The sequence below is a fragment of the Micromonospora sp. B11E3 genome (assembly GCF_039871625.1).
Taxonomy (GTDB): Bacteria; Actinomycetota; Actinomycetes; order Mycobacteriales; family Micromonosporaceae; genus Micromonospora.
This window is the reverse complement of the sequence record NZ_JBDPMC010000026.1, coordinates 1-90,936: the sequence shown is the minus strand read 5'-3', so window position 1 is coordinate 90,936 and position 90,936 is coordinate 1. Positions and strand designations below refer to the sequence as shown.

At 71.3% G+C, this 90,936-nt stretch carries 74 protein-coding genes and 2 pseudogenes; 29 read left to right on the top strand and 47 right to left on the bottom strand.

Annotated features, from left to right (window positions below; genetic code table 11):
• Window positions 1-129 precede the first annotated feature (129 nt).
• The 3 genes from ABGB16_RS15820 to ABGB16_RS15810 all read right to left on the bottom strand — a co-directional run bounded on the left by ABGB16_RS15820 (window position 130) and on the right by ABGB16_RS15810 (window position 1,829).
• Window positions 130-393 (bottom strand): hypothetical protein, encoded by a 264-nt coding sequence (locus ABGB16_RS15820; RefSeq protein ID WP_347668809.1) that lies wholly within the window; start codon window positions 391-393, stop codon window positions 130-132.
• Between the two features lie 108 nt (window positions 394-501).
• On the bottom strand, window positions 502-1,167 hold the full coding sequence (locus ABGB16_RS15815; protein WP_347668808.1) for a low temperature requirement protein A: 666 nt from the start codon (window positions 1,165-1,167) through the stop codon (window positions 502-504).
• 263 nt (window positions 1,168-1,430) lie between these two features.
• Window positions 1,431-1,829 (bottom strand): DUF4190 domain-containing protein, encoded by a 399-nt coding sequence (locus ABGB16_RS15810; RefSeq protein WP_347668807.1) that lies wholly within the window; start codon window positions 1,827-1,829, stop codon window positions 1,431-1,433.
• 158 nt (window positions 1,830-1,987) lie between these two features.
• On the opposite strand from ABGB16_RS15810, the gene ABGB16_RS15805 reads away from it, so the two are divergent.
• The 4 genes from ABGB16_RS15805 to ABGB16_RS15790 all read left to right on the top strand — a co-directional run bounded on the left by ABGB16_RS15805 (window position 1,988) and on the right by ABGB16_RS15790 (window position 6,568).
• Window positions 1,988-2,701 (top strand): PRC and DUF2382 domain-containing protein, encoded by a 714-nt coding sequence (locus ABGB16_RS15805; RefSeq protein WP_347668806.1) that lies wholly within the window; start codon window positions 1,988-1,990, stop codon window positions 2,699-2,701.
• A 450-nt stretch (window positions 2,702-3,151) separates the two neighbouring features.
• On the top strand, window positions 3,152-3,991 hold the full coding sequence (locus ABGB16_RS15800; RefSeq protein WP_347668805.1) for an FAD-dependent oxidoreductase: 840 nt from the start codon (window positions 3,152-3,154) through the stop codon (window positions 3,989-3,991).
• A gap of 48 nt (window positions 3,992-4,039) precedes the next feature.
• Window positions 4,040-4,687 (top strand): Rid family hydrolase, encoded by a 648-nt coding sequence (locus tag ABGB16_RS15795; protein WP_347668804.1) that lies wholly within the window; start codon window positions 4,040-4,042, stop codon window positions 4,685-4,687.
• 375 nt (window positions 4,688-5,062) lie between these two features.
• Entirely contained in the window at window positions 5,063-6,568 is a 1,506-nt protein-coding gene (locus ABGB16_RS15790) for a hypothetical protein (RefSeq protein ID WP_347668803.1), read from the top strand.
• Window positions 6,569-6,675: 107 nt separating this feature from the next.
• Here ABGB16_RS15790 and ABGB16_RS15785 read toward each other — a convergent pair whose 3' ends face one another.
• Together ABGB16_RS15785 and ABGB16_RS15780 are read right to left on the bottom strand one after the other, a co-directional pair.
• Window positions 6,676-7,719: an NAD(P)-dependent alcohol dehydrogenase gene (locus ABGB16_RS15785; protein WP_347668810.1), complete on the bottom strand. Its 1,044-nt coding sequence runs from the start codon at window positions 7,717-7,719 to the stop codon at window positions 6,676-6,678.
• Window positions 7,720-8,019: 300 nt separating this feature from the next.
• Window positions 8,020-8,739, bottom strand: a pseudogene (locus ABGB16_RS15780) (helix-turn-helix transcriptional regulator).
• A 308-nt stretch (window positions 8,740-9,047) separates the two neighbouring features.
• Between ABGB16_RS15780 and ABGB16_RS15775 the strand changes: the two are divergent.
• A complete protein-coding gene (locus tag ABGB16_RS15775) occupies window positions 9,048-10,322 on the top strand; it encodes a multidrug effflux MFS transporter (protein ID WP_347668802.1) in 1,275 nt (424 codons plus the stop codon).
• A 77-nt stretch (window positions 10,323-10,399) separates the two neighbouring features.
• Here ABGB16_RS15775 and abc-f read toward each other — a convergent pair whose 3' ends face one another.
• The 3 genes from abc-f to ABGB16_RS15760 all read right to left on the bottom strand — a co-directional run bounded on the left by abc-f (window position 10,400) and on the right by ABGB16_RS15760 (window position 15,381).
• Window positions 10,400-12,037, bottom strand: coding sequence for a ribosomal protection-like ABC-F family protein (abc-f, locus tag ABGB16_RS15770; RefSeq protein ID WP_347668801.1), 1,638 nt, complete (start codon window positions 12,035-12,037; stop codon window positions 10,400-10,402).
• A 340-nt stretch (window positions 12,038-12,377) separates the two neighbouring features.
• On the bottom strand, window positions 12,378-13,967 hold the full coding sequence (locus ABGB16_RS15765; RefSeq protein WP_347668800.1) for a DUF4139 domain-containing protein: 1,590 nt from the start codon (window positions 13,965-13,967) through the stop codon (window positions 12,378-12,380).
• A gap of 196 nt (window positions 13,968-14,163) precedes the next feature.
• Window positions 14,164-15,381 (bottom strand): low temperature requirement protein A, encoded by a 1,218-nt coding sequence (locus ABGB16_RS15760; protein ID WP_347668799.1) that lies wholly within the window; start codon window positions 15,379-15,381, stop codon window positions 14,164-14,166.
• A 113-nt stretch (window positions 15,382-15,494) separates the two neighbouring features.
• Between ABGB16_RS15760 and ABGB16_RS15755 the strand changes: the two genes are divergently transcribed.
• Together ABGB16_RS15755 and ABGB16_RS15750 are read left to right on the top strand one after the other, a co-directional pair.
• Window positions 15,495-15,965 carry a TspO/MBR family protein gene (locus ABGB16_RS15755; RefSeq protein WP_347668798.1) on the top strand — a complete coding sequence of 157 codons (471 nt, stop codon included), beginning with the start codon at window positions 15,495-15,497 and terminating at the stop codon, window positions 15,963-15,965.
• 445 nt (window positions 15,966-16,410) lie between these two features.
• The gene (locus ABGB16_RS15750) at window positions 16,411-17,334 is read left to right on the top strand and encodes a pyridoxamine 5'-phosphate oxidase family protein (RefSeq protein ID WP_347668797.1); all 924 of its coding nucleotides are present in this window, start codon (window positions 16,411-16,413) and stop codon (window positions 17,332-17,334) included.
• A gap of 100 nt (window positions 17,335-17,434) precedes the next feature.
• Here ABGB16_RS15750 and ABGB16_RS15745 read toward each other — a convergent pair whose 3' ends face one another.
• From ABGB16_RS15745 to ABGB16_RS15695, 11 genes are all read right to left on the bottom strand, one after another.
• Window positions 17,435-18,178 carry a class I SAM-dependent methyltransferase gene (locus tag ABGB16_RS15745; RefSeq protein WP_347668796.1) on the bottom strand — a complete coding sequence of 248 codons (744 nt, stop codon included), beginning with the start codon at window positions 18,176-18,178 and terminating at the stop codon, window positions 17,435-17,437.
• Window positions 18,179-18,183: 5 nt separating this feature from the next.
• On the bottom strand, window positions 18,184-18,996 hold the full coding sequence (locus tag ABGB16_RS15740; protein WP_347668795.1) for a class II aldolase/adducin family protein: 813 nt from the start codon (window positions 18,994-18,996) through the stop codon (window positions 18,184-18,186).
• Between the two features lie 49 nt (window positions 18,997-19,045).
• Window positions 19,046-20,638: an FAD/NAD(P)-binding protein gene (locus ABGB16_RS15735; RefSeq protein ID WP_347668794.1), complete on the bottom strand. Its 1,593-nt coding sequence runs from the start codon at window positions 20,636-20,638 to the stop codon at window positions 19,046-19,048.
• A 196-nt stretch (window positions 20,639-20,834) separates the two neighbouring features.
• A complete protein-coding gene (locus tag ABGB16_RS15730; RefSeq protein ID WP_347668793.1) occupies window positions 20,835-22,508 on the bottom strand; it encodes an AMP-binding protein in 1,674 nt (557 codons plus the stop codon).
• A 572-nt stretch (window positions 22,509-23,080) separates the two neighbouring features.
• Entirely contained in the window at window positions 23,081-24,214 is a 1,134-nt protein-coding gene (locus ABGB16_RS15725; protein ID WP_347668792.1) for a GNAT family N-acetyltransferase, read from the bottom strand.
• Window positions 24,211-25,413, bottom strand: coding sequence for a peptidogalycan biosysnthesis protein (locus ABGB16_RS15720; RefSeq protein ID WP_347668791.1), 1,203 nt, complete (start codon window positions 25,411-25,413; stop codon window positions 24,211-24,213). Before ABGB16_RS15720 ends, ABGB16_RS15725 begins: the two co-directional genes overlap by 4 nt.
• Window positions 25,407-26,099 carry an HAD family hydrolase gene (locus ABGB16_RS15715; RefSeq protein WP_347668790.1) on the bottom strand — a complete coding sequence of 231 codons (693 nt, stop codon included), beginning with the start codon at window positions 26,097-26,099 and terminating at the stop codon, window positions 25,407-25,409. Before ABGB16_RS15715 ends, ABGB16_RS15720 begins: the two co-directional genes overlap by 7 nt.
• Window positions 26,100-26,217: 118 nt before the next feature.
• Window positions 26,218-27,366: an MFS transporter gene (locus ABGB16_RS15710; RefSeq protein ID WP_347668789.1), complete on the bottom strand. Its 1,149-nt coding sequence runs from the start codon at window positions 27,364-27,366 to the stop codon at window positions 26,218-26,220.
• Window positions 27,367-27,416: 50 nt separating this feature from the next.
• Window positions 27,417-27,569: a hypothetical protein gene (locus ABGB16_RS15705; RefSeq protein WP_347668788.1), complete on the bottom strand. Its 153-nt coding sequence runs from the start codon at window positions 27,567-27,569 to the stop codon at window positions 27,417-27,419.
• Between the two features lie 379 nt (window positions 27,570-27,948).
• The gene (locus ABGB16_RS15700; protein ID WP_347668787.1) at window positions 27,949-28,914 is read right to left on the bottom strand and encodes a class I SAM-dependent methyltransferase; all 966 of its coding nucleotides are present in this window, start codon (window positions 28,912-28,914) and stop codon (window positions 27,949-27,951) included.
• Window positions 28,911-29,675, bottom strand: coding sequence for a PIG-L family deacetylase (locus ABGB16_RS15695; RefSeq protein ID WP_347668786.1), 765 nt, complete (start codon window positions 29,673-29,675; stop codon window positions 28,911-28,913). The genes ABGB16_RS15700 and ABGB16_RS15695 overlap by 4 nt, the downstream gene beginning before the upstream one ends.
• A 386-nt stretch (window positions 29,676-30,061) precedes the next feature.
• Here ABGB16_RS15695 and rsmI point away from each other — a divergent pair, with 386 nt between their 5' ends.
• The 3 genes from rsmI (at window position 30,062) to ABGB16_RS15680 (ending at window position 36,938) form a co-directional block, all read left to right on the top strand.
• Complete coding sequence (rsmI, locus tag ABGB16_RS15690; RefSeq protein ID WP_347668785.1) at window positions 30,062-31,024, top strand: 16S rRNA (cytidine(1402)-2'-O)-methyltransferase; 963 nt, start codon at window positions 30,062-30,064, stop codon at window positions 31,022-31,024.
• Between the two features lie 524 nt (window positions 31,025-31,548).
• Window positions 31,549-33,501 (top strand): hypothetical protein, encoded by a 1,953-nt coding sequence (locus ABGB16_RS15685; protein ID WP_347668784.1) that lies wholly within the window; start codon window positions 31,549-31,551, stop codon window positions 33,499-33,501.
• Window positions 33,498-36,938, top strand: coding sequence for an MFS transporter (locus ABGB16_RS15680; RefSeq protein WP_347668783.1), 3,441 nt, complete (start codon window positions 33,498-33,500; stop codon window positions 36,936-36,938). Before ABGB16_RS15685 ends, ABGB16_RS15680 begins: the two co-directional genes overlap by 4 nt.
• 98 nt (window positions 36,939-37,036) lie before the next feature.
• Here the strand turns inward: ABGB16_RS15680 and queD are convergent, their stop codons facing one another.
• The 4 genes from queD to ABGB16_RS15660 all read right to left on the bottom strand — a co-directional run bounded on the left by queD (window position 37,037) and on the right by ABGB16_RS15660 (window position 40,261).
• Window positions 37,037-37,393, bottom strand: a complete 357-nt coding sequence (gene queD, locus ABGB16_RS15675; RefSeq protein WP_347668782.1) for a 6-carboxytetrahydropterin synthase QueD — start codon at window positions 37,391-37,393, stop codon at window positions 37,037-37,039.
• Complete coding sequence (gene queE / locus ABGB16_RS15670; protein WP_347668781.1) at window positions 37,393-38,031, bottom strand: 7-carboxy-7-deazaguanine synthase; 639 nt, start codon at window positions 38,029-38,031, stop codon at window positions 37,393-37,395. Before queE ends, queD begins: the two co-directional genes overlap by 1 nt.
• 5 nt (window positions 38,032-38,036) lie before the next feature.
• On the bottom strand, window positions 38,037-38,738 hold the full coding sequence (gene queC, locus ABGB16_RS15665) for a 7-cyano-7-deazaguanine synthase QueC (protein ID WP_347668780.1): 702 nt from the start codon (window positions 38,736-38,738) through the stop codon (window positions 38,037-38,039).
• Between the two features lie 173 nt (window positions 38,739-38,911).
• Window positions 38,912-40,261 (bottom strand): cation:proton antiporter, encoded by a 1,350-nt coding sequence (locus ABGB16_RS15660; RefSeq protein WP_347668779.1) that lies wholly within the window; start codon window positions 40,259-40,261, stop codon window positions 38,912-38,914.
• Between the two features lie 717 nt (window positions 40,262-40,978).
• Between ABGB16_RS15660 and ABGB16_RS15655 the strand changes: the two genes are divergently transcribed.
• The 7 genes from ABGB16_RS15655 (at window position 40,979) to ABGB16_RS15625 (ending at window position 50,422) form a co-directional block, all read left to right on the top strand.
• The gene (locus ABGB16_RS15655; RefSeq protein ID WP_347668778.1) at window positions 40,979-41,908 is read left to right on the top strand and encodes an alcohol dehydrogenase catalytic domain-containing protein; all 930 of its coding nucleotides are present in this window, start codon (window positions 40,979-40,981) and stop codon (window positions 41,906-41,908) included.
• Between the two features lie 279 nt (window positions 41,909-42,187).
• Window positions 42,188-43,591, top strand: a complete 1,404-nt coding sequence (locus ABGB16_RS15650; RefSeq protein ID WP_347668777.1) for an MFS transporter — start codon at window positions 42,188-42,190, stop codon at window positions 43,589-43,591.
• Between the two features lie 137 nt (window positions 43,592-43,728).
• On the top strand, window positions 43,729-44,664 hold the full coding sequence (locus ABGB16_RS15645) for a WD40 repeat domain-containing protein (RefSeq protein WP_347668776.1): 936 nt from the start codon (window positions 43,729-43,731) through the stop codon (window positions 44,662-44,664).
• A 49-nt stretch (window positions 44,665-44,713) separates the two neighbouring features.
• Entirely contained in the window at window positions 44,714-45,226 is a 513-nt protein-coding gene (locus ABGB16_RS15640) for a DinB family protein (protein ID WP_347668775.1), read from the top strand.
• A gap of 564 nt (window positions 45,227-45,790) precedes the next feature.
• Window positions 45,791-47,662, top strand: a complete 1,872-nt coding sequence (locus ABGB16_RS15635; protein ID WP_347668774.1) for a radical SAM protein — start codon at window positions 45,791-45,793, stop codon at window positions 47,660-47,662.
• Window positions 47,663-48,219: 557 nt separating this feature from the next.
• The gene (locus ABGB16_RS15630; RefSeq protein WP_347668773.1) at window positions 48,220-49,575 is read left to right on the top strand and encodes an aminotransferase class III-fold pyridoxal phosphate-dependent enzyme; all 1,356 of its coding nucleotides are present in this window, start codon (window positions 48,220-48,222) and stop codon (window positions 49,573-49,575) included.
• A gap of 34 nt (window positions 49,576-49,609) precedes the next feature.
• The gene (locus ABGB16_RS15625) at window positions 49,610-50,422 is read left to right on the top strand and encodes an APH(3') family aminoglycoside O-phosphotransferase (protein ID WP_347668772.1); all 813 of its coding nucleotides are present in this window, start codon (window positions 49,610-49,612) and stop codon (window positions 50,420-50,422) included.
• 155 nt (window positions 50,423-50,577) lie between these two features.
• Here ABGB16_RS15625 and queF read toward each other — a convergent pair whose 3' ends face one another.
• From queF to ABGB16_RS15590, 7 genes are all read right to left on the bottom strand, one after another.
• Window positions 50,578-50,949 (bottom strand): preQ(1) synthase, encoded by a 372-nt coding sequence (queF, locus tag ABGB16_RS15620; protein ID WP_347668771.1) that lies wholly within the window; start codon window positions 50,947-50,949, stop codon window positions 50,578-50,580.
• Between the two features lie 7 nt (window positions 50,950-50,956).
• A complete protein-coding gene (locus ABGB16_RS15615) occupies window positions 50,957-52,213 on the bottom strand; it encodes a DegT/DnrJ/EryC1/StrS family aminotransferase (RefSeq protein ID WP_347668770.1) in 1,257 nt (418 codons plus the stop codon).
• Window positions 52,213-54,192, bottom strand: a complete 1,980-nt coding sequence (locus tag ABGB16_RS15610; RefSeq protein WP_347668769.1) for a radical SAM protein — start codon at window positions 54,190-54,192, stop codon at window positions 52,213-52,215. Before ABGB16_RS15610 ends, ABGB16_RS15615 begins: the two co-directional genes overlap by 1 nt.
• Before the next feature lies 1 nt (window position 54,193).
• A complete protein-coding gene (locus tag ABGB16_RS15605; protein WP_347668768.1) occupies window positions 54,194-55,462 on the bottom strand; it encodes a glycosyltransferase family 4 protein in 1,269 nt (422 codons plus the stop codon).
• Window positions 55,455-56,480 carry a Gfo/Idh/MocA family oxidoreductase gene (locus ABGB16_RS15600; RefSeq protein WP_347668767.1) on the bottom strand — a complete coding sequence of 342 codons (1,026 nt, stop codon included), beginning with the start codon at window positions 56,478-56,480 and terminating at the stop codon, window positions 55,455-55,457. Before ABGB16_RS15600 ends, ABGB16_RS15605 begins: the two co-directional genes overlap by 8 nt.
• Window positions 56,473-57,657, bottom strand: a complete 1,185-nt coding sequence (locus tag ABGB16_RS15595) for a 2-deoxy-scyllo-inosose synthase (RefSeq protein ID WP_347668766.1) — start codon at window positions 57,655-57,657, stop codon at window positions 56,473-56,475. The genes ABGB16_RS15600 and ABGB16_RS15595 overlap by 8 nt, the downstream gene beginning before the upstream one ends.
• A gap of 125 nt (window positions 57,658-57,782) precedes the next feature.
• Complete coding sequence (locus ABGB16_RS15590; protein WP_347668765.1) at window positions 57,783-59,081, bottom strand: DegT/DnrJ/EryC1/StrS family aminotransferase; 1,299 nt, start codon at window positions 59,079-59,081, stop codon at window positions 57,783-57,785.
• 264 nt (window positions 59,082-59,345) lie between these two features.
• Between ABGB16_RS15590 and ABGB16_RS15585 the strand changes: the two genes are divergently transcribed.
• The 5 genes from ABGB16_RS15585 to ABGB16_RS15565 all read left to right on the top strand — a co-directional run bounded on the left by ABGB16_RS15585 (window position 59,346) and on the right by ABGB16_RS15565 (window position 65,239).
• Window positions 59,346-60,170 carry an Rmt family 16S rRNA (guanine(1405)-N(7))-methyltransferase gene (locus ABGB16_RS15585; RefSeq protein WP_347668764.1) on the top strand — a complete coding sequence of 275 codons (825 nt, stop codon included), beginning with the start codon at window positions 59,346-59,348 and terminating at the stop codon, window positions 60,168-60,170.
• Window positions 60,171-60,206: 36 nt separating this feature from the next.
• Window positions 60,207-61,454 (top strand): glycosyltransferase family 4 protein, encoded by a 1,248-nt coding sequence (locus ABGB16_RS15580; RefSeq protein WP_347668763.1) that lies wholly within the window; start codon window positions 60,207-60,209, stop codon window positions 61,452-61,454.
• Window positions 61,451-62,248 carry an SDR family NAD(P)-dependent oxidoreductase gene (locus ABGB16_RS15575; RefSeq protein ID WP_347668762.1) on the top strand — a complete coding sequence of 266 codons (798 nt, stop codon included), beginning with the start codon at window positions 61,451-61,453 and terminating at the stop codon, window positions 62,246-62,248. The genes ABGB16_RS15580 and ABGB16_RS15575 overlap by 4 nt, the downstream gene beginning before the upstream one ends.
• Before the next feature lie 94 nt (window positions 62,249-62,342).
• Window positions 62,343-63,971, top strand: coding sequence for a GMC family oxidoreductase (locus ABGB16_RS15570; protein WP_347668761.1), 1,629 nt, complete (start codon window positions 62,343-62,345; stop codon window positions 63,969-63,971).
• A gap of 14 nt (window positions 63,972-63,985) precedes the next feature.
• Window positions 63,986-65,239 carry an aminotransferase class III-fold pyridoxal phosphate-dependent enzyme gene (locus ABGB16_RS15565; protein WP_347668760.1) on the top strand — a complete coding sequence of 418 codons (1,254 nt, stop codon included), beginning with the start codon at window positions 63,986-63,988 and terminating at the stop codon, window positions 65,237-65,239.
• 41 nt (window positions 65,240-65,280) lie between these two features.
• On the opposite strand, the gene ABGB16_RS15560 is transcribed toward ABGB16_RS15565, so the two are convergent.
• Window positions 65,281-66,090, bottom strand: a complete 810-nt coding sequence (locus ABGB16_RS15560) for a hypothetical protein (RefSeq protein WP_347668759.1) — start codon at window positions 66,088-66,090, stop codon at window positions 65,281-65,283.
• Between the two features lie 7 nt (window positions 66,091-66,097).
• Entirely contained in the window at window positions 66,098-67,255 is a 1,158-nt protein-coding gene (locus tag ABGB16_RS15555; protein WP_347668758.1) for a tRNA guanosine(34) transglycosylase Tgt, read from the bottom strand.
• Window positions 67,256-67,428: 173 nt separating this feature from the next.
• Between ABGB16_RS15555 and ABGB16_RS15550 the strand changes: the two genes are divergently transcribed.
• Window positions 67,429-68,349 carry a hypothetical protein gene (locus tag ABGB16_RS15550; RefSeq protein WP_347668757.1) on the top strand — a complete coding sequence of 307 codons (921 nt, stop codon included), beginning with the start codon at window positions 67,429-67,431 and terminating at the stop codon, window positions 68,347-68,349.
• A gap of 170 nt (window positions 68,350-68,519) precedes the next feature.
• On the opposite strand, the gene ABGB16_RS15545 is transcribed toward ABGB16_RS15550, so the two are convergent.
• The 5 genes from ABGB16_RS15545 to ABGB16_RS15525 all read right to left on the bottom strand — a co-directional run bounded on the left by ABGB16_RS15545 (window position 68,520) and on the right by ABGB16_RS15525 (window position 76,259).
• Window positions 68,520-69,542, bottom strand: a complete 1,023-nt coding sequence (locus tag ABGB16_RS15545) for an NlpC/P60 family protein (protein WP_347668756.1) — start codon at window positions 69,540-69,542, stop codon at window positions 68,520-68,522.
• Window positions 69,543-69,570: 28 nt separating this feature from the next.
• Window positions 69,571-70,053 carry a poly-gamma-glutamate biosynthesis protein PgsC/CapC gene (locus ABGB16_RS15540; protein WP_347668755.1) on the bottom strand — a complete coding sequence of 161 codons (483 nt, stop codon included), beginning with the start codon at window positions 70,051-70,053 and terminating at the stop codon, window positions 69,571-69,573.
• Window positions 70,050-72,548 (bottom strand): poly-gamma-glutamate synthase PgsB, encoded by a 2,499-nt coding sequence (pgsB, locus tag ABGB16_RS15535; protein WP_347668754.1) that lies wholly within the window; start codon window positions 72,546-72,548, stop codon window positions 70,050-70,052. Before pgsB ends, ABGB16_RS15540 begins: the two co-directional genes overlap by 4 nt.
• Before the next feature lies 1 nt (window position 72,549).
• On the bottom strand, window positions 72,550-74,784 hold the full coding sequence (locus ABGB16_RS15530; protein ID WP_347668753.1) for a HAMP domain-containing protein: 2,235 nt from the start codon (window positions 74,782-74,784) through the stop codon (window positions 72,550-72,552).
• A 146-nt stretch (window positions 74,785-74,930) separates the two neighbouring features.
• Complete coding sequence (locus tag ABGB16_RS15525; RefSeq protein ID WP_347668752.1) at window positions 74,931-76,259, bottom strand: CapA family protein; 1,329 nt, start codon at window positions 76,257-76,259, stop codon at window positions 74,931-74,933.
• A 327-nt stretch (window positions 76,260-76,586) separates the two neighbouring features.
• Here ABGB16_RS15525 and ABGB16_RS15520 point away from each other — a divergent pair, with 327 nt between their 5' ends.
• The gene (locus ABGB16_RS15520; protein ID WP_347668751.1) at window positions 76,587-77,720 is read left to right on the top strand and encodes a DMATS family aromatic prenyltransferase; all 1,134 of its coding nucleotides are present in this window, start codon (window positions 76,587-76,589) and stop codon (window positions 77,718-77,720) included.
• Window positions 77,721-77,744: 24 nt separating this feature from the next.
• Window positions 77,745-79,160, top strand: a complete 1,416-nt coding sequence (locus ABGB16_RS15515) for a tryptophanase (RefSeq protein ID WP_347668750.1) — start codon at window positions 77,745-77,747, stop codon at window positions 79,158-79,160.
• 75 nt (window positions 79,161-79,235) lie between these two features.
• Here the strand turns inward: ABGB16_RS15515 and ABGB16_RS15510 are convergent, their stop codons facing one another.
• From ABGB16_RS15510 to ABGB16_RS15490, 5 genes are all read right to left on the bottom strand, one after another.
• Entirely contained in the window at window positions 79,236-79,790 is a 555-nt protein-coding gene (locus ABGB16_RS15510; RefSeq protein WP_347668749.1) for an ATP/GTP-binding protein, read from the bottom strand.
• Window positions 79,791-79,807: 17 nt separating this feature from the next.
• Complete coding sequence (locus tag ABGB16_RS15505; RefSeq protein WP_347668748.1) at window positions 79,808-80,173, bottom strand: DUF742 domain-containing protein; 366 nt, start codon at window positions 80,171-80,173, stop codon at window positions 79,808-79,810.
• Entirely contained in the window at window positions 80,170-80,601 is a 432-nt protein-coding gene (locus ABGB16_RS15500) for a roadblock/LC7 domain-containing protein (RefSeq protein ID WP_347668747.1), read from the bottom strand. The genes ABGB16_RS15505 and ABGB16_RS15500 overlap by 4 nt, the downstream gene beginning before the upstream one ends.
• Window positions 80,598-83,192: a nitrate- and nitrite sensing domain-containing protein gene (locus ABGB16_RS15495; protein WP_347668746.1), complete on the bottom strand. Its 2,595-nt coding sequence runs from the start codon at window positions 83,190-83,192 to the stop codon at window positions 80,598-80,600. Before ABGB16_RS15495 ends, ABGB16_RS15500 begins: the two co-directional genes overlap by 4 nt.
• A 345-nt stretch (window positions 83,193-83,537) precedes the next feature.
• Entirely contained in the window at window positions 83,538-84,338 is an 801-nt protein-coding gene (locus ABGB16_RS15490) for a GNAT family N-acetyltransferase (RefSeq protein WP_347668745.1), read from the bottom strand.
• A 226-nt stretch (window positions 84,339-84,564) separates the two neighbouring features.
• Here ABGB16_RS15490 and ABGB16_RS15485 point away from each other — a divergent pair, with 226 nt between their 5' ends.
• From ABGB16_RS15485 to ABGB16_RS15475, 3 genes are all read left to right on the top strand, one after another.
• Window positions 84,565-84,978 carry a hypothetical protein gene (locus tag ABGB16_RS15485; protein ID WP_347668744.1) on the top strand — a complete coding sequence of 138 codons (414 nt, stop codon included), beginning with the start codon at window positions 84,565-84,567 and terminating at the stop codon, window positions 84,976-84,978.
• Between the two features lie 16 nt (window positions 84,979-84,994).
• Complete coding sequence (locus ABGB16_RS15480; protein WP_347668743.1) at window positions 84,995-85,591, top strand: cell wall protein; 597 nt, start codon at window positions 84,995-84,997, stop codon at window positions 85,589-85,591.
• Between the two features lie 74 nt (window positions 85,592-85,665).
• Window positions 85,666-86,532, top strand: coding sequence for a MauE/DoxX family redox-associated membrane protein (locus ABGB16_RS15475; protein WP_347668742.1), 867 nt, complete (start codon window positions 85,666-85,668; stop codon window positions 86,530-86,532).
• 143 nt (window positions 86,533-86,675) lie between these two features.
• On the opposite strand, the gene ABGB16_RS15470 is transcribed toward ABGB16_RS15475, so the two are convergent.
• The 5 genes and pseudogenes from ABGB16_RS15470 to ABGB16_RS15450 form a co-directional block, all read right to left on the bottom strand.
• The gene (locus ABGB16_RS15470) at window positions 86,676-87,200 is read right to left on the bottom strand and encodes a DUF6244 family protein (protein WP_347668741.1); all 525 of its coding nucleotides are present in this window, start codon (window positions 87,198-87,200) and stop codon (window positions 86,676-86,678) included.
• 150 nt (window positions 87,201-87,350) lie between these two features.
• Window positions 87,351-87,626 carry a DALR anticodon-binding domain-containing protein gene (locus ABGB16_RS15465; protein ID WP_347668740.1) on the bottom strand — a complete coding sequence of 92 codons (276 nt, stop codon included), beginning with the start codon at window positions 87,624-87,626 and terminating at the stop codon, window positions 87,351-87,353.
• 181 nt (window positions 87,627-87,807) lie between these two features.
• Window positions 87,808-87,993: pseudogene (locus ABGB16_RS15460) on the bottom strand (arginine--tRNA ligase); the annotation flags it as partial.
• Between the two features lie 318 nt (window positions 87,994-88,311).
• Window positions 88,312-89,370 (bottom strand): tryptophan--tRNA ligase, encoded by a 1,059-nt coding sequence (gene trpS / locus ABGB16_RS15455; RefSeq protein WP_347668739.1) that lies wholly within the window; start codon window positions 89,368-89,370, stop codon window positions 88,312-88,314.
• A 100-nt stretch (window positions 89,371-89,470) separates the two neighbouring features.
• Window positions 89,471-89,782 (bottom strand): hypothetical protein, encoded by a 312-nt coding sequence (locus ABGB16_RS15450; RefSeq protein WP_347668738.1) that lies wholly within the window; start codon window positions 89,780-89,782, stop codon window positions 89,471-89,473.
• 254 nt (window positions 89,783-90,036) lie between these two features.
• Between ABGB16_RS15450 and ABGB16_RS15445 the strand changes: the two genes are divergently transcribed.
• Window positions 90,037-90,288 carry a hypothetical protein gene (locus ABGB16_RS15445; protein ID WP_347668737.1) on the top strand — a complete coding sequence of 84 codons (252 nt, stop codon included), beginning with the start codon at window positions 90,037-90,039 and terminating at the stop codon, window positions 90,286-90,288.
• Window positions 90,289-90,936: the final 648 nt, after the last annotated feature.

Sequence of the window (90,936 nt, the reverse complement as noted above, 5' to 3'; positions counted from 1 at the left end):
GCTCAAACTCCAAGTACCAAGCCCGCGGACCCAACGTAGACCGGCATAGCTACAAAGCCACCATCGCGATCGACATCATCACAAACCATTGCGAAACACCCGCCGGACCTTAACCGAGCGGCGTTGGGGCTAGTGGGCTGGGGAGGGTGCCTCGGGGGGTCGGCCGGCGGCGTGGCGGGCGTCGGCGAGGGCGACGGCGAGTAGTACGAGCGCGGCCACGACCGTGGCGGTCAGCGGCGGGGCGAAGTACAGGGGGACGGCGATGACCGCGAGGGCGGTGATGGCGGCGACGCGGCGGAGGGAGAGCCGGTTGAACACGATGCGTTCCAGGCGGATGCGGCCGTAGAGGAACAGCGCCGGGCCGCCGAGGCTCGTGACGAGCCACAGCGGCACCGGTGAGCCGCCCGGGTGTTTCAGCCAGCACCGCGAGGGTCAGCGGAGTGTCCCGTTGCTCGGTGAAGCTGATGCCGACGGCGAGCACGGTCTCTCCGAGGGCGATCATCAGGAACTGCTGGTAGCGCTCGGGTAGGTGGTGGATGCTTTCCATGGCCCAGGCGCTGACCCGCGGTCTGGCCATCCCGGTACCGGCCAGCGCAGTTGCGCGGCGACGATGTCCACGGCCACGGCGGTCCCCCACACGGCGGCCCGGGCGCCGCCGCTGATGGCGACGCCAGCGAGCCAGATCACCGCCGTGACCGCGAACCACAGCGCTGACCGGAGGTAGAGCTGCCGCAGGGGGTGTCCGCGCAGCGCGGGCATCAGGATGAGTGGCCGGCCGCACTGCAGGATCACGTACGGCAGCACGAACGCCCAGCCGCGGCCGACGAAGGCGTGCGGCACCGATGAGGCCATGATCAGCATTCCGAAGGCGCTGGCCAGGACGATCCACTGGATCTTGTGGCGGCGGGGGGTCGAACAGCTGGTGATCTGCGCCGTCGTGGTCCACAACCAGAGCAGCGGCAGCGCCAGCACCAGGAGGTAGGCCATCGCCCGCCACCGGATGACGAGATCGTCGCTGACGATGTCCCGCGTGACCCGGCTGACCACCCCGGCCAGGGCGAACACCAGGACCAGGTCGACGAACAGTTCCAGGAAGTTGGCCTGCCGCACGTCCTCGCGGCGTTGCAACAGGTCCCGGCCGACTTCACCGCCTTCCCGGAGTTCCATACCGCTCATACTCGCCCGCACAACCCTGGCTTACGGGCGCGTTGGACGGACGTACACCCGAAAAGTCCTACCCGGAGACGGCGGTATCGGCCTCGCGGGGTCGCCGGTCTGCCACGGTATGCAACACAGCCTTCAGGAGGTCAGGCGCGATCGAGTGACCGCTTGATAAGCAGATCTGACCGGATGCGTTTTGGCCGGTTTGCACCTCTCTATCGAGGTGTCCACGCGATCCGACGTTGGGCGAGGTCTGGGCGCGGGGGAGGTCAGCGTGGCAGGTCGTGGCGGAGGTCCTGGACGCGGCGTTCGAGCCGGTTCACCGCGCCTTCGTTGTTGAGGAAGGTGGTGAGGCCCGCGGCGAAGGCGAGGGCCAGCCCGACTGCGATGACGCTGAGGACGAGGCCGCCGATGTCGACGCCGCGGCCGGTGACGCCGGGGCGTCGGGTCATGCGGACTCCGATGATGCCGAGGACGATGCCGATGACCCCGAGCACGAGCCCGGCTGGGGCCAGGATGGCGGTCAGCACGCAGATCAGCGCCGAAACACCGAACACCAGTGCGAACGTTGCTGCCGCGCTGGTCTTCGCGGCGGTGCCGGTTGCGCCCCTGCGCGGTCCGGTGGGCTGGTTCGCCGATCCGCCTGCTGGCGGATTGAACGTCGTCATGTCTTCCCCTTCCTCGCATTCACCTCAGGCGAACCGGCGATTGCCCACGTCCGTGACTGTTATGCCCGCTGGGAGTGCCGCGGGTTGTTGGCAGGCGCGGGGTGGTGAATGGCTGCGGCGACCGGGTAGGCGGGAGGTGACAGGGAGAGGAGAGGGCCGTGGAACTGACTGAGCAGCAGGTGCGTTCGCTGTATGGCAAGGACGTCCAGGACCAGTCGGGCGCCAAGATCGGCAGTGTCCGCCAGGTATGGGCGACTGCGGGCTATCCCGCCTGGGTCAGCGTGCGGACCGGTGGTCGCCAGGAGCCGATGGCTCCGCTGGGCAACGCCCAGATGGCGGACGGGCAGCTGATGCTGGCCTACGACAAGGCGACGGTCACGAGCGCCCCGAGCGTGGACGCAGGTACGGACATTCCGCTTGACGCGGAGCAGACTGCACGGTTGTACCAGCACTATCAGATGCAGCCGCGGCAGGCGCCGCAGCGCGCCCCGCAGGGCCGCGAGGACCTGATCCGGTCCGAGGAGCGGCTGCGGGTCGGCACGGAGAGCCAGCCGGCCGGCAAGGCGGTGCTGCGCAAGCACGTGGTCACCGAGAACGTGCACACGACCGTGCCGGTCGAGCACGACGAGGTGTATGTCGAGCGCGAGCCGATCACCGCCGAGAACGCCGGGAAGGTCCGCGCCGATATGGGTGAGGCGCAGCAGGAGATGCCCCTGCGCGCGGAACGCCCTGTGGTGGCCAAGGATCAGGTGCCGGTCGAGCGGGTCCACCTGGCCAAGAACGAGGTCGTCGAGGACCAGCCGATCGACGACCAGGTCCGCCACGAGGAGGTCGAGACGAACATCCCCGAGGCCAGCCGCCGACGTCGGTGACGTAGGTATCGCCCGGCAGGGCTCACGGGCGGGCAGGTCACGGCCTGCCCGCCCCCTGCCGTGCCAGTGCGGTGTCCGCTGACGTTCGCCGCCTTACTACGCGCCGATCATGGAGTTCTGGCGCCTGGCAAAGTTGGGCAAAAGCCATCTTTTCCGGCACCGAAACTGCATGATCGGCAAGAGTGAACCCGGTCAGCTCGCCTCGTCGCGACAGTTCCGGATCATGCGTTTCGACGTGCCGGTTCCGTCGCATCCCCTTGCCCCCCAGCCAGCCGGGCTCGAGCGGGTCGAGGGTCAGCCCCGCGACCACGACGAGCGGGCGCCGCCGGCGATGAGGCGACGATGGCGGGATGAGCCGGCCTGGCTTCGTACACCGGCGGCGGGTGTCGCGGCTACGCCCCGGAGCCGGGCGCCGGATTGGAGGCGGGCACGCCGATCCCGCCGTTCGCCATGTCCGACCTCCTCGCCTCGACGATGGGCAACTACTTCTCGTTCGAGATGGGGTTCGACCAGGCGATGATGATGTACCAGCCGGTCGGCGGGATGGACCGGATCGCCTACGCCTTCGCCGAGGCGGTCGGCGCCCGCCGGCTGCGGTACAACGCCGAGATCGTCGAGTACAACAACACGATCGATGGCGTCGAGGTCGTCTACACGACCCCGGACGGTCCGAAGAAGGCCGTCGCCGACTTCGCGATCAACGCCATTCCTCCGCACATCGCCGCGAAGATCAGGTCCAACCTGCCCGCTGAGATCGTCGCCGCACTCGGGTCGGTGTGCGTCACCAACGCCGGCAAGATCGGCATCGAGTACAACCGCCGGTGGTGGGAGGAGGACTTCCGCATCTACGGCGGCATCACGAACGCCAACACCAACATCGCGAACATGTGGCACCCCTCGTACGGCTATCACGGCAGGCGGGGCACGATGATCGGCTACTACAACACCGGCGCGAACGCGAACTTCTACGGCAACCTCACCCCACCCCAGCGGCTGGCGGAGGCGGTCAAGCAGGGGAAGAAGATCTTCGGCGATGTGTACGGCGAGGACATCGCCGCGTCCTTCTCCCAGGACTGGGCCTCCGCGCCGTTCTCTGAAGGAGCGTGGGCCGGCTGGCCCGGCGCGATCGGGGGGCAGACGGGCGCGGCGTACCGCAACCTCCTGGAGCCGACCGGGAACGTCTACTTCGCCGGCGACCACCTCAGCCATGCCATTGCCTGGCAGCACGGCGCGATGGTCTCTGCGCGCGCCGCCGTCGAGTCCCTCCACGCCCGCGTCACGGCCGCATGAGCATGCCCGCCACCTATCCCCGACCGCCCCGCCAGAAAGGCCCCCACAGTGCGCCGACTCGGCATCCTTCTCCCCGCCGCCGCCGTCCTCCTCGCCGTCCCGGCCGTTGCCATCGCCGGAGGGTTGTTCCCACCGCGGCCCGGTACCACGGTCACCGTGCTCCCCAGTGGACAGGACAACCCCTCGATCGCCGACGGAGTGGCCATCGGCAAGGGAACGGCGCTGTACAAGACCAGCGGCCTCGGCCCGGCGGCCCTCAACACGGCCGCGCCGGCCGGGTCGGAGGCGCGCTACATCGACACTGTGGTGTTTCCCGGTGGTGTGCTGCCGGCCGGCGTGACCATCACCGAGGCGCAGGGCATCAACGTGCTGCGCCGCATCGGGGAAAATCTGGCCAAGGTGGGCCTATCCTACGAGGACGTCATCACCATGCGGGTGTTCCTCCAGAATCCCGCCGGCCAGGAGCGGATGGACTTCAACGGCTGGAACCGGGCCTACCGGCAGTTCTTCGCCAACACCAGCCTCTCGACCGGTGAGCCCGTGCCTGTGCCACTCGGGTCGGCTGCGCCGGCCCCGCCGATGGTGGTCAACCCCGCTCGGCCATCGCGGTTCGCGCTCGAGATCGAGAATCTACCGGTCAACGGCTGGCTGGTCGAGGTCGAAGTGGACGCCGCCTATCCGTCACAGGACGAGTGATTTCGACCCGCCGCGTACCGTCGGCCCGTTGCCAAGGGACGCAGACAACCCTTCGTGACGGGTCGACGGGTTCCTGGGCACGAACCCGCACAGGGTGGCCGCAGCACGGCCTCATCGTCATCGCCGACGCCGAAAATGTAACCCTCTCGACGGCTTCGACGCCTGATCGGGTGGAGCGGACAAGATCCGGATGACCGCCGGTGGTCCGGCGCGTACCGCTCCTGTCCCTGTTCCCCAACAGCGAAGGAACTCATGAGCGGTATACCTGTCCCCGCGCCCAGCCACCGGATGCCGGGTGCCGGACCCCGATGGGGACGCGGCCGGCACGCGCCCCGGCCGTGGCGCCGTCGCGCGCTCGGCATCACCCTGGTGGCGGTGCTCGCCACGCTCGTCACCACCGACGTCATCCCCGCGCGCCACGCCGGCGCGACCGTGATCGAGGAGAACCATTCCGTCTCGATCAGCGGCGAGTACGGCAGCGCGGTCTTCACCCCGGCAAACTCCACCGTCGGGGTCCTCCAGTCCAATCAGGTGACCCGGCAGATGATCCAGGTGGGTGTGAGCCCCCGCGACGGGTCCTCCGGTTTGACCTTCCGGTTCGCCTCCCGGGACAACTCGAACGAGTACCTGAAGGTCGGCTACTACGGCGACGCGCAGAACGAGCCGTTCACCGATCCGGGGCGGCCGGGTATCTCCATCAGCCCACTCGGCTTCTGCGACGACCAGCGGGGCAACTTCGAGGTCCGCGACATCCAGTGGAACGGGCCCGCGATCACCCGGATCTGGATCACCTTCGTGCGGTACTGCAACAACGCCTTCACCGCCGACCAGCGCCCCACGTTCGGTGAGATCCGGGTCGGCTATCCGAAGCCGTCGTCGATCGACGTCACCCCCCGTTCCGTGCGCTGGCCGCCCGGCACGTACCCGGGCCGCTCGTCGTACGACATGCCGGTGACCGTGTACCCGACCGGCTCGACCCCGGCCACCGTCGACTCGGTGGCGCTCACCGGGCCCACCCCCAGCTCGTTCCGGATCCGCCGCAACGACTGCACCGGTGTGGTCGGTCCGTCCGGTTGCACGGTGTGGGTGGGCTTCGTTCCGCAGTACGCCGGCCCCCGGTACGCAAGATTGGAGGTGAAGACGTCGGCGGGCACCATGAGCACCACCCTGGACGGCGCCGGTGACCTGGGCACCAGCGACTGGTCCCTGGACGTCGACTACGACGACGCCACCAGGACCGACGTGCGCCTCGACCTGCCGAACTCGATCAGCTGGGGCAACCCGTACGAGATCTCGTCCCAGGGGTATGGCGCGGACGGCACGCTCTGGATGGCGCGGTTCTTCCTTCCGACCGGGCAGACCTTCGCCCAGGGCAGCCACTACGAGTGGAAGCCCGACGACACCGGGCTGCGCGTGAGCCTGTCCTGGGCCAACAACGCCTGCGAGGTCGACCGTGGGGTCCTGGACATCGCCAACCTGGCGTACAAGGGGCCGGACAAGCGGCTCGATCTGCTCGACATCACTTTCGACGCGCACTGCCGCTCGGCCAGCGGGCGGACGCTGAGCGGGCGGATCCGCTACCACGACCGGACCGACCTGAAGGGCCCGTACCGGGTGAGCGGCGTCAGCGCGGTCCGGGACGGCAACTACGTCAGCCTGAGCTGGACCAACCCGCCGTCGACCGACTTCGCCCGCACCATCGTGCGGTGGTACTCCGGCGATGTCGCGCCCGGAGTGCCGGACGTCGGCAACCTGGCCCGCTACGGCACCACCAGCCCGGTCCGCTTCGCCGCGCCGACGGGCAAGCCGGTCGCGATCTCGATCTGGACGTTCGACAAGACCGGCAACGCCGGTCTACGGACGGAGGTCATCGTCCCCTGAGGCACGGGGACGACAGCGGGGCCCGGACCGTCGGTCCGGGCCCCACCGCGCCCATCACTGCCAGCTGTCAGCCCACCAGTGCTGAGCCGACCCCGCCGTGCTCACGGTCAGCCGAGGGTGGTGGTGTCGATGACGAACCGGTAGCGGACGTCGGAGGCGAGGACGCGGTCGTAGGCGTCGTTGATCTTGTCGGCGGAGATGAGTTCGATCTCGGCGCCGATGTGGTGTTCGGCGCAGAAGTCAAGCATCTCCTGGGTCTCGCGGATGCCCCCGATCATCGAGCCGGCGTAGGAGCGTCGAGAGCCGATGAGGGAGAAGACGTTCAGGGTCAGCGGTTCGGCGGGGGCGCCGACGTTGACGAGAGCGCCGTCGACCGCGAGCAGGCTGAGGTAGGCGTCGACGTCGATGGGGGCGCTGACCGTGTTGATGATCAGGTCGAACCGGCCGGCGAGCTGCTTGAAGGTGTCAGGGTCGCTGGTGGCGTAGTAATCGTCGGCGCCCAGGCGGAGTCCGTCTTCCTGCTTCTTCAGCGACTGCGACAGCACGGTCACCTCGGCGCCCAGGGCGTGGGCGATCTTGACTGCCATGTGCCCCAGCCCACCGAGGCCGACGACCGCGACCTTCCTGCCGGGGCCGGCGCCCCAGCGCCGCAGCGGCGAGTACGTGGTGATGCCGGCGCACAGCAGCGGCGCGGCGGCCGCGAAGTCGATTCCCTCGGGCACCGACAGGACGAAGCCGGCATCGACCACGACGTGGGTGGCGTAACCGCCCTGGGTGATGGTGCCGTCCCGGTCGACGCCACCGTACGTGGGCACCATGCCGTTCAGGCAGTACTGCTCGTCGCCGTTGCGGCAGTTCACGCAGTCCCGGCAGGCGTTCACCATGCAGCCGACCCCGACCCGGTCCCCGACCTGGCAGCGGGTGACCTCAGAGCCGACCTCGGCGACGACGCCGACGATCTCGTGGCCGGGCACCAGCGGGTAGGGCTGGGGCCCCCAGTCACCGCGAACGGTGTGGATGTCGGAGTGGCAGATGCCCGCGTACTTGATCTCGATGAGCACGTCGTTGGGGCCGACGTCGCGCCGCTCGATGATCGTGGGGGCCAGCGGCTCGGACGGGCTGGGTGCCGCGTAGGCGTGAACACGCATGATGGTTGCTCCTGTTCTTCGTGACGAGGTTCGGCCGCGCAGCGGCCGGTTGCGCTTACGGGCGGCTACTCGGCGCAGGGCGTCGGCGTGCCGCGCCCTCGCCGGCACCGTGTGGCTGGCCACCAGCATCGGCCCGGGGTGGCGCCGGCGCCGTGGGACGCCGTGGGGCTCAGCCGAGCGGCCCGCCGCCCGGCGGGGTCGATGGCGACGGCGAGGACGGGACGGTTGGGGTCGTCCTCGACGGCCCGTCCGGTGAGGAGGATGACGTCGATTCCAGGGTGACTCGGTGGCTGGTCGTCGCGTTCATCGTCGTCCAGCAAACCTCATCCGTGACCTGCTGGGGAGTCTCTGCTGAAAGGTGTACCGGCAGGGCACCCCACAGCCCAGGGTGAGGCCCGGGTCCGCGACCATTTCCAGCCCCTCGTAGGCGAGGGCCAGGTCGCCGACGATGTGGTGGCGGAAGGTCTTTGCGCCTGTGCCGTGGTGCCGGACGTTGTGGGCTCCCCAGCGTTTCCGGAACTCGTCGCTGCGCGTGGAGAGTTCCCCTACGAGGTCGTGGAGATCCTTGTCGTGCGGATCGCGGCCGGCTTCGGTACGGAGGATGGCGACTCAGACGTCGGCGGCGAGGTCCCACTCCGGGTAGAAGCGGTGGGCGTTCTCGTCGAGGAACGTGTGCCGTGCGATGTTGGCGGGGCGCTGCGGTTGGGCGTACACCTCGGCGTAGAAGGCGCGGGCGAGCCGGTTCGCGGCGAGCAGATCCAGGCGGCCGTTGCGCACGAACGCGGGACCCTGGGTGACGGCGTCGAGGGCCCACTGCAGGCTGGGGCGCACCGACCACTGACGTGCCGTGCGGCGCCGGGGCCGCATGAGGGCACTGCTGCCTTCCGCAGCTCGCGCGAGGTCGAACAGGTGGGCCCGCTCCGCGTCGTCGAGCTGGAGCGCCCGTGCGATGGCGTTCAGCACACTGGGTGAAACCCCGGCGAGGGAACCCCGTTCGACTTTCGAGTAGTACTCGATGCTCACGCCGGCCAGCGACGCGACCTCGCTGCGGCGCAGGCCCGGGACCCGCCGGTTCGGGCCGGCGGGCAGGCCCGCCTGCTCCGGGCTGATCTTGGCTCGCCGCGAGACGAGGAACTCGCGGACCTCCGTGCGATTGTCCACGTCTCGACCGTACGTGTCGCGCGGCGTGGCTGGGGTGCCCTGTCGGTACACCCTCCAGCAGGAACTTCCTGAACAGGCACCGCCGGGATCTGCTGGATCGCGACGAGGACAGCCGGCCCCACGCCCAGCGGGTGACCGTCCTGACAACACCATCCTGGAAAGGAAGGTGCGTGCGCACCATCCGCACCGAATTCGCCACGCGTGGACAGGCCGTGGGCCGCCCGCTGGCAGTCGTGCTCGGCTTGCTGACGATTTTCGGTCCGATTTCCATGGACCTCTATCTGCCCGTGCTGCCTGCGCTCACCGTCGAGTTGGGCACCGCGGCCTCGGTGGCGCAGTTGACCATCACCGCCTGCCTGCTCGGGCTCGCGTTCGGCCAGGTCGTCGCCGGGCCCCTGTCGGACAGGTTCGGCCGACGCCGCCCGCTGCTGGTCGGCGTGATCGCCTACGTGCTCACCTCGGCCCTGTGCGCGGTCAGCCCGAACGTCGAGACCCTCATCGCCGCCCGGTTCATCCAGGGCCTCGCCGGCGCCGTGGGCATCGTCATCGCCCAGGCCGCCGGCCGCGACCTGTACTCCGGCCGCAGGCTCGTCCGCTACTACGGGCGGTTGACCGTACTCGGCGGGCTCGCTGCCATCATCGGCCCGGTCATCGGCGGGCAGTTGGCGAACCTCACCGACTGGCGGGGCGTCTTCCTGTTCCTCGCCGCCGTGGGCGCGGCGATCCTGATCACCTCGACCACGATCTTCCGGGAGACCCTGCCGTCCGAGCACCGCGGCGGCGGCGGATTCCCCCAGACCGGACGCGACTTCCGCCACCTGCTGTCGGACCGGGTGTTCCTCGGCGCCGTGCTTGTCACGGGCATGGTCAACGCCGCCCTGTTCGCCTATCTGAGCGGCGCGACCTACGTCCTCCAGGGAATCTACGGTCTCTCGCCGCAGGGCTACTCCTTCGCGTTCGGCCTGAACTCGCTCGGGTTCATGGTGTTCGGCTTCGTCGCCGGGCGGCTCTGCGAGTGGTGGTCGGAGAAGGCGACGCTCGTGGTCGGGCTCGTCATGTGCGTCGCCGGCGCCGGCGGTCTGCTCGTCACCGCCGCGTTCCACCTGCCGCTGATCGCGATCATCCTGTCGCTGCTCACGATGGTCAGTGGTGTCGCCGTGACCACCCCACCGACCACCTCACTCGCACTGGCGGACTACCCCCACGTCGCAGGCACCGCCGCCTCACTGCTCGGCCTGGCCCGGTTCGCGTTCGGCGGGCTGGCCGCGCCGCTGGTCGGGCTCGGCGGTGGCACCAATCCGGTCCCGTTCGGGCTGATCACCGTTGTCACCACCCTGCTCGGGCTGGTCGCCTACGCCACGCTCATGCGGCGGCCGGCGACCACCTACCCGCATCCGACTGGGGACATCCCGGAACCCGCGGTCGCTGGCGCCACCCGGCCCTGATCCGGCCGGGTCTGGCAGTGCCGCCCACGAGGCCTCCGGACGGCGCCGGGGGCGGCGTCAGCGGAGCGGGTCGGCGGTCACGCGCCGTCAGGTGCGGGGACCTCGCGTAGGCGGCCTTCGTCGAGGCGCAGCCACCGTTGCACGCCGATGTCGGTGAGGAACCGTTCGTCGTGGCTGACCACCACGAAGGCGCCCTGGTACGCGGTGAGGGCGCTCTCCAGTTGGCCCACGCTGAGCAGGTCGAGGTTGTTCGTGGGTTCGTCGAGCAGCAGCAGGTGTGGCGCCGGCTGGGCGTAGAGGACGCACGCGAGGGTGGCGCGCAGCCGTTCACCACCGGAGAGCACGCCCACCGGTAGGTGCGCCCGGGCGCCGCGGAACAGGAAGCGGGCCAGCAGGTTCATCCGTTCGGTGTCCGGCCGGTCGGGGGCGTACGCGGCGAAGTTCTCCGCGACCGTCCGGTCCAGATCCAGCAGGTCCAGGCGTTGCGATAGGTAGGCGACGCGACCCTCGGCGCGGCGCACCTGCCCGACGTCCGGGGCGAGGTCACCGTGCAGCAGGCGCAGCAAGGTGGACTTGCCGGTGCCGTTGGGCCCGGTCAGCGCGATCCGCTCGGGGCCCCGGATGGTCAGGTCGACACCGTCGCCGGCGAAGACCGGCCGACCGCCGTGGTGGACCTGCGTCCGTTCCGCGGCGACGACGGTGCGGCCGGCGGGAACGGTGGTGTCGGGCAGTTCCAGGGCGAGAATCTGCTCATCGCGAAGGGACCGGCTGGCGTCGTCGAGCCGCGCCTGGGCCTCGTTGACCCGATTGGCGTGCGCCTGCCGTGCCCGGCCGGCCGATTCCTGGGCGCTGCGTTTGAGCCCACCGGCGACGATCCGGGCCAGGCCGGCGTTGCCGAGGTTGCGGGCGGCGTTGCCGGCCCGCCGCTCGGCCCGCTCCCTGGCCTGCTGCATCTCCCGCTTCTCCCGCTTCACCTCCTGCTCGGCGCTGCGCACGGTACGCTCTGCCGCTTCGCGCGCCGTCCGCGCCGCCTCCTCGTACGCGGTGAAGTTTCCGCCGAACAGGTGCACCTCGCCACGGTCGAGTGCGGCGATGCGGTCCATCCGGTCCAGTAGGGCCCGGTCGTGGCTGACCAGCAGCAGGCACCCGGGCCAGTCCGCCAGCACCGCGTACAGCCGGTGTCGGGCATCGATGTCGAGGTTGTTGGTCGGCTCGTCGAGCAGCAGCACGTCCGGACGCCTGAGCAGTTGGGCCGCCAGGCCGAGGGAGACCACCTGCCCGCCGCTGAGGGTGTGCAGGTGCCGGTCCAACGCCACGTCACCGAGGCCCAGCCGGTCGAGTTCGGCCCGGCTGCGCTCCTCTACGTCCCAGTCGTCCCCGACCGCGGTGAAGTGCTCCTCCGCCGCGTCACCCGCCTCGATGGCCCGCAGCGCCGCGAGTGCCGCGTCGATACCGAGCACCTCGGCGACGGTCAGGTCACCGGCGAGGGGGAGGTTCTGCGGCAGGTAACCGAGCACGCCATCGACCGCCACGACGCCTCCGGTCGGGGCGAGGTCGCCGGCGATCAGGCGGAGCAGGGTGGTCTTGCCAGCACCGTTCGGCGCCACCAGGCCCGTACGGCCGGGCGGCACGGTGAAGGACAGGTCGGAGAAGACCGGGGTGTCGTCCGGCCAGGAAAAGGACAAATTCGCGCAAATGACGCAGGCGTCGGACATCGGAAAGACCTCGGGGAAAGCCGGGAACGCGGCAGGCGCCCCGGTCGGGCGGACGGAAGCATGACGAGACAGGCCGCCCCCGGCAACGGCCGGCAGGCGGTGGGGCCGCTCACCCCGAAATGTCGTCGTCCCCCGTCACCATGATCCGCTCCCTGGTTCCCTCGCTGCGGTCTCCACCGCCCTGCCACCCTAGCAACAGCGGGGATCTGCCGGTACCGTGCGACCGTCGCGCCGGTTACCACTCCTTCCGGTCAGCCCCTGCTGCTGCGGGCCGTGCGGCCGCACCGGGAGGGCGGGTTCCGCCGGAGCCGGCCGCGCGGCCACGCATGAAACCGGCCCCCTACTCCCGCCAGCCGGTCAGCTCGACCCCCTTGGCGAGTTCCACCCGGAAGCCCATGGTGATCTCACCGCTGTCCCCCGGCTCGAGCCGCAGCCGCCAGGTCAGCTCGCCCAGCTCGGTACGCTCGGCCGGCGGCGGCACGAGGGCGGCTTCCCGCACGACCACCCCGTCGTCGCGGGAGACCGGCAGTTGGTCGCGTATCTCGACCGTCGCCGGTCGGGGCGTGTGGTTGGCGACGCTGATCCGGTACTCCACCTCCCGCCGCCGGGTCGAGCCGAGCGTTGCCCTGGTCTCGGAGCGCCGGTTCAGCTTCCGTTCCACCCGCAGCCGGTCATCCACCCCGAGCGCCAGCTCGGTCTCCTCTCCGGGCGCCCAGATCGGCAGCCGGGTGGCCGCGACGAAGTCGGCGCCGTGGAACACCGCCGCCGGGCCGGGGAGCAGCGTGTGCGCCGACGTGTTACGGACCGTGGCGCGCAGGTGCGCCTCGGCGGCGCGCACCGGCACGGTCACGTGGTCCAGTCGGGCCGGCAGCTCCAGTACGGCGATGGTGGCCCGGTGCGCGCTGCCGTCGGCCGGTACCGCCACCGGACGGGCCGGGCGGTAGGTGGCCGCGGTCACCCCCTGCTCCACCTCGGCGACGTTCTCGCGCATCCTCGGGCGCGGCGGACCGGACCGGGCCGCGCCACCGGCGAGGGCCGGCGCCGCGCCGGGCGCCGGGGGCGGCGGCATCCCGGCGGGCGGGGCCGCCGACACGGCCACCGGCGGCGCCGGCCGGAACCGGTCGAGATACCAGGGCGACAGTTCGGGTACGGCGGTCGCCGCCGCCGGTCGGGCGGTCGAGAGCTGGAGTTCGCACTCCGGCCAGTCCTCCCCGGTGTCCTGGCTGACCAGCCCGAACCAGGTGACGGTCATGGTGTCGTCGACCAGCCGCAGATCGTAGGAGGGCTGCCAGCGTGCCCCGTCCACCAGGTAGGTCAGTTCCAGGTCCAGTTCGGCGTCGTCGGCGTCCACCGAGACGGTCACCTCGGCGGCCAGCCGGTCCGGTTCCCGCTTGCCGTTCGCGGCGGCGAGGTGACGCTCGACGACGGCCAGTTCCTCGGCCAGCTCGGTGCGCCGCCGGGCCAGCCGCCGTCGCCGGCTGCGCGAGTCAGCGAGTTGGCCGGCCACCGAGTCGGTGAAGGCGGCCACGTCGGTCGGGGCCGCGTCGCCGGAGGCCAGCGCGCGGGCGTACGTGCCACCGGCCCGTTCGGCCAGCCGGGCGAGGAACTGCCCCCGCTGCTCCTCGATCTCGTCCGCGTCGGCGACCTCGGCCAGTTCGTCGGCCAGTTCGCGGCGCCGCTGCTCCAGGCCGCTGATCTGCCCGTCGGTGCTGCGGGCCTGCCGCCACGTGGTCACGTCCACGCCGAGCACGGTGGCCGCGCCTCGGCCACCGACCCGGATCGAGTCCCGCCGCAGGCCCAGTGGGAGCGGTGCGACCCGTACCCGGTGCTCACCGGCGGCCAACCGGGTGCTGCCCCGACGGGTGATCCGGGCCCGGTCCGGGTAGACGGTGACGCCGACGATCGGTGCTTCGATCTCCACTGTGTTCACGGCGGCGAGGGTAGTTGAGCCGTGCCCGTGTCCCGGACGCTGGCCGGTCGGGTTGGCGGGCATGCTGGGTGAGGCACGGGGCCCCGCCGCCGGCCGGGCGGCGACCGACGGAAGCCCCCCGGGGACCAGCGCCCACGCTGACCGCCCGGGCGGCGGAGGTGACGGTCGAGGCTCTGCGCCCGTAGGCCGCGCGGTGCTAGTGGGCCGGGGAGGGCGCCTCGGGGGGTCGGCCGGCGGCGTGGCGGGCGTCGGCGAGGGCGACGGCGAGTAGTACGAGCGCGGCCACGACCGCGGCGGCCAGCGGTGGGGCGAAGTACAGGGGGATGCTGGTGACCGCGAGGGCGGCGATGGCGGCGACGCGGCGGAGGGAGAGCCGGTTGAACACGATGCGTTCCAGGCGGATGCGGCCGTAGAGGAACAGCGCCGGGCCCCCGAGGATCGCGACGAGCCACACCGGCACCGACGAGCCGCCCGGGTGTATGAGCACGATTTCGAAGCCGACGGCGGTGGCGACGATGCCCAGCACCATGACGACGTGGGCGGTGCCGGTGGCGCGGCCGGCGGCGTCCCTGTCCCCTGCGGCGGCGACGGCTTCGGCGAGGACCTGGCCGGAGCGGTAGAAGTAGATGCGCCACATCAGCATCGTCGACAGGAACGCCACCACCAGGCCCGCGGCGGTCGCCGCGGTGACCGAATGGGTGGTCAGCGTGATGCCGGCCGCGAGCACGGTTTCCCCGAGGGCGATCATCAGGAACTGCTGGTAACGCTCGGGCAGGTGGCGACGGCTGTCCGTGGCCCACGCACTGACCGGCGGTCTGGTCATCCCCGGTACCGGCCAGCGGAGTTGCGCGGCGACGATGTCCACGGTCACGGCGGCGCCCCACAGGGCGGCCCGGGCACCGCCGCTGAAGGCCGTGCTGGCGAGCCAGATCACCGCCGTGGCCGCGGACCACAGCACCGAATGGAGGTAGAGCTGCCGCAGGGGGTGTCCGCGCAGCGCGAGCATCAGGACGAGCGGCCGGCCGCACTGCAGGATCACGTACGGCAGCACGAACGCCAACCCGCGGCCGACGAACACGAACGGCAGCGACGTCGACATGACCAGCAGCCCGAAGGCGCTGGCCAGGACGATCCACTGGATCTTGTGGCGGCGGGGGTCGAACCAGCTGGTGATGTGCGCGGTCGTGATCCACATCCAGAGCAGCGGCAGCGTCAGCACCAGCAGGTAGGCCAGCGACTGCCACCGGACGACAGGGTCGTCGCTGAAGATGTCCCGCGTGACCCGGCTGACCACCCCGGCCAGGGCGAACACCAGCACCAGGTCGACGAACAGCTCCAGGAAGTTGGCCTGCCGCACCTCCTCGCGGCGTTGCAGCAGGCCCCAGCCCTGCCCACCCCCGTCCCGAAGTCCCATACCGCCCATACTCGCCCGAACGACCCCGCCCCACCGGCGCCTTGGGCGTATCCCCCGAGGGAGGCAACCCGCCGGACGCGGTTGGCCCGCCCCTGGACGGGTACCGGGCCATCATGCGACCACCTACCTGGATCAAGACCGGGGCGGCCGTCGCCGCGGCGGCCACTGCCGGCACCGTGGCCACCGACCCTTCCTCGCGCTGGTACCAGCGGCTGCGCAAACCCCGATGGCAGCCTCCGTCGGCGGCGTTTCCCCTGGTGTGGACCCCGCTGTACGCGCTGATCGCGGTGGCTGGCGCCCGCACACTGGATCGCAGCAGCGGCGCCGAACGGGCGGCATTCGCCCGCGCCTATGCCCTGAACCTGACGCTCAATGCCGGCTGGACCGTGCTGTTCTTCCGTGCCCGCAGGCCCGCCGCCGCGCTGGCCGAGATCGCCGCGCTCAACGTCTCCAACCTCGTCCTGCTGCGCGGCGCCGCTCGCACCGACCGCGTTGCGGGCGTCGCGCTCGCCCCCTACGCCGCGTGGACGTTGTTCGCCACCGCTCTCAACGGTGCCATCGTGGGCCTCAACCGCGACAGGTGATCGACGGCAGAGCAGCCGGCGGGGTGTGCGACGGCCCGGGAAAAGCGTGCCGCCAGGGCCGAGTGGGCTGTTCCGTTCAGTTGTTCGTCACCCCGTGCTGCCCGGCGATCTGGCCCGTGGTCGAAAGGCCGGTGCCGGGCCGGCGACAAAGACCGCCGTACCACCGGCTCGGTCTCGGCCATCGACCGGCTTGAACTCCGCTCGTGTAAGATCCATCCCGGGACGGGGCAGTGCGGCAACGAGATTCACGGGATCTCACCGTGAGTTCGGCCGCGTCGTCGCAACGACTTTCGGGGGCTCCGTTCATCCGCTCATCTGGTTGTTTCGTACACCCCGGAAATCGCAGCCCGGGCCGCGGCACCGATTTCTGGGCGCACGTGCCCGCCCGGCAGCCGGCAGGCGTCGGCCGGTGCGGCGGGTCCGGACATCAGTCGGAGGTGGTCCAATGGGTCTGGCACACGAGGGAGAGCAGGCCGTCCAGCGCATGGCCGGTGAGGGCGGTCCCGGCTGGGGCTCACCGATGTTCGGCGCGGAGATCGGGGGTTTCACGGAGTTCATCCGCCACCAGCGTCTGATCGCGTTGTCCGGGGCGAACGCCGAGGGAAACGTCTGGTGCACCGTGCTCACCGGTGACGAGGGGTTCGTCGACACCCTCGACAGCCGCACGATGGTGATCCACACCCTGCCACCCGTGGGCGACCCGCTGCGGGACGCCTTCGCCGAGCCCGGGGACTTCGGCATGGTGGTCCTCTCGCCGGAGACCCTGCGCCGGGTGAAGGCGGCCGGTACGGCTCGCCGGGACGGGGACCGCCTGGTGCTGCGGACCGAGCAGGTGCTCGGCAACTGCCCCAAGTACCTGCAACTCCGTACCGTCGTGGACGACGCCACGCCGCCCGGCCCGCCCCACGCGACTGTCGGCCGGGAGCTGACCGGGGAGCAGCAGGCCATGGTGCGGGCGGCGGACACCTTCTTCATCGGCAGCCGCGCGGCCGGTCACGGCGCCGACGCCAACCACCGGGGCGGGCAGCCGGGCTTCGTCGCGGTGACCGGTCCGAGGACGCTCACCTGGCCGGACTACCTGGGCAACTCGTTCTTCATGACCCTCGGGAACATGCAGCTCGATCCCCGGTGCGGGCTGGTCTTCCTGGACTGGGAGACCGGCCGCACCCTGCAACTGAGCGGGACCGGACGGATCAACTGGGATCCGCAGCAGGCGCGCCAGTTCCCGGGGGCGCGTCGCATGGTCGAGTTCGAGGTCGACCACGTGGTGGACATCGAGCGGGCCAGCCGGCTGCGCTGGCAGTTGCACGCGTACTCCCGGTTCAACCCGCCGGCTCCGGTCCCCGCGGCCTCGGCGGCGCGCCCCTGACGGCCCGGCAGTCGACAGCGCCCGCGGCTGGCGCGGGAACCACCGCGACGGTGGTTCCCGCGCCGGTACGGGGGCGGATCGTCGTCAGTCGCCGCCCGGTTCAGTTCCCGGCGACACGCGCCACCTGGATGAGCGGCCCCCGGCCGAAGGGCGGGGGAGGGTCCTTGCGGAAGGAGCCGTACTCGGCGGTGAGCTCGAAGCCGGCCGCCGACATAAGCCGGCGTAGTTCAGGCGCGGTGACCACGTACTGGTCGAAGAAGTTGGGGTACAACGAGCACTGGCCGTCGGGCCGGCCCACCAGGATCGTCTCCTCGTTGCGCCAGTTGGCCGCGTGCGCGTTGATCTGCGTCCGGACCAGCCGGGTGACGAGTACGCCGTCGCCCTGGTGGTGCGCGACCATGGACGGCTGATAGCTGTCGACGTAGTTGAGCAGGTGACCCGAGTCGAGTACGAGCTGGCCGCCGGGCCGCAGCCAGCGTCGGGCCTTCTCGAGCAGCCCGGGAAGCTGGTCCGGTGGGACGAGGTTGAGCGTGGAGAACAGGCTGTACACCACGTCGAAGGTGTCGTCCGTGTCGAATTCGGTGACCGAACCGAGCACGTACTCGATGTTCGCGCCGCCCGCGTTCTTGGCGTAGTCGGTGAACGTGGCGCTCTGGTCGACTCCGACCCCGGAGTGCCCCCGCTCCGCCAGCGCCCGCAGGTTGGTCCCGGTTCCGCTTCCGAGGTCCAGAAACCGGCCCGGAGAAGGGGCGAGCGAAGCGAGGAAGTCCGTCTCGAGGGCCAGCTGTCGGAAGTCCTTGCGGATGATCTCGTAGACGTCCCCGGGAAATTCGTATCCAGCCATCCGGGCTACTTCTCGAGCAGGTCGGGCTGTTCGTAGGTGATCTCGTCCCAGAGCAGCTGGAAGCTGAACCGGGCAAGTTGGGCGTCGCCGAACCCGTCCTTGGCGGCGAGCGCCTGCTCGTGGGTCAGGCGCTGCGGCTCGCCGGCGGCGTAGGCCAGCAGTTGTACGTGGGCGGCGCTGTCGTAGGTGAAGAACCAGTGCACCGCCTCCTCCAGCGAACCGCCGACCGTGATCAGGCCGTGGTACTTGAGGAGGAGCGCCTTCTTGTCGCCGAGCGTCTCCGCGATCTCCTGGCCGATGTCGAGCCCGACCGAGGTGCCCTTGTAGTCGTCGTAGAGGACCTGGTCCTGGTAGAAGGCGGAGGATTCCTGGTCGAGGGGTTCGAGGAGCCGGTTCAGGGAACCGAGGGCGCGGGAGTGCACGGTGTGGGCGTGGGCGATGGCCGTGGCGTTGGGCCGCAGCTCATGGATCTTGGAGTGGATGACGAACGCGCTCGGGTTGACGCGGTGGTTGCCCTCGACCACCTGCCCCGTGCTGTCCACCAGGATCAGGTCCCGGACCTTGACCCGGTTGAAGGAGACCCCGAACGGGTTGACCCAGAACCGGTCGTGGTGCTCGGGGTCGCGGACCGACACGTGGCCCGAGATCCCCTCGCCGAAGCCGTACTTGCCGAAGAGGCGCAGGGCGGCGGTGAGCCGCTGCTTGCGGTAGCGCCGCTCGTCGGCCACCGAGGCGAATGCCGGGTCGTCGGGGATGGGCAGGCCGGTGTGGGTGTCCGCGAGGAAGGGGGTGGCGTCGAGTGTGGACAGGTCGGTCATCTTCTCTCCGTGGAATCTGTTGAGGGGTCGAAGGAAGGTCGGGCAGGCCCTACCGGGGACTCGCCAGGGCGGAGACCGGCCCCAGGGCGCGCCGGGAAACGGACATGTGGTCACGCAGGGAGGCGCCGATCTCGTGGGCGCGGTTGACCATCGCCGGGATGCCGAAGGTGAAGAACAGGCTGCCGAAGGCGAGGTCGCCCAGGGCGTGGAAGCGCGGATGCGGCGTCCCGTTGACGGTCAGCCGGCTGGTGGCGCGCTCCACATACAGCCCGCCGAGCGGGTTGCGGGCCGCCACTCCGGCGGAGACCAGCGAATCGATCAGCGGTGCGGCAGCGGCCGGGATCTTGTGGGCGGGTGGGTTCACCGCGTTGACGATGTGGTCGGCGCTCAGGGTGCCGGAATCCGTCGTGATGGTGAATCCGCCGTCGTGGGCGGTCGCCGGGGTGCTTCCCGTGACCGCTATCCGCTGCAGGCCCTTGACGATTCGCAGTTGCCCGGAGTCGATCAGGCTCAGCAGCGTCGCGGCGCTGGCGGCCGGCATCGGGCAGCACAGCGTGAGGACCGTGCGGTAGTGCAGGTGCAGCAGTTCGGCCTTCTGGTGCTCGGGCAGCAGCGACCACAGCTCGGGACCGGTGTCCGGTACCGCGGCCTGCATGATCCGCAGGGCGGTGCTGGCGGAGTCGACGTCGGCGAACTGGCGTCGCAACCGCGCCACGGGTTGTTCCCGGGACAGGGCGGCGATCTCGAAGGCGACGGTGGTGAAATCCTGTCGGGCGGCACCGAGCTCGTTGCCCAACATCCGGATGGCGGTGTCCAGCGTCACCGTGCCCTGCTGCGCGGCCGCCCGGACGCGCTCCGGGGTGAAGTGTCGCAGCTCGTGCGCGACCGGGCGCTGCCGGACCGCGGGTAGCAGACCTGTGCGGGACAGCAGGCTGATCGGTCCCCGGTGGCCGCGCGCGACCAACGCCAGCACCACGTCGACGGCGGTGAGACCACTGCCGATGATGCCGACCTCGGCGTCCGGGTCGAAGGCGTGGAGGGTGTCGAAGGTGCGCGACACCGGGTAGGGATCGGGCAGGAAGCGGGGCGAGCCGCTCAGTCCGTAGCTGTCCTGCGGGCTGCCGCCACCGACGCAGAGGACCACGTAGTCCGCCTGGAACTGGCGGCCCTGCTCCGTTTTCAGGACGGCGCCATCGGCGATGGGCGCGGCGAAGACCACCCGCTCCCGGACAATGTTGACGCGCCACCCCCGGGCGATCAGTGCCATCAGGCTGTCGCGGGCGGAGTGCTCCAGGTATTCGCCGTACACGGTGCGCGGGGCGAAGCGTGTTCCGGAGTACGGGTCGAGCGGACTCGTCTCGTCGGCACCGACGCCGACGACGAGGTCGCGAGCCGCCAGCCACCGCTCGAAGTGTCCGGGGTCGCCGTGGCGTACCGACATGTCGTCGGGCGTGGCGTTGAGGCGCAGGACTTCCGTGTCCCACTGGTAGGGCCGCCCGCGCCACAGGTGCGGCCCGGGTTCGAATATCGTGACGCCCCCGGCCGGTTCCTCCAGCTGTGCGAGAGCGTCGAGGAGGCACACCGCGGACGCCCCGCCGCCGACGACGGCAATTTCGGCCCCGCGTATCCCACCAGTACTCACATCCAGTTCCCCTTTTCGCATTCCAGTGTTTTGGCGCGGCTCCAGGAGCCGGGCGCGTGCCGCGTGACTGGAGTCGGGTGCTGGCCCGGGTGACCGGTTGTCACCGCACCTGGGGAGCCCTCGCCCGTTCGATGGCATGCGCACCGCGGACGGCTGGTTCATGCACGGCGCTGACTGCTGCGGGAACGAGGCGCCGCTAGGGTTCGTACCGCTGAAGCAACTGGGCGCGCTTGAGCTTGCCTATCCCTGTCTTGGGAACTTCGTCCCTGTCGACGTGTATGACGCGAACATGCCGTGTTCCGAACCGGTCGGAGACGTGCCTGCCCACCTCACGCTCGGCCAATTCGTGGTCGGTCCCGGGCCGCAGGTGCAGGAAGATCAACAATCCGGCCGAGTCCGCCGCGCCATCCGGGCACACGACGGTGTACGAGGGCTCGACGAAGGTCATCTCCTCCACGACGGCTTCGATCTCGTGGCTGTGGTAGCTCACGCCTCCGACCTCGATGATGTCGTCGGCGCGCCCGGTCACCGTGAGCTCCCCGTCCCGGATGAAGGCCAGGTCGCCGCTCTTGAACCAGCCGTCGTCGGTGAAGGTCTGCCGGTTCTGCTCGGGATTGTTGTCGTAGCCGGCGGTGATCGCCGCCCCCCTCACCTGGAGCCTGCCGACCGTCCCCTCCGGCAGGATCGCGCCGCGCTCGTCGACGACCCTGAGCTCGACCCCCGGGTGCGGCCTGCCGAGCGAGACGAACCGGTCCTCGTCGCTGCTCGACTCCGGATCGAACACGCTCTCGACCACGCCGGCCGACGTCTCGGACATGCCCCAGCCGGGATGGATGGCGGTACCGGGAAGCCCGAACGGCGCGAGGAGCGCGAGGAACCGGCGGGCGATCCTGGCCTTGACCGCCTCTCCGCCGTTCATGATGTAGCCCAGCTGGCTCAGGTCCCAGGACTGCCCGGCGAGATCCTGGGCCCGGTCGTTGATCAGGCCGAAGGCGAAGTTCGGGGCCCAGGTGGAGTGGGACCGGTGCCTGCTCATGGCGGCGAGCCAGCGCAGTGGGTCGGCGATGACCCAACGGTGGTTGGCGTGGACCTGGTGACAGCCGAGCAGGACGTCCCGCACATGGAACATGGCCAGCCCGCCGACATGGTCGAGCGGCATCCAGTTGAAGGACCGGTTGGCCGTCGTCAGCCCCCGTACGTCCGTTGCCGCGACGGCGCGGCTGAGGATGTTGCGGTGGGTGAGCCGGACCGCCTTGGGCAGCCCGGTGCTGCCCGAGGTCAGTAGGAGCACCGCCACGTCGTCCGGATCGGCGCGGTGGAAGTCGGCCTGCCGCTCCGGCGTCGGCGCGCACCGGCGCAGCTCGGTCACCGAGCCCAGCAGTCGCTCCGCCCAGGCCCGCGACCCGGTTGCGTCCACCGGGGTGGTCGCCCCAGGGCCGTCACCGGTCACCACCCAGGCGCGCCGCCCCAGCACGCCCCAGACGCCGGCCAGCAGTTCCGCCGCGGACATCCCCGCCGCCGGCGGTGGGTCGGCGCTCACGGGGACCGGGACGAATCCTCCCAGGACGCAGGCCCAGAACGCGGCCAGCAGGCTCGGTGCGTGGTCGATCTGTACCAGGACGCGGTCGCCGGGGGCCGGGCCGTCCTCGCGACCGCGGATCCCGGCGAGGATCAGCGACGCGTCCTGCAGGAGTTCGCCGTACGTCTGGCGCGACTCGCTCCCGTCCTCGGCGATGTAGGTGAGGTGCCCACTCCCGGGCAGCCGCGCCGCGCGGACCAGTGCCTCCCCCAGGGTCGGCACGGTCAGCGCGGGTGGCGGACCGCCGTTGGCAATCGCCGGGGAGATGGTGTTATTCCGATGCTCCGTCATGGGTCAGCTTCCGGTTGGTGATCCAGTCGATCTGCTCAGGCCAGCGTGGGCACACGCACCACAGGACGGTGGATTATATGTCCAATGTGGACTGTCGGGACGGGGCCCTCGGGCCGGCCCAGCCGAGCTTGGCTCATTGACGCCGGGGAAACAGCTCGGTCCTGCGATATGGGATTCCCGTCCGTGGATATCGGGTGCCCCGTCATGATCAGGTTGACCGCCCCCTGAAGGTGCTATTGCCGGGCCCCTCCGCATTGACGACCCTGCTTGGCGATCCCCGCGCGCGCACGTTTACTTCGGGCGGTGAGCGAATCCCTGCGCGGTAGCGGACAGAGGGGTCGAAAATGGCTCGGCCCCACTCAAATTCGTGAAATACGCATTGACCGAGAGTCTCGGGCTGTCGGCCGGAGGGCCGGGCCGCCGAACCCCTCGGACGTGCCGCGTCATGGCCGTGACCAGCGGAAGCGAGTGCTCTGGTCGTCACGTCCACGGTCGGCTGTGATCTTCCCGAAATGTGGGACGCCGATGCTCGCGCGTCCGCTCCCCGCGGCCCGGCCCGCCCGGAGAGCCGTTCAGGTCGGCAGCGTCCCGCCCGCCAGGTCGACCATCTCGGCGGGCAGTCCCTCCAGCAACTCCGCGGCGCGTAGCCGGTTGATTTCCGCGAAGTCGACGCCCTCGGTACGCGCTCCGAGCAGCAGCGCCCACAGCGGCCGCGGCCGCGCGCCGTGCAGGAGCTTGGTGTACAGCAGGCCCGTTCCGTGGTGCACCCGACGGTGCGGACGCTCACGTCGGTACGCGAGCGGTTGGTGGTAGGCGAGCACGAAGTAGGTCGACGAGCCGTCGGTGGCGGCGTAGTCGAATCCCGTCATGCGGAGGTACAGCTCGTCCGCGTGCAGCAGGCCGAGCACGGCCCCGACGATCTCGCCTCGGTCGTCGGTGGCGACGAACAGCACGGCGTCGTCGCCGTACACGGCCGCGATGTGCCGCAGATGCTCGGCCATGGCCTGGGGCCGCGACGCCAGACCGTACTTGGCGGAGGTGTTGGTGACGAGCCGGGCGAAGACGTCGACGTGCTCGCGGAGCGGCTCGACGCCGGCAGCCAGACCGGCCCGGACGAAGTCCCGCACCCGGCGGTTGAGGGCCTGCCGGCGCTTCCGCGGCAGGGTCGCGACGTACTCCTCGGGGCTGCTCGCCTCGCTCTCGTGCCAGCAGTCGAACGCCTGCAACAGGCGGGCGCCGGCCAGGTCCGCAGGCAACACCTGCGCGACGGCGTCGGTCAGATACGGCACCAGCAGGGGGCGGCCCTCGGCCGACGCCGTGCGCTGCGCCTGTCGTAGCAGGGCGGCGGCCGACGACGCCCGGGGCGCGGCGACGACCGTGGGCACGTCCGTGTGGTAGGCACTGACCGGGCCGGCGAAACTCCAGGGCTGCTCCACCAGCGCAGCCGGCAGTCCGCGGAGCAGCTGGGCCGGAGCGTACCGGGAACTGGACGTCGGTGCGTCGAGGTGCACCGGCAGCAGCCCCAGCGGCGGCTGACCCGGTGACGCGCCGTCGACGTACTCCGCCGGACCGCGACCGCCCCGTTCGAGCACCTCCAACCAGCGCGGACAGGCGTACAGGGCGTGCGGGCCGAGGCCGGCGACGGTGGGCACGGCGGACGATCCCCCGTCGGCGGGCCGGCACGAGGTCACGACGGCGTCGGTCATCGGTCACTCCTTCCCGTCCAGCGTTCGTTGGTGCCGAGTTCGTCCGCCAACCGCCGCCGCTCCAGGGCCGAGCGTGTCGTGCAGGCCTCGCCCAGCAGGGTGGCCACGGCCGGGTCGGCGGCGTCGACGTAGCAGGACCGGGACTCCAGGCCCGCGCCGCGGGCCACCTTGGCCGCGTAGCTGCCGGTGCCGAGGGTCATGGTGGCCAACCCGCGGCCTGCCGCGTACCGGATCGGCTCGTAGTAGGCGAGGTTGAAGTATCCGAAGTAGTCGTTGGGTAGAAAACCGCCGAACCGGGAGACGACACGTCCCAGCGGGACGTCGACGACGAACGCCTTGAACCCGCAGGCCCGGCCGTCCCGTTCCGCCACCAGCACGGTCACGCCCGGAAGGTCCTGCGCGCGCCGCATCCGGTCCCGCACCGACGCCGGCGACGAGGCGTGGCCGTACTTCACGTACCGGTCGTGCAGCATCCCGACGATGTCGTCGTGGCACAGTCGGTCCGCGTCGTACACCCGGACCTCGGAGACCGCGTCGGCGAAGGCGCGCATCTCCCGGCGGCACTTCTTCCGCCGGGCGCGCGGGAGGCGATCGAGGTACTCGGCGATGCCGCCGGCGGGCAGGGCGAGCTCGACGCTGGGTGGCTGCACGGCCTCGGCGAAGCCCGCTTCGGCCAGCGCGACCCGCAACACCTGCCAGTCGCCGCCGGCCGGCACGTTGGCGAACGCCACACCGCGCGCGCCCGTCCGCCGGGCGGCCCGGGTCACGGCGGCCACCAGCCGGGCCAGCGCCGACTGCCGTACCCGAGGCTCGCGGTCGCGGTCCCAGACGATGGCCGGCTGGTCGGTACCGGGCATCACGACGCTGGCGCACGGTAGTACCGCCGACGCGGGGAGCCTCCGGCGCAGGGCGGCGAGCCGTCGCGCGTCCCCGTCGTCGGCGGGCACCGGGCCGCAGTCGAGGACAAGGTCGTACGCGGAGTAGCCGCGCCGTTCCTCCGCCCCGGTCAGCAGCAGCCAGGACGCCGCGGCCACGGGGGCGGCGTCGTCCTCGACGATCGTGACGAACTGGGTCGGCGACACCCTGCCGTGTTCGGCTCGCAACCAGCGCGTCCCGACCTCCACCGGCCATGCCGTGGCGAGGCTGTCCCACGCCGCCGGCACCCGCGGGGTGAGGAGTTCGGTCCGGTCGGTCAGCATCCGGCCGTCTCCAGCCAGTCCGGCAGCTTTCCGAGGTCGGTGATCCGCGGGCCGTCGAACGTGGGGTGCCGGTCCGTCCGGTCGAGCAGCAGCGCCGGCATGCGGGCGGCCCGAGCGCCTCCGACGTCGGCGTACGGCGAATCGCCCACGTACAGCATCGACTGCGGGCTCACCCGCATCCGCTCGAGCGCGACCTCGAAGATCCGTGGATCCGGCTTGTAGGACCCGACATCCCACGAGGTGACGACGACGCGGAAGCGGTCACGCAGCGCCAGGCGGTCCAGGATGTCCCAGATCAGCGGATCGAAGTTGGAGATCACGCAGACCGGCACGCCGGAGGCGGCCAGGCGGTCCAGCACCGGCGGGACGTCGTCGAACAGCGCGTACTGACGCGGGTCCGCGACCAGCTGACCACAGCGGGCCCCGCGCTCCGCCGCCTCCGTCGGCGGAAGGCCCGCCTCGACGAACACCGTCCGGTAGAACTCCGACCACCGTGCCAGCCGCTCGGCGTACCCGGCGGAGTCCTCGGGCCACAGCCCGCGCCCGCCGACCGCCTGCACCGCCCTGGCCACCGTCGCCTGCTCCAGCTCGGGCTGTCCGCCACGATCCCAGTCCGCGAGCTGCTCGGCGAGTCCGCGGTTGTAGAAGAGAGTCTCCGCGGCGTCGAAGCCGACAGCGCTCCACATTGGTCCTCCCCTCGACGTGTGCGGTCGGTGCCGGTTCGGGGATGCGCCGGCACCGGTCGTACGCGCTCCCGCCACCGAGCCCAGGGCCCCGGGCGGCCTGTCCGGTGTCGTGGTCACCTCAGGCCGCCACCCTGCCGACGGTGTACTGCCGGATCGGCCGCGCGGACAACAGCAGCGCGCTGACCGCCAGCGCGCCGACCGTGGCGCCCGCCATCGCCGGCCGCTCGCCGAGCCACCCGGCGGCAACCGGTGCGAGCAGGTAGCCCAGCGGTGCCAGCCCGAAGGAGGCGAGGTAGTTCACCGACACCACCCGGGAGAGCACGGAACCGGGCACGTCACGCTGGATCGCGGTGGTCATCACGACGTTGTAGAAGCCGAGCGCGACACCGACCCCTACCTGGGCCATGACCAGCGCGGACAGCCCCAGGCCCAGCACCAGGACGACGGGCGGGAGACTGAGCAGGGCCACGCCGGCGCCGGCGAGCAGCATGGGCCGGTCGATGCGGCCCCAGCCGCCCAGGACGCTGCCGCCGATCTGCCCCACGCCGAACGCCGCCAGCGCGAGCGGCCACGCCGTCGCACCGCTCATCCGCTCGGCAAGTTGCGGCCCGAGCACGAAGAACGGGCTCGTCACCAGGAGGAGCATCAGGCATGACGCGACGGTCTCGACGGCGAGCCAGCGCCGGCTGAGGAGTTCCCGCACCCCTTCGGTGATCATGGACCAGGTCCGCTTCGTCGAGGCGGGTCCGCGGCTGGCGGGCAGGCCGAACAGCAGGGCCGCGGAGAACAGGAAGGACAGCGCGTCCACGGCCAGCCCGACAACCGGGGACACGAACAGCACGAGCAGCGCGCCGACGGCCGGGCCGCCGACCGCCGTGAGGCCGGAGGCCGACCCGAGCAGGCCGTTGGCGCGGGCCAGCGCGCCCTGGCTGACGACAGCCGGCAGGTACGCCGAGGCGGCCGGCCGCAGGAACGCCGTGGCCACCCCGTACCCGGCCTGAGCCGCCACCACCGTCCACAGGGGCAGGTGCAGTGCGAAGCACACCACGGTGAGCGCCTGCGCCGCGCCAGCCAGCACCGAGGCGGCAGCCATGATCGTCCGCCGGTCGCGTACGTCGCCGAGCAGGCCCCCGAAGGCGAACATCGCAATCTTGGGAACCATCGCCGCGCTGAGGACCAGGCCGATGCCGGAACTGGCCCAGCCCGCGTCGATGACGGCCAGTGCCAGAATCGCCGGCGTGACGTTGTCGCCGAGCAGGCTGATCATCTGACTCGCGAGAAAGCGCCTGGCCTTCCCGGAGAGAGGCTCCCGCTCGGTCATCGGACGGCCGGGTGGCGCTCGAACGACAGCGACGTGCGCGCCAGCCCGCCGGGGCCGCGTCCGCCGAGGGTCCACTGCCCGACGTCGGTGGTGACCTGGTCGCCGACCTGCATGTCCGGCGGGTCGAGCACCTTGTCGTTCGTGGTCACCCGCGACCTCCAGACAGCCGGCACGAGGGGGGTGAGAAGGTCGCGGGGCGCCGTCGGCTCCAGGGCCGTCCAAAGTGCAGGCAAGCCGCGGTCTCACCGTGGATATCGCCGCGACTCGCAGTCTGTCAGTCGGTCACGTAACGGTCAACCTCGATCGATTCCATCGTCGGTGCCGTCGGGATCGGCAGCCACCTGTCTCGGACCGGCCGTTCCGATCCTCGATTCGGAACGGAAATGCCCGGCGCGGCGGACCGACCGCGGCGGACCGACCGCGGCGGGCCACAGCGTCGACGCAACGGCCGACGACGCGGTCGGCGCCGGTTCGGCCGCTGATCGTCTCCGCGTCGCTGTGGCCCGCCCCGGTGGTCGGGCGCGGTGGTCAGGCGCGGAGCTGTCGTTCCGTCGCGCCGAGGAGGGCGTCGGGGTTCTCCTCGTACAGGTCGTGGTACGGCCAGTCGGTCTCGGTGAGCCCCGCCGGGCCGGGCGCGACCACCAGCCAACCCCGCTTCCACTCCCCGCCGCTCTCCGTGGCGCGGCGCTGGGAGGTGAAGATGTGCACCCGCAGCCCGTTCTCGGTCAGGCCGAGCCAGTCGCCGAGCCGGTTGCGGAAGGGGTCACCCGGGTAGTCGTTCATGGCGAGGTTGACCTCGACCACGCCCCCGGATTCCAGCTTCTTCGGCACGCCCCGGAAGAACGTCTCCAGGATCGGCTCGCCGGCCTCGAGCAGGTCGACGAACTCCGACCCCTCCTCGTTGGTGGGCGAGTTGAAGATGATCCGGTCGAAGGTGCCCTCGGCCGGCTCGAACATGTCGCCCTCGCGGAAGGTGACATTGTCCAGGCCGTTGAGGGCGGCGTTGAGCTGGGAGAGCGCCACCGCGCGGGGGTTGACGTCCACGCCGAGTACCGTCTCGTACCGGTCGGCGAGTGCCAGCGAGATCACCCCGGAGCCGCAGCCCATGTCCAGGGCGCGTTTCCCGCCCTGGCGCAGCATCAGCCGGATCAGCAGGTCCGCCTCCCAGAGCGGGTCGACGTACCAGCGGTGCTGGATCTCCTCCTCGACGTCCGGGTCGCTGAGCACCACCACGCCGTGCAGGTGGTGGCCGCGCAGCGGCGAGGTGAGGGACGTCCCCTCGTCGACGGCCATGCCGCTGTCCAGCAGCGCCCGTCGCCCGTCCGCCCCGATCTCTCCGGCCAGCTCGTCCGCGTCGACCGGCGCGCCGGAGAGAAGGTTGGCGAGGGGGGTCGCTTCCGTGCCGCCGACCACCTTCCGCATGGCGTCGCCGAGCTGCCGAAGTGCCGCCAAGTCGACGCGCTCCGGCTGAATGGTCGAGCCTCCGACGATCATGCGCTACTCCCGAGAGTCGGTTCCAGGCTGGGGGCGAGGACGGACGCCGGCCAGAAGACCTCTTGGCGCAACGGCCCTTCCCAGGCCATGAAATGAGGGTGGTCCACGGAGAGACCGGCCAACTGCGAGGCGTGACAGCGAAGCATAGCGATCTTCAACCGCATCGTGGAGTCGTCCAGACGGGTGATCCGTGGGCAATCCACGTCGACCAGGTGGGCCAGGGCGGCGAGCTGCGGCTCCCACCGGTCGGCGGGGGGCCGGTCCCGGTCCGCGGCGTCCCAGCCCGAGCCGAAGGCGTACGGGCAGTCGGCGTAGAAGAGCAGTTGGCAGCCCGTTCCCGCGGCGGCGGTCAGGACGGCGTCCCGCGTACCGACGTGGTCCGGATGGCTGCCGATGCCGACGGGGGCCCAGACCCGCACGTCGGGTCGGAGCAGCGGGGCCAGGGCCGCCGTGACCGCGGCGGTCGGGAAGGTCGTGCGGTACGGCGCGTCGGGGATGGGCAGGTGCACCACGTCGTGGCCGGCGAGCGCCGCCGCCGCGCGGTCCTCGGCGGCGCGACCGCTGGCCGCGGCGGGGCCGGATTCGAAGCCGCAGAGGCGGTCCCACTCGTCGTCGCCGGCACCCGTCGGGGCGCCGCCGCACACGGTCACCAGAAGCGCCGACGGGCCCTTGCTGAGCGCCGACGCCACCGAGAGCGCGCCGTCGTCGAAATGGGGCGAGACGACGATGTCCGTTATCGTCGGGTGATCCTGCTCAGGCATTCAGCGCCCTTTCGAGCGATTATGGCGGAAGCGAGACGGGATCCGTTTGGAATGATCGTCGAGGGGCGCTTTCGGTAATGGCTGGCTGCCGACGAAGTTGGATCTTAAGTTATGCAAAAATAGTGTGTCAAGGTATTCAATTGGTGACGATCCGTAGCGAGGAAGGGTCCGCGCCCGGGGGTGGCGGCACCCGTCTTCTCCCGATCCCACCGACTGATTTTCCTGGTCACAGGGGGCGGTTTCCCTGGTCACAGGGGTGTCGGCCGCCGGACGTTGACGGCGCGGTTCCGGAACCTCGGCCCGCCGGATCGTGGCACCCGCCGGCTGGCGCGGGGGTCGTGCCGGCGGCTCCGATACAGTTGGCCCGACGACACGGAGGGCAACGGGTGGCAACGGCGGACGGAACGCGGCGGTCGGACGAACGCGGTCCCGGCACCCTCTACCTGGTGCCCACCCCCATCGGCAACCCCGGCGACATCACTCTCCGTGCCATCGATGTCCTGCGCGGGGTCGGTGTCGTGGCCTCGGAGGACACCCGGCACACCCGCCGGTTGCTCCAGTCGGTGGAGAGCGACGTCCGGCTGCTGAGCTACCACGACCACAACGAGGAGTCCCGCAGCCAGCAGTTGTTGCGGCTGCTCCAGGACGGCACGGACGTGGGGCTCGTCTCCGACGCCGGGACCCCGCTGGTGAACGACCCGGGCTACCGACTGGTGGCGGCGGCGGTCGAGGCCGGCGTGCCCGTCCGGCCGCTGCCGGGCGCGACCGCCTCGGTGACCGCGCTGATCGGTTCCGGGCTGCCGAACCACCAGTTCCACTATGTCGGGTTCCTGCCCCGCAAGGAGGCGGCGCGGCGCGCGGCCCTCACCGCCCTGCGGTCGACCCCGGCCACGCTGATCTTCTTCGAGGCGCCCCACCGGATCGTCGCGATGCTGACCGACCTCGGCGCGGTGCTCGGCGACCGGCCGGCGGCGCTGGCCCGGAACCTGACCAAGGACGACGAGGAGTTCCTCCGCGGCCGGCTCGGCGAACTGGCCGCCCGCCTCGGCGCGGAGCCGGTCGTCCGGGGGCAGTTCACGGTGGTCGTCGCCGGCGCCCCGGAGGAACACGCGGACGAGGACCGCGCCCTGGCCGCGCGCCTCACCGAGACGCTGGTGCGCCACGGCGCCGAGGCCCGGCTGGTCCGCGACGTGGTCCGGGAGGTGACCGGGCTGCCGCGGAACTGGGTGTACGAGCAGGTGCGCCTGGCGACCGAACGGCCAGGCCCGGCCTCCCCTGCCGGTGGTCCGGCTTCCGACAGCCGTCCCGAATCCCACCGCCGCCGGGGCGCGGATACGGCCCGCGGGTAGGCGCTTTCCCGACCGGCATCCGGTGAGTCCTCGGGCGCCGAATGCCGCCATACGCCGGTGAAATGCCAGCGCAGGGCTGGCTGCGTCGGGAATGACTGACATGCCGGACGCGCCCGTGGGGGACGCAGTCGGGCGGATCGCCAAATCCGGACCGACCGGGTCGCCGGGGAGTCCCGCATGTGGACGGTCTCCGATCTCGCTGTTAAAGTCGGGGCCCGGTGTTGCCTCGAATGTTGGGTGGGATGCGATCGGCCGACGGCGATGCAACCGGCCAGCGGTGAGCGAGCTGGCCGTTGACGTGCACGCGGACGAGGTCGACCACGCGATTCGTGCCTGGCCCACTGCGGAGCGTAGACCTATGGCAGTTGTTCGGGTCTCCGTGAATGCATCAGGACCCTGACCTGATCAACGGCAATCTCCTTGACAGTTTATCTATCATTGACATAGCCGAATGACGGCTATTCGTGTCGCATTCGGCGATTCCTGCTTGGCTCTATCCGTCACGTTCAGGAGTTGAGGAAGCCATGAAGAACCTTCGATTAGCTCTGGTCGGGCGTCTGTCGGGCAGCGCCGCGCCGGATGCGCTCGACCAGGCGAAGCGGTTCCGGAGGCGGGGACGTACCCGGATCGAGGCCGACTGGACCGGAATCCAGAATCCCGACTTCCTCGCCCTCGGGCTGGGAGCGACCAGCATGATGTCCATGCTGTGGTCGCTGGCGCATGGTCGCCAGTGCGTCGGCGTCGAGCTGCGCGGCGACCCGTCGCTCGGCGTGCACTGGAACATCCGTGAGGACTTCTGGCACCACCTGGGCCTGATCGACCAGCTCATGCTGGAGCGGTACGGCGAGGAGGGCATCCCCCGCAAGGGCGACGGCGGCCTCTTCAAGCTCCGTGAGGCCTTCTACAGCCCCGTCACCGAGCCCGGCGACGTGTACGCCGACGAGTGCATCGCCGGAGAGGCGGCCCATGTCTCGGGCCTCGTCCACCACACGGAGTTCATCGACGACCGGTACGTGGACGGCAAGCCGCAGCGGGTCATCACCGTCCTCAATCCGGCGAAGCCGCCGGACGAGCACGATCCGGCCAAGGTCGGCCGCGACATGGTGACCGTGCTCGACGGTCCGTCGACGTTCCAGGCCGGCGCCTCCGAGGTGCTGGTCATGCTGCGTCGCTACCTCGAGATGATCGAGGAGATGGACATCGCCCGCGGGGTCACCCCCCGGGTGCGGCTCTTCCTGTCGCACCGGGTCGCCGTCGGTGACGAGGGCGACGGCGACGGCTTCTTCAAGTGGATGCGTCAGGAGGACGGCTTCGTCAGCCTCCCCGACGGGCGCAAGCGCATCCTCATCGAGGAGGTCCAGGAGTTCGACTACCGGGGCCGGTACCGCCGGATCCGCAGGCCCGGCTCGCCCCTGATCGACCTGGGCGTCCCCGAGCTGTTCATGATCGCGCAGGGCTTCGACAGCAGCGACGCGGACCGGCTCGGCTTCCGGCAGGAGGAGGTCGAGGTCGACCACCACGACGGCCGTGGCCCGGTGGTGGCCCAGGCGGACTACCTCGCCGGCTTCCTCGAGATGCAGGTCGGCGGCCGGCTGCGCCGCCGGATCGCCTCCGAGTTCGACAAGGAGGGCAACGAGTACTGGGTCCGCCAGATCGCGGTGGGCCACGAGGACGACCCCGAGGTGGGCTGGATCCTCGTCCAGGTGCCGGACTTCAAGACCTTCGACCCGATCCTGGCCGGGCTCGTCCCGCCGGGCACGCCGAAGCGCTCGAAGGAGTACCTCAACGCGTACCAGCAGTTGCTGCGGGAGTACTACCTGGAGCAGGTCTCGCTGATCACCGAGGTGCCCGTGTCGGAGCTCGAGAAGATCCAGAGCCCGTACGGCCCGAAGCTGTTCAGCCTGATCGAGAAGTGCGGCGCGGACGCCCTGGTCGCCGCGAACGGAGTGGTCGCCGGGGACTCCTTCGGCAACGGCCACTTCATGACCAGCGGTGGCGCGGTCACCGGCATGGTGGGGCACGCCTCCCGCGTGCACCGGTACTGGGAGGCCCGCGACGAGGGGGCCAGCCCGCAGCAGGCGATCCGCGAGCTGGCCGACCAGATCAAGGTGGACACCCTCGGCTGGCTCCAGGTCAGCGCCCAGGAGTTCAGCCAGGCCGTGCCCATCAACTTCGGTGAGGAGCGGATCAGGGCGATCGAGGAGCAGACCGGGCGTAGCTCGGGCGAGCGGGCCACCACGATCGACGCGACGCGCCGGCACCGGCACTCGCTCGTTCCGCTGGACCACTCGGACTGGCGGCGGCTCTCGGTGCGCAGCGGGCGGCTGCACACCGTCGACCTGCCACCGATCCTCGATAATCATCCGGCCGAGCGGCAGATGATGTGCGCCGCCGCTGACGGGGACATGTCCATGGCTGCCGAGGATTCCGCGCAGATGCGGGAGCCCGTCGCCGCCGGGGCGGGTTCGGCGTCGTGACCGCGGTCAACACCCCCCGAGGCGACTCCTACGGCGCCTCGGGGGAGACGGTCGTCCTGCGCGACACCGTGCAGCCGTTGCGGAGCCTGCGGGAACGTCAGCTCGCGCTGGTCGTGCTCTGCGTGGGGATCCTGATCTCCGTGATCGACGGCTCCGCGGTGTACGTCGCCCTGCCGTCCATCCAGGATGGCCTGGGGTTCTCCCAGGCCAACCTGGCCTGGGTGGTGAACGCCTATCTCATCCCCTTCGGCGGGTTGCTGCTCCTCGCCGGCCGGCTGGGCGACCTGATCGGCACCAAGCGGGTCTTCCTCACCGGGCTCACCGTCTTCACCGTCGCCTCGATGGTCTGCGGCCTGGCGACCGAGCAGGCGGTGCTCGTCGGTGCCCGGTTCGTGCAGGGCGTCGGCGGTGCGCTGGCCACCGCGGTCGTGCTCAGCATGATCGTGAACATGTTCCCGAAGCCCCGGGAGCAGGCGCGCGCGCTCGGCTTCTACGCCTTCGTGGCGTCCTCGGGGGCCGCGCTCGGCCAGCTCGCCGGCGCGGCGCTCACCGCCTCGCTGAGCTGGAACTGGATCTTCTTCGTCAATGCCCCGATCGGGCTGGTCACCATCCTGATGGGCGCCCGGCTGCTGGACAACGTCCGGGACGCCAAGGCCGGCGACGGGATCGACTGGGTCGGCGCGGTGGCCCTGGTCGGCTCGCTGATGCTGACGGTCTACACCATCGTGCAGGCCGACGCCGACGCGGGCCGCACGGCCCTCCTCGGCGGCGTGGCGCTGCTGCTGATGGTCGGGTTCGTCCTGTGGCAGCGGCGCACCCGCAACCCGCTGGTGCCGGCGAGCGTGCTCCGGGCCCGGAACGTCGCCTGGTCCAACGTGGTCATCGCACTGATGATCGCCGGCCCGACCGCGATGTTCTTCCTCTGCGCGCTCTACCTGCAGAACGTCCTCGGCTTCACGGTCTACGAGCTGGGCTTCGCGTTCGTGCCGACCGCGGTCGCCATCGGTGTCGCCTCGCTGAAGGTCGCTCCGCGGCTGATCCGGAAGAACGACGCCAAGGTGCTGCTCATCCCGGCGATGGTGCTGATGGCGATCGGCCTGCTGCTGCTCGCCCGGATCCCGGCCGACGGCAGGTACCTGGTCGACGTGCTGCCCGCCATCCTGCTCATCGGTATCGGCTCCGGTCTGGCGACGCCGCCGGCGCTGCGGATCGCGCTGGCCGACGCCACTCTCGAGGACAGCGGGATCCGCTCCGGTCTGCTGAACACCACCCAGCAGATCGGCTCGGCGCTCGGGCTGGCGGTGCTGGCCCCGGTGGCGGCGAACGTCACCGAGGCGGCGCTGGCCCGGGGCGACGCGACCGCGGCGGCCCTCACCGAGGGCTTCCGGGTGGCGTTCCTGGTGGGCTTCGGCACGATGGTGGCCGCCATCGTGCTCGCCATCTTCGCCGTGCAGAGCGAGGTGCCGAAGACGGCACCCCAGACGCTCGACGAGGTGGCCTCGGCGTCGGGTCTCCGGAAGGTCGACCCGGCCGGCGCGGCGGACCCGGACTTCCTCGCCGTGGGTCTGGGCGGGGCGAACATGATGGCGATGCTGTGGTCGATCGCCATGGGCCGGCGGGCGGTCGGCGTCGAGCTGCGGGGTGACCCCTACCTCACGCTGACCCAGTGGAAGGTCAGCGCGGACATCTACCACCATCTGGCGGTCATCGACCGGCTGATGATGGAGCGGTACGGCGACGAGGGGATTCCCCGGACCTTCACGGGCGAGCGGTTCGTCCTGCACGAGCTCTTCTACCGGGAGGATCCCGAGGACGGCGCGGAGGCCCGGGCGGACGAGATCCTCTTCGGCTGGGTGGACGCCTGCCTGGGCGGCCACGTCCGGAGCGCGGAGTTCGTCGACGACCGGTGGGTGGACGGCAAGCCGCACCGGACGACCAGCCAGATCCATCCCCCGGCCCCGGCGATGGAGCACGGACCGGAGACCGTCGGGCGCAGCATCGACGATGTTCTCGGCGAGCCGCTGGCCTTCCAGTGCAACGCCGAGGATCTGCTGATCATGCTTCGGCGGTACCTGGAGGCGATCGAGCGGATGGACCTCGCCGCCGGTCGGGAGCCGCGGTGCCGGATCTTCACGTACCACCGGGTGGCGCAGCCGAGCCGGTCGGCCGGCTGGCAGCGCTGGCTGGGTCGGGGCAACAAGGCGGAGGAAGGCTTCGTCCGGGGCCCGGACGGCCGGCTGCGGGTTCGGATCGAGGCGATCCGGGAACTCGACGTGAAGGGCACCTACCGGCGGGTCCGGGTACGGGGCAGCGAGTTGGTCGACCTGGGCACGCCCGGGCTGATCATGATCGCGGAGGGCGCGGACAGCGACGACGCCAAGCGGCTCGGCTTCACGCAGGATCTGGTGAAGATCGACCACCAGGACGGTCGCGGCCCGGTCGTGGCGCAGGCGGACTACGTCGTCGGGCTGATCGCCGTCTACGTCGGCGCCAGCTCGCGGCAGCGGATCGCCTCCGACTTCGACAAGCAGCGCAACGAGTACTGGGTTCGGCAGATCACCCTCGGTCATGACGGATTCACCGAGAGTGGCTGGACGATCCTGGAGGTGCCGGACTACCGGACCTTCGACCCGGTCCAGGCGGGCATGCTGCCCGCGGGCACCAGCCCCGATTCGGTCGAGTACTTCGGCGCGCACCGGTACCTGGTCCGGGACTACTTCCTCGACCAGGTTGCGCTGCTCACCGAGATCCCGCGCCGGGAGCTCGCCCGTACCCTCATCCTCGCCACTCCCAAGCTGGTCAGCACCGTGGAGCGGATCGGCAGGGACGCGCTGGTCGCGGCGAACTGCGTGGTCGCGGGCGACTCGTTCGGCACCGGTAGCTTCCTCAACAGCGGGGGCTCCATCACCGGCATGGTCGGGCACGCCGCCCGGGTGTACCGGTACTGGCAGGCACGCGAGGAGGGGGTCAGCCACGAGGAGGCGGTCCGGCAGCTCGCGGACGGCATCCGGGAGGACACCCAGGCCTGGCAGCGCGTGAGCGAGGCGGACTTCGCCCAGCCCGGGCACGCGAAGGCGGGCACCGACCCGCAGGACGGCAAGCGGCTCGACCCGGTGGCCCGGGAGAAGGTCCTGGAGGCGACGCGGCAGCACCGCCGGATCGTGGCCAGGACCAGCAACAGGCTGGACGACTTCGGCCGGCTGAACGTCGTCCCGGGGCGGTTGCAGCTCGTCGGTCTGCAGCCGCTGAAGCCCACGCCGCCCGAGCTGCGGACGGATGAGATGGACGGCCCTGTTCATCTGTGGCCGGCCATCGCCGGGAAGGCGATGGTGGGCGGAGCTGTTCCGCCGATGCCGGAGGCGTTCATGGAGTCGATGGAGGACTCGGACGCGTCGATGGCGGACGAGGAGCACGCCTCCAGCGGAACGCGGATGTAACCGAGAGAGTGGAGGGGCCGTGCCAGGCTGGCACGGCCCCTCTTCGTATGCGCTCCCCGCTGCCCCGGAGGGCTGGCCGTCCTTGCTGCCCCGGAAAGTCAGCCCTCGCCGCGGTAGACGCAGCCGGAGGTGCAGGTCTCCCGGACCGCCACCGCGGACAACGGCAGCGAGTCGGCGAGTCGGTCCCAGATCCAGCGGGCCAGCACCTCGCTGGTCGGGTTCTCCAGCCCCGGCACGTCGTTGAGGTAGTAGTGGTCCAGGCGGTCGCGGATCGGCTCGACCGCCTTCTTGAGGTCGCCGAAGTCCATCACCCATCCGGAGTGCGGGTCGACGTCGCCGCTGACGTGCACCGTCACCCGGTACGAGTGGCCGTGCAGCCGGGCGCACTTGTGCTCCTCGGGCACGTTCGGCAGCCGGTGCGCGGCCTCGAAGGTGAACTCCCGGAAGATCTCCATCAGGCGATTCCTATGTACTTGTGGGTCTGCAGGCTCAACCGCCACTGCGGGTGCTCCAGGCAGTACCGCACCGCGGCTTCGGTGTTGGCGACCCGGTCCGGGCCGTCCATGGGCTGGAGCATGAAGTGCGCGAAGTCCAGGCCCTCGAAGCGGGCCGGCTCGGCGCCCGGCTGCGGGTAGACGAGCTTCAGGTCGTCGCCCCGGGTGAGCACCAGCTCGGCGCCCGCCTTGGGGCTGACGCAGACCCAGTCGAGGCCGGGCGGCGCCGGGCGGGTGCCGTTGGTCTCCACCGCGACCTCGAAGCCCACGTCGTGCAGGGCCCGGACGGCCGCCTCGTCGAGTTGCAGCAGCGGCTCGCCGCCGGTGCACACCACGTACGGGCGGCTGCGCGGGTGGTCCTCGCCCCGCCAGGCGGCGGCGACCGCGGCGGCCAGTTCGGCGGCGGTGGCGAAGCGGCCCCCACCCGGGCCGTCGGTGCCGACGAAGTCGGTGTCGCAGAACTGGCAGATCGCCCGGTGTCGCTCCTCCTCCCGCCCGGTCCAGAGGTTGCAGCTCGTGAAGCGGCAGAACACGGCCGGCCGCCCGGCGTGGCTGCCCTCGCCCTGGAGGGTGTAGAAGATCTCCTTGACCCGGTACACCGGCGTCACCCGCCGGGGGACAGGGCGGGGTCGGTCAGCCCGAGTTCGGCGAAGCCGCGCCCCCGCAGCAGGCACGAGTCGCAGGTGCCGCAGGCGCGGCCGTCGACCGGGTCGTAGCAGCTGTGCGTCCAGGCGTAGTCGACGCCCAGTTCCAGCCCCCGACGGATGGTCTCGGCCTTGGTGAGCTGGATCAGCGGGGTGTGGACACGCAGCCGCTGCCGTCCCTCGACGCCGGCCTTGGTGGCGAGGTTCGCCATCGTCTCGTACGCGGCGATGTACTCGGGGCGGCAGTCCGGGTAGCCGCTGTAGTCGAGCGCGCTCACCCCGATGAAGATGTCGGAGGCGTCGAGGGTCTCCGCCCAGGCCAGGGCGAACGACAGGAAGATGGTGTTGCGGGCCGGCACGTAGGTGATCGGGATGTCGCCGCCCAACTCGTCGGCGCTGGCGTGGTGCGGGACGGCGAGCGAGTCGTCGGTCAGTGCCGACCCCCCGAAGACCCGCAGGTCGATGTCGGCGACGACGTGCCGGGTCGCGCCGAGCGCCTTGGCGACCCGGGCGGCGGCCTCCAGTTCGACGGTGTGCCGCTGGCCGTAGCGGAAGCTCAGCGCGTGCGCCTCGTACCCCTCGTGCACCGCCATGGCGAGCACCGTCGCGGAGTCCAGCCCGCCGCTGAGCAGCACCACAGCCTTGCGCTTCTCCGTCGGCATGCGCCAACCACCACCCTTCACCTCGCCGTCACGCCGTCGTGCCGGCGGTTAAGCCTACTCAGGTTTCAGGTGGGAACCGTCGAGGGCGACGGGGCTGCGGTGGGCGACACACCGGGGTCGCACGGGTGCCGAGGGCGGCGGTGGCCCGCGCCACCACCGCCCTCGGACGCGGGTCAGCGCTTGCCGGCCTTGACCGGTTCGTCCGCCGGCTCCGGGCGGGCGGCCGTGGCCGGGCCCGACGGCCTCGTGCCCGCGGGAATGGTGAACAGGTTCCCCGGGACCCGGGGCAGGCCGCTGGGCAGCAGCGGCACCGCCATGGCCGTGGTGAGGAGGGCCATCAGCACCATCATGGTGAACATCTGGCCGTCCAGTACCCCGAGCGAGACGCCGATGTTGAGGATCACCAGCTCGGTCAGTCCCCGGGTGTTCATCAGCAGCCCCACCGAGTACGAGTCGCGCCAGCTCATGCCGGACAGCTTGGCCGGGGTGGCGGCGCCGAGCAGCTTCCCGACGCAGGCGGCGGCCATGATGAGGGCCAGTTCGCCCAGCCCGGTCCAGCCGAGCGCGCCGACGTCGACGGAGAGCCCGGTGACGATGAAGAACATCGGCAGGAGCAGGCGGACGGCGCTCTCCAGCGGGGCGTGCAGCGTACCGGCGAGCAGCGTCCGCGGCTCCCGGGGCATAACCAGGCCGAAGGCGAACGCCCCGAAGATCGCGTGCACCCCGATCCAGGACGTCGCGTAGGCGGAGAGGAACACCCCGGCGGCGATCAGCGGCACCAGGTAGGGCGAGGCCTTGCCGCCCCGGGTGAGCCGGCCGACGAGCCGACGCAGCAGCGGCCGGACCACGACCACCATGGCCAGCGCGTAGAGCAGGAACAGCCCCAGGACGGTGACCAGGGTGGCGACGCCGCCGCTTGCCGTGAAGCCGACCACCATGACCGCGAGCAGGATCCAGGCCAGCACGTCTTCCAGCGCGGCGGAGGCCAGGGTAAGGGCCCCGATCCGGGTGCCCGCCAGCCCGGTGTCGGTGAGGATCCGGGCCAGCACCGGAAACGCGGTGATCGACATCGCGATGCCCAGGAAGGCGGCGAAGTACCAGAAGGGGATGTGCTTCCCGCCGACGACGTCGTGCCGCGAGTAGAGGAGGGCGGCCGCGCCGAGGCCGAGCGCGAAGGGCAGGACGAATGCCCAGAGCGAGACCGAGGCGATCGCCCCGGATCTGCGCCTGAGCATCTTGCTGTCGAGTTCCCAACCGACGAGGAACATGAAGAGCAGCAGCCCCACCTGGGAGATCATCGACAGATGGGGGCGGAGTTCGGCGGGGAACAGGAAGCCGGTGACGTCCCCGGGCAGCAGGCCGACGACGCTCGGGCCGAGCACGATGCCAGCGGTGATCTCGCCGATCACCGGGGGCTGCTTCATCCGGCGGAACAGCATGACGAGCAGGGAGCCGACGATCAGCACGATGGCGACGTCGGCGACGACGATGGCGACCTTCAGGTCGGAGTGTACGGAGTCCATCTGGGTTTCCTCGGCTCTCTCGGTACGGATACCGGTAGAGGCCGGAAGCCGGCGCCCCGCCAGGTGCGAGGCACCGTCACGCCCGGCGGGGCGGGACGGTAGAGCGGCCCTGGTGGTGAGCGGTGCGAGGGCCGGGGACGGCCGGAGCACCGCAGCCAGGGCGCGGCATGGGTGAATGGAAGGGAGTGTCGCAGGTCCCGGGTACGCCGACCAGCCACCGGTCGCGACGGATCGCCCTGGCTGGTGCCCAATCCCACTCCGATCCCGAGACGTGGACCATCAACAGGTGGACGGAGCGTGATATCGAGACGAGCGGGGCGCGGGTACGACGCGACAGTGGCAGTGGACAACAGCGTTTATGAGACGCGGCACGACGACTGTCTCGTGATGTCTACCGCCACACCCCCCGACGTGCCACGCGGACTGCTGGCACCTCAGCACGGGCCAGGCCGGAATGCCGGAGCGTACACCGAAATGTGGGGCGTCAATTCTCCACAGACCGCGAATCCTTTTCCGGACGCTAGTCGACTATGGAAGCCGCGTCAAGGTGCAACTTCGACCGAAGAACATATTGAGCACCGATGGATCGGGCTCTATCGTGTCCGGAGAACATCTTACATGCGCGTTGGGGGACGAATGCGGGCGCTACAGTTCCACGGGGGACACAAGGCTCAAGTCATCGACGCGCCGCGTCCGTCGGCGCCGCCCGGATGGGCCGTGGTCAAGGTGCACTACTGCTGCCTCTGCGGCAGTGACCTCTGGCTCTACAAAGGCAAGTGGCACGGCAACCGGTACCCGATCGTGCCGGGCCACGAGTGGTCGGGCGTCGTGGAGTCCGCCCCGGAGGGGTACGAGTCCTGGGTCGGGCGTCCGGTGGCCGGCGACCTGATCGTCGGATGCCAGACCTGCGGCCCCTGCCGGGACGGCCTTCCGGTGATGTGCGAGAACCTGATCGAGATCGGCTTCACGGTGGACGGTGGCTGCGCCGCCTACGTGGCCGTGCCGATGACCAACCTCTACCAGCTGCCCGAGGGGCTGGACCTCGCGGCGGCGAGCCAGACCGAGCCGCTCGCGGTGGCGCTGCACGCGGTGGAGCGGATCAACCTCCGCCCGGCGGAGCGGGTCGCCGTGCTCGGGGCCGGCGGCATCGGTCAGCTCATCCTCCAGTCGGCCCAGGTGACCGGCGCGACGGTCACGCTCGCCACCGACCTGGTCGCCGAGCGCCGCAAGGTCGCGGAGGAGAGCGGCGCCAAGGTCGCGGTGCACCCCTCGGAACTGCCGGAGCTGACCTCGTACGAGGACAAGGTGGACGTGGTGTTCGAGGCGTCCGGCGACCCGGAGTCGGTGGTCCGGGCGCTCGACCTGGTCCGTCCCGGCGGGCGGGTCTGCCTGGTCGGCTACCAGGTCGGGGCGCAGCACCCGCTGGAGACCGCCCGCCTGCCGCTGGGGTACGCCAGCCTGGTCGGCGTGATGGGCCCGGGCGGCAAGTACCGGGAGGCGGTCGACCTGCTCGCGAGCGGCGCGATCGACACCCGGCCGATCCTCACGGACATCGTCAGGCTGGACGACTACGAGCCGGCCATCGACCGGGCCATCAACCGCACCGACGGCACGATCCGGGTGGTTCTCGACCTGCGGGAGGAGTGACCACCGACCGGCCGTGGCACCGCCCGCAGGCGGTGGCGCGACGGCCGGAACGGCGCTGACGCCGTCGACGCCGGCCCGGTGGCCAATATCCGCAGAGCGTTTTTCCGCCGGACAGACAGCGATGACCTGTCCGTCCGGCGGGCGGCGGTTGCGGGGGCAATATTGCCCGTGACATTCGCTGACAGTGGACGGACGGACCGTTTTCGGTCTCCAGACGGACACGCCGAATTGCATACATTGGCGGAATCGGATTCCGAGCGATATGAATGAGGCTGTTTTATGTCTGACACGGCCGAACAGGTGACCGGAGCGGAGCGTCAGCAGGCTGGGGGGTCGGGCCCCGACCGGCCCGGGCTGGCGCTGGCCCTTCTGGCCGCCTGTGCCCTGATACTCGTCCTCGACACGACGGTCGTCTACGTCGCGCTCCCGCAGATCCAGGATGACCTGGGGATGGGCGCCAACCTGGTCTGGGTCGTCAACGCGTACGCCCTCGCCTTCGGTGGCTTCATGCTGCTCGGCGGCCGGGCGGGCGACATCGTCGGCCAGCGGCGGGTGCTGCTCGTCGGTCTGGCGGTCTTCGGCGTCGCGTCGCTGGTCTGCGGTTTCGCCAACGGCGGCGAGATGCTGATCGCCGCCCGCGCCGCCCAGGGCCTCGGCGCCGCGCTGGCGGCACCGACGTCGCTCTCGCTGATCGCGACGAACTTCGCCGACGGTCCGGCCCGGGCCAAGGCGATCGGCGTCTACACCGGCGTCGCCGCGGCCGGCGGCACCCTCGGCCTGATCCTCGGTGGCGTGCTCAGCGACGCCGCCTCCTGGCCCTGGGTCTTCTTCATCAACGTGCCGGTGGTCGCCCTGGTCCTCCTGCTCGCCCCGCGCGCGCTCAAGGAGAGCCAGCCGCAGCGCGGTTCGCTGGACGTGGTCGGCGGGATCACCGCCACCGGCGCGATGGTCGCCCTGGTGTACGCCCTGGTCCGCACCTCCACCGCCGGCTGGGGCGACCCGGTCGTCGTGGCCTGCTTCGTCGCGGCGGCGGTCCTCTTCACCGTCCTGGTGCTGGTCGAGCGGCGCGCCCCGCAGCCGCTGCTGCCGCTGCGGCTCTTCACCGACCGCGCCCGCGCCAGCGGGTTCGTCACCCTGCTCTTCTTCCCGGCGGCCTTCGCCGGCATGTTCTTCTTCCTCACCCAGTACCTCCAGGGGGTGTGGAGCTACTCCGCGCTGCGGACCGGCTTCGCCTTCTTCCCGACGGCGGTCCTGGTCCTGGTCGCCGCGATCCTGACCGGGCAGCTGGTGCCCCGCCTGGGGGCGAGCGTGGTGGCCGCGATCGGCGGGGCGCTCACCGCCGTCGCGATGATCTGGCTCGCCCAGTTCTCCACCGACGGCAGCTACGCCACCTCGCTGCTCGGCCCGCTGCTGCTCGGCGGCGTCGGCGCCGGGCTGGTCTTCGCCTCGGGCACCGCGGCGATCATGTCGAACGTGGCCCCGGAGGTGACCGGAGCGGCCTCCAGCGTGCTCCAGGCCGTGCAGCAGGTCGGGCCGGCGCTGGGCCTCGCCGTCCTCGTCACCGCCGCGGGCGCGCCCGCCGACCCGGTGGAGGGCATGCGTCGGGCGTTCTGGGTGGCCGCCCTCATCGCCGTGCTGGCGGCCGTGCTCGCCCTGGTCGGCCGGCAGCGGCGGGCCGCCTGACGCGCTGACGTGGGTCGCGCCCCCGGGGCCGGCCACCCGTACCGACCCTGCACCGTCCGACGCCCGGTGCCGCGCCGCACGGTGCGGCACCGGGCCACTCCTGTCACCCACACCCACGTCGAGAACGGAGCACGCGCGTGGAGCCGGTAGCAGTTCCCCCCACCCAACCGTCCCTGGTGCTCAGGGGACACCGGGAGGGCGTCATCGGGGCGATCTTCCACCCCGACGACCACCTCGTCGCCACCAGCGGCGAGGACGCCACCATCCGCCTGTGGGACGCCACCACCGGCGAGCAGGTCGGCGAGACGCTGACCGGGCACACGGACACCATCTGGCTCGTGGCGTTCCACCCGGAGGGCCACCTCCTGGCCAGCGCCAGCGAGGACCGGACCGCCCGGATCTGGGACGTCGCCACCGGAAAACAGGTGGGCGAAGCCCTCACCGGGCACACGGCCGGGGTCTACGGGGTCTCCTTCCACCCCGACGGCGGGCTCCTGGCCACCGGCAGCGCGGACCACACCGTACGGCTGTGGAAGGTCCCCGGCGGTGAGCCGGTGGGCGAGCCGCTCACCGAGAGCATGGACGAGATCGACGGGGTGGCCTTCCACCCGGACGGCCACCTGGTCGCCTCGACCGGCGACGCGGTGCGGCTGTACGACACCGCGACCGGCCGACCGGTCGGCGTGCCCCTGGTCGGGACCACGAAGGGAGCCGTGAGCGTCGCCTTCAGCCCGGACGGCCGGCTGCTGGCCAGCGGCTCGGACGACCTGACCGTCCGGATCTGGGACCATGCGGCCGGCCGCCCGGCGGTCGATCCGCTGGTCGGGCACACCGACGTCGTCGACGGCGTGACCTTCCACCCGAGCGGCCGGCTGCTGGTCAGCGCGGGCGAGGACTGCACGGTCCGGGTCTGGGACGTGGCCACCGGAAAGCAGGTCGGCGAGCTGGAGACGGGGCACAGCGCTCCCGTGTGGAACATGGGCTTCGACCGCTCCGGCTCGCGGATCGTCACCGCCAGCCAGGACGGGACCGCCCGGATCCTGCCGTTCCCGGCGTACCCTGCGGCCGGGTGACGGACCGCCGTTTTCCGCAGGTGACTCAGCTATCGAAAGGGACAACCCCATGACCTGGACCGCCCCTGCCGTCGACCGGAAGCCAGAACCGGCCCTGGGCGACGAGCGTGCCGTGCTGGCGGGCTGGCTCGACTACCACCGGGACACCCTGCTGCTCAAGTGCTCGGGCCTGACCGAGGAGCAGCTCAAGACCGCCGCCGTCCCGGTGACCAACGTGACGCTGCTCGGGCTGGTGCGCCACATGACCGAGCTGGAGCGCTGGCTGCGCAGCCTCTTCACCGGCGAGGAGGTCGAGGACCCGTACTCCACGGAGGAGAGCCCGGACGGCGCCTGGGACGACGTCGCGACCGCCGACGTGGTGGCCGACCTCGACCTCTTCCAGCAGGAGGTGGAGCTGACCCGCAAGGCGTTCGGGCTGCGGGACCTCGGCGACACCTACGAGGACGAGGGCGAGGTGTACAACCTCCGCGCCACCGTGGTGCACATCCTCGAGGAGTACGCCCGGCACAACGGTCACGCCGACCTGATCCGGCAGACCATCGACGGCGCCACCGGCGCCTGACGCAGGTCGTACCGCACCGGACGCCCGGGTGGAACGGGTACGGCTCCCTCGCCGGCGCATGCCGACGAGGGAGCCGCACGCTCTTGGCGTACGTGTGGATGTCGGCCGTCCGGACGCCGCCGCCGTCCCGGTCTCGAAGAACGCCACCCGATGGTCGCCTGGCAGATTGCTGTCAATCCTCCCGGCCAGCCGGCTCCACAGGTCGGGCGAGGATGCCGCCGAGACGCCCGAGCGCGCCGCCTCGTACGGCGTGCATCCGTCGGCGTCGGCAATAAAACGTCAGGCTGACCCGCCTGCCCAGCGGCCTTCGGCCGGTCGCGGGGGACACGCATAGGGGGCCGCAAAGCCAAATCGCGAGTGCCTACCGGATGAGCTCGGCGAGCGGCGGTGGGTGAGGAAGCGTCGCTTATCTGGGGAAATATTCATTACCGGTTGCTGATCGGGCATCCGGCTCTTTCCAGGTATTTGTTGGGGTTACCGCATCGATTACCGTGGTGTAGGTCAGGAGCAGCCAACGCACCCGCTGTTCGGGGCAGTGTCATTCTGTTACAGGGAGGTAATCGAATGAAGGTTTTCTTGGTCAAGCCTCCGATCCGCGGCTGCATGGTCGAGATTGGGCGGCACGTGCCGATCGGGCTCGCGTACGTGTCAGGCGCCCTGCGCGCCGCAGGTCACGAAACCGAGCTGTTCGACTCCCTCGCGTACGACGAGGACAACCACGTCGTGCCCGAGGCCGAGCTGACCCCCATCGAGCGGGCCAAGCTGGACCGCCATCCGCGCTGGCGGCACATCATGCACTGGGGCGCCAAGATGGAGCGGATCGAGGCGGCCATGGCCGCCAGCGGTGCCGACGTGGTGGGCATCTCCTGCATGTTCACCCCCTACTACGAGACGGCCTACGAGCTGGCCCGGATGGCCAGGCGGGTGCTGCCGAACGCGAAGGTGGTGCTCGGCGGCCAGCACGGCACCGTGGCATTCCAGCACGTCCTGCAGGTCCCCGAGATCGACGTGGTGATGCTCGGCGAGGCCGAGGTGTCCACCGTCGCGCTGATGGAGGCGTTCGCCACCGGGCGGCCCCTGACCGAACTACTCAGCGTGGCCTTCCGCTGCGGCGAGGGGCTCTGCGACTGCGCCACGGCCGGCGCGCCACACATCCGCCCGCGCGCACCCTTCGTGGCCGACCTCGACTCCCTCGCGCCGCCGGCCGCGGACCAGCTCGACTTCGCCCGGTACGGCAACGCGGTCACCCTGATCACCAGCCGGGGCTGCCCGTTCTCCTGCTCGTTCTGCACGGTCCACGCCACGGTCGGCAAGCAGTTCCGGGCCCGGGACCCGGAGCGCGTGGTCGACGAGATCGAACACTACGTCCGGGTGCACGGGGTGCGGCGGTTCCTCGTCGAGGACGACAACTTCACCTTCGACATCGAGCGCGTGCACGCCATCTGCCAGGAGATCGTCCGCCGGGAACTGGACATCCGGTTGAGCCTGCCGAACGGGATGACCGTCGTGAAGCTCACCGAGGATCTGGTGGAGAGCATGGTCTCGGCCGGTTTCGACGACCTCTTCCTCGGCCTGGAGACGACCGACGCGGCCCGGCTGCGCAAGATGCGCAAGGGGTTCACCTCGTTGGACAAGGTCTCCGCCGGGGTGGCCCTGTTCGAGAAGTTCGGGCTCAGGGCGAGCGCCGCGATCATCGTCGGGCTCCCCGACCAGACCCTCGACGCGATCGTCCAGGACGCGGTGAACCTGACGCTGGCGGGCGTCGAGTTCTGGACGAACCCGTTCTACCCGATCTACGGCTCCCCGGACTACCAGACCTGCCTGACCAGGGGAATCGTCGATCCGCTGACCGACCCGGCCTTCTTCGACCAGTTCAACTTCGCCTTCGCCAACGGGGTGCTGGAGGCGGACGAGCTCTACACGGCCTGGGTCGGCACGCTGGCGATGGCGCTCTGGCCGGGGTACGTCCTGGAGGGCGAGGAGCGCCGCCGGCAGGGTCCGGTCTCCGTGGCCGAGGCCGGTGCGCGCCTGGTCGAGCACAGCATGGCGCAGCTCGACCCGGACGACCCGGAGGAGCTTCCGGCCACCGTGCGGGCGGTCCGGGAGAGCGCGGACGGGCTGCTGGCCCTCGGCCACCCGCAGGGGTGTGTCTGCGTGATGCAGCACGTCGCCGACGTCGTCAAGGGCGCCGGCGCGGACCAGTTCTGCCGCTTCGCCGGGGACATGATCGCCGCCGCCATCGCGCTCTACAGCGGTGTGCCGCAGGTCAGCGCCCAGGTCGGGGCCCAGACGGCGGGGGACACCGAGGGGTGTTCGTTCCTCGTCCGCCCCACCGAGGACGAGCGGATCGGACGGATCCAGCGGCGCTTCGTCGAGCTGCTCGACCAGGGGCGACGGGAGTCCGAGATGGTCGGGGCCGAGGCGGTCGTCGGCTGACCGCGGCGGGGTACGCCGGCGCCGGGCGGGCGCACGGCCGACGGCCTCCTCATTCCCACGCTCGGTCACCCAGGGTAGGCATGCCGACGTTTCCGATCGGGTCGCGACGCTTGGAAGAAGTGTTGCGGCCCGGCCTTTCGGGCAACTCGGCCGAGGCACGCTGATTCGATCCGGGAAGAATGAGGTTCGCCCGGGCAGCCGCGTGGTCTCGGCCTGTCCGTTTTCGTCGCGGAAAACCACGGTACGTGAGGTGTGGATGGGGGCGACCTCGACGTGGTCCGTGACGCCCTGATTCGAGAGCTTGGAAACGTATGACCGGTGGTTGCTCCACCCTGTTTACGCGATGCGACGGAAAGTTAAACCGCTAACCGTCAAGAGCTGTTTCGGCCATACCGCGCATAGGTGCGGTGCTATATGCTGGCGCGCACGGTGTTTTTGGGGGATCGCCGGTGGCGGCCGCCGACGACGGATCGGACATGCCGGTCGGACGGCTCGGCACGCATCCCGGCGACGTCCCTGGGCAAGATCATAAATCGGCGAGAGAAGGTAGCCAGGACATGGATTCTGCCAACTTGACGAACCGTGGGCTGATCGAGCGGGCCCGGCGCGTGACCGCGGCGGAGAAGTACGACATCCAGACGCGGTTCTCCTCGATGATCTCGTCGGGCGAGGGTGCGTGGCTCACCGACGTCGAGGGCAACCGCATGGTCGACCTCACGGCCTCCAGCGGCACCATCATCCTGGGGCACCGGCACCCCGCGGTGATCGAGGCGATCACGCGGCAGATCCGGGATTACGGTACGGCGTTCGCGTCGACGTTGTCGGTGCCGCGGGTGGAGTTGGCGGAGCGGCTGTGCGAGCGGTACGCCTGCGCGGAGAAGGTCGTGTTCCACAAGACCGGCTCCGAGGGCACGGCGCTGGCGACGCGGTTCGCGCGGGCGGCGACGGGCCGTGAGCTGATCCTGAGCTGCGGCTACCACGGCTGGCACGAGTGGCAGCTGGCGTCCGAGGAGTTCGGGTACCGGCAGTCCTCGGGTGTGGTGGGCTTCGGGTACAACGAGAAGGCCCTGGAGAAGATGCTGGACGCGTTCGGTGACGAGGTCGCCGGCGTGCTCATCTCGCCGGAGCTGCTGTACTTCGACCTCGACTACTACCGGCGGATGGCGGCGACGTGCGCCCGGTACGACGTGCCGTTCATGATGGACGAGGTGTACACCGGGTTCCGGGCGGGGCCGAAGGGTGTGCACGGGCTGGACGTTCCGGCCGACCTGATCGTGATCAGCAAGGGGCTGGCGAACGGCCACTCGTTGGCGGCGGTCATGGGTCGTCGGGATCTGATCGACGCGTACGACGTGGCGGGGGTCCAGGGGACGTACACGCGGGAGGTGCCGCCGATGGCGGCGGCGCTGGCGGTGATGGACGTGTTGGACACGCCGGGCGTGTACGAGAACGCGGAGCGGATGGGCCGCCGGCTGGCGGACGGGATGCGCGAGATCCTGACGGAGGCCGGGATCCCGAACTGGGTGGGTGGCCCCGACCTGATGTTCGACGTGGTGCTGCCGAACGACGAGCTGGGCTGGGAGATCTACGAGGCGGCGCACGAGTACGGCGTGTACTTCGAGGACAGTGGCACGCAGCTGGTGACGACCGCGTTCGACGAGGCCGCGGTGGATCACGCGCTGTCGGCGTTCCGGAAGGCGACGCGTCAGGTGGTGGCGGAGCGCCCCGACATCGCGCCGACGACGGGCGGTGAGCTGACGGAGGAGCGGAAGCTGGACTTCGCCGAGTGGGCGTTCGGTGGGCTGCTGCGGGACGACGAGCGGACCAACGCGCTGATCGACGAGACGATCGAGAAGGTGGTCAACCGGGACCGCAGCATCAGGCCGGTCCTCGTCCCCGACCCCAAGGCCTGACCGGCGGGCTGAGGAGACGGAGCCAGGGCCTGCGATGGTGACTGCGGCACCGATTCCGGTGGCCGGTTGGGGTGACCGGGGCGAACCGTGGGAGTGCCTGGGCGAACGCTCGTCCGGCGCGACGGTCTACCGCGTGGGGGAGGCGCCCTCCTTCTACGTGAAGACCACCCCGCCCCGGCACCCCGACGACCATCGGTTCAACCCGGTGAAGGAGGCCGAGCGGCTCCAGTGGCTGGCCGCCCGGGGGATCCCCGTTCCCGAGGTCGTGGCGGTGGACGCCAACGACGACCTCCAGTGGGTGGTCACCCGGACGCTGCCCGGGCGGCCGGCCGCCCGGCACTGGAAGCCGGAGGAACGCCGGCGCGTGATCGAGGTGGTCGCCGACATCGCGCGTACGCTGCACGACCTGCCGGTGGCGGAGTGCCCCTTCGAGCGGCGGCTACCCGACCTGATCCACCAGGCGAAGGCAGGGATCGAGCTGGGCGCGTTCGACCCGGACGACGTGGACACCGCGCACGAGGGCTGGACGGCCCAGCAGCTCTGGGACGAGCTGAGCCGGATGACGCCCCCGCCCGAGGACGACCTCGTCGTCTGCCACGGCGACCTGTGCCTGGACAACGTGCTGATCGACCCCGAGACGCTGAACCTGGCCGGCGTCATCGACGTCGACCGGGTCGGCGTCGCCGACCGGTGGACCGACCTCGCCCTGGCGCTGTACAACATCGGCGAGGACGACGTCTGGGGCTACGGGCCGGCGTACAGCGAGCACTTCCTCCAACGGTACGGCTGCGCCACCGTCGACGAGTACAAGCTGACCTACTTCCAACTACTCGACGAGTTCCTCTGACCTGATCCGGGCGGGTCGGTGCCTCCGGGCGCCGGCCCGCCCGCGTGCGTACCTGTCCCCAGCGGACCGCGGGCGGAGTACGACGAGAACGGCGACGGCCGGTGGTTACGGGAACCACCGGCCGCCGCCGTCTTTCCGGGCCGTCCCGGGCGGGTTCAGCGCTCGTACGTGCTCGACGCCGCGAGCGCGATGCCGCCCCGGACGTTGAAGTTGACCGTGACCTTGAGGAAGACCGGCTCGAGAGCGGCCACCAGATCGTCACGCATCTTCGTCGCCAGGTGCTCGTGGAAGATCCCCTCGTCCCGGAACGTCTCCAGGTAGAGCTTGAGACTCTTCGTCTCCACTCCCCGGTCCCCCGGGCGGTAGTCGATCCGGATCGTCGCCCAGTCCGGCTGCCCCGTGATGGGGCAGCGGCAGGTGAACTCCCGGCAGTCGATGGTGATCTCCTGCGAGCTGTCGCCGATCGGGAAGGTTTCGAGGGATCGGTCGGGCGGGGTGTCCGCCCGACCGAGCTTCGTCAGAGCCATGGACCGATCATAGGCTCTGCTTCAGCGCCCCCAGATTGTCCCGGACCTTCACCACAGCGTCCAACATGTCCTGGACGTCCTCCGGCTCCACCGAAAGCATCGAGTGGTGGATCCAGACCGCTTCGTCCCACGCCACCCGCTCGGCGACCGGGAGGTGGAACGCGTCCGGGGAGATCCGCTCGCCGTACCGCTCCCGGATCGCCGGCCAGTCGTCGGCGGTGATGTGGAACAGCTCGTCGCGGTGCAGCGGCGGGTAGAAGGTGTTCCCCTCGAACTCCACGCCCTCGGCGAGCAGCGCCTCCAGGACCTTGTCCCGGTGCAGCCCGTCCCACGCCTGGGTGTCGAACCGGAAGAGCAGCTCGTACCGCTGGCGCCGGGTGACCCGCGGGTCCTCCGCCAGCGGGATGAAGCCGCCGATCTCGGTGAGCCCCTTGGTCAGCAGCTCCGCCATCGCGGTCCGCTGCCGGTCCAGCTCGTCGTACCGGTCGAGCTGGCCCAGCAGGACGGCCGCCTGCATCTCCGTGGCCCGGTGGTTCCAGCCGAAGATCCGGCCCGGGAACTTGTCGTACGGGGCCTCCTTGCGGCCGACGTGCGCCGCGGACATCGCCCGGTGGAACGCCTCCTCGGTGGCGGTGACCAGGAAGCCACCCTCGCCCGAGGTCATGATCTTGCTGGTCTCGAAGCTGTAGCTGCCGGCGTCGCCGATGGTGCCGACGCACTTGCCGCGCCACTCCGCGAAGTGGGCGTGCGCGCAGTCCTCGATGAGCAGCAGGTTGTGCCGGCGGCAGATGTCCAGCAGCGCGTCCATGTCGGCGACCTGGTTGCCCAGGTGCACCACCATGATCGCCCTGGTCCGGTCGGTGATCGCCTCCTCGACCTTCACCGGGTCGATGCACCAGTTGTCGTCGGAGATGTCGGCCAGCACCGGCACGGCGTTGACGTGCACGATGCCGGCGACCGTCCCGATCCAGGTGAAGGCGGTCGTGATGACCTCGTCGCCGGCGTGGATCCCGAGCGCGCGCAGCGCCATCGACAGGGTCACGGTGCCGTTGGCCGCCAGGAGGCCGTACTTCGCGCCGAGCCGGCCGGTGAACCGCTCGGCGAACTCCTGGTGCAGCGTGTTCGGGAAGGGGATGCCGCCGAGGTTGCGGGTCTCGATGACCTTACGGAGGCGATCCACGTCCTCGGGGCCGACGTGCGGCCACTCCGGCCACGGCCGGGTGCGGAGCGGCTCACCGCCGAGGATGGCCAGTTTCTGCGTCATCAGTGGCTACCTGCCCCAGCGAGGGCCCCGAGGGCGATGTCCGGGTCGATTTCGAAGACGGTGCCCTTGTTGCTCATGTCCGTCCACTGCTGCTGAATCTTGTAGCCGATGGGCACCAGACCCTCGAACGGCATGTTGTTGTACTTCACCCAGTAGTTCTCCAATGCGAAGGATCCGGCCCGCAGGCTCAGTCGGTAGACCGAGTCGGACGGGTCGACCCGGCTGCGTTCCTGCTCCACGTCCACCTCGTGGGCCCCCTTGAACCGCTGCAGGGTGCGGACCAGGATGTCCCGGTAGACCTCCTGCGCCTCGTCGTCGCTGTATCCGGCGCGACGGGTGAAGTGCAGGTTGTGGTGGAAGCTCTGCTGCTCGTCGTCCTCGATGTGGATGCCGTACTCGTCCGGCCGGAGCTGGATCGGGGAGTTCCGCTCGACGATGAAGTCGGCGATCTGGTACGTCACCGTGTCGTGGTACTCGCTGAGGAACTCGTACAGCTCCTCGGCCTCGTGCCGCTCCTCGGTGGGCAGGCCGACGATGGTCATCAGGAACGGCTTGTAGCCCAGCTCGCGGCTGTCCTGGAGCAGCCGGTGGACGACGTCCATCCGGTTGCCCTTGCGGACCAGGTCGAGCAGGCGCTCGTTCGCCGTCTCCAGGCCGAACCGGAGCGTGCCCTGCGAGTCGCGCATCTTGGTCAGGACGGCCTTGTCGATGTTGCCCTCGAACCGGACGTCGACCTCCCAGAAGAGCTCCGGGCGCTTCTTCTCGATGAAGAAGTCGGCGATCTCCACCAGGCGCTTGGCCGGGAACACCGCGTCGGCGAAGTCGAAGTGGACGACCCCCTCGTACTTCTCCAGGAAGGTGTCGATGTCCTTCTGGAGGTTCTCGGTGCTGCGCTCCCGGTAGCTCCACGGCGCGAAGTTGGTGATCGCGTTGCAGAACGAGCACTTCATGTAGTAGCAGGAGCGCGAGCCCTGGAGGACCAGGCTGCCCTGCCCCTCCCGGAAGGTGGTGTACAGCGACAGGTCGAAGTCGCTGTAGTCCGGCGTCGGGATCAGGTTCATGTCCGCGACCCAGGAGATGTCACCGCTGCGCTCGTAGTGGCCGTCCTCCTCACGCCAGTGCGTGTTGGGGACGTTCTCCCGCGGCTTCGACATCTCCAGCAGCAGCTTGCGGCCGACCGGCTTGGTGTCGAGCACGCTCTGCTCGGACATCGGCTTGCAGCCACCCGGGATGCCCTTCGGCCGCTCGCCACGGGAGAGCGCCTCGGCCATCTTCAGCAGCGGCTCCTCGCCCTCCCGGACGACCAGCGCGTCGATCAGGTCGCCCAGCTCGGGGCAGGTCTCCAGGCGGGGGATGAGCATGTCCGCGAAGGACGTCACCCACGGGCCGCCCCAGCAGATGTAGAGGTCCGGGTTCTCCTGCTTCATCAGGTAGCCCAGGGTCAGCGCGGGGATGACCTGGTTGTAACCCATGATGGAGAAGCCCATCAGGCCCAGCTCGGAGGCGGCGCCCGCGACCTTGTCGCGGTAGAACGCGTGGTAGATGTTCGCCTCCGGGTCGCGGACCAGCTTGGCGACCCGCTCCGGCTCGTCCCGCAGGATCGAGAGGAACTCGCAGTACGAGTACGGGAAGGGCGGGTCCCAGATCGAGAGGCTCTCCGGGGCGACCTGGCACTGCTGGTTGAGCTCCCACTGCTCGAAGTTCGTGTCGGTGAAGTAGTTGCCCGTGATGTGGTTCAGGAAGAACTGCTTGATGAAGGGCTCGGTGAACTTGTGGTCGTTCACCGGGCCCTGCACCTGCTCGATCTCGACGCGGTCCAGCAGGTACTGGTTGAAGTCCGCGTTCAGGTCGAGGCCACGGGCGGGCATGCCCTTGTCTCGAAGGTAGGCCGTGAGGGTCGCCACCGAGATCGGCGGGGTCTCCGCCAACAGCGACGGTGGGAAGGCGACACCGGTGACGATCTTGCGAGGGGCAGTCATCTCAGGACTCCTCCATTAGGGATTGGTAGATCGCTTCCAGACGGGCGCCGGCCCCCGCGAGGGAGTACTCCCGGTGCGGGATCGACTCGGCGTTGTCCGCCAGGCGGCGGGCCAGTTCCGGGTCGTCGAGGACCATCTCGATCGACTCGGCGAGTTTCGGAGGGTCGAAGGGCGGCACCAGGACGCCGGTCTCCATGTGCTGGACCAGCTTGTGGACGCCGCTGACGTCGTGCGCCACCACCGGGCGCTTCATCAGCATGTACTCCAGCACCACGACGCCCAGTTCCTCGTACTGCGAGGGAAGGACGGCCAGGTTGGAGAGCGAGATGATCGACGGGATGTACTCGGGGGTCAGGAAGCCGGTGATGACCAGCTTGTCCGTCACCCCGAGCTGCCGGGCGAGTGCCTCGACGTCGCCGCGCTGTGGCCCGTCCCCGGCGATCAGGAAGCGGACGTCGCGCCGCTTGTTCACCTCGGCCGCGGCCTTGACGAACCAGTCGACGCCCTTCTCGGACGAGATCCGGCCGACGTAGAGGACCGTCGGGCGGTCGTCGGTCAGCCCGAACCGCTGCCGCAGCTCCTCCCGGCGCTCCGGGGTGTCGTGACTGACGAAGTTGTCCGTCACGAGGTGCGCCAGCCGGTGCACCCGGTCGTCCGGGACGTGGAGCTCGTCCCGGATCCGCTCCCGGACCTTGTCGCTGAGCGTCAGGACCGCCCCGGCGTGCTGGATGACGTACTTCTCGGCCGACTTCGCCACCGGGTCGGCCACCCGCTCGAAGAGCGTGGTGGGGTGCTGGGTGAGCGACCGGCACGAGTAGATGTGCGCGACGATCGGCACGTCGAGCACCTGCGCCGCCGCGTACGCGTACGCGGGGGCCGAACCGGAGCCGTCGCAGTGCGCGTGCACGATGCCGATCTCGCGCTTGAGCTGCTCCTTGTTGCGCATCACGTACAGCAGGCTGGCCTTGGCCCAGGCGCCGACCAGGCCGAAGTATCCCTCCAGCTTGGACGGGATCGGCAGGACCGGCAGACGCCGGGCGTGCACGCTGATGTTCGGTGCGATCTGCAGGTCCTTCGGGATGCCGGGCGGTGCCATGGTGAGGACCCGCTGCGGGAAACCGCGGCGGGCCATCTCCGTGACGATCGCGTGGCCCAGGACGTGCATGCCGCCCATCGGGTCGAACCGTGGCTTCCACAGCTTCTGGTGATCGGCGTAGAGGAAGAACGGTGTCATCGAGAGCACGCCCCGGGGGGCGCTGTTGTCAGGCATCCAACTCCACTTTCCGTCCGTCGGCCGCGCTACGGTAGGCGGCCTCCAGCGCACCGACGATCGCCACGGCGTCCTCCGGGGTGTGCGCCATCGGCCGGCCATCGAGCACCGCATCCACGACCTGACGGTCCTGGTGCACGTATCCGCTGTTGCGGATCCACTCCCACTCGGGGCGCAGCCACCCCTGGTTGGGTTCCCACACCTCGGTGAACTTGGTGTTGGTGTAGGCCGAGATGCCCATGCCCTGCCAGAGGTCGGCGCTGACCGAACCCTCCGTGCCGATCACCTCGACCGTGAGCTGCTCGCCACCGGGGCAGAGCCAGGAGACGTCGCACTGGCCGATCGCGCCGTCGGCGAACTCGAGCAGGATCACGCCCTGGTCCTCGACGTCACCGGCGGCACTGAGCTGGCGGGTGCAGGCGGTGACCGAGCGGATCGCCTGCTTGCCGAGCATCCAGCGGCACAGCTCGATCGCGTGCCATCCGAGGTCGGTGAGGGCGCCGCCGCCGGCGGTCGCCTTCGACCGGAACCAGTCGGTGTCCGGGCCGGAGGTCCGGAAGGCCACCCGTACCGAGTGGACGGCGCCGAGCGCGTCCCGGTCCGCCGCCAGCTCGCGGGCCCGGACGAACTTCGGGGCGTAGACGAAGTTGCCGCCGTGCACCACCGTCACCCCGCGCTCCCGCGCGGCGTCGGCGAGCTGCCGGGCGTGCCCGGTGGAGAGCACCAGCGGCTTCTCCACCAGGACGTGCCGGCCGGCGGCGATCGCCTGCGCCGCGATGGGCTCGTGTGTGGCGGCCGGGGTGGCCACCACGACGAGGCGGACCGCGTCGTCAGTCAGCGCCTCGTCGAGGGTCGCGGTGGGGCGCGCGCCGAACCGGGTGGCCAGTTCCGAGCCGACGCGCTCGTCCCGGTCGACCACCCATCGGAGGTCCACCCGCGGGTCGGCGGTCAGGACCTCGGCGTGCACCCCGCCCATGAATCCGGCGCCGACGACGGCGACGCCCAAACGCTCAACCATCGGCGGCCCCCACGGCGTCCGCCACCCGGACCGGCTCGGCCTCGGGGAGCAGTTCGAAGTTCGGCAGCTCCGGTCGGGCGATCTCGTTGATCACCTCGCCGACCAGGGCCATCGGGACGGAGACGAGCGGCCGGTCGTCCTGCCACAGCGGCTCACCGAGCCCGCCGAGGAGGATCATGGCGCTGCTCTCGGCCGGGTCGCTGAGATAGCCGCGCTTGTTGTCGAAGCGCAGCCGGTGCATCACCTCGTCGAGGTCGATCTCCTCGGGGATGGTCACCATCGCGCCGGCCCGGGTGAGCAGCTCCCGGTGCAGGGCGACGGTGTCGTCGTCGAGGTGACCCAGCCGCCGGGACACCTCGGCCGCGACGACCATGCCGAGCCCGATCGCCTGGCCGTGGGAGATCCCGCCCGCCGCGGTGTACTCGATGGCGTGGCCGACCGTGTGGCCGTACTCCAGCACGAGGCCGGAGCGGCACTCGTACATGTCCTCCTCGGTCACCGAGGCCTTCGCCCGGATGCTCTCCGAGATGATCTCGTACATCGTCTCGTCGTCGTAGACGGCGTCCTGCCGCAGCGACGTCCGGAGCATCTCGACCATGCTCGGGCGGATGGCCAGCGAGTTCTTGACCACCTCGCAGAGCCCGGCGACCGTCTCCCGGTACGGCAGGCTCCGCAGCATGGCGGTGTCGGCCAGGACCGAGACCGGCGCGTAGAAGGTGCCGATCAGGTTCTTCCCCACGCTGGCGTTGACCGCCTGCTTCAGGGAGAGCACCGAGTCCGACATCGCGATGAGCGACGTCGGGATGTGGACGAGGCGGATCCCGCGGAAGAGCAGCGCGGCCATGAGCCCCGCGATGTTGCCGATCACCCCGCCCCCGACGGCCACCACGACGGAGGCGCGGTCCGCCCCGATCTGGAGCGCCGACTCGGCCAGCGCGCCGACGGCCTGCAGGTCCTTGTACGGCTCGCCGGCTCGGTGGACGAGCAGGTTCGCCGGGACGTGGGGGGAGAGGCGTTCGACGAGTTCCGCGCCGAACAGTGGACCTGTGTTGCTGTCGCAGACGATCAGGAAACGACTGGCCGACATGGCGACCAGGTTGTCAACGATGGAACCTAGACAGTCGCTGCCGAGGCGGAACGGATAACGAACCGCGCCCAGGCGTATCTCGACCTCCATACGTAACCCTTCGTCACGGGTCCCTTCAACCCTCGGTTTGGGCCCTTGCCAACGGAAGCCCAGGACAGGACTCCCGATCACGCAAACCGGCACCGGGCCGGCGGGTTGTCCCGCCGGCCCGGTGGTCAGTCGCGTAGCTCTCGGTGATTTGCGAACACCTTCTCGAATGCTCGGACGATGTCCTTCATGTCGGACTCGTCGCCGAGTAGTGCCGAGTGGTGGATGGTGACGAACCTCCGGCCCGCGTCCTCGGCGACCGGCAGCGAATAGCCGGTCAGGTCCAGGCCGCTCTGGCCCTTGAACCGTGCTCGGGTGGCCGGCTGGTAGAGCCGGTTGTGGTTCATCGGGGGGTAGCCGGGGGAGACGGCGGCGCCCGCCAGCTCGGCGGCGACCGCCTGGGCGATCCGCTCCACGCCCAGCTCGGCGACCTCGTCGTCCTCGATCCGGCCGGCCCACTCGTAGTAGGTGCGCTGGGTGGTGCCGGGCGAGGACACCTGCGGCTTGAGGCCGATCGCGCCGAGCCCCTCGTCGAGCAGGGCCGCGTTGGCCCGCCGCCGCTCGTTCTGCTCGTCGAGCAGTTCGAGCTGGGTGAGCAGGATCGCCGCCTGGAACTCCGACAGGCACCGGTTGCTGCCCATCAGCTCCGCGGTCTGGGCCAGCTCCATCTCGCCCACCGCGGGCACGTGCGGCGTGTAGGTGCGGCCGTCGGCCCGCAGGTGCTCGGCCCGCCGCGAGAGGGCCGCGTCCGCGGTGATCACCGCGCCGCCCTCGCCGCTGGTGAGCACCTTGCTGTGCTGCATGCTGAAGGTGCCGAAGGCGCCGAACGTGCCGACCCGACGGTCGCGGTAGCGGGCGCCGTGCGCCTGCGCGCAGTCCTCGATGAGCGGGATGCCGTGCCGCTCGGCGATCGCGGTCAGCGCGTCCAGGTCGGCGACGGCGGAGTAGAGGTGCACCACGACGATCGCCGCGGTGCGTGGGGTGATCGCCCGCTCCACGGCCGCCGGGTCCAGGCAGAGCGTCCGCGGATCCACGTCCACCGGCACGGGCACCGCGTTGACCCCGGCCACCGTGGATGCGTTGGCGACCCAGGTCAGACCGGGGATGATAACCTCGTGACCGCTACCGACCCCACATGCCTCGAGAGCGACCATGAGACTGGCCGTACCGCTGGAGGTCGGCACACAGTGCGGGACCTCGTGGAACTCGGCGAACGCCGCCGCGAATCGCCGCTCGAAACTCTGTTTTCCCTGATAGGGGCCGCTGATGGCCCAGCGGCCGGAATGGAGTACCTCATTCAGAGCGTCGAGGGTGCCGGGTGCGGAAGCGGGCCACAACGGCCAACGCTGCGTGCGTATCGGGGAACCACCATTGGCGGCAAGAAGGGTCACGTTCACGTCCTCCCCTAGCCAGACTGAGGTTGCCATTAGATCGCGGCCGGCCCAAGTGTGCCAGACGCAATCACTACTGTCGACGTGCAAAAACTCGGCCAACCCGGACTTGCTGGACAGGCCGACCGTCCCAGACCCCACCACGGAACGTGACGAGCTGGCGGTCCTGCGGTTTGTTCGTAATGTCTGCGCGTCAATCCCCGGCGCGTGGGGGCGTCGACGTTTTGCAGGTACAGCAATCGATCGGACGGTTTTGCTGCGTAGCCTCGTCCGTCCGTCCAGTAATCCCCGGAGGAACCGATGACCGCACCCGAGGCTGACGGCCGAATTGCTCAGATCGAACAGGCGATCACCAAGAGTCGCCGTTATCAGACGGTGGCGCCGGCGACGGTGCGCCGGCTGGCCCGGGCCGCCCTGGTCGCGGCTCGGGGCGACGTGCCGGACGCGGTGAAGCGCACCAAGCGCAGCCTGCACGAGATCTACGGGGCGTTCCTGCCGCCGAGTCCGCCCAACTACCCCGCCCTGTTGCGCCAGTTGGACGCCGCGGTTACCGAGGGCGACGACGAGGCGGTGCGAACCGCACTGCACCGGGCCATGTCGGTCCACATCTCGACCCGGGAGCGCCTGCCCGTGCTGGGGGAGTTCTACCAGGAGATCTTCCGTCACGTGCCCAGACCCGGCGTGCTACGTGACCTGGCGTGCGGGCTCAACCCCCTGGCCGCGCCCTGGATGGAACTGCCACCGGAGACCGTCTACGTCGCCTCCGACATCGACGCCCGTCTGGTCGGATTCGTCGACGCCGCCCTGACTCGGCTGGGTGTCGCACATCGGACAAGCGTGGTCGACCTGTTGGAGGACCATCTTGACGAACCGGCGGACGTCACGCTATTGCTCAAGACGCTCCCCTGCCTGGACACTCAACAACGGGGCGCTGGCTGGGAAGTTATCGATATTGTCAACTCGCCAATTGTTGTGGTAACCTTCCCGACCAAGTCTCTTGGTCAGCGATCGAAGGGCATGTTTCAGAACTATTCAACTAGTTTTGAGTCGCAGGCCAGAGAGCGGTCTTGCCGAATTCAGCGACTGGAGATCGGCAGCGAGCTGATTTACATCATTCAGAAATAGCTCTCCGACACTCTCCCGGGGGGATCGGGTGGCGCGGTGCGCATACTTCGGCTGACTCCTTTCTTTCACCACGACTACGTCGACCACTGGCCGGCCGAATTCGATCCGGTGGGCGGCATGCAGGTGCAGATCCTGGCGTTGTCCCGCAGCCTGGCCAGGGCGGGGGCCGATCAGCTCGTGCTGACCCTGGGCTTTCCCGGGCTTCCACCGACGAAGGAAATCGAGCCGGGGCTGACCGTTCGGATCGCCCGCACGTCGCTGCCCAAGGTCCGTTCCGAGATCACCGGTCTGGTCGGGCTGGGACAGGCCTGGTTGCTGGCGACCGTGCGCGAATGTCTCCGGCTGCGGCGCGGCGACTGGCGTCCCGACCTCGTCCATGTCCACGCCGACGGTCAGATCTGGCCGCTGGTCGCCGGCCGCGTCGCCGCCCGGCTGCTGGGCGTGCCGTACGTGCTCACCCTGCACTGCTCCCGGCTGTCCGTCTACCAGCCGATGTCCGTCGTGGACAGCATGGCGCACCGCCTCGTCACCCACGCGGAACGGCAGGCCCTGCGCTACGCCGCCCGCGTGAGCACCCTGACCACCCGCACCGCCGACGTGGTCAGCGCCGCGACCGGCCTGGACCGCTCCGCGATCGTGGTGAACCCGGACGCGGTCGACATCACGCCGGCCGGGCCGGCCGAGGCGGCGGCCTTCGCCGAGCGGTACGGGCTGACCGGCCGCCGGCCGCTGATCGGGTACGTCGGCCGGGTGGCCCACGAGAAGGGCTGGCCCGACCTGCTCCGGCTGGCCGAGCTCCTGGCCGACCTCGACCCGACCTTCCTCGTCGTGGGGGACGGCCCGCAGCGGGAACGGATGGAACGGGAGATCGCCGAGGCCGGCCGGTCGCACCAGTTCGTGGTGACCGGGTTCCTGCCGCACGAGCAGGTGCCCGCCGCCCTCGCCCTCGTGGACACCCTGGTCATGCCCTCGGTCCACGAGGAGCTCGGGGGCAGCGCGATCGAGGCGATCATGACGGGCACGCCGGTCGCCGCGTACGCGGTCGGCGGACTGCGCAGCACCATCGGCTCGGCCTGCCCCGACCTGCTCGCCGAACCCGGCGACGTACGCGGGCTGGCCGAGGTGGTCCGGCACGTGCTGGCCGACCGGGACGCCGTGGTCGCCCAGCTCAAGGCCGCACAACCCGCGACCGCCAGCACCTTCGACATGGCCGCCACCCGCGATCGGATGCTGGACTGCTACCGGGCCGTCCTCGCCGGGGCCGGCGCGTCGAGCCGGAAGTGACCGGGCGGCCGACCATGCACGACACCCCGGCACGCGGGCACGTCCTGGTGACCGGCGGCAACCGCGGCCTCGGCCTGGCCACCGCGACCCTGCTGGCCGACGACGGGTGGTCCGTCCTGCTCGGCTGCCGGGACGACCGGCGGGGCGCGGCGGCCGTCGAGACCCTGCGCCGGCGCGGCGGTCGGGCCGACCACGTACCCCTGGACGTGACCTCCCCGGCGAGCATCGCGGCGGCGGCCGACGCCGTGGCGGTCCTGACCGGTGGCCGCCTCGCCGGCCTGGTCAACAACGCGGGCGTCTTCCTCGACGAACGCGACGCCGGCCTGGAGAGCGTGACGGCCGAGGCCGTCCACGAGCTGCTCGCCGTCAACGCGGTGGGTCCCCTGCTGCTGACCCGGGCCCTGTTCCCGCTGCTGCGCGCCGCGACCGGCGCCGCCGTGGTGAACGTGAGCGCCGACGACGCCGACCCGACCACCGCCGACGGGGAGGCCACCGGCTACCGGATGTCCAAGGCCGCCCTGAACATCATGACCGTCAACCTGGCGGTGGCCCTGCGGGCGCAGGACATCGCCGTCAACGCGGTCGATCCGGGCTGGATCCCCACCGACATGGGCGGCCCGGAGGCACCGGACGACGTGGGGGCCGCCGCGCGGCTGGTGGCCTGGGCGGTCACCGACGCCCGGGCGCACGGCCTCACGGGCCAGGTCCTCAACGTCCGGCGTCCCCCCGAAGCGATGCGGTCCGAACCCGTGTCCGTCGGCCCAAACCCCTCCGTCGTGCCGCCGTACGAGTGATCCCGGTGATCGGCCGGTCCCAGCCGGGGCCGGTGCCGCCGGCCGGCACGCAGACGTACCCCGGGAGGTTGTCATCAGTGCTCTCACCGACCCCATGACCGGCCACGAGGAGATCACGGCCCGGCTGCGGTACGGCCCCGAGCCGACCGCCGACGACACCGGCCACGTCGCCGACGTGTGCGTGATCGGCAGCGGTGCCTCCGGCGCGATCACCGCATGGGCCCTGCAACGTGCCGGCCTCGACGTCGTCGTCATCGAACAGGGCCCCTTCGTGGACCCGTGGGTCAGCTACGACGACGTCGAGACGGTCGCCGAGACCGCCTGGATCCGTCAGGACAGCGGCGTCTGGGAGAAGACCGGTAACCCCTGGTCCACCTGCAACGTCGGCGGGGGGACGGTCTTCTACGGTGGCGCGGTCTTCCGGCACCGCCCCGTCGACTTCGACGCGGAGAGCCGGCTGGGCCCCTCCGACCTGCCGCTGCGCTGGCCCTGGGCGGTCGAGGAGATCTACCACTACTACGACCTGGTGGAGTCGGCGCTCGGGGTGGCCGGCGGCGGGCACGACCCGAGCCTGCCGGGCGACCCCGCGTACCCGATGCGGCCGGTGGAGACCACCGCCGAGGGCGCGGCGATCAGGTCGGCCGCCCGCTCCCTGGGCCTGCAGCCCTTCCCGACCCCGTTGGCCATCGCCTCCGAGCCCTACCACGGCCGGCTCCCGTGCGCCGGGGAGCGCCCGTGCATCTCGAACCGGTGCGACCGGGGCGCCAAGGGGGACGCCGTCACCGTCTTCCTCGACCCGGCGCGCAAGGCCGGGCTGCGCCTCTTCGCCGGGCTGAAGGCCGTCCGGGTGCTCCGCCGGGACGCCACCAGTGTGGACGGTGTGGAGTGCATCCGGGTGGACAACGGCAACCGGCACGTGTTCCGGGCCCGGCACGTGATCGTCGCCGGCAACGCCGTCCAGAGCGCGGCCCTGCTGCTCCGTTCCACCGACGACCTGAGCCCGCACGGCCTGGGCAACGGCCACGACATGGTCGGTCGGGGGCTCTGCTTCAAGATGAGCGGGTACCTGCACGGCTACCGCCGGACGGACGGGGCCACGGCCGGCGCCGGCCGGGTCGCCGGCCCCGGCCCCTTCTCCACCGCCGCGATCACCGACTACTACACCGCCGACGACGCGCCCGGCGGGTTCGGTGGCCTGATCATCGAGTCCCAGCCGGAGGAGGCCCTCCGGCTGCGCCCCGACGAGCAGATCATCCGGCTCGAGTGCCTGGTGCCGGACACGCCCCGCGCCGACAACCGGGTCACGCTCGGCCGGGGCGTGGACCGGTTCGGGCTGCCGGACATCGTGATGGACTACTCCCCGCACCCGCGCGACCGGGCCCGGCTGGAGTACCTCCAGCGCCGGGCGGAGGAGATCCTGCGGGTGGCCGGCTGCGAGCTGACCTGGCGCGACTCGTCGTACTTCTGGATGGGCAGCACGCACCTGCACGGCACCTGCCGCGCCGGTACCGACCCGCTCACCTCGGTCACCGACCCGGACGGCCGGGTGCACGGCCTGACCAACCTGATGGTGGTCGACGGCAGCGTCATGCCCTACCCGGGCGGCGTCAACCCCACCCTCAGCATCCAGGCACTCGCCCTCCGCATGGCGCACCAGCTGCTGCGCCGGGAGTTCGGCATCGAGCCCGAGGTTTCCCCCACCCACCCCGTCGGACCAGAGTGAATCGAGCCGTACCCATGACCATCGACATCGACGCCGGCAAGCTGCTGGCCCAGGAACCGACCTGCCCCCGGGACGCCGACGGGCGTCCCCGGGTCTTCGTCGAGGGGTCGGGCGCCTACCTGACCGACCCGGACGGCCGGCGTTGGATCGACTTCGACAACGCCCGGGGCTCGGTCATCCTGGGGCACGGCGACGAGGAGGTCGCCGAGGCGATCGCCCGCGCCGCCCGCGGCCGGTCCGGGGTGGGCACCGCCTGGAGTCCGGTGCTGGACGGCCTGCTCGGCCAGCTGCACGAGGTCTTCGGCGGGGACGTGGTCGGCCTCTACCGGACCGGCACCGCCGCGCTCCGGTCGGTCACCTCCGCCGTCCGGGACGCCCGGGAGCGCCCGCTCGTCCTCAGCTCCGGCTACCACGGGTACGACCCGATGTGGCACACCGACGAGCCGTTCGCCCCCAACGAGCACGGCATCGTCGAGTTCCTCTTCGACCTGGACGTGCTCGCCGAGTGGCTGGCCAAGCCGGAGCAGGTGGCCACGGTGGTCATCTCGCCCGACCACATGCACCTCGGTGACCGCTGGTACACCGAGTTCACCCGGCTGACCCGCGAGGCGGACGTCCCGGTCATCGCCGACGAGGTCAAGGTCGGCCTCCGCTACCGGGCCGGGCTCTCCACCGACCTCCTCGACCCGGCCGTGTGGATCGTGTCGAAGTGCCTGGCCAACGGCGCCCCGGTCACGGCGGTGGGCGGGGACGGGCAACTCCTCGCCGCGCTGGAGGACGTCTCGTTCACCTCGTACTTCGAGCCGACCATGCTGGCCGCCGCGACCACCACGCTGCGGCGGATGGCGACCGGGGAGCCGCAGCGGGCCATCCGGGCCGCCGGCGACCGCTTCATCGCCCACACCCGGCAGGCGTTCGTCGACGCCGGCGTTCCGATCGACCTGGCCGGCAACGGCAACCTCTTCCAGTTCGTCTGCGCCGACGACGAGGTGCAGGACGCCTTCCACGCCGCCGCCACGGCCGAGGGGCTGCTCTTCTTCGAGGGCGACAACCAGACCCCGTCGGCGGCCTTCACCGACGAGGTGGTCTCCGACGCGTGCGGCCGGATCGACCGGGTCTGCGCCGCGCTCTCCGGCCGCTTCGCCGGCCGCGAGCTGACCGAGGAGTCCTGGTACGCCAGCGCCTGGGGGGCGATGGACGGGCTGGCCGACCGGCCGCGTACCCGGGAGGAGACCACGGCGATCGTCGAGCGCCTCTGGGAGGACTGACCGGCGACCCCGGCGGGGGCCGGCCCGGCCCTCCGTCGGCGTCAGCCCTTGCCGATCGCCACCAGGTCCTCGGTGTCGAGCGTGGCCCGCGACCAGCTCCAACCCCGGTCGCGGGCCAGCTCGGCCAGCTCCGCGACGTGCCGGGGCACGAAGACCGCCGCCCGGCCGTTCATGGCCCGGGTCGGGAACGACACCACCACGTGCCGGCACGCCAGCCGGTCGACCAGCGCCAGGCCCGCCCCGGGCCGGCGCCCCTCCATGCAGTGGTACGTCTTCAGCAGCAGCGCCACGTCGGCGGTCACCTCGGAGTCACCGCCGAGCACGTCGGAGTGCCGGACCTCGTTCCCGGGGTAGGCGCGGCTGAGGAAGGCGTTGCCCAGCGCGACGAACGTCGAGTTGAAGTCGTAGCCGACGTACCGCGCGTCGCTCACCTCCCGCAGCCAGGGCAGGCTGAACGGGTTCAGCGCGCAGGCGAGGTCGGCCACCGTACGCGGCGGCGGCACCAGCCCGAACAGGGCCGGATAGAAGGCGTCCAGGTCGGGCAGGCGCTCGGCCGAGGAGAAGTGGCCGGCCAGCACCTGCCGGCACCACTCCCGTCGAGCCTGCGGGTCCGCGAGGTCGGCCCGGTCCAACGTCTTGCGCAGCGCCGCCGGCCGCGCGGTGAGCAGGTGCAGGGCGGCGACCTTGTGCAGCCGGGCCCGGACCAGGCGCTCCAGCTCGGCCGGGTCTGTCGTGGCCCGCGCCTCCCACCGGACCAGGTCGGCGATCGTCTCCGGGTGCACGTCCCGGTACTTCGGCGCGGCGGTGAGCCGGGCGAGCACCTTCTCCACGGCGGGCGGCGCGGACGTCACCGGTGGGTCACCCCACCCGGCTCGGCTCGCGCAGGCTCGGCCGGGCCATCCGGCCACCCTTGATCATCTCCAGCAGCCGCGTGTAGAAGCGCAGGTTGTGCATGGTGGCGAGCCGGTCCGCGAGGCCGTCCTTCACCCGGAACAGGTGGTGCAGGTAGCTACGGCTGTACCGCCGGCAGGTCGGACAGTCGCAGGTCGCGCAGATCGGCTCGTCCTTCCAGGAGTTCTCCTCGTCCAGGATGTAGACGTTCTGGTAGAAGCTCCGGTCCGGCGTCAGCAACCGGTCGGCGATCTCCGGCACGAACGAGTAGAGCCGGCCGTGCCGGGCGTCCCGCGTCGGGATGGTGCAGTCGAAGACCCAGCGGGTGTCCAGCTCGCACAGCGAGACCAGGTGCTCGGGGCGGCCCACCCCGAGGGCGAACAGCGGCGCGTCCTGCGGGGTGATCCGGGCGAGCAGGGCGAACATCTCGCGCTCCAGCTCCCCCTCGGCGCTGAGCGGCCAGCCGCCGAACCCGAACCCCTGCGCCCCCGACTCGACCAGCGCGTCCACGCAACGTTGCCGCAGCTCCGGGTCGGTGCCGCCCTGCACCACCCCGACCAGTAGCGGTGGCTGCGCCCCCCGTCGCTGCCGGCACTGGAGGTCGTACGCCTCGCGGGCCTGCCGGAACCAGCGGATGGTCCGCTCGGTCGAGGCGAGCTGCTCGGCCGGGGAGTCGTCCGGGCCGGTGCAGTCGTCCAGGGCGACCACCACGTCGGAGCGGAGGCCGAACTGCCACTCCATGACCTTCTCCGGGGTGAGCACGATCTTCTTCGCGGTGGGCGACTCCTGGAAGGTCACCCCGCCGGACCGGATCGCCCCGGTCTTGCCCTGCTTGCGGAGCAGGGACAGCACCTGGAACCCGCCGGAGTCGGAGACGATCACGCCGTCCCAGGCCATGAACTTGTGCAGGCCGCCGGCCCGCTTGACCGTCCGCAACCCCGGCCGCTGGGCCAGGTGCATGGCGTTGACCATGACCGCCTCGATCCCCACCGTCGACAGGTCGAGCGTGTCGACAGCCCGGACCGAGGCCCGGGTCGCGTCGGGGAGGAAGGTGGGCAGGACGACTGATCCGTGGGCGGTGTCCAGCGACGGGCCTGCCGGGGCGGATGGGTCCGCGGGCGTCATTGTTCGCAGCTCCTCGGCAGGGGCGGGTGGACGCTTCAGGATACTTGCCGCCCGCGGGGCGACCGCACCGCCGGTCGGGCGCCGGCCCGTGCCGGGTCGTGGCAACGGGAGGTTGGCCCGGTGTGAGGTACGGGTCCGCCACGCCGACACCTGAGCCCGGTACCCTCCACACGATGTCGAGGAACCGCCCGCCCCGCGCCGGACTGATCGCCGCCTGTGTGAGCGCGGCGGTGGTCCTCATCGCCTGCAGCCCGACGCCTCCTCCGGCCACCCCGGCGGTGGCCGGCACCGCCGATCCGGCCGCCGCGGTCGACTCCTTCGTCGGCAGCCTCGAGCCCACCGCGCCGTACCGCGATCCGACGACCGAGGAGCGCCAGCGGGCCCGGGACGCCGTCGAGCTGCTGTTGGACGGCCGGGACGGCCTGCCCGGGGCCACGGGGCTGCTGGCGGCGGTCGGGTACACGGCCAGCACCGGCACCGACCCGGAGACCGGCCGCGAGTACGCGATGTTCAGCACCGAGGCGGGCGGCGACCGGGCCTGGGGGATGCTGCTCGTGGACCTCTCCCGCGAGGTGCACCTGGCGATCGAGGTGCCGCACCCCAACTCCGACCTGCACACCGAGGACCTCGGGCTGCGGCTGTTCCGGGCCGTGCCGGGCTCGATGCTGCTGGTGGCGGGCGCACACCGGCGCGCCGCCGACGCCAGGGCGGACGCGGCGCACAACCCCGACGGCCTGTTCCAGGTGATCGCCGGCCGGTTCGCCCGGCGCGATCTCAACCAGATCCAGCTGCACGGGTTCGCCGACAAGAGCCTTCCCGACGAGGACGCGGTGGTCTCGAACGGTCAGCGCCGGTCCAGCGCCCCGCTGCGACGGGTCGCGAGGTCCCTGGAGGACGCCGGCTTCGTCACCTGCCGGGCCTGGTCGGCCAAGTGCGGTCAGCTCGAAGGCACCACCAACACGCAGGCGGAGGAGGCCCGTCGGCGGGGCTCGGTCTTCATCCACCTCGAGATCACCTGGGCGGTGCGGCGGGACGCCGAGCGCCGCGCCGCGCTGGTGGAGGCGCTGGCCACCGCGGATCTCACGGCGGACTGACGAGATTCGCCAGCTGGCGGGCCCGGCGGCGCGGCCCGACGAGAACGGCCCGACGTGAGAACGGCCCGCCCGGCGGGACGGGCCGGCGTCGAGCGGCCCGTCCGGCCAGGCGGGCCGGTGTGGAGTCAGGGCCCGGCCGGGCGGAGGTCGGCGTCGCGCCGTCCGGCGGGTCAGATCCGGCGGGCGGCGCGGAACTTGGAGGCCCAGTAACCGGCGCCGTCCAGCAGCGAGTCGCCGCCGAAGTCGCCGAGCGTCGGGCCGTCCGCCTTGGAACGGCTGGAGATGAAGCGGTGGTGGCCGGAGTCGTCCACCCCGAGGTAGATGCCGGAGTGCTCGATGTGCTTGCCGCCGATCGGGCCGGCATTGAAGAACAGCAGGTCACCGGGCTGGAGCCGGTCGTACGCGCGGGCGGCCCTACCGGTGTTCGGCATGAGCTGGGCGCCTGGCCCGAACTCGGCCATCGCGTACGCCCGCCGGGGCAGGCCGACGCCCTTGGTGTTGGTGCCGCGCAGCGGGTACTTCAATCGGTAGCCGTAGACCATCCGGATGAAGCCGGAGCAGTCCAGGGCCCGGAAGTGGGCCTTCGCGGGCTCCTCGTGCTTGCCGTCGGGGAAGTCCCACGACACCCCGAGGTAGTCGTAGAAGTCGGACTTTTCCGCCCGGCCATCCGGGTCGGTGTCCGACAGGGGGCCGAAGGAGGCGTCCCCGGCGAACTGGAGTCCCTTGGAGTCCTTGCGGGGCTTCGCGCCGTCGATGTAGTCCATCATGATGGCCAGCGCGTCCGGGCTCTTGTCCACGAGCGCCTTGTCCAGCCAGGGCTTGAACCAGGCCGCCTGCTCCGCGCCCTCCTTCCACTCGCGCGGGGCGAGCCGGATCCAGGCGTCGGTGGTGACCGTCGCCTTGGTGAACCGGGGCTCGTCGAAGGTCCGCTCCGGGCCGGTGATCTTCACCGTGCGCGCGCCGTCGGTGAAGACCGCCAGCACCCGGCCGTCGGCGTCGCGCACCTCGGTCCGCGCCGGGTTCTCCAGCCGGGCGAAGGTCGGCTCACCGGTGCCCGCCGCCGCGCCGCCCGGCTCCGAGACCGCCACCGGCGAGCTGGTCGCCGGCTCGCGGTCCGTCAGCCCCAGCACGACCGCGCCCGCCCCCACCGCCAGCGTGACCGCCGTCGCCGCCCAGATCGCTTTCCGTGTCACCGTGCGTGCCCTCCTGTCGTGCGTCCGGTCAGCTCACCGGCACCAGGCCGGCAAGGATGCCACTGATGATGATCAGGTAAGAGCCGACCGACACCGCCCCGGTGGCGAGCATGGTCGCCACCGGCGGCTGCCGGACGAGCTGGTAGGCGATGAGGCCCGGGGCCACGAAGCCCAACGTCTGGTGCGAGAAGAGCAGCGGGAAGTCCTGCTGGATCACCAGGAAGAGCGTCGTCTGGAGCAGCACGCTGAGCAGCACGATCGCCGCGAACAGCCGCTTGCCGTACAGGATCACCACGCGCTGCATGAGCTTGGTGAGTGCCCAGGTCACCCCGGTCATCACGACGATCACCGCAACCTGCCGGTACTCCTCGACCAGCGCCAGCGCGATCCAGCCGGGAGTGATCATGCCGCCCGGGGACAGGTTCGTGGTCAGGTAGCAGGCCAGCGCCAGCACCAGCCCGACCCCGAGGCAGAGGGTGGCCAGCTCGGGGGTCAGTTCTCCGTTGATCATCGGTTGCTCCGGTAGGCGGGCGGCCGCTGCTGCGGCGGCGGCCCGGGAACGGATCCCCGGCGACCCGACGGGTCGACCGGGTCGGGGGCGTCGGACGACCGGCGGTTCTGGTCCGGGGCCGCGTGGTCGAGGTCGTCCCAGCCGGGGAGGGGCCGGACCGGGCCGTCGGAGAGGTTCTCCTCGGCGAGCGCCCGGTACGCCGCCGCACCGGGGCCGTACGGTCCGGGAGGCGTGGCCGGCTCGTCAGGACCGTACGCTCCGGGAGGCGGGGTCGGCTGGCCGGGGCCGTACTGCCCTCGATGCGGGGCGCGCTCGTCCGGGCCGTGCCATGACGGCGGCGGGGCAGACCGGGCTGGGGCGTCGTCGGGGCCGTACTGCCGGGGGGCGGCGGGGCGGTGCTGCTCGGGGCTGTCGGGTCCGTGCCGGCGGGGGCCGTCCGGCGTGTGCCGCTCGGGGCTGTCGGGTCCGTGCCGGCGGGGGCCGTCCGGCGTGTGCCGCTCGGGGCTGTCGGGTCCGTGCCGGCGGGGGCCGTCCGGCGTGTGCCGCTCGGGGCTGTCGGGGCCATGCCATGCCGGCGGCGGGGCAGACCGGGCTGGGGCGTCGTCGGGGCCGTACTGCCGGGGGGCGGCGGGGCGGTGCTGCTCGGGTCCGTTGGGGCCGTGGCGACGGGGACCGTCCGGCGTGTACCGCTCGGGGCTGTCGGGGCCGTGCCATGCCGGGGGCGGGGCCGACCGGGCTGGGGCGTCGTCGGGGCCGTGCTGCTCGGGTCCGTGTCGGCCGGGGCCGTCCGGCGTGTACCGCTCGGGGCCGTCGGGGCCGTGCCGACCGGGGCCCTCCGGCGCGTACCGCTCGGGGCTGTCGGGTCCGTACCGGCCGGGGCCATCGAGGCCGTTCTGACGACGGTCCGCGGGGCCGCTCTGACGGTCCTCGCCGGCGTAGCGGCGGGGGGCGACAGCCTCGGCCGGACCGTGCCCGGTCGGGGCCGGACCGCGGTGGGCCGGGGCGGGGCCGCCGGGGGCCTGGGGCGCGGCGGCCCGGGCCGGCGGGGCGTTGTGCTGCTGCGGCATCGGGCGCGGGTCCTGGGGCCGGCCGGCGGCCGATCCGGTGCGGCCCCGCGCCGCCCGGACGGCCTGCACCTGCCGCGCTGAGACGACCTCGGTCGGCGCGTGGGGCGAGACGCCGGCGGGACGCTGACCCGGCCGCGCCGTCCCGGCGGGACCGTGGCTCGGGCGCCCCGCCCCGGCGGGACCGTGGTCCGGGCGCCCCGCCCCGGCGGGACGCTGGTGCGGCTGCCCCGGCACGGCCGGTGCCGCGCCCGCCGGCGGCCGCTCCAGCCGTTCCAGCTGGGCCAGCAGCAGTTCGCCCTGACCATGGATGTTGCCGATGGCGAGCACCGAGGCGTACCCGTCGATGGTGCCCAGCACGGCGTCGAGCAGCTCGCGGGCCTCCAGCTTGCCGCCCAGGTCCACCACCCGGTCCTGCCAGCGATCGTCGATCTTGACGCGGGCGCTGCGGGTCGGGTCGCCGATCAGGAGCACCTTGTCGGGGTCGATGCGGGAGACGAGCGAACCCATCTGCCCGTTGCGCTCGACCCGGTCCGGCCGGCAGTTGATCAGCACGTGCAGCGGGCGCGGGATGGAACCCTGCGACTGGAGCTGCTGGATGTTCATGTAGGTGGACTCGGGGTCGTTCGCGGCGAAGATGTTCGCGAACCGCAGCGACTTGTCCCCGGCCCGGTACTCCTCGACGCTGAGCACACCCGGGTCGGGCGGGGCGGTCCACATGCCCTTCAGCGCGTCCCGGCGGCTCACCCCGAGCAGCTCGGCCACGGCGAGGGCGATCGCCACGTTCTCCTTGAACGTCGTCCAGGTGAAGCCGCGCATCTCCTCGTCGGTGACCGACTCCGGGTCGACCGCGATCAGCTTGCACTTCCGGCGGTCGGCCTCCTCCTGGAGGATGTGCAGCCGGTCCTTCTCGGCGGTCACGCAGATCCCGCCGACCGGCATCGACCGGCTCAGGGACCGGGCGACGTCGTCCAGCGTCGGGCCCATCTCGGCGAGGTGGTCCTCCCGCACGTTGCAGAGGATGCCGATGGTGGACTGGATCAGCTTGGTCTGGTTCAGCTCCTGCAGCGGCGGCATGACCGCCATGCACTCGATGACCAGCGCGTCCGGGAAGTACGAGGCCGCCCGGCGGACGATGCCGATCTGCTCGACCACGTTGGCGATGCCGAACTTCCGGTAGACCGGCTCCTCGCTGGCGTCGGGGAAGATGAACCGGGCGGCCGTGCCGGTGGTCTTCGCGACCACGGTCAGCTTGCCGCCGCGCAGCGCGCCCGCGCAGAGCCGGGTGATGGAGCTCTTGCCGCGGATGCCGTTGACCAGCACCCGGTGCGGGATGCTGTGCAGGCTCTTGTGGTGGTTGCGCTGCTCGATGATGCCGGCGGCCAGCAGGCCCAGGCAGGCGAGGACGAAGACGGCGTACAGGAAGAACACGTCAGCTTCCCTTCCGCGGGTTCCGTCGCCGCTCCGGCACCTTGGTCATGATCACCGTGTTCATGCCCTCCACGCCGCGCAGCCGTACCGCGCCGCCGAGCCGTTGCTCGCCGTGCACCGCCGCCTGGCGGCAGACCTCCAGGCAGACCGCGACCGCGCCGATCTCGTCGTGCCAGCGGGGCGAAATCGCCTGGCTGGTCTTCCCGCCGGCCAGCGCCGCCGCCTCGCGGGAGAGGTTGCGCAGCGGCCGGAGCTGGAAGAAGTAGTGCCAGCTGACCAGCAGCAGCGCGATGCCCGCCGCCACCACGATGACGAGCAGGGAGCCCTGCCGCAGCGCGTTGTTCGGCAGGGCGTAGTCCGCCACCGGACGCCGGGCCACGACCGTCCACTCCAGCTGCGCGGTCGTGCCCTCCAGCGACACCGGCGTGGCGACCAGCATCTCGCGCCGGCCGTCGATCTCGACGACGTCGGCGTACGGCTTGCCGGTCAGAGCGCTCGCCGCGGCCTTCCGTACCGCGTCGGTGGTGACCTGCTCGAACGCGAGGTAGCCGGAAGTGTCCAGGATGTCCCGCTGGTCGATGTCGAGCACCTGGACGCGCCCCTCCATCCGGTCCAGGAGGCGGGACAGGTAGCGGACGTCGTACTCGGCGGCCAGGCCACGGCCGTCGGAGAGCTGGTAGTACGCGAAGACGATCGGCAGGCGGCCCCGTACGTCGTAGAGCGTCACCCCGCTCTCGCCGGGCACCTGCCCGGCCGGCCGCATCGGCTCCCGGCCCGCCGTGGTGAGGGTGGCGCCGTCGGCCGAGACCAGGTACGCGCTGCGGAAGCGCGGGTTCTCGTCGACCAGCCGCTCCAGCACCTTGCCCATGGCCGACGGGCTGGCCTTGCTGTTCTCCCGTCCGGCCTGGGCCAGCTGCGCGAAGCCGCCGTCGAGGATGTCGCTGACCACGCTCGCCACCGCCGCGGCCTGGTTCTCCGTGTCGCGGACCACCTGGCTGGGCAGGTCCCGCTCGGCGGGCGCGAGGTTGACGACGATCAGGCCGCAGGCGGCGAGGATGACCAGCGTCGCGGCCACCACGGACCACACCGAGCCCACGCCACCCCTCGGGCCGTCCTGCCGCGAGCCCGCCCGGCCGTCCCGCTCGGCGGCCAGCGTGTCGAAGGCCGCGCCGATGCGGTTGGCCTCGCGGCTGGCCGTACGCAGCGGACCGGCGGTCGGGTTGCCGGAGGCGACCGCCTTGGCGTGGTCGAGCAGCCGGCGTACCGGACGGACCAGGCCGAGCTGGACGACCAGCAGGACGAGCAGTGCCGCGACCAGCAGGACGGCCGTGGTCACGAGCGGCTCGCGGCTCACCGTGTCGGCGGTGACCGGCGAGTACACGACCGAGACCACCGAGAAGCCGAGGCTCCCGACGACCGACGCGGTGACCACGGGGGCGACGGGCTGCTTCGCCGGGTCGCCCGCCGGCGGCGGAGCCGCGGCGCCGGACCGGGCCACGGAGCGCTCGTCGCCGAGGGCGCCGAGCACCTCGCCGAGCAGTGCCTCGACCGGGCCGCCCTGGACCGGGGCGCCCTGGGCGAGGGCCCGGTCGCCGCTGGGCACGGCGATGAGGATCGCCTGCCGTGAACGGGGATCCAGTCGCAGCGACCGGACGCCCATGTCCAGCTCGCCGATCAGTAGGGAACCGTCGGCCAGCGGCTCGACCAGCAGGAGCCGCGGGTCGTTTCCGTCCACCAGCGGCAGCGCGGCCCGCGTCGCGGTGATGCCGGGCGGGACCGTGACCGGCTGCCCGGCCGCCGCCTTCTGCGTACCGCCGGACGCGTCCGTGACGACGGCGCCCCGCCACTTCGGCTGCTCGGCCACCATGTCGGTGAGGATCGCCTTCACCCGGTCCGGGCGGCTGTCATGGGACCTCGCCACCTGTTCCAGCTCGTCGCGGCTGCGGCCCACGGAGTTGTTGATGCTGCGGGACAGCCCCTCGACGAACTGCCGCTGGGACTCGCTCACGGCCCGGGGCACGCCGGCGGGGCTGACCCGGTCCAGATAGACGAAGGCGAACGCGGCGAGGAGGGCGATGAGGATCGAGCCCACCGCGACCGGCGTGCCGAGGCCGGTGAGCGCGCGCGGTGTGGGAAGCTGCTTCTCCAGGCTGATCAGGCGCCACCGGGCGAGCTGGTCGGGGTCGTTCGCGCTGGTACGTGCGTCCGGGCGACCGACGGGAGGTGCGACGTTCATCCGCACGCTCCGCTCAGGCCAGCATCCATCAACACCAGTTCCTCCCCCCGCCACAGCCAGCAGGCGAGGCTAGCAGGGCGACGACTGTCGATCCCATGTCAAACCCTCGATCGTCGGCCAGGTGCGACTGATCCGGCCTTTCACGCTCATCCATTCGGTGCGGTCGCCGACTCGTCGGGCGGGACCGTGGCGCCGTCGGCCGACGTCTGCGGCGGCGGCCCGAGCACCTTCAGCCCGGCCTCATCCCCGCCCTTGGCGAGCAGGTGCCCGCGGATGCGGTCCAGCGCGGCCTGGTAGACGACGCGGCGGTGCTCCGGGGTCGCCGGGTCGGTCAGCGCCGCGGGCAGGTCGATCAGGCGTACGTCGGGGTTCAGGTCGACCCAGGTCGGGATGGCCTCGGCGGTGGTGATCCGCCACTTCTTCGGGGCGACCTGGGTGAAGGTGAACCGGCTCATGACGCCCTCGCGGTTGGCGAAGACCGGCTCGGCGTGCCGGGCCACCTGGTTGCCCATGCCGTAGACCACCCAGTCCCGGCCGAACTTCTGGATCGGCTGCACGACGTGCGCGTGGTGGCCCAGGATGAGGTCGATGTCCGGCGAACTGATCAGCGGCGTCACCCACTTCTCCTGGTTGGCGTCCGGCTGGTTCTGGTACTCCGTACCCCAGTGCAGGCTCAGCACGACGATCTCGGCCCCGGCGGCGCGGAGCTGCCTCGCCGCCGCCAGGATCTTCTCCGGCTCGATCAGGTTGGCGATCCACTCCTTGCCCGCCGGCCGGTTGAGCCCGTTGAAGTGCAGCGAGTACGACAGGTGGCCGACCTTCACGCCCGAGCGCTCGTAGATGCGCAGGACGGCGGCCTCCTTGGCGGTACGCGCGCTGCCGGTGTGACCGATCTTGGCGGCGTCGAGCGTGTCCAGGGTGCGCTTCACGCCCTGCTCGCCCTGGTCGATGGTGTGGTTGGACGCCGTCGAGCAGGCGTCGAAGCCGGTGGCCCGGATCGCGTCCACCACCTGCGGCGGGACGCTGAACTTGGGGAAGCCGACGAACGGGCCGGCCGGCGCGGCCAGCGGGGTCTCCAGGTGGCAGATCGCCAGGTCGGCGCCGGCCACGGTGGGCCGCACATGCTGGAAGAGCGGGTTGAAGTCGATCCCCCCGGGGTGCCCGCCGCGTTCGGCGTCGCGGCGCGCCTGGTACGTCAGCTCCGGGTGCACCAGCACGTCGCCCGCGCCGAGGATGGTGAACAGCCGCCGGCCGGAGGCGTCCCGCCGGGGCTTCGGGTCCGGCGGCGTCTCCAGCTGGCCTGTCGCCGCCGGCGCGCTGCCGGGCTCGATCGCCCGGTTCGAGGTGAGATCGTCCTGCCCCCAGAGGCGCCAGGAAACCACCCCGGCTCCGGCGAGCACCACCAGCACCAGGACGATGATGCCTGTCACCTTGACGCGTCCGCGTTCTCCGCCCGCGCTACCCCGCTTCGACACCGCGCTAGCGTAGGGTACGAACCTGAACTCGCGTGGATTCGGTGAAATGCGCTTCGTCATTCGTCACCGGAAACGGTGTCGCCGACCACGCTTCGTGGATGGGGCAGACCCCCGCCGCCTTCGCCGCCGATCGTCCACGACGGACGAGCGCGAGCACGTGCAGAGCTCGGACGATGAGGCCGGACACGCGTCGCAGCTTGTTACGCCCGGCGGCTTTCTCTGACCTTTGGTCCGTTATGTAGTGACAGACTGTGATCGATGTTGACCTTTTTGCGACATGATCATTAAAGTCTCGTTTGTCCGGCAGGGTCGATCGAGGGGAGAGTGATGGCCGACTTGTCCGTCTCCAGCCATCTGGACGGTCAGTTGGCGCGCTTGTGCGAGGTGGCCGGGGCTGACCCGGCCGAACCCCGGACCCTGTTGGCGGGCCTGCTCGGGCCCGTCGGCCAGCGCCAACTGTACGAACCGCCAGTATGGCCCTCCGACATCTCCGACGACCACACGCCCGTGGAGTTCTCCATAGCCTTCAACGAGGCGGAGCCCCCGACGTTGCGGGTCCTGGGCGAGACGCTGGGGTCGCCGCCCGGCCCGCTGGCCAACCTGGCCGCCACGCGCGGTTTCCTCGACGCGTACGCCCGCGGGGCCGGCCTGTCGACGACCCGCCTGGACTCGGTGCGGGACCTGTTCGCCACCGACGATCCGCAGGGCGAGTTCGCGATGTGGTGCTCGCTGGTCTTCCGCAACGGCCGGCGACCCGAGCTCAAGGTCTACCTCAATCCCGAGGTCAGGGGGGCCGAGCAGGCGCCCGCCCTGGTGGCCGAGGCCCTGCGCCGGCTCGGGCTCGGCGCGTCGTACCGGACGCTGCTCGAGCACGGCGTCCGGCCGGGCGAGCTGGGTCGCGGCGACCGGCTGACGTTCTTCGCGGTCGACCTGCACGACGGGCCGCAGGCCCGGGTCAAGCTCTACCTGACCCACCACGAGGCCGAGGTGTGGGACGTGACCCGGGCGGCCGGCGTGGTCGACGGCGTCGACGTGGCGGAGATCGAGGAGTTCTGCGCGGTGGCCGGCGGCGGCACCCACCGCTTCGACGGCCGCCCGCTCGTGGGCAGCTACACCTTCACCGAGGGCGTCGACCGACCGGTCGGCTACAGCGTCTACGTGCCGATCCGGAGCTACGTCACGGACGACCAGGAGGCCCGTGACCGGGTGGCGGCGCTGCTGGTCCGCTACGGATTCGACACCGCCGGGCTGGACCGCGCGATCAGCGCGGTGACGCCCCGGCCGCTCAGTGAGGGCGTCGGACTGATCGCGCACGTGTCGCTGCGGCTGGGTGCGCCCAGGCCGGGCGTGACCGTCTACCTGTCCGCCGAGGCGTACCGGGTGTGCCCGCCCCGCCCGCGGCGGGTGCCGGCGGGGCGCGAGGCGTCGCCGACCCCGGCCGGTCGTACCCGGCGCCCCTGACCCCCGCGAGGAGCGAGTTCCCACATGGATGTGCGTAAGGCCCTGCCGCCGTACCGGATCAAGGTCGTCGAACCGATCCCCTTCCTCACCGCTGAGGAACGCCGGCGGGCGCTCGCGGAGGCGGGGTACAACCCCTTCAACCTGCGCGCCGACCAGATCACCATCGACCTGCTGTCCGACTCCGGCACCGGCGCGACGTCCGCCGCGCAGGAGGCGGCCGCCGCGCTCGGCGACGAGTCGTACGCCGGCGCGCGATCGTGGTTCCGGTTCCGCGACGAGGTGCGCGACCTCACCGGCTACCCCCGGATCCTGCCGGTCCACCAGGGCCGGGCCGGCGAGCGCATCCTGTTCGGCAGCCTGCTCAAGCCCGGGCAGATCTGCGTCAGCAACACCCACTTCGACACCACCCACGCCAACGTGGTGCTCGCCGGCGCGGAGCCACGGGACCTCCCGTGCCCCGAGGCGGCCGACCTCGACAGCGCCGAGCCGTTCAAGGGCAACATCGACCTCGCGGCGCTCGAACGAACCCTCACCGGGCCCGAGGGGCGCCGGGTCGGCCTGGTCCTGATGACCATCACCAACAACGGCCTCGGCGCGCAGCCGGTGTCCATGGCCAACCTGGCGGCCGCCCGGGAGCTGTGCCGGCGTCACGGCGTGCCGTTCTTCCTGGACGCGGCGCGTTTCGCCGAGAACGCCTGGCTGGTCAACCAGCGCGAGCCGGGCTACGGCACGTGGACGCCGCGGCAGATCGCCACCCGTGCGTTCCAGCTCGCCGACGGGTGCGTGGTGAGCCTGAAGAAGGACGGCCTGGCGGCGATCGGCGGGTTCATCGGGCTGCGCGACGACGACCTGTACGCCGAGTGCGAGGCGAACCTGATCGCCACCGAGGGGTTCTCGACCTACGGCGGGCTGGCCGGGCACGACCTCGAACGACTCACCCAGGGGCTACGGGAGGTGGTCGACCCGGCGTACCTGCGGTCCCGCGCCGCGTCCACCGAGCGGCTGGCCGAGCTGCTCGACGACGTGGGCGTCGACACCGTGCGCCCCGCGGGCATCCACGCCCTGTACCTCAACGCCGGGCGGCTGCTGCCGCACCTGTCCCCCCGGGAGTTCCCCGGGCACGCCCTGGGCTGCCAGCTCTTCCTCGACGGCGGGATCCGCTGCGCCGAGCTGGGGTCGCTCTACCTGGGCGAGATGGACGAGCACCACCGGCTGCTCACCCCCGCTCCCTTCGAGCTGGTGCGGCTGGCGATCCCGCGCCGGGTCTACACCGACACGCACCTGGAGTACGTGGCCGCCGTCCTCGCCGACGTCGCGAAGGACCCCGAGCGGGTCCGCGGGTACCGGATCGTCTCGTCGCCGCCGCTGCTGCGCCACTTCAAGGTGCGGTTGGAGCCGCTGCCGCCGGCGACGGGCCGGCACGTGGCGACCTACGGCTGAGCGCGACGGTCCCCGGTTCCGTCGGCCGCCGCGAGGCGCACCGGAGCCGGGGACGTCCCGCTCGGGCCGAACCCCTCAGGCGCGGACCGGCAGCCGCGCCAGGGCGTGCTGGACCAGCTCGATCAGCGCCTGCTTGCTGGACTCCCGGTCCCTGGCGTCGCACCACAGCAGCGGTACGGCGGCGTCCAGCTCCAGCGCCGCACGGATCTCGTCGGCGCTGTACAGGCACTCGCCGTGGAACCGGTTGACGGCGACGACGAAGGGGATGCCCCGCCGCTCGAAGTAGTCGATGGCGGGGAAGCTCGTGCCCAACCTCCTGGTGTCGACCAGCACGATCGCGCCCACCGCGCCCTGCGCGAGCTCGTCCCAGATGAACCAGAACCGGTCCTGCCCGGGCGTGCCGAACAGGTAGAGCACGACGTCCGGGGCGATGGTGATGCGCCCGAAGTCCAGGGCGACGGTCGTGCTCGCCTTGCCCTCGACGCCCGTGATGTCGTCCACACCGACGCTGGCCTGGGTCAGCACCTCCTCCGTGACCAACGGCGGAATCTCACTGACCGATCCGACCAAGGTGGTCTTGCCGGTGCCGAAGCCGCCCGCCACAACGACCTTGACCGATTTCCGATCCACGTACACCAGTCCCTCTTCTAGAGCCGCTGCAGGCCGGCGAGAACGGTTTCGAGCAGCCGACGGTCCGCGATCTTCTGCTGCGCCGGGGATCCGATGTCCAGGAACCCCTGCTCGACGAGCACGTCGACCATCACCTTGGTAATGGTGAGTGGCCTGTGCAGGTAGGCGCCGATCTCGGCGATGGAGATCCAGTTGGTGCAGCGGTTGACGATCTCCCGGTACTCCAGCTCCAACCGTGTGGTGTCGACGGGCAGCGCGATGACCTGGGTGGCCAGGTCCAGGTTGCTGTTGCGTGGACTCGTCCGGCCGTTGACCAGGATGTACAGGGGAACGAGCCGCCCGGCCTCCGCCTCGTCGTCGCCGTCCCACACGTCGTACGTCATGGTCGTTGCCCGACGGACTCGCTGAGCGGAAGGACGGGCGGTCGCGCCTCCGAGCCGAGGTACTCGCCGATGCGGGTCACCAGCCGGCTCATCTCGTAGGCGACCGTGCCCATGTCGACGGACGGTTCGCAGAGTACGGCCAGCCGCGCGTTCTGGCCGGCGGCGGCGACGAACAGGGTGCGGCCCTGGTACTCGATGATGACCTGCTGCACCGGCCCGCTCTCGAAGCGCCGGCCCATTCCCGCCGCGACGCTGTACAGCGACGACGCGCCGGCCGCCAGCAGCTCGCCGGCATCCTGCGACAGGGACGTGGACTTCTGGACGATCAGCCCGTCGGTGGACAGGACCAGTGCGTAGACGACGTCGGGAACCTCCACGAGATCGTCCAGGATCCAGGTCAGATCGGTCTGAGGTGTCGAGTTGGTCACGCTTTCCTGCCTTGATCGTCTCTGGTTGCCGATTCGTCGATGCCTGCGGCCCGGCCGGCGGCCCATGCCTGCTGGTACCTGGCGAAACGCGCCCGCGTCTCCTCCGGCGACCTGGTCGGCTCCGCCGTTCGCGGGGCGCCTCCCGGCACGTCGTCGTCGCGCAGCTCCGGCACGAGGTGCTGTTGCGGCTGCCGGTGCGGCAGCGGCGGCCGCGTCGCGTTCCGCGAGCCGGGCGTGCCGTTGCCGGGAATGGCCGAGCCCCCGCCGAGGCCCGGAATGTTGTTGCCACCGAGGCCGGGCGTGCCGTTGCCACCGTGGTCCGGGGTGCCGTTGCCGAGCGTGGCCCTGCCGTTGCCCGGGTGCGCGGTCCTGCCGATGCCGAGGCCGGGTGCCGCCATGCCGCCGGGCGGCGGGGTGCCGAGGCCGAGCGTGCCGCCACCGAGGCCGGGCGGGACGGGGGCCTGCGGCTGCCGGGGCGGGACGGCCGTGGTGTTCTTCGTCGGTTGGGAGTCGCTCATCATGCCCCCCACGCGGTGCGGTCGGTCGATCTGGGGCCGGGTCAGCGGCCGGGCCGACTGGGGCGGGACGGCCGTCGCGACACCACCGCCGCCAGCGGGTCGCCCGCCCGGCTGACCACCACCGGCCAGCGCCGCCGACGCGGCGGTCACCGGCAGCCTGATGCCGGGGTCCGTGCGGTCCAGGTCCGGGGCCACCGGCTCGGCGGCGAGCACCCGATCCGGCAGGAGCACGATCGAGAGCAGACCGCCGTAGGCCGACGCGCGGAGGCTGACCTGGATGCCCTCCCGCTTGGCCAGCTCCGCGACCACGTGCAGACCGACCTGCGCGCCGTCCTTCAGCGCCGTCACGTCCGGCGTGGGCGCGGTGGCCAGCAGCTCGTTCGCGCGCTCCAGAGACTCCGGCTTCATGCCCACGCCGGCGTCCTCGATCTCGACGGCGACGCCGTTCTTGACCTCGACGCAGTTCACCCAGACCGTCGTCTCGGGCGGGGAGAACGCGAGCGCGTTGTCCAGCAGCTCGGCCAGCAGGTGGATGGTCCCGGCGACGGCGGGCCCCACGATCGCCACGTCCGGCGCGTTACGCAGGGTGATCCGCTGGTAGTGCTGGGCCTCGGCGAACGCCGCCAGCATCACCCGGCGTACCGGGACGGGGTTCTGGAAACGCCGGCCGATCTGGCCACCGGCCAGGATGACCAGGTTCTCCAGGAAGCGCCGGGTCTGGGTGAGCTGGTGGTTGATGTCGAACAGCTCCGTCAGCAGCTTCTCGTCGCCGATCCGGTTCTGCAGGTCCTCGATGACCTTCAGGCCGCGCTGCAGGGGCCGCTGGGGCCGGCGGGCGACACCCATCAGCATGGCGACACCGGCCGCCCGGGTCTTCGCCTCGTCGACGGCCGCGCCCGCCGCCGCCTGCAGCGACCTGTTGATGACCTCCGCGACCCGGCCGATCTCGTCGCTGCCGTAGTCCTGCATGGGAAGTTCGACCGTGACGTCGACCTTCTCCCGCCGTCGCAGGCGTTCCATCATCGCGGGCAGTTGCTCGTCCACCATCGCGGCGGCGTCCCTGCCCAGCTGCGCCAGCCGGACGGACAGCGCGCGGTCCACCAGGATCCGCGACTGGCGGATCGCCCACAGGATCGCGGTGATTGCGATGGACAACGCCAGGAGGCTGCCCAGGGACGCGGTCAGCAGCTGCCCGTTGCCCGTGCGGAGGGTCTCCGCCGAGACCTTGTCGGCCTGCTCGATGGTCAGGTTGATCAGCTCGTCGGAGACCTGAGTCGTGAGCGTGTCCCACTGGGTCCTGGTGAACGGCAGCGCCCGGGGTACGCCGTCCCGCCACGGGCCGGCGGCGATGAGCGCGTTCTCCGCGGCGGTCAGCTGCTTCCAGGGGTCACCCGCCGTGATCGCCGCGTGGCGTTCGCGCGCCTCCGGCTGCAGGTGCGGTGCCACGTTGGCCAGGCTGGAGTGGTAGGCGCCCACCAGGCTCACGAAGTTGAGGTAGTCCTGCTCGCTGAACGTACGGGCGCCGAAGGCGCTGTCGATGGTCGACCCGGCCCGGGACATCAGGTCGCTGGCGCGGAAGGTCTCGGTCGCCGCGATGCCGCCCTGGGTCGCCGCGACGTCGGGGACGATCCGGGCCTGGGTGTCGAAGAGCCCGGTCGCGGCGTCGAGCAGCTCGTTGTAGAAGTCGTACACGTTCTGCCGGTCGGCCGACCGGGAGTCGACGGTGCTCCGTACGCCCGGCAGCTCGTTCAGATGGCCCGCCAGCCCCTTCCACCGCTTCAGGATCGACTGCGGGGCGTTGGCAAGCGCCGACTCGGCGGCGGCGCGCATCGCCGCGACCCGCTCGTCCGTCTGCTGTCGCTGGTCGAGCAGCTTCTGCAGGTCCCGCGAAGGTTGGGCCAGGTAGGCGACGCTCAGCCGTCGTTCCTGCTGGATCGAGGCCAGCGCGGAGACCGCCGGAATCGACACCTGGCGGACGCTGTTGGCGACCTCTCGGTTGTAGAAGCCCTGGAAGAGCAGGTATCCGGACGCGACGAGCCACATGACCAGGGCGACGACACTGGGGATGAGCACGAGCCGGATGACCCGCCGCTTGAGGGATTTCTGTTGACCGCGACGCGGGTTCGACGCCGTTGGCTGGCCGTGCTCGTCCGAATCACGGTCTCTGTTTTCGCGGTCGGCCTGTTCGTGCGCCAAGTTGAATTCCAATCATGGGCAGCCCACAAGGCACCAGCGGCCGGGTCCAGCCGGCCGACGGCGATGTGGGCGCAACCCTACCGGTCTGTCCGGTCTAGCACTACCCGCCATAGCCGCAGCCGGATTGGACCTATCGTCGGCACTGGCCAGGGCGGGTTTGCCCGGTCTGCTGTGGACCGTCGCCGGACCGGGGACGACGTGCCGGATCCGCGGCGGGTCCGCCTACGCCGGCGCCTCGGGCGGGCCGACCATCGACGGCAACCGCACGGAGAACATCCGGCTGACCGGCCGGAAGCCGGCGGCGTCGTACAGCCGGCGGGCGGGGTTGCCGTCGGCGACCGAGAGGCCGAGCGCGGGCAGGCCGGCCGTCCGGGTGCCGTGCAGCGCGTGGCTGAGCAGGGCCCGGCCCAGTCCCCGGCCCTGCGCCCGTGGCGCGACGCCGAGGTTGACGACCCAGCCGCAGGGCTCGTCACGCCACGGTCCGGGGCCGGCCGACAGGACGTGGGCGGCGCTCCGTCCGTCCGGCCCGAGCGCGCGGGCCGAGGCGGGCAGCAGTGGCGAGAACGGGTCGGAGTTGTCGAACATCGCCCGCACCTGGGCCGTGTGGTCGTCGCGCCAGGCGCCGTCCGGATGCTCGGGTCCGTACGCCGCCACGAGCGCGTCGCGCAGGTCCTCGTCCCAGCCGGGCGGGGCCAGGGACCAGCCGGGCGGCAACGGGGCCGGCGCCGGCAGGTCCACCAGGTCGTGGCGCAACTCGGTGGCGGCCCGGTGCACGTGCAGGCCACCGGCCGCCAGGGCGGTCGCGAGCCGCTCGTCCGGCGTGTCCAGGCGCAGCCCGGCGAGGTCCCGGCGGGCCTCGGCGGCCACCCGTTCCGGGGATGCCCCGGCCAGCGGTCGCACCTCGGCGGCCGCGGGCTCCAGACGTACGCGGGCGAGCGGGGTGCCGTCGTCTGCCGCGCGGAGCAGCGCGCTGCCGGGGTGCCCGGCGTTCGTGGCGTCCTGCGGATCGGGATGGATCGGCATGGCCGCACGGTAGTCCGGTGCGGGCCAAGTGGCGCTGCCCAGGGGTGCAGCGTCCCGGTTCATGGCGTTCTGCCCGCCGCCGCCGTGCGCCACAGGCGGCGCCACGAGGGCCTATATATGGACGGATACCGATCTATCCGTTGACTTTGGTGGTCTGCGACACAACAATCCCCGTCTATATCGACAGTTATCGCTGTCGATCCCCAACCTTGGAGGGGAGGTACCCATGGCGGGTCTGAGAGGCGAGGTGTCGTGGTTCTGCTGCGGCACCGCCTGGGGTCCCTGCGGGACCTACGGCGGTGGCGCCTGCGGCACCTGCAAGTCCGCCAACTACCAGCACGCCTGGCCGAACACCTCGGACGCGTGCCTGTCCATCACCCGCCCGGACGCCTGCGGAATCACCGGGATGAGCCGGCGCGGCTGCGGGTTCCGGCACTACACCACCAACCTCTGCAACGGCGCCAAGATCGGCACCCTCATCGCCGACTGCGGCCCGCAGACGGACCTGTTCTGCGGCGAGCGCACCTGCTGCGGCTCGGCCTGCGGCAGCAACCGGATCATCGACCTGACGCCCGCGGCGTACAGCGCGATCGCCAGCCTCTCCGTCGGGCTCCGGCCCTGCCTGGTCGACACGGTCTGAACGGGAGGGCCATCACATGAACCAGACTCTGGACCGCCGCCGCCTGCTCGCCACCGCCGCCCTCGGCGGGGTGGTCGCCGCGACCGGCCTCGGCTCGCTCGCCCCCGAGGCGGCCTTCGCCGCCGAGGCACTCGCCGTCGAGCCCGGCGCGCCGGACCCGAACTTCGCCGAGGGCCGGATCAGCAAGATCTCCGGCAACATGCTGATCGTCACCGGCTCGGACACGGTGCTGCACTCGATCCGGATCACCGACGGCACGAGCATCTGGAAGCTGCACCCGACGACGTTCGACAAGGTGGCCGTCGGCGACGGGCTCTACGCCCGGGGCGTCCGCCTGCCCGACGGCACGCTCGCCGCGGACTCCGTGTGGGTCAACATCGTCAACCTGCACGCGCACATCCAATCGGTCGGCCGCAACGTGCTGTACCTCGACCACAAGGGGCAGCGCATCGTCGCGCACGTCGTGGCGGGCCGCTCGGCCGCGGTCTACAACGGCACCCCCGCTGTCAGCGACCTGTCGCTGCTGAAGGTCGGCCGGCACGTCCAGGTGCTCGGTGCCTGGCACCCGGACACCAACGAGATCGACATCGCCACCGTCTACGCCGCCGCCTGACCGGCGCGTCCCGGGCGGTACGCGACCGCGCGCCGCCCGGGACGCACCCACCGCACAACCCAGGGAGGAACCCCATGATCGAAGTGCTCGCGGCGCTGCAACCGCTGGTCGTCGGTGCGGTGCTGATCTGGTCCGCGCGCGTCAAGCTGTTCAGCCGGCACGCCGCCGAGATCGCCAACCGGTCGGCGCTCACCCGGCTGATCGGGCAGAGCCGGGCGCTGCCCGCGTACCGGCTGCTGGGCGGCGTCGAGCTGACCCTCGGCGCGCTGCTCCTGCTGCCGCCGGTGCTTCGGCTGGAGGCGGTCGCCGCGACCGCGCTGGCCGTCGGCTTCCTCGGCTACCTCACGTACGCCCGCCGCGTCGCGCCGACCTCCTCCTGCGGCTGCCTGAGCGCCCAGACGACCCCCGTCTCCGGCCGCAGCATCGCCCGGGCCGGGCTGCTGGTGGTGGCGGGCGCCCTCGCCTGGGCGGCCTCCGACGGCTGGACCGCCGGGCTCGCCGACCGGCCCCTGGCCGGCGGCGCCGTGCTGGTCGCCGAGCTGGCGGCCGTGGTGGCGCTCTCGCCGGAACTGGACCGCAGGTGGCTGCTGCCGCTGCGACAGCTGCGTGTCCGGCTGACCCACCCGCTGCGCGGCGGCTCCGGCGTGCCGCTGCTCGCCAGCGTGCAACAGCTCCAGCTCAGCGAGGCCTACCGGCGCGTGGTGCCACTGCTCCGCTCCGACGTGCAGGAACACTGGGACGACGGCGAGTGGCGCTTCGTCGGGCACGCCGCGCGCTATCAGGGTCGCCCGGCGACCGCGGTGTTCGCCGTGCCGCTGGCCGACCAGCAGCCGGACGCCGTACGGGTCGCCGTGATCGACGACGCCACCGGGCAGACCCTGCTGAGCCTGGCCGGGACGGCGTCGCCGGCCGGCCCCCACCTCTCCGTCGTTCCCGCCTGACGGCGTCGGGCGTCAGGCGGCGTCCGGCTTCGTTGCCGGTGGCCGGGGCGGGCGGTCGACACCGGACGGCCCGCCCCGGCCACGCGTCCGGCCCCGGGCGGCCCGCCCCGGTCAGGCGTCCGGCCCCGGGCGGCCCGCCCCGGTCAGGCGTCCGATCCCAGCCGGCGCGCCTCGGCGATCGCCGCCTCCACGGACTGCCGGGCGGCGCCGGTCCGCTGGAGCACCATCGTCAGGACCTGCTTGACACTCTCCAGCCCGGCCAGCATCGGGCCGGGCTGCCCGCCCTGGAGGACCAGGGTGGCGAGCCGCTGGGCCTCGCCGACCTGGTCGATGACCCTGGCAGTGGCGTCGCGGGCGCCGTCGACGGCGTCCAGCACCGGCGTCAGCCCGGTGATCGTCTCCTGCGGCGTCGCCTGCTGGGGTACGGAGGCGGTCGTCTTCGTCGCCGCGCCGATCGACGTGGCCAGCCCGCCCAGGCCGTCCTGGATCTCGGAGATCGCGCCCTGCACCCGCGCGACGCCCGCCGCCACGGCGGCGAAGCCGGCACCGGCGGCCCGCAGCGCCACCTCCTGCGCCTGCTGACGGGCGGCGGCGGCCAGCCCCTGCGCCCGTTCGACGCCGGTCGTCAGCGCCCGCAGCTCACCGGTGATCTTCTCGACGTGCGACACGGACCCGGCTCCCTCGATCGAAGAACGGAAGCATGTCGACCGAACCTACCGGCCCGGCGGCCCTGACGGGTACCGCCGGGCGGGCGCGGCCCGTGAACGTCCCGGGCGAGAACGACGGCCCCTCCGTCGGATGGATCCCGCGTTCGGGGCTCACAACCGTTCCGGGGTACGGATGCCGAGCAGGTGCAGGCCCCGCCGGAGCACCCGGGCCGTCAGCCCGCACAGCAGCAGCCGCCCGCCGCGGACCGGCTCCTCGACGCGCAGCACCGGGCAGCGCTCGTAGAACGCGCTGAACGCCGCCGCCACCCGGTGCAGGTGGCCGGCCAAGTGGTGGAACTCCAACGTCCGCTCCACCTCCGCCACCACCGGGGCGAACCCGAGCAGCGCGAACACCAGCGCCCGCTCCGCCGGGTCCCCGAGGGGCACCGCGGCCGGGCCGGCGGCGGGCAGCGGCGACGCGTCGTCCGCGTCGAGGAACGCGCCGTCGTACCCGAACGGCTCCGCCCGCCGGCGCGACCACGGCCGCGGCCAGGGCTCCGTCGGACACGGTGAGGTTGATGAAGCCCGGCCCCGACACCTCCGCCGCCGCGCACAGGTCGGCCAGCGCCGCCCGGTCCAGCACCTCGGCCGCGATCTCCCGCGGCGGACGGCCGACCCGCCGGGCCAGCGCCAGCGCCGCGTCGGACTGGTAGTCCGCGCGCGTCGAGCGCCGCACCGCCGGGTCGACCGGACCGCCGGTCACCGTCGCGAACGCGGGTGCCAGCCGGTCGGCCAGCAACTGCTCCAGATCCATGGGTACGCCGATCTCGCTCGGACCCGCGTCGGGCGGGTCGCCGGATGGGGACTCCGGACGGACCGAGGTGTCGATCGGGCGGGACCGGCGGCTCGATCCGCCGGTCGCAGGAGGACGTGCGTCAGCTCAGCGTCGACGGGGGCTCGAACGAGCCCGGCGTCGCTCGCGGCGCACCGACCCGGCCAGGGCGCCCTGGGGCGCGCCGGCGGTGGCGTGGTCGCCGCAACTGGTCACGCCGGCAGCGTAGCCGACCGGCCCGGGCGCGGGCCACGCCCGTCCGGACCGGTCGGCACCTTCGCCGAGACCGCCGTACGCCGGTCAGGCCGGCGCGGCGGCGGACCGACGGGCCCGCTCCGCCCGCCGCCGGACCTGCTGGTACGCGCCGGTCAGCCCCATCGCCCGGCGGACCTCGACCAGGGTGCGCCGCACCTCGGCCCGGGTCCGCTCGGTCCCGTCGACGATGAGCTGGTCCACCATGCCGCGGTCCGCCTCGATCCGCGCCCGGCGCTCCCGGATCGGGTCCAGGAACCGGTTCAGCGCCACCGCCAGCTTCTCCTTGACCTCCACGTCCCCGACCCGGCCGGCCCGGTATCGCTCCTTCAGCTCCGCCACCTGCGCCCGGTCCGGGTTGAACACGTCGTGGTACGTGAAGACGGGATTACCCTCCACCGTGCCCGGGACGTCGGCGCGGACCCGGTTCGGGTCGGTGTACATGCCCATCACCGCCCGGCGGACGGTCGCCGCGTCGTCGGAGAGCGAGATCGCGTTACCCAGGCTCTTGCTCATCTTGGCCTGACCGTCCGTTCCCACCAGCGTCGGCGTCTCCGCGGCGATCAGCTCCGGCACGGGAAAGACCTCCCCGTACAGGTGGTTGAACCGGCGGGCGATCTCCCGCGTCACCTCGACGTGCGGCGCGTTGTCCTTCCCGACCGGCACGACCTGCCCCTTGACGCAGAGGATGTCGGCCGCCTGGAGAACGGGGTAACCGAGCAGCCCGTACGGCATCTCGTCCTTCCCGGCGGCGCGCGCCATGTCCTTCAGCGAGGGCACCCGCTCCAGGCGGGGCACGGTCACCAGGTTCTGGAACAGGGTGTTCAGGTCGCCCACCTCGGGGATGGCCGACTGCAGGTAGAACGTCGCCCGGGCGGGGTCCACCCCGGCGGCGAGGATGTCGGTCACCATCTCCCGGGCGTTGTGGGAGACCCGGTCGATGTCCTCGCGGGTGTTGCGGGTGGTCAGCATGTGCAGGTCGGCGATGATGAAGAAGCTCTCGTACCGCTGGTGCAGTCGCACCCGGTTGGCGATGCTGCCGACGTAGTGGCCGAGGTGCAGCCGCCCGGTCGGGCGGTCGCCGGTGAGCATCCGTACTGCGGACATGGTGGTACGCCTTTCGTGTGCCTGGAAGGAAGCGTGGGGGACGCGCGGGCGCGCGCTGACCGGGGCGGAGATCGCCCCCGAGGTCAGGTGGATCGGCTCGTCAGACGAGAGCCGGGCGCCATCGCCCGCCGTCGCGGAACCGCAGCCCGCCGGCACGCAGGACGTCCAGGGTGTGCTCACGGCCGTAGCCGGAGCCGGCCGACATGGCCGGCGCAGCGCCCACCGAACGGCCGTCGACCGGATCGACGGCCTCGGGCGCACAGGTGCACAGCCGGGCCATGCCTCCACCGTAGCTGTCCCGGCCGTCGTCCGGTGAGCCCGCCGGGTCGACCAGGGGGAACCCGCGTTCGCGGCCCCGGCCGGTCCGGGCCACGGTCCTGGAGAGTGGGGGCGTCGGCACGATCGTCTTCATGTCGGGGACATGGTGGTGTTCGGGTGCCGGGATCTCCGCCATGTCGGCGACATCGAGTGGATCAAGCTCGTGCGGGTGTGCCCGTTCGCGTCGAATGCCCGGTCTGGGGGTGCTTGTGGGTGGCCGGTGGCGCCGCCGGGGCCGGAACGTGGCCGGATGTGCATGGCCGCGTGGGGCCTGACCTGCGGCGACGGATCCCGTCCCGCGTCGGTCAGCAAGCCTCCGCGTCGGCGCCGCTGGCATACTCGCCAGTCATGGTGCTGTCACGCGGATGGGCCGCTTTCCTGGTCGGGGTCGGCATCTGGACCTGGCTGATCTGGCCCCGGTTCGCCCTGGCGATCTGGGACGACCCGCGCTCCTGGGCGGGCGGGACGTCGGGCGAGGGGGCCCCGACCGGTTTCCTGTGGATCCACGCCCTGCTGATCGCGGCGTCCCTGGCCATCGGCACCGCGGTCGGCGTCCTTGGGATCCTGGGCCTGCGGGCCGCCGGCCGGCGCCGGAGTTGATCGGAAACCCTCCTGAGCTGGGCACATCTTTAGGCGTAGATGGTGTGACCGGGGACGCGGCCCCCGGATTTGACGATCAACTCCCCGGGCGCGTAACTTTCTCTCTGCCAGCGCGGAACGGACGAAACGGGGCGAAAGTCCTGGAGGCCGGAGCGCGGGAAGGGCTTCCGGGTCTGACGGGCTGTACGCCGTCGGAGTCGGATCGGGCGGTGCCCCTGGATCTGCCGCGAGGCGGATTTGGAGCGGCGGAACCGACCGGGTAAGCTCGACGATCGGCAGGGCCCCGGGCGAGCTGGCGGGAGACCGCAGCGGCCGGCCTGCCAAATCCGATGATCACGACAGCGGTTTGCCGCTGCCTGCGATCGCCGGCGCGGTACCCGTACAAAGCACGACAGACCGGGATACACGGTTTGACACGGCTGAGACGGTGAGGTAACGTAGTAAAAGTGCCCGGCGCGAGAGCGGCGGGTCACGGGACGAAATGCCCCGGCTGGTGGTCCTCCTGATGGTGGGTTTCTGGTTGGTGTGTGGTTGTTCTTTGAGAACTCAACAGGGTGCTTGATAAGCCAGTGCCAATTATGATTTACCCCCGCGCTGGTCGAGCTTTGGTTCGGCTGGTGTGGATTCCTTTGGCAACACTTTTGTTGC

Excerpts from the sequence above, each read along its gene's own strand:
- ABGB16_RS15480 (WP_347668743.1), top strand. The coding sequence starts at position 84,995 with ATGAACCAGACTCTGGACCGCCGCCGCCTGCTCGCCACCGCCGCCCTC.
- ABGB16_RS15725 (WP_347668792.1), bottom strand. The coding sequence starts at position 24,214 with ATGACCGACGCCGTCGTGACCTCGTGCCGGCCCGCCGACGGGGGATCG.
- ABGB16_RS15660 (WP_347668779.1), bottom strand. The coding sequence starts at position 40,261 with ATGGACTCCGTACACTCCGACCTGAAGGTCGCCATCGTCGTCGCCGAC.
- ABGB16_RS15810 (WP_347668807.1), bottom strand. The coding sequence starts at position 1,829 with ATGACGACGTTCAATCCGCCAGCAGGCGGATCGGCGAACCAGCCCACC.
- ABGB16_RS15615 (WP_347668770.1), bottom strand. The coding sequence starts at position 52,213 with ATGACGCAGAAACTGGCCATCCTCGGCGGTGAGCCGCTCCGCACCCGG.
- ABGB16_RS15685 (WP_347668784.1), top strand. The coding sequence starts at position 31,549 with ATGAAGAACCTTCGATTAGCTCTGGTCGGGCGTCTGTCGGGCAGCGCC.
- ABGB16_RS15640 (WP_347668775.1), top strand. The coding sequence starts at position 44,714 with ATGACCTGGACCGCCCCTGCCGTCGACCGGAAGCCAGAACCGGCCCTG.
- ABGB16_RS15635 (WP_347668774.1), top strand. The coding sequence starts at position 45,791 with ATGAAGGTTTTCTTGGTCAAGCCTCCGATCCGCGGCTGCATGGTCGAG.
- ABGB16_RS15565 (WP_347668760.1), top strand. The coding sequence starts at position 63,986 with ATGACCATCGACATCGACGCCGGCAAGCTGCTGGCCCAGGAACCGACC.
- ABGB16_RS15475 (WP_347668742.1), top strand. The coding sequence starts at position 85,666 with ATGATCGAAGTGCTCGCGGCGCTGCAACCGCTGGTCGTCGGTGCGGTG.
- ABGB16_RS15485 (WP_347668744.1), top strand. The coding sequence starts at position 84,565 with ATGGCGGGTCTGAGAGGCGAGGTGTCGTGGTTCTGCTGCGGCACCGCC.
- ABGB16_RS15800 (WP_347668805.1), top strand. The coding sequence starts at position 3,152 with ATGTCCGACCTCCTCGCCTCGACGATGGGCAACTACTTCTCGTTCGAG.
- ABGB16_RS15730 (WP_347668793.1), bottom strand. The coding sequence starts at position 22,508 with ATGACGGAGCATCGGAATAACACCATCTCCCCGGCGATTGCCAACGGC.
- trpS (WP_347668739.1), bottom strand. The coding sequence starts at position 89,370 with ATGTCCGCAGTACGGATGCTCACCGGCGACCGCCCGACCGGGCGGCTG.
- ABGB16_RS15625 (WP_347668772.1), top strand. The coding sequence starts at position 49,610 with ATGGTGACTGCGGCACCGATTCCGGTGGCCGGTTGGGGTGACCGGGGC.
- ABGB16_RS15570 (WP_347668761.1), top strand. The coding sequence starts at position 62,343 with ATGACCGGCCACGAGGAGATCACGGCCCGGCTGCGGTACGGCCCCGAG.
- ABGB16_RS15605 (WP_347668768.1), bottom strand. The coding sequence starts at position 55,462 with ATGCCTGACAACAGCGCCCCCCGGGGCGTGCTCTCGATGACACCGTTC.
- ABGB16_RS15600 (WP_347668767.1), bottom strand. The coding sequence starts at position 56,480 with ATGGTTGAGCGTTTGGGCGTCGCCGTCGTCGGCGCCGGATTCATGGGC.
- ABGB16_RS15540 (WP_347668755.1), bottom strand. The coding sequence starts at position 70,053 with ATGATCAACGGAGAACTGACCCCCGAGCTGGCCACCCTCTGCCTCGGG.
- ABGB16_RS15595 (WP_347668766.1), bottom strand. The coding sequence starts at position 57,657 with ATGGAGGTCGAGATACGCCTGGGCGCGGTTCGTTATCCGTTCCGCCTC.
- ABGB16_RS15720 (WP_347668791.1), bottom strand. The coding sequence starts at position 25,413 with ATGCTGACCGACCGGACCGAACTCCTCACCCCGCGGGTGCCGGCGGCG.
- queD (WP_347668782.1), bottom strand. The coding sequence starts at position 37,393 with ATGGAGATCTTCCGGGAGTTCACCTTCGAGGCCGCGCACCGGCTGCCG.
- ABGB16_RS15530 (WP_347668753.1), bottom strand. The coding sequence starts at position 74,784 with ATGAACGTCGCACCTCCCGTCGGTCGCCCGGACGCACGTACCAGCGCG.
- ABGB16_RS15445 (WP_347668737.1), top strand. The coding sequence starts at position 90,037 with ATGGTGCTGTCACGCGGATGGGCCGCTTTCCTGGTCGGGGTCGGCATC.
- ABGB16_RS15515 (WP_347668750.1), top strand. The coding sequence starts at position 77,745 with ATGGATGTGCGTAAGGCCCTGCCGCCGTACCGGATCAAGGTCGTCGAA.
- queC (WP_347668780.1), bottom strand. The coding sequence starts at position 38,738 with ATGCCGACGGAGAAGCGCAAGGCTGTGGTGCTGCTCAGCGGCGGGCTG.
- ABGB16_RS15745 (WP_347668796.1), bottom strand. The coding sequence starts at position 18,178 with ATGGCTGGATACGAATTTCCCGGGGACGTCTACGAGATCATCCGCAAG.
- ABGB16_RS15610 (WP_347668769.1), bottom strand. The coding sequence starts at position 54,192 with ATGACTGCCCCTCGCAAGATCGTCACCGGTGTCGCCTTCCCACCGTCG.
- ABGB16_RS15700 (WP_347668787.1), bottom strand. The coding sequence starts at position 28,914 with ATGATCGTCGGAGGCTCGACCATTCAGCCGGAGCGCGTCGACTTGGCG.
- ABGB16_RS15755 (WP_347668798.1), top strand. The coding sequence starts at position 15,495 with ATGCGACCACCTACCTGGATCAAGACCGGGGCGGCCGTCGCCGCGGCG.
- ABGB16_RS15695 (WP_347668786.1), bottom strand. The coding sequence starts at position 29,675 with ATGCCTGAGCAGGATCACCCGACGATAACGGACATCGTCGTCTCGCCC.
- ABGB16_RS15815 (WP_347668808.1), bottom strand. The coding sequence starts at position 1,167 with ATGGAACTCCGGGAAGGCGGTGAAGTCGGCCGGGACCTGTTGCAACGC.
- ABGB16_RS15555 (WP_347668758.1), bottom strand. The coding sequence starts at position 67,255 with ATGACGCCCGCGGACCCATCCGCCCCGGCAGGCCCGTCGCTGGACACC.
- ABGB16_RS15590 (WP_347668765.1), bottom strand. The coding sequence starts at position 59,081 with ATGGCAACCTCAGTCTGGCTAGGGGAGGACGTGAACGTGACCCTTCTT.
- ABGB16_RS15710 (WP_347668789.1), bottom strand. The coding sequence starts at position 27,366 with ATGATCAGCCTGCTCGGCGACAACGTCACGCCGGCGATTCTGGCACTG.
- ABGB16_RS15740 (WP_347668795.1), bottom strand. The coding sequence starts at position 18,996 with ATGACCGACCTGTCCACACTCGACGCCACCCCCTTCCTCGCGGACACC.
- ABGB16_RS15450 (WP_347668738.1), bottom strand. The coding sequence starts at position 89,782 with ATGAAGACGATCGTGCCGACGCCCCCACTCTCCAGGACCGTGGCCCGG.
- ABGB16_RS15715 (WP_347668790.1), bottom strand. The coding sequence starts at position 26,099 with ATGTGGAGCGCTGTCGGCTTCGACGCCGCGGAGACTCTCTTCTACAAC.
- ABGB16_RS15650 (WP_347668777.1), top strand. The coding sequence starts at position 42,188 with ATGTCTGACACGGCCGAACAGGTGACCGGAGCGGAGCGTCAGCAGGCT.
- abc-f (WP_347668801.1), bottom strand. The coding sequence starts at position 12,037 with ATGTCCGACGCCTGCGTCATTTGCGCGAATTTGTCCTTTTCCTGGCCG.
- ABGB16_RS15630 (WP_347668773.1), top strand. The coding sequence starts at position 48,220 with ATGGATTCTGCCAACTTGACGAACCGTGGGCTGATCGAGCGGGCCCGG.
- ABGB16_RS15520 (WP_347668751.1), top strand. The coding sequence starts at position 76,587 with ATGGCCGACTTGTCCGTCTCCAGCCATCTGGACGGTCAGTTGGCGCGC.
- ABGB16_RS15585 (WP_347668764.1), top strand. The coding sequence starts at position 59,346 with ATGACCGCACCCGAGGCTGACGGCCGAATTGCTCAGATCGAACAGGCG.
- ABGB16_RS15550 (WP_347668757.1), top strand. The coding sequence starts at position 67,429 with ATGTCGAGGAACCGCCCGCCCCGCGCCGGACTGATCGCCGCCTGTGTG.
- ABGB16_RS15490 (WP_347668745.1), bottom strand. The coding sequence starts at position 84,338 with ATGCCGATCCATCCCGATCCGCAGGACGCCACGAACGCCGGGCACCCC.
- ABGB16_RS15760 (WP_347668799.1), bottom strand. The coding sequence starts at position 15,381 with ATGGGACTTCGGGACGGGGGTGGGCAGGGCTGGGGCCTGCTGCAACGC.
- ABGB16_RS15505 (WP_347668748.1), bottom strand. The coding sequence starts at position 80,173 with ATGACGTACGACGTGTGGGACGGCGACGACGAGGCGGAGGCCGGGCGG.
- queF (WP_347668771.1), bottom strand. The coding sequence starts at position 50,949 with ATGGCTCTGACGAAGCTCGGTCGGGCGGACACCCCGCCCGACCGATCC.
- ABGB16_RS15750 (WP_347668797.1), top strand. The coding sequence starts at position 16,411 with ATGGGTCTGGCACACGAGGGAGAGCAGGCCGTCCAGCGCATGGCCGGT.